The sequence below is a fragment of the Aidingimonas halophila genome, from assembly GCF_900106955.1.
Lineage (GTDB): Bacteria > Pseudomonadota > Gammaproteobacteria > Pseudomonadales > Halomonadaceae > Aidingimonas > Aidingimonas halophila.
Genome location: NZ_FNNI01000003.1, coordinates 1 through 115,343 on the forward strand (window position 1 = coordinate 1; position 115,343 = coordinate 115,343).

Annotated in this window: 97 protein-coding genes and 4 pseudogenes; 42 read left to right on the plus strand and 59 right to left on the minus strand. The window is 59.0% G+C overall.

Annotated elements, in window-relative coordinates; translation table 11 throughout:
* Window positions 1-180: 180 nt before the first annotated feature.
* The 9 genes from BLW01_RS05980 to BLW01_RS06020 all read right to left on the minus strand — a co-directional run bounded on the left by BLW01_RS05980 (window position 181) and on the right by BLW01_RS06020 (window position 9,910).
* Window positions 181-1,149, minus strand: a complete 969-nt coding sequence (locus BLW01_RS05980; RefSeq protein WP_092568606.1) for a GlxA family transcriptional regulator — start codon at window positions 1,147-1,149, stop codon at window positions 181-183.
* Between the two features lie 75 nt (window positions 1,150-1,224).
* Window positions 1,225-2,163, minus strand: coding sequence for an ABC transporter substrate-binding protein (locus BLW01_RS05985; protein WP_092568607.1), 939 nt, complete (start codon window positions 2,161-2,163; stop codon window positions 1,225-1,227).
* Between the two features lie 122 nt (window positions 2,164-2,285).
* Window positions 2,286-3,059 (minus strand): M15 family metallopeptidase, encoded by a 774-nt coding sequence (locus BLW01_RS05990; protein WP_092568608.1) that lies wholly within the window; start codon window positions 3,057-3,059, stop codon window positions 2,286-2,288.
* Window positions 3,060-3,081: 22 nt separating this feature from the next.
* The gene (locus BLW01_RS05995) at window positions 3,082-4,359 is read right to left on the minus strand and encodes a TRAP transporter large permease (protein ID WP_092568609.1); all 1,278 of its coding nucleotides are present in this window, start codon (window positions 4,357-4,359) and stop codon (window positions 3,082-3,084) included.
* Window positions 4,356-4,844 carry a TRAP transporter small permease gene (locus tag BLW01_RS06000; protein ID WP_092568610.1) on the minus strand — a complete coding sequence of 163 codons (489 nt, stop codon included), beginning with the start codon at window positions 4,842-4,844 and terminating at the stop codon, window positions 4,356-4,358. Before BLW01_RS06000 ends, BLW01_RS05995 begins: the two co-directional genes overlap by 4 nt.
* A gap of 73 nt (window positions 4,845-4,917) precedes the next feature.
* A complete protein-coding gene (locus BLW01_RS06005) occupies window positions 4,918-5,964 on the minus strand; it encodes a TRAP transporter substrate-binding protein (RefSeq protein WP_175529784.1) in 1,047 nt (348 codons plus the stop codon).
* A 65-nt stretch (window positions 5,965-6,029) separates the two neighbouring features.
* Window positions 6,030-7,016: a LysR family transcriptional regulator gene (locus BLW01_RS06010; protein ID WP_092568611.1), complete on the minus strand. Its 987-nt coding sequence runs from the start codon at window positions 7,014-7,016 to the stop codon at window positions 6,030-6,032.
* 23 nt (window positions 7,017-7,039) lie between these two features.
* A complete protein-coding gene (locus BLW01_RS06015; protein WP_092568612.1) occupies window positions 7,040-7,780 on the minus strand; it encodes a ribonucleoside-diphosphate reductase in 741 nt (246 codons plus the stop codon).
* An 18-nt stretch (window positions 7,781-7,798) separates the two neighbouring features.
* Entirely contained in the window at window positions 7,799-9,910 is a 2,112-nt protein-coding gene (locus BLW01_RS06020) for an adenosylcobalamin-dependent ribonucleoside-diphosphate reductase (protein ID WP_092568613.1), read from the minus strand.
* Window positions 9,911-10,401: 491 nt separating this feature from the next.
* Between BLW01_RS06020 and BLW01_RS06025 the strand changes: the two genes are divergently transcribed.
* The 7 genes from BLW01_RS06025 (at window position 10,402) to BLW01_RS06055 (ending at window position 17,129) form a co-directional block, all read left to right on the plus strand.
* Window positions 10,402-11,430, plus strand: a complete 1,029-nt coding sequence (locus tag BLW01_RS06025; protein WP_092568614.1) for an amino acid ABC transporter substrate-binding protein — start codon at window positions 10,402-10,404, stop codon at window positions 11,428-11,430.
* 118 nt (window positions 11,431-11,548) lie between these two features.
* Entirely contained in the window at window positions 11,549-12,739 is a 1,191-nt protein-coding gene (locus BLW01_RS06030) for an amino acid ABC transporter permease (protein ID WP_092568615.1), read from the plus strand.
* Window positions 12,740-12,748: 9 nt separating this feature from the next.
* On the plus strand, window positions 12,749-13,843 hold the full coding sequence (locus tag BLW01_RS06035; protein ID WP_092568616.1) for an amino acid ABC transporter permease: 1,095 nt from the start codon (window positions 12,749-12,751) through the stop codon (window positions 13,841-13,843).
* A gap of 108 nt (window positions 13,844-13,951) precedes the next feature.
* The gene (locus BLW01_RS06040; protein WP_092569004.1) at window positions 13,952-14,680 is read left to right on the plus strand and encodes an amino acid ABC transporter ATP-binding protein; all 729 of its coding nucleotides are present in this window, start codon (window positions 13,952-13,954) and stop codon (window positions 14,678-14,680) included.
* Window positions 14,681-14,919: 239 nt separating this feature from the next.
* Window positions 14,920-15,681, plus strand: a complete 762-nt coding sequence (locus tag BLW01_RS06045) for an amino acid ABC transporter substrate-binding protein (RefSeq protein WP_092568617.1) — start codon at window positions 14,920-14,922, stop codon at window positions 15,679-15,681.
* An 18-nt stretch (window positions 15,682-15,699) separates the two neighbouring features.
* Window positions 15,700-16,374 (plus strand): amino acid ABC transporter permease, encoded by a 675-nt coding sequence (locus BLW01_RS06050; RefSeq protein WP_092568618.1) that lies wholly within the window; start codon window positions 15,700-15,702, stop codon window positions 16,372-16,374.
* Window positions 16,371-17,129 (plus strand): amino acid ABC transporter ATP-binding protein, encoded by a 759-nt coding sequence (locus BLW01_RS06055; RefSeq protein ID WP_092568619.1) that lies wholly within the window; start codon window positions 16,371-16,373, stop codon window positions 17,127-17,129. The genes BLW01_RS06050 and BLW01_RS06055 overlap by 4 nt, the downstream gene beginning before the upstream one ends.
* 18 nt (window positions 17,130-17,147) lie before the next feature.
* Here BLW01_RS06055 and BLW01_RS06060 read toward each other — a convergent pair whose 3' ends face one another.
* The gene (locus tag BLW01_RS06060) at window positions 17,148-17,903 is read right to left on the minus strand and encodes a 5-oxoprolinase subunit PxpA (RefSeq protein ID WP_229806427.1); all 756 of its coding nucleotides are present in this window, start codon (window positions 17,901-17,903) and stop codon (window positions 17,148-17,150) included.
* A 239-nt stretch (window positions 17,904-18,142) separates the two neighbouring features.
* Between BLW01_RS06060 and BLW01_RS06065 the strand changes: the two genes are divergently transcribed.
* From BLW01_RS06065 to BLW01_RS06080, 4 genes are all read left to right on the plus strand, one after another.
* Window positions 18,143-19,132, plus strand: a complete 990-nt coding sequence (locus BLW01_RS06065) for a TRAP transporter substrate-binding protein (protein ID WP_092568620.1) — start codon at window positions 18,143-18,145, stop codon at window positions 19,130-19,132.
* Window positions 19,133-19,164: 32 nt separating this feature from the next.
* Window positions 19,165-19,734 carry a TRAP transporter small permease gene (locus tag BLW01_RS06070; protein ID WP_092568621.1) on the plus strand — a complete coding sequence of 190 codons (570 nt, stop codon included), beginning with the start codon at window positions 19,165-19,167 and terminating at the stop codon, window positions 19,732-19,734.
* A 24-nt stretch (window positions 19,735-19,758) separates the two neighbouring features.
* Window positions 19,759-21,057, plus strand: coding sequence for a TRAP transporter large permease (locus tag BLW01_RS06075; protein ID WP_092568622.1), 1,299 nt, complete (start codon window positions 19,759-19,761; stop codon window positions 21,055-21,057).
* An 89-nt stretch (window positions 21,058-21,146) separates the two neighbouring features.
* Window positions 21,147-22,175 (plus strand): helix-turn-helix domain-containing protein, encoded by a 1,029-nt coding sequence (locus tag BLW01_RS06080; protein WP_175529785.1) that lies wholly within the window; start codon window positions 21,147-21,149, stop codon window positions 22,173-22,175.
* A 32-nt stretch (window positions 22,176-22,207) separates the two neighbouring features.
* On the opposite strand, the gene mntR is transcribed toward BLW01_RS06080, so the two are convergent.
* On the minus strand, window positions 22,208-22,684 hold the full coding sequence (gene mntR, locus BLW01_RS06085; protein ID WP_092568624.1) for a manganese-binding transcriptional regulator MntR: 477 nt from the start codon (window positions 22,682-22,684) through the stop codon (window positions 22,208-22,210).
* Window positions 22,685-22,945: 261 nt separating this feature from the next.
* Between mntR and BLW01_RS06090 the strand changes: the two genes are divergently transcribed.
* From BLW01_RS06090 to BLW01_RS06105, 4 genes are read left to right on the plus strand one after another with little or no spacing between them, the layout of a single operon-like run.
* The gene (locus BLW01_RS06090; RefSeq protein WP_092568625.1) at window positions 22,946-23,866 is read left to right on the plus strand and encodes a metal ABC transporter substrate-binding protein; all 921 of its coding nucleotides are present in this window, start codon (window positions 22,946-22,948) and stop codon (window positions 23,864-23,866) included.
* Window positions 23,867-23,905: 39 nt separating this feature from the next.
* Entirely contained in the window at window positions 23,906-24,811 is a 906-nt protein-coding gene (locus tag BLW01_RS06095; RefSeq protein WP_092568626.1) for a manganese/iron ABC transporter ATP-binding protein, read from the plus strand.
* Window positions 24,808-25,698, plus strand: a complete 891-nt coding sequence (locus tag BLW01_RS06100; RefSeq protein WP_175529786.1) for a metal ABC transporter permease — start codon at window positions 24,808-24,810, stop codon at window positions 25,696-25,698. Before BLW01_RS06095 ends, BLW01_RS06100 begins: the two co-directional genes overlap by 4 nt.
* 20 nt (window positions 25,699-25,718) lie before the next feature.
* Window positions 25,719-26,567, plus strand: a complete 849-nt coding sequence (locus BLW01_RS06105; protein ID WP_092568627.1) for a metal ABC transporter permease — start codon at window positions 25,719-25,721, stop codon at window positions 26,565-26,567.
* Between the two features lie 41 nt (window positions 26,568-26,608).
* Here the strand turns inward: BLW01_RS06105 and hglS are convergent, their stop codons facing one another.
* From hglS to gcvA, 3 genes are all read right to left on the minus strand, one after another.
* On the minus strand, window positions 26,609-27,964 hold the full coding sequence (hglS, locus tag BLW01_RS06110; protein ID WP_092568628.1) for a 2-oxoadipate dioxygenase/decarboxylase HglS: 1,356 nt from the start codon (window positions 27,962-27,964) through the stop codon (window positions 26,609-26,611).
* On the minus strand, window positions 27,961-29,259 hold the full coding sequence (locus tag BLW01_RS06115; protein ID WP_092568629.1) for a 2-aminoadipate transaminase: 1,299 nt from the start codon (window positions 29,257-29,259) through the stop codon (window positions 27,961-27,963). The genes hglS and BLW01_RS06115 overlap by 4 nt, the downstream gene beginning before the upstream one ends.
* A gap of 183 nt (window positions 29,260-29,442) precedes the next feature.
* Window positions 29,443-30,372 carry a transcriptional regulator GcvA gene (gcvA, locus tag BLW01_RS06120; protein ID WP_092568630.1) on the minus strand — a complete coding sequence of 310 codons (930 nt, stop codon included), beginning with the start codon at window positions 30,370-30,372 and terminating at the stop codon, window positions 29,443-29,445.
* A gap of 124 nt (window positions 30,373-30,496) precedes the next feature.
* Between gcvA and amaB the strand changes: the two genes are divergently transcribed.
* The 4 genes from amaB (at window position 30,497) to amaA (ending at window position 35,156) form a co-directional block, all read left to right on the plus strand.
* Window positions 30,497-31,990, plus strand: coding sequence for an L-piperidine-6-carboxylate dehydrogenase (gene amaB, locus BLW01_RS06125; RefSeq protein WP_092568631.1), 1,494 nt, complete (start codon window positions 30,497-30,499; stop codon window positions 31,988-31,990).
* 77 nt (window positions 31,991-32,067) lie between these two features.
* On the plus strand, window positions 32,068-33,519 hold the full coding sequence (locus BLW01_RS06130) for a sodium-dependent transporter (protein ID WP_092568632.1): 1,452 nt from the start codon (window positions 32,068-32,070) through the stop codon (window positions 33,517-33,519).
* On the plus strand, window positions 33,516-33,818 hold the full coding sequence (locus tag BLW01_RS06135; protein ID WP_092568633.1) for a DUF8026 family protein: 303 nt from the start codon (window positions 33,516-33,518) through the stop codon (window positions 33,816-33,818). The genes BLW01_RS06130 and BLW01_RS06135 overlap by 4 nt, the downstream gene beginning before the upstream one ends.
* 57 nt (window positions 33,819-33,875) lie before the next feature.
* Entirely contained in the window at window positions 33,876-35,156 is a 1,281-nt protein-coding gene (gene amaA / locus BLW01_RS06140; RefSeq protein WP_092568634.1) for an L-pipecolate oxidase, read from the plus strand.
* 231 nt (window positions 35,157-35,387) lie between these two features.
* Here the strand turns inward: amaA and BLW01_RS06145 are convergent, their stop codons facing one another.
* The 3 genes from BLW01_RS06145 to BLW01_RS06155 all read right to left on the minus strand — a co-directional run bounded on the left by BLW01_RS06145 (window position 35,388) and on the right by BLW01_RS06155 (window position 38,954).
* Window positions 35,388-36,599, minus strand: coding sequence for a DcaP family trimeric outer membrane transporter (locus BLW01_RS06145; protein WP_092568635.1), 1,212 nt, complete (start codon window positions 36,597-36,599; stop codon window positions 35,388-35,390).
* Between the two features lie 46 nt (window positions 36,600-36,645).
* On the minus strand, window positions 36,646-37,917 hold the full coding sequence (locus BLW01_RS06150; RefSeq protein ID WP_092568636.1) for an Nramp family divalent metal transporter: 1,272 nt from the start codon (window positions 37,915-37,917) through the stop codon (window positions 36,646-36,648).
* A gap of 119 nt (window positions 37,918-38,036) precedes the next feature.
* A complete protein-coding gene (locus BLW01_RS06155) occupies window positions 38,037-38,954 on the minus strand; it encodes a dihydrodipicolinate synthase family protein (RefSeq protein ID WP_092568637.1) in 918 nt (305 codons plus the stop codon).
* 217 nt (window positions 38,955-39,171) lie between these two features.
* Between BLW01_RS06155 and BLW01_RS06160 the strand changes: the two genes are divergently transcribed.
* Window positions 39,172-40,227: a LacI family DNA-binding transcriptional regulator gene (locus tag BLW01_RS06160; RefSeq protein WP_092568638.1), complete on the plus strand. Its 1,056-nt coding sequence runs from the start codon at window positions 39,172-39,174 to the stop codon at window positions 40,225-40,227.
* A gap of 274 nt (window positions 40,228-40,501) precedes the next feature.
* Here BLW01_RS06160 and BLW01_RS06165 read toward each other — a convergent pair whose 3' ends face one another.
* From BLW01_RS06165 to BLW01_RS06200, 8 genes are all read right to left on the minus strand, one after another.
* On the minus strand, window positions 40,502-41,053 hold the full coding sequence (locus tag BLW01_RS06165) for a gamma-glutamylcyclotransferase (protein WP_092568639.1): 552 nt from the start codon (window positions 41,051-41,053) through the stop codon (window positions 40,502-40,504).
* Window positions 41,054-41,144: 91 nt separating this feature from the next.
* On the minus strand, window positions 41,145-41,966 hold the full coding sequence (locus BLW01_RS06170) for a peptidylprolyl isomerase (protein WP_092568640.1): 822 nt from the start codon (window positions 41,964-41,966) through the stop codon (window positions 41,145-41,147).
* A 217-nt stretch (window positions 41,967-42,183) separates the two neighbouring features.
* The gene (narI, locus tag BLW01_RS06175; protein ID WP_092568641.1) at window positions 42,184-42,867 is read right to left on the minus strand and encodes a respiratory nitrate reductase subunit gamma; all 684 of its coding nucleotides are present in this window, start codon (window positions 42,865-42,867) and stop codon (window positions 42,184-42,186) included.
* Window positions 42,868-42,880: 13 nt separating this feature from the next.
* Window positions 42,881-43,654, minus strand: a complete 774-nt coding sequence (gene narJ, locus BLW01_RS06180) for a nitrate reductase molybdenum cofactor assembly chaperone (RefSeq protein WP_229806428.1) — start codon at window positions 43,652-43,654, stop codon at window positions 42,881-42,883.
* Complete coding sequence (gene narH, locus BLW01_RS06185; RefSeq protein WP_092568642.1) at window positions 43,647-45,212, minus strand: nitrate reductase subunit beta; 1,566 nt, start codon at window positions 45,210-45,212, stop codon at window positions 43,647-43,649. Before narH ends, narJ begins: the two co-directional genes overlap by 8 nt.
* Window positions 45,209-48,976, minus strand: a complete 3,768-nt coding sequence (locus BLW01_RS06190; RefSeq protein ID WP_092568643.1) for a nitrate reductase subunit alpha — start codon at window positions 48,974-48,976, stop codon at window positions 45,209-45,211. Before BLW01_RS06190 ends, narH begins: the two co-directional genes overlap by 4 nt.
* A 170-nt stretch (window positions 48,977-49,146) precedes the next feature.
* Complete coding sequence (locus BLW01_RS06195) at window positions 49,147-49,749, minus strand: glutathione S-transferase N-terminal domain-containing protein (RefSeq protein ID WP_092568644.1); 603 nt, start codon at window positions 49,747-49,749, stop codon at window positions 49,147-49,149.
* Window positions 49,749-50,912 carry a YbfB/YjiJ family MFS transporter gene (locus tag BLW01_RS06200; protein ID WP_229806429.1) on the minus strand — a complete coding sequence of 388 codons (1,164 nt, stop codon included), beginning with the start codon at window positions 50,910-50,912 and terminating at the stop codon, window positions 49,749-49,751. Before BLW01_RS06200 ends, BLW01_RS06195 begins: the two co-directional genes overlap by 1 nt.
* A gap of 203 nt (window positions 50,913-51,115) precedes the next feature.
* Between BLW01_RS06200 and BLW01_RS06205 the strand changes: the two genes are divergently transcribed.
* The 3 genes from BLW01_RS06205 to narL all read left to right on the plus strand — a co-directional run bounded on the left by BLW01_RS06205 (window position 51,116) and on the right by narL (window position 54,682).
* Window positions 51,116-51,979, plus strand: coding sequence for a LysR family transcriptional regulator (locus tag BLW01_RS06205; RefSeq protein ID WP_092568646.1), 864 nt, complete (start codon window positions 51,116-51,118; stop codon window positions 51,977-51,979).
* 131 nt (window positions 51,980-52,110) lie between these two features.
* On the plus strand, window positions 52,111-54,009 hold the full coding sequence (locus BLW01_RS06210) for a type IV pili methyl-accepting chemotaxis transducer N-terminal domain-containing protein (RefSeq protein ID WP_092568647.1): 1,899 nt from the start codon (window positions 52,111-52,113) through the stop codon (window positions 54,007-54,009).
* 7 nt (window positions 54,010-54,016) lie between these two features.
* On the plus strand, window positions 54,017-54,682 hold the full coding sequence (narL, locus tag BLW01_RS06215; RefSeq protein WP_092568648.1) for a two-component system response regulator NarL: 666 nt from the start codon (window positions 54,017-54,019) through the stop codon (window positions 54,680-54,682).
* A 153-nt stretch (window positions 54,683-54,835) separates the two neighbouring features.
* Here the strand turns inward: narL and BLW01_RS06220 are convergent, their stop codons facing one another.
* The 5 genes from BLW01_RS06220 to BLW01_RS06240 all read right to left on the minus strand — a co-directional run bounded on the left by BLW01_RS06220 (window position 54,836) and on the right by BLW01_RS06240 (window position 65,864).
* Window positions 54,836-55,354, minus strand: coding sequence for a hypothetical protein (locus BLW01_RS06220; RefSeq protein WP_092568649.1), 519 nt, complete (start codon window positions 55,352-55,354; stop codon window positions 54,836-54,838).
* On the minus strand, window positions 55,351-55,887 hold the full coding sequence (locus tag BLW01_RS06225) for a hypothetical protein (RefSeq protein ID WP_092568650.1): 537 nt from the start codon (window positions 55,885-55,887) through the stop codon (window positions 55,351-55,353). Before BLW01_RS06225 ends, BLW01_RS06220 begins: the two co-directional genes overlap by 4 nt.
* Window positions 55,877-56,536, minus strand: coding sequence for a hypothetical protein (locus BLW01_RS18350; RefSeq protein WP_139243919.1), 660 nt, complete (start codon window positions 56,534-56,536; stop codon window positions 55,877-55,879). The genes BLW01_RS06225 and BLW01_RS18350 overlap by 11 nt, the downstream gene beginning before the upstream one ends.
* 2 nt (window positions 56,537-56,538) lie before the next feature.
* Window positions 56,539-64,089 carry a two-partner secretion domain-containing protein gene (locus BLW01_RS06235; protein ID WP_092568652.1) on the minus strand — a complete coding sequence of 2,517 codons (7,551 nt, stop codon included), beginning with the start codon at window positions 64,087-64,089 and terminating at the stop codon, window positions 56,539-56,541.
* Window positions 64,090-64,160: 71 nt separating this feature from the next.
* Window positions 64,161-65,864, minus strand: coding sequence for a ShlB/FhaC/HecB family hemolysin secretion/activation protein (locus BLW01_RS06240; protein ID WP_092568653.1), 1,704 nt, complete (start codon window positions 65,862-65,864; stop codon window positions 64,161-64,163).
* A gap of 376 nt (window positions 65,865-66,240) precedes the next feature.
* On the opposite strand from BLW01_RS06240, the gene BLW01_RS06245 reads away from it, so the two are divergent.
* The 5 genes from BLW01_RS06245 (at window position 66,241) to iadA (ending at window position 74,034) form a co-directional block, all read left to right on the plus strand.
* A complete protein-coding gene (locus tag BLW01_RS06245) occupies window positions 66,241-67,881 on the plus strand; it encodes an MFS transporter (protein WP_092568654.1) in 1,641 nt (546 codons plus the stop codon).
* A gap of 20 nt (window positions 67,882-67,901) precedes the next feature.
* Entirely contained in the window at window positions 67,902-69,170 is a 1,269-nt protein-coding gene (locus BLW01_RS06250) for an MFS transporter (protein WP_092568655.1), read from the plus strand.
* 222 nt (window positions 69,171-69,392) lie between these two features.
* The gene (locus tag BLW01_RS06255; protein WP_092568656.1) at window positions 69,393-70,241 is read left to right on the plus strand and encodes a cyanophycinase; all 849 of its coding nucleotides are present in this window, start codon (window positions 69,393-69,395) and stop codon (window positions 70,239-70,241) included.
* Entirely contained in the window at window positions 70,238-72,868 is a 2,631-nt protein-coding gene (gene cphA / locus BLW01_RS06260; RefSeq protein ID WP_092568657.1) for a cyanophycin synthetase, read from the plus strand. Before BLW01_RS06255 ends, cphA begins: the two co-directional genes overlap by 4 nt.
* Window positions 72,868-74,034 (plus strand): beta-aspartyl-peptidase, encoded by a 1,167-nt coding sequence (gene iadA / locus BLW01_RS06265; RefSeq protein ID WP_092568658.1) that lies wholly within the window; start codon window positions 72,868-72,870, stop codon window positions 74,032-74,034. The genes cphA and iadA overlap by 1 nt, the downstream gene beginning before the upstream one ends.
* A 33-nt stretch (window positions 74,035-74,067) precedes the next feature.
* On the opposite strand, the gene BLW01_RS06270 is transcribed toward iadA, so the two are convergent.
* The 3 genes from BLW01_RS06270 to hmpA are packed head-to-tail and all read right to left on the minus strand — an operon-like array spanning window position 74,068 to window position 76,921.
* A complete protein-coding gene (locus tag BLW01_RS06270; RefSeq protein ID WP_092568659.1) occupies window positions 74,068-74,460 on the minus strand; it encodes a SirB2 family protein in 393 nt (130 codons plus the stop codon).
* 53 nt (window positions 74,461-74,513) lie between these two features.
* Window positions 74,514-75,737 (minus strand): NnrS family protein, encoded by a 1,224-nt coding sequence (locus BLW01_RS06275; protein ID WP_092568660.1) that lies wholly within the window; start codon window positions 75,735-75,737, stop codon window positions 74,514-74,516.
* Window positions 75,737-76,921 carry an NO-inducible flavohemoprotein gene (gene hmpA, locus BLW01_RS06280; RefSeq protein ID WP_092568661.1) on the minus strand — a complete coding sequence of 395 codons (1,185 nt, stop codon included), beginning with the start codon at window positions 76,919-76,921 and terminating at the stop codon, window positions 75,737-75,739. Before hmpA ends, BLW01_RS06275 begins: the two co-directional genes overlap by 1 nt.
* A gap of 247 nt (window positions 76,922-77,168) precedes the next feature.
* Here hmpA and norR point away from each other — a divergent pair, with 247 nt between their 5' ends.
* The gene (gene norR, locus BLW01_RS06285; protein ID WP_092568662.1) at window positions 77,169-78,722 is read left to right on the plus strand and encodes a nitric oxide reductase transcriptional regulator NorR; all 1,554 of its coding nucleotides are present in this window, start codon (window positions 77,169-77,171) and stop codon (window positions 78,720-78,722) included.
* A 7-nt stretch (window positions 78,723-78,729) separates the two neighbouring features.
* On the opposite strand, the gene hemN is transcribed toward norR, so the two are convergent.
* Window positions 78,730-80,124, minus strand: a complete 1,395-nt coding sequence (hemN, locus tag BLW01_RS06290; RefSeq protein WP_092568663.1) for an oxygen-independent coproporphyrinogen III oxidase — start codon at window positions 80,122-80,124, stop codon at window positions 78,730-78,732.
* Between the two features lie 175 nt (window positions 80,125-80,299).
* Here hemN and rhtB point away from each other — a divergent pair, with 175 nt between their 5' ends.
* Window positions 80,300-80,920 carry a homoserine/homoserine lactone efflux protein gene (gene rhtB, locus BLW01_RS06295; RefSeq protein WP_092568664.1) on the plus strand — a complete coding sequence of 207 codons (621 nt, stop codon included), beginning with the start codon at window positions 80,300-80,302 and terminating at the stop codon, window positions 80,918-80,920.
* Here the strand turns inward: rhtB and BLW01_RS06300 are convergent.
* Entirely contained in the window at window positions 80,871-81,695 is an 825-nt protein-coding gene (locus tag BLW01_RS06300; RefSeq protein ID WP_092568665.1) for an IclR family transcriptional regulator, read from the minus strand. The two genes, rhtB and BLW01_RS06300, sit on opposite strands and share 50 nt — an antisense overlap.
* A gap of 132 nt (window positions 81,696-81,827) precedes the next feature.
* Between BLW01_RS06300 and BLW01_RS06305 the strand changes: the two genes are divergently transcribed.
* From BLW01_RS06305 to BLW01_RS06325, 4 genes and pseudogenes are all read left to right on the plus strand, one after another.
* A complete protein-coding gene (locus BLW01_RS06305; RefSeq protein ID WP_092568666.1) occupies window positions 81,828-82,352 on the plus strand; it encodes a 2,4'-dihydroxyacetophenone dioxygenase family protein in 525 nt (174 codons plus the stop codon).
* Window positions 82,352-82,768, plus strand: coding sequence for a Bug family tripartite tricarboxylate transporter substrate binding protein (locus BLW01_RS18650; protein WP_092568667.1), 417 nt, complete (start codon window positions 82,352-82,354; stop codon window positions 82,766-82,768). Before BLW01_RS06305 ends, BLW01_RS18650 begins: the two co-directional genes overlap by 1 nt.
* 1,020 nt (window positions 82,769-83,788) lie before the next feature.
* A pseudogene (locus tag BLW01_RS06320) lies at window positions 83,789-84,934 on the plus strand (IS30 family transposase); the annotation flags it as partial.
* Between the two features lie 31 nt (window positions 84,935-84,965).
* Window positions 84,966-85,237, plus strand: a pseudogene (locus tag BLW01_RS06325) (IS3 family transposase); the annotation flags it as partial.
* 220 nt (window positions 85,238-85,457) lie between these two features.
* Here BLW01_RS06325 and tagD read toward each other — a convergent pair.
* From tagD to BLW01_RS06355, 6 genes are read right to left on the minus strand one after another with little or no spacing between them, the layout of a single operon-like run.
* Window positions 85,458-85,862, minus strand: a complete 405-nt coding sequence (tagD, locus tag BLW01_RS06330) for a glycerol-3-phosphate cytidylyltransferase (protein WP_092568669.1) — start codon at window positions 85,860-85,862, stop codon at window positions 85,458-85,460.
* 36 nt (window positions 85,863-85,898) lie between these two features.
* Complete coding sequence (locus BLW01_RS06335; protein ID WP_092568670.1) at window positions 85,899-87,086, minus strand: MFS transporter; 1,188 nt, start codon at window positions 87,084-87,086, stop codon at window positions 85,899-85,901.
* Window positions 87,086-87,517 (minus strand): NUDIX hydrolase, encoded by a 432-nt coding sequence (locus tag BLW01_RS06340; protein WP_217635490.1) that lies wholly within the window; start codon window positions 87,515-87,517, stop codon window positions 87,086-87,088. Before BLW01_RS06340 ends, BLW01_RS06335 begins: the two co-directional genes overlap by 1 nt.
* Window position 87,518: 1 nt before the next feature.
* Window positions 87,519-88,403, minus strand: coding sequence for a hypothetical protein (locus tag BLW01_RS06345; protein WP_092568671.1), 885 nt, complete (start codon window positions 88,401-88,403; stop codon window positions 87,519-87,521).
* Window positions 88,393-89,946 carry a sulfatase-like hydrolase/transferase gene (locus tag BLW01_RS06350; RefSeq protein ID WP_092568672.1) on the minus strand — a complete coding sequence of 518 codons (1,554 nt, stop codon included), beginning with the start codon at window positions 89,944-89,946 and terminating at the stop codon, window positions 88,393-88,395. Before BLW01_RS06350 ends, BLW01_RS06345 begins: the two co-directional genes overlap by 11 nt.
* Window positions 89,943-90,695: a TauD/TfdA family dioxygenase gene (locus tag BLW01_RS06355; protein ID WP_092568673.1), complete on the minus strand. Its 753-nt coding sequence runs from the start codon at window positions 90,693-90,695 to the stop codon at window positions 89,943-89,945. The genes BLW01_RS06350 and BLW01_RS06355 overlap by 4 nt, the downstream gene beginning before the upstream one ends.
* A gap of 407 nt (window positions 90,696-91,102) precedes the next feature.
* On the opposite strand from BLW01_RS06355, the pseudogene BLW01_RS18660 reads away from it, so the two are divergent.
* From BLW01_RS18660 to BLW01_RS06385, 6 genes and pseudogenes are all read left to right on the plus strand, one after another.
* Window positions 91,103-91,808, plus strand: a pseudogene (locus BLW01_RS18660) (IS3 family transposase); the annotation flags it as partial.
* Window positions 91,809-91,863: 55 nt separating this feature from the next.
* A complete protein-coding gene (locus tag BLW01_RS06365) occupies window positions 91,864-92,316 on the plus strand; it encodes a Bug family tripartite tricarboxylate transporter substrate binding protein (RefSeq protein WP_092568675.1) in 453 nt (150 codons plus the stop codon).
* A 33-nt stretch (window positions 92,317-92,349) separates the two neighbouring features.
* Entirely contained in the window at window positions 92,350-92,820 is a 471-nt protein-coding gene (locus BLW01_RS06370; RefSeq protein WP_092568676.1) for a tripartite tricarboxylate transporter TctB family protein, read from the plus strand.
* Window positions 92,820-94,325, plus strand: a complete 1,506-nt coding sequence (locus BLW01_RS06375) for a tripartite tricarboxylate transporter permease (protein WP_092568677.1) — start codon at window positions 92,820-92,822, stop codon at window positions 94,323-94,325. Before BLW01_RS06370 ends, BLW01_RS06375 begins: the two co-directional genes overlap by 1 nt.
* Window positions 94,326-94,345: 20 nt before the next feature.
* Window positions 94,346-95,041 (plus strand): SDR family NAD(P)-dependent oxidoreductase, encoded by a 696-nt coding sequence (locus BLW01_RS06380; protein ID WP_092568678.1) that lies wholly within the window; start codon window positions 94,346-94,348, stop codon window positions 95,039-95,041.
* 40 nt (window positions 95,042-95,081) lie between these two features.
* Complete coding sequence (locus tag BLW01_RS06385) at window positions 95,082-95,870, plus strand: SDR family oxidoreductase (RefSeq protein ID WP_092568679.1); 789 nt, start codon at window positions 95,082-95,084, stop codon at window positions 95,868-95,870.
* A 58-nt stretch (window positions 95,871-95,928) separates the two neighbouring features.
* Here BLW01_RS06385 and speB read toward each other — a convergent pair whose 3' ends face one another.
* The 7 genes from speB to BLW01_RS06420 form a co-directional block, all read right to left on the minus strand.
* Window positions 95,929-96,894 carry an agmatinase gene (speB, locus tag BLW01_RS06390; RefSeq protein ID WP_244889964.1) on the minus strand — a complete coding sequence of 322 codons (966 nt, stop codon included), beginning with the start codon at window positions 96,892-96,894 and terminating at the stop codon, window positions 95,929-95,931.
* 19 nt (window positions 96,895-96,913) lie between these two features.
* The gene (locus BLW01_RS06395) at window positions 96,914-97,666 is read right to left on the minus strand and encodes an SDR family NAD(P)-dependent oxidoreductase (protein ID WP_092568681.1); all 753 of its coding nucleotides are present in this window, start codon (window positions 97,664-97,666) and stop codon (window positions 96,914-96,916) included.
* Window positions 97,663-98,442, minus strand: coding sequence for an SDR family NAD(P)-dependent oxidoreductase (locus tag BLW01_RS06400; RefSeq protein ID WP_092568682.1), 780 nt, complete (start codon window positions 98,440-98,442; stop codon window positions 97,663-97,665). Before BLW01_RS06400 ends, BLW01_RS06395 begins: the two co-directional genes overlap by 4 nt.
* Before the next feature lie 50 nt (window positions 98,443-98,492).
* Window positions 98,493-99,260: a creatininase gene (locus BLW01_RS06405; RefSeq protein ID WP_092569009.1), complete on the minus strand. Its 768-nt coding sequence runs from the start codon at window positions 99,258-99,260 to the stop codon at window positions 98,493-98,495.
* Between the two features lie 16 nt (window positions 99,261-99,276).
* Window positions 99,277-100,131, minus strand: a complete 855-nt coding sequence (locus BLW01_RS06410) for an ABC transporter ATP-binding protein (protein WP_092568683.1) — start codon at window positions 100,129-100,131, stop codon at window positions 99,277-99,279.
* A complete protein-coding gene (locus tag BLW01_RS06415) occupies window positions 100,128-100,955 on the minus strand; it encodes an ABC transporter permease (RefSeq protein ID WP_092568684.1) in 828 nt (275 codons plus the stop codon). The genes BLW01_RS06410 and BLW01_RS06415 overlap by 4 nt, the downstream gene beginning before the upstream one ends.
* Window positions 100,956-101,027: 72 nt before the next feature.
* Window positions 101,028-102,107 (minus strand): ABC transporter substrate-binding protein, encoded by a 1,080-nt coding sequence (locus tag BLW01_RS06420; protein WP_092568685.1) that lies wholly within the window; start codon window positions 102,105-102,107, stop codon window positions 101,028-101,030.
* A 285-nt stretch (window positions 102,108-102,392) separates the two neighbouring features.
* On the opposite strand from BLW01_RS06420, the gene BLW01_RS06425 reads away from it, so the two are divergent.
* A complete protein-coding gene (locus BLW01_RS06425) occupies window positions 102,393-103,322 on the plus strand; it encodes a LysR family transcriptional regulator (RefSeq protein ID WP_092568686.1) in 930 nt (309 codons plus the stop codon).
* Window positions 103,323-103,457: 135 nt separating this feature from the next.
* The gene (locus BLW01_RS06430; protein WP_092568687.1) at window positions 103,458-103,991 is read left to right on the plus strand and encodes an HPP family protein; all 534 of its coding nucleotides are present in this window, start codon (window positions 103,458-103,460) and stop codon (window positions 103,989-103,991) included.
* Window positions 103,992-103,996: 5 nt separating this feature from the next.
* Here the strand turns inward: BLW01_RS06430 and BLW01_RS06435 are convergent.
* The 11 genes and pseudogenes from BLW01_RS06435 to BLW01_RS06485 all read right to left on the minus strand — a co-directional run.
* Window positions 103,997-104,122 (minus strand): annotated as a pseudogene (locus BLW01_RS06435) (DUF899 family protein); the annotation flags it as partial.
* A gap of 31 nt (window positions 104,123-104,153) precedes the next feature.
* Window positions 104,154-105,050: an arylamine N-acetyltransferase family protein gene (locus BLW01_RS06440; protein WP_092568689.1), complete on the minus strand. Its 897-nt coding sequence runs from the start codon at window positions 105,048-105,050 to the stop codon at window positions 104,154-104,156.
* Window positions 105,051-105,238: 188 nt separating this feature from the next.
* A complete protein-coding gene (locus BLW01_RS18965; RefSeq protein WP_217635491.1) occupies window positions 105,239-105,358 on the minus strand; it encodes a DUF899 family protein in 120 nt (39 codons plus the stop codon).
* A gap of 99 nt (window positions 105,359-105,457) precedes the next feature.
* On the minus strand, window positions 105,458-106,045 hold the full coding sequence (gene aroQ, locus BLW01_RS06450) for a gamma subclass chorismate mutase AroQ (protein WP_092568691.1): 588 nt from the start codon (window positions 106,043-106,045) through the stop codon (window positions 105,458-105,460).
* 92 nt (window positions 106,046-106,137) lie between these two features.
* Window positions 106,138-107,151, minus strand: a complete 1,014-nt coding sequence (gene ltaE / locus BLW01_RS06455) for a low-specificity L-threonine aldolase (protein ID WP_092568692.1) — start codon at window positions 107,149-107,151, stop codon at window positions 106,138-106,140.
* Window positions 107,152-107,171: 20 nt separating this feature from the next.
* Window positions 107,172-110,168 (minus strand): FAD-binding and (Fe-S)-binding domain-containing protein, encoded by a 2,997-nt coding sequence (locus BLW01_RS06460; protein WP_092568693.1) that lies wholly within the window; start codon window positions 110,166-110,168, stop codon window positions 107,172-107,174.
* Between the two features lie 33 nt (window positions 110,169-110,201).
* Complete coding sequence (locus tag BLW01_RS06465; protein WP_092568694.1) at window positions 110,202-111,410, minus strand: pyridoxal-phosphate-dependent aminotransferase family protein; 1,209 nt, start codon at window positions 111,408-111,410, stop codon at window positions 110,202-110,204.
* 64 nt (window positions 111,411-111,474) lie between these two features.
* Entirely contained in the window at window positions 111,475-112,692 is a 1,218-nt protein-coding gene (locus BLW01_RS06470; RefSeq protein WP_229806431.1) for a CaiB/BaiF CoA transferase family protein, read from the minus strand.
* 1 nt (window position 112,693) lies between these two features.
* The gene (locus BLW01_RS06475; RefSeq protein WP_092568695.1) at window positions 112,694-113,479 is read right to left on the minus strand and encodes an enoyl-CoA hydratase/isomerase family protein; all 786 of its coding nucleotides are present in this window, start codon (window positions 113,477-113,479) and stop codon (window positions 112,694-112,696) included.
* Window positions 113,480-113,506: 27 nt separating this feature from the next.
* Window positions 113,507-114,787, minus strand: coding sequence for a TRAP transporter large permease (locus tag BLW01_RS06480; RefSeq protein ID WP_092568696.1), 1,281 nt, complete (start codon window positions 114,785-114,787; stop codon window positions 113,507-113,509).
* On the minus strand, window positions 114,784-115,302 hold the full coding sequence (locus BLW01_RS06485) for a TRAP transporter small permease (RefSeq protein WP_217635492.1): 519 nt from the start codon (window positions 115,300-115,302) through the stop codon (window positions 114,784-114,786). The genes BLW01_RS06480 and BLW01_RS06485 overlap by 4 nt, the downstream gene beginning before the upstream one ends.
* Window positions 115,303-115,343 lie beyond the last annotated feature (41 nt).

A 115,343-nucleotide genomic window follows, 5' to 3' on the forward strand; every position in this document is an offset into this window, starting at 1 on the left:
CGAGTGTAAACTGTAGACCGGTCTGGGCCATGAACAACGCCTCCCTGCGTTGACCGAATGGGACTCAAGGCCGTCCTTCCATGGACGAGCGGCACCTTACCAAGCCCTGGCGCCTGCCGTCGTTGGCCGATCGATTAAAATCGTGTCAGAGATCTCTTACAAAGTTCAACAACGAGACCATCATCCATGCCGCTGACGCAACTGACGAGGCGACTGCCCGTATTGAGCTCGAAATGCACGGGAGAAACTGGAACTTGAGCTGAATCCACAGGCCAGGCCAATCGCCAGGATATCCAGGTCGGTTTCGGTCAGCAGATGCCAGGCCCGAGCCAGGCGAAGCCCCAGATACCACTGACGAGGTGAACTGGCGAGTTCCTGCTCGAACAGCCGCTGTAATTGGCGGACGGATACGCCACTATGCTGAGCGATGTCCGCCAGCGGCAGGGGAGCTTCCAAATGTTGCTCCATCAACGCTACCGCCTCCACCAAGCGACGTTTGTGCGTCCCCAAGCGGCGTGCCAGCGTCATGCGCTGCTGGTCACTGCGGGTACGAATACGTTCATGAATCAACTGTTCGGATACATCGATGGCAAGACGGGAGCCGTGTCGACGTGCGATCACCTCCAGTGCCATATCCATGGCTGCCGCCCCACCGGCACAGGAAAAACGGCGCTTGCCCAATTCGAACAGTTCATCGGATGTGCTGATCGCCGGAAAGCGCTCCCGAAATGCCGGCAGGCTCTCCCAATGAAGCGTCACGCGTTCGCCGGCCAGCAAGCCCGCTTCGGCCAGCAGGAAGCAGCCGGTATCCAGCCCACCGAGGACACATCCGGCCTGGTCGAGTCGGTGCAGCCAGGCCATGAGCGGCCGGGTCAGGTGAGCCTCGGGCTGAAAACCACTGCAGACTGCCAGTGACGGCAAATGATGCACGTCATGTATCGACTGATCGACCAGCAGTGTCATGCCGTTGGAGGCGCTGACCGGCTCACCATCGGCACTGATCAGCGTCCAGTCGAATAGCGGCCGACCGGCGACGCGATTGGCAATACGCAGCGGTTCAACGGCCGAAAAGAAGGCCATCATGGAAAAGCGCGGCAGCAGAAGAAATCCCACCGGTTCCGGGGTGGGGCCGTTATAGGCGAGTCGCATGACCGTATCTCACAACACTTCGACCGATCAGAATGACCGGTCGAAAGCATGAGGGCAAGTGATCGACAAACGCGGTTATTCAAACTCGGCACGTACCGCCTCGATGGCCGATGTACCATCGCGGGCTGCTACGCCGTCGAGCCACCCTTCCACCGTATCGAGATGGTCGCCGATCCAGGTGGAAGCCACTTCATCGGCGGGGATATCCTCGTAGCTGTGCTCGTGAACCCATTCATTCTGATCTTCGATAGAGACGACGTACTGGGACATGAAGCGAAAGAGCTCAGGATCGCTTTCCTTCTGAGAGGCCGGTACGACCGTCCAGACGGTACTTTCGATTTCCGCCACACCCGAATCGTCGGAATCTTCGAGGTAGACCAGGTCGAAGCTCACATTCATCCAGTGAGGTTCCCAACCGACGAACGTGACCCACTCCTCGTCATCCATCTTCTGCTCGGCCTGCGCCAACATGGCCGAGGTCGAGCTTTCCCGCAAAGTCCAGTCACCCAGACCGGCCAGATCTTCGTCGATGGCGTTGAGAATCGCCTCATTCACGCCGGTCCCGGCCTCGATTCCCTGGACCTCTCCATCGAAACGATCGTAATGGTCATTGAGGTCGGCCACGGTCTCGACACCCGCGTCATGGACATAGCTCGGTACCACCAGCCCGGACATAGCTCCATCGATGTTGGCGGCCGTCTTGATGACTTTACCATCAGCCTCGAGCGGTTCGATCATCTCCTCCTGAACCGGGTACCAGCCGCCAAGATAGACATCGATATCTTCCTGAGTCAGGGCACTGAGAATCACATTGACCGACAATTCTTCTTGCTTGACCTCATAACCCATGGCATCGAGCAATTGGGCGGCGACTTCCGACTTGACGGTCACTCCGGGCCAGGGTGGTACACCGAAATCCACGGTGTCGTCCTGAGCCTGGACCTGGGAAGCAACCAGCATCGGCAACAGCAGGGTCGTACTCGCCAAACGGCGCAATGTCATGGGCTGAAACATCGGTTTTCCTCTCTTGTTGACTAGCATGTGCGTACAGTGTGGCCGTGTCAGATGCCAACACATGACATTACCAGACATTTAATCGACGTTTAGCGACATATTTACCGCCAGGAGATCGATGACTACAACTGCCGGCGCCAGCGACTTTCGATCGTTTCCGGTTCAGTGGGCCCATAATGTGCGCGTGAATGGCCACTGTAATGCGCCCATAATTGATCACCGTAATCGAAGTGCCACCATTCGCTCGGCAGGTTAGTAAAGCCTTCCGCCAGCATGGCGTGGTACAGCAGACGCCGCCGGTCACGCGCCTGGCGTTGGCGTGTGTCCAGCGTCGTCAGCGTTTCGAGGTAATCGGCATGAGAGCCGGGCATCGCCTCATCGAAGGCGGTTCCCATATCGAGCATCAGGCCATCGGCATCACACAGCGTCACATCCACCGCCCCACCGGTCAGGTGCGGGCTCGGGGCCGAGGGGTCGCGGCTGGGAAGAGAGACGAACTCGCGTGTGCGTCGCATCAGCTCGGCCTCATCGAGTTCGCTGTGCTTGTCCTGGATCGTCGCATAAAGCGTATCGAACAGATATTGCTGTACCCGCCAGGGCCGCCAGCCATCCAGGACGACAAGTCCGAATCCCGTCGGCAGTGAACGTGCCGCCCGCAGCAAGCGCCGATAGACACTCTCGCGCAGATAGCATTCCCCAACGGCACCGGGCAGGCCTCCATGGGCATAGGCGGGAAAGACCTTGATGGGCTCCGGGGCGAGACTGACCGGCACCAACGGTTCGTTGCTGGCGTCGATCGGGATGCGAGCGACCACGGCCCAATCCGGATGCTCCCGGGATGGAATAACTGGGCACGCCGGTAGCACAGGATGGTCGTTGGCGTCAGGTTCCGTCATGATTTGATTCCCTAGATAATGTCTAACCCAGTACCGCCGGTAGCCACAGCGTCAGTGACGGAAACACGATCAAGAGTATGAGTACCAGCAACGCCGTGAGCACGAACGGCCAGATGGTACGGAACAGCGAGACGATCTCCAGACGACTCACGGCAGCAGCCACGAAAACGCAGGCCCCCATGGGCGGTGTAATCAGGGCGATGGTGATGTTCAGCGTGATGATGATGCCCAGATGGACCGGATCGATCCCCGCCATCATCGCGACCGGCGAGAAAATCGGCGTCAACAGCATCAGCGCCGACACTTCCTCCATGAACATGCCCGTTACAAACGTCACCAGACTGAGCATCAACAACACCATGATCTGCTGATCGGCGAACGGTTCCAGCAGAGCGACGAAGGTTTCCGGCACTTCCGCATAACCCAGCAGCCAACTGACCACCGCGGAGGCTGCCATGATCAGGAAGATCGCGGAGGTCAGCCGAGCGGTATCGACGATCGCCCTGCGCAGTTCCGTGAGGCCGAGTTGCCCCAACAGACGTCCGCAAAAGGCGACATAGAGCGCCGTCAACGCGCCGGACTCCGTCGGTGTCACGAAGCCCATGACGATACCGGCCACGATGATGAAGGGGGCGATCAACGCCGGGAAGGCTGCAATTGTCGCGATCGCCAGCTCACGCAGACCGGGCAGGGCACTTCGCTTGCTCAGCCCCTGGCGCCAGGCGTACCAGACATTCATGCCCATGAAAGCCAATCCCAGGATCAACCCCGGTATGACACCAGCCAGAAACAGATCCCCCACTGACGTATTGGTCAGGGAGGCATAGAGAATCATGAAGATGCTCGGCGGGATGATCGGGCCGATCAATGAACTACCGGCCGTCAGGCCCGCCGCGAATGCCGTGGAGTACCCCTCCTTGCGCATCGCCGGCACCAGCAGCGACCCCAGTGCCGAGGTATCCGCCACGGCCGAGCCATTGACGCCGGCAAAGAACACGCTGGAGACCACATTGACATGCCCCATGCCCCCGCGCAGGTGCCCGACCAGCAGCCGGGCCAACCCCATTAGCCGCTCGGTCAGGCTACTGGCATTCATCAGATTCCCCGCCAGGATGAACAGGGGAATCGCCATCAGCGAAAAGGCATTGATCCCGCCGAAGAACTGCTGCGGCACCAGCCTTGGAATCATGCCGGGATCGACGAACAGGAAGCCGACCAGAGCCGTGACCAGCAACGAGATGAACAGTGGCAGTCCCAACAGCACATGGACCAGAAAGACGGCAAACATCGCCAGAGTCATGCCGAATCCTCCACGGTGGGGAGCGGGGCCGGCCCATACCAGAGCGCATGCCAGGCCAGCAGCGCGAAGCCGATCGGCAGTGAGAGCATCGGGATGGTACGGCTGATGCCTAGCCCCGATGAGGTGAACATCGATACCGACAAGGCGTAACGGTAGCTGATGATCGCTCCCCCCACAGCCACAATCACGGTCAGCAACCACTGGTAGAGGTTGAGCAAACGGGACAAGGGAGCGGGCAACAAGCGCTCGGCCAGTGCCACCCGCATATGGCCGCCTTCGACCCAGACGGCGCCGGCCGCCAGCATCACGCAACCGATGATCAGAAAGCGCGCCAGTTCATCGGTCCAGATCGGCGCGCCGCCCAGCAGATAGCGCGTGAAGACACCGTATAGAATCACGGCCAAATCGATGAACAACAAGGCGCCGGCAATGGACAGCGACACAGGTCGACTGATCGCCAGCACCCGAGAACGCAGCGACGTCATGATATTTCCTTGAAAACAGTGCTGACCAGCAGGTAGTCACCTCCCACCGGTCAGCCAGAACGTGATCGACGTATCAGTCGTCCAGCAGATGGGTCATCCCGGCATCTTCCAGCGCCATGTCGATCCAGCGCTGGTCGATACCCTCTTCCTCGGTCAGCCACTCGAGGTAAGCCGGCTGGCCAGCTTCACGGAAGGCCTCGATATCCGCCTCTTCAGGGCGCACGATCTCCATGCCTTCCTCTTCAAGGTAGGCGATGCGCTCGTCGACCATTGCCTCATTGTGCTCACGCGCCATGATAGTGGCTTCATCGACGGCTTCCATGAACGCGTCGCGGAGATCGTCATCCCAGCTCTCGATCATGTCGCCGTTACCGACCAGGAACTGGTCCGAATACTGAATGTTGGCGAGAGTCAGGTGGTCCTGCACTTCATAGAGGCTACCCATGATGATGTACATCGGCGGATTCATCTGCCCGTCGGCCACTCCGCTGCGCAGCGCGGTATAGACCTCGGTCCAGGGAATCGGCGTACCTGAGGCCCCGAACGACTCATAAAGCGCCACCTGGCTTGGATCCATGGCGCGGAAACGCAGGCCTTCGAAATCGTCAGGCGAGTGGATCGGCCGTTCATCGTTGGTGAAGGCCAGGAAGCCGCCCTCTTCGACGACGGCCAGCATCTCGATACCGGTACGTTCATGCAGCGCCGCTTCGAGTTCCTGCCAATACTCACCTTCGTCGAAGAATTCGCGGGCCGCCTCGAAATCGTCGAACAGGAAAGGTATCGCACTGACGAAGATTTCCGGCACCAATGGGGACATGCCGGCAAACGACGCGATGTTGAGGGTCGGCGAGCTCATGGTCTGTTCCATGCGCTCCTCTTCCTCGCCCAACTGACTGTTGGGATAGAGGTTCAGCTCGATTTCGCCGTCGGTCTTTTCCTCGACCAGTTCCTTGAGATTCGTGGCGAACACATGCACGGCGTTCTTTTCCGGGTCGGGCGCACCGTTATACCCCAGATCGACAGTGGTAGCAGCCTGGGCGGTGCCGGCCAGCATCAGGCTACCCAACAGGCAGGCGCTCGTCATGGCAGCCAAAGAAAAACGCGGTGTGACGATCATCATGGATCTCCTTGTTGTTGTCACTCGAGGTGGTGGTTCAGGCGTTGTACCAACGCGGTATCAGGAGCCTAGGTATTGACCTGTTGACTATGCAATGATGAATGCGTTGTCTTTTTTGCAACATCTAGTGCATCCAATAGCCGTGGGGCATCGGCATTGAAGAAACGCATACCGCGACGCAAGTGGGCCACACAGGCATCGGCGGCCACTGTCAATTCCTGCCCCGATCGGCTGACGATCTGCGCCCGCGCGCCACTCAGCGCCGGATGCGACATTGGCAGAACGCGCATGTCACCGTTACGCAACTCCTCCATGACCGTCAGTTCCGGCATGAAGGTAATCCCCATGCCGGAACGTACGAAGTTCTTCAATACCGCAACTGAATTGGTGTGCAACCGGGATTGCAAGTGGACACGTTCCTGCTGCGCCACCATGTTGACCATTTGCCTCATGCCGAAGGGGTTGTCCATCAGACCCAGCGGCCAATCCGTCAGATCGGCCAGCGCCACGGGGCGATCGAGCGTCAGCAGGGGATGATCGGGGGGAACGATGAGATCCAGGGGCTGACGGGTTTCCACGTGGCACGTCAACAGCGGGTCGACAGGCGGGGCATAGAGCAGGGCCAGATCGACTTCACGATCCTTGACCAGCGACATGGCCTCGTTGACCCCGGCCATGCGAACCTCGATCTCGATCGCCTGAAACGTCGACATGAAGGTTTGCAGCGGTGCCGAAATCAGGTCGGCAATAAAGCCCTCGCCGACCGCAATGCGGACTTCACCCCGTTCCAGCGACTGGATTGCCATCAGTCGCGACAGCACCGCTTCCTCGGCGGCCCGTTGCGTATGGTGATACTCGATCAGCAATTTGCCCGCCTCGGTGGCACGCATACCATCGCTGTCACGCTCACATAGGGTCACGCCCAAGGTCTCTTCCAGCGCGCGTATCTGTCGGCTGACCGCTGACGCATCGACATCGAGGTGGACCGCCGCGCGTCGCAGCGAGCCGCGTCGAACGACCTCATTGAGATATCTCAGACCACGTTGGTTGAGCATTCGTGCCTGCCGTCCTCTCATCATCATCCGCACTGCGACCAACCACAGCCTGCATAGCAGGTCGGGCAGCCATCCATCATGATCAGTTCACCGTTGCATTCGGGACAATGCCCCACCACGGCAGGACCACCGGCCGCCGCCTCGGCAGCTTGCTCCTGACGCGCGACCTCCTCCGGTTCCGGCGCCTGCCAGGGGGTGCCATGGGTGAAGCGATGGGAATAGCGTCGCACCAGCTCTTCGACGGGGACCTGATTGCCGTCGATATCGACGAAGCCGCGACGATAGAGTATCTGCTGAATGGACCAGGCGATCGCCGCCACTTCGGAGTCGTGAAACATCGGCTTGCCCCAGCGGTTGACGCCGCAGCGCACCAGCCCCTTGTCCCAGGCCACCTTGCGCAGATCCGCCAGTGCCTGGGTGACGTAACCGCCGCGCGCCGCCAGAGACAGACTGCGCATGGTCGCCGTGATCCATTGATGCTCGCTGGACAGCTGTCCGGAGGGGAAGAAGAACTCCACCGGCCGTTCGATCACCACGCGCTTGCCATCCAACACCCCTTCCACCGGCATGAAGGAGACCAATACATAGACCTTCTTGCGTCCTTCGGCGCCGACGTAGGCGATCTTTTCGGACACGGCTTCCAGCGTCCCTTCGGGCCGCGAAGGAATCCGTACCGTCAGCGGGTCCTCATCAGCCGGTGGAGGCGACGCCGCAGCTTGCTTGACGTGATAGGACACGATCTTCGATTGGATCTCGACGGCCATCAGCAAGCTCCTTGATGATTACCATTTGCCATAAGTGCCCTCCTTCAATCCTTCATAGAGATTGGCGGCGGTGTGCTCTTCCCCGTCATAGATCACTTTTTCATCGCCCTTGAGTTCCAGCGTCTCGCCGTTTTCCAGTTCGAAGACGTAGGTGGTGTTCTGCAAGTCCGTCTCGCGAACCAGCACACCCTGAAAGGCCTCGGGATTGAAGCGGAAGGTCGTGCACCCCTTGAGGCGTTTCTCATAGGCCTGCAGATAGAGGTCCTTGAACTGCTCATAAGGGAAGTCGGTGGGCACATTGACGGTCTTGGAGATCGCCGAATCGATCCAGGTCTGTGCCGCCGCCTGCACTGCCACGTGCTGTTCGGGAGTGACCGCCTCGGCCGTCACGAAATAGTCGGGCAGGTCGCTCTCCACGGCGTCCGGCGCGACGAAATGGCGATAGGCAGCCAGCTCGAAGGACACGACTTCGACCTGATCCTTGGTCTTCTTCCCCGAGCGGATGACGTTGCGGAAATAGCGATGCGAGAACGACGGCTCGATGCCGTTGGACGCGTTATTCCCCATCGACAGGCTGATCGTGCCTGTCGGGGCGATCGACGAGTGATGAGTAAACCGCGCGCCCTGCTCGGCCAGTGCCGTCACCAACTCGGGCTCGACCTCGGCGATCCTGCGCATGTACTCGCTGTAACGGGCATGCAGAATGCGACCGGGGACCCTGTCGCCCACTTCGTAACCGTCCGCCTTGAGCTGGGGGCGACTACGCAGCATCTTCGGCGTAAGCTCGTAAGCGTCGGCCAGCACCGGTGCCATGCCCTTCTCACGTGCCAGCTCCAGTGCCTGACGCCAGCCTTCGACTGCCAGCGCACGGCCCAGCTCGTCGGTGAACGTGAGCGATTCCGGCGATCCATACGGCATCCTGAGCATGGTCAGCGTCGACCCCAACCCCAGGAAGCCCATGCCGTGGCGACGCTTGGCCTCCAGTTCACGCCGCTGCCCTTCCAGCGGCAGGCCGGCGATCTCCACCACGTTGTCGAGCATGCGCGTGAAGATCGCCACGACCTGGCGATAACGATCCCAATCGAAACGCGCCCGGTCGCTGAACGGCTCCAGCACGAACCGCGTCAGATTGACCGACCCCAGCAGGCAGGCGCCCTCGGGAGGCAATGGCTGCTCACCGCACGGATTGGTCGCGCGTATCTCCTCGCAGAACCAGTTGTTGTTCATGCGGTTGACCTGATCGATCAGGATGAAGCCCGGCTCGGCATAGTCGTAGGTCGCGCGCATGATGGTATCCCACAACGCCCTGGCCTTGACGGTGCTGACGATCCGGCACGCCACCCGGCCCTCGTCATCGGCGGTATAGCCCTCTTCAACGACAGGCCAGTCACGGTAGATGATGTCGTCGTCGGTGACGTCCGGTTTTTCGGCGGGGTGCAGGGGGAACGCCAGGTGCCAGTCGGTATCCTGCTTGACCGCTTCGATGAATTCATCGGTGATCAACAGACTCAGATTGAATTGGCGCAACCTGCCGGGTTCGCGCTTGGCCTGGATGAAGTCCTCGACATCGGGATGGCCGACATCGAACGTCGCCATCTGGGCGCCACGCCGGCCACCTGCAGAGGCCACCGTGAAGCACATCTTGTCGTGTACATCCATGAACGCCAGCGGCCCATTCGTACCGGCGCCGGCCCCGAACACGAAGGCTCCCTTGTGCCGCAGGGTGGAAAAGTCATAACCGATGCCGGCGCCACTCTTCAGCGTCATGCCGGCATCCACCACCGAATCCAGGATATCGTGCATGTTGTCGTGGATGGTGCGCGACACGGTACAGTTGATCAGGCTGACCGCTGGCTTGTAGTCATCGGCCCCGGCATTGGACAGGATCCGACCGGCGGGGATCGCACCATTTTCCAGGGCCCAGCGAAATTTGGGCAGCCAGACATCGGCCTGATCGCCTTCGACCGCGGCCAGCGCCCGCGCCACCCGTTCATAGGTGTCGGTCACATCCTGCTCGACCGGTCGTTGATGACGGTCCTTGAGGCGGTACTTGCTGTCCCAGATCTCGCGGGATGGCGCCTGTAGCGGTACCTCATCGGCGGAATGAAACTCCGTAGTCGACGTATCCATGCAGTGCTCTCCGATTGAACGGGTTCACGAACCAAGCCTCGGTGACGGCCGAGTCGGCATGACGCGCGCCACTCTCGTTACCCGCCCATGTCAGGATAGCTCATTCAAACATGGCACCCTAAATGGCGACCGCGTTCATGGCAGCTACCGCATATGGTCGAGCTGTCTCGTTGATCGACGTCATGGCTCGCCCTGATAGCACATGCCTGGCCGATGCTCAGATAATCTCAACGTGTCGGTTTGTTACAGGCAGGTCATGACGCCGTGCTCTGACAATGGACGTTTTTGGTGCAAGTCATGCCACTTGCCAGTTACATCGAACGAATGTGTACAGAGAAATCCATCGCACGGGCGCTTCAAAGGCTTTCCGCTGCCCTCACTATCAAGGCAACGCTAATTTTAGGAACGGTTATTGCTTGATAAAAAACGAACATGCCCAGACGGCATGAAACGTCAAATCAACAACAATTCCATCATCGCGAGGGAATCTAATGAGATACAACAAGAATGCCTTGGTACTGATGACATCTGCCGCAGCCTTGACCCTGGGGTCCGTGGGCCTGGCTCAAGCTGATACGTTGGAGGACACCCTCGATCGGGGCGAAGTTCGATGTGGTGTCAGTGATGGGTTGCCGGGATTCTCGGCCCCTGACGACGACGGCAACTGGCAAGGGATCGATGTTGACGTCTGCCGAGCGGTTGCTGCCGCCGTGTTTGGTGACTCCGAGGCCGTGACGTATACTTCATTGACTGCCCAGGAGCGCTTCACCGCCCTGCAATCCGGTGAAGTTGATGTACTGTCACGCAATACTACCTGGACGACCACCCGTGACACGACACTGGGACTGAATTTCACTGGTGTCACCTTCTATGACGGCCAGGGCTTTCTGGTTTCGAAGGATATCGGCATTTCCAGTGCAGAAGAACTCGATGGCGCTTCCGTTTGCGTGCAATCCGGGACGACGACCGAGTTGAACCTCGCCGACTACTTCGACGCTAATGACATGGAGTTCGATCCCATCGTTTTCGATACCTCCGAACAGACTGTGGGAGGGTTCGAAGCCGGACGTTGTGATGTCCTGACTTCGGACACCTCGCAGCTGGCGGCGCTGCGCATTCAGCTCGATGATCCCGACAGCGCCGAAGTATTGCCAGAAGTCATCTCCAAGGAACCGCTGGGCCCAGTTGTTCGCCAGGGTGATGACAAGTGGTTCAACATCGTCAAGTGGTCGCTGTTCGCAATGCTCAATGCCGAGGAGTACGGGGTCGACAGCGAGAATGTCGATGATATGCTCGATTCCGAGAACCCCAGTATCGCCCGCTTGCTAGGTGAAGACGGTAACTACGGTGAAGAAATGGGCCTGGAAGCCGATTGGGCCTACAACATCATTGCCCAAGTCGGTAACTACGCCGAAAGTTATGATCGCAACGTGGGCATGGATTCCCCGCTAGAAATCGAGCGCGGTGTCAACCGCCTGTGGACGGATGGTGGCATCCATTACGCACCGCCGATCCGCTGATCACTCCGCAGCAGACGTCTGACGACGTCGCTGATCCCGTTAGGTTCCCTGTCGGCCTGGCTATCTCCAGGTCGGCAGTTGATCCCCCTGCTTGATGGATCCAAGCGGAGAACTCTGCATGTCCGTTCGACCTCAAACGCGCTCGCCAGACTCCAAGCCACCATTCTGGCGTGACCGCACCAAACGCGCGCTGCTGGCGCAATGCCTACTGTTGGCGGCACTAGCCGCCCTGGTAGTATTCATCATCCACAACACTCAGGAAAATCTAGCATCTCGCGGTATCACTACCGGCCTGGGTTTCCTGGACGATACCGCTGGCTTCGGCATCGGCCAGACGCTAATCGACTACTCTTCCAACAGTACCTATGGCCGAACCTTCATCGTTGGCTTACTCAATACCTTATTGGTCTCCGGCCTAGGAGTCCTGGCCGCCACGATCATCGGTTTTACCGTTGGCATCGCAAGACTCTCACCCAACTGGCTGATCGCCCGGTTGGCGAATGGTTATATCGAAATTTTCCGTAATATCCCGCTACTGCTTCAGATCTTCTTCTGGTACTTCGCCGTGTTGCAATCGCTCCCCTCAGCCAGGGAGAGCATGTCTTTGGGAGAGGTCATCTTCCTCAACATCAGGGGACTTTATTTACCCCAACCCCAATTCCTCTCCGGTTTCGGTTTGATCCCCGTGGTAATGATGGCCGCTTTCATCGCCAGCATCGCCCTGATCGTCTGGAACCGACGTCGTCATGCCGCTACAGGAAAACGACTGCCCACCATCTGGCTGTCACTGGGTATGATCATCGGTTTACCTCTGTTGGTGCTGGTCGTCACCGGTGTCCCTGTCACCTGGGAAGTGCCAGAACTGGGTGGATTCAACTTCAGCGGGGGAGTCACCATCATCCCCGAGCTCCTGGCCCTTTGGTTGGCACTATCGATTTATACTGCATCGTTCATCGCCGAAATCGTGCGCTCGGGCATTCAGTCGATATCCCATGGTCAGACCGAGGCAGCGCTGGCCTTGAGCCTTCCCGGCAAACTAGTGTTGCGCCTGGTGATCATCCCCCAGGCCTTACGGGTGATCATACCGCCACTAACGAGCCAGTATCTCAACCTGATCAAGAACTCCTCACTGGCCACCGCCATCGGCTACCCGGATCTCGTCTCGGTATTCGCGGGCACCACATTGAATCAAACCGGGCAAGCCATCGAAGTCATCGCGATGACCATGGCGGTTTATCTGACCATCAGTTTGCTGGTGTCGATGTTCATGAACTGGTTCAACGCCCGTGTGGCGCTTGTGGAACGCTAGGAGAACGTCATGACCCACTACAAGGAAATGATTCCCGAGCGGCCGGCACCTCACCGTTCCATCGGTCCGCTAGCCTGGCTCAGAACCAATCTCTTCAGTGGTCCGGTCAATACACTGGTCACTCTGGCCGGTATCGTGCTGCTCTACTGGCTGCTGGTCCCCACCATCCAGTGGGCCGTCATCGACGCCAACTGGCTTGGCAGCAACCCTGAAGACTGTACCAGTGCCGGCGCTTGCTGGGTATTCATCCATGCCCGCATCGGCCAGTTCATCTATGGCCTGTATCCGAGCGAGGAGATCTGGCGGATCAATATCGTCTTCATCCTCTTCACCGGATTTATCACCTGGCTGGGGGTACCGGGACTGCCCTACAAACGCGGGGTTGCCATCGTGACCCTGTTAGTCTTTCCAATCATTGCCTATCTCCTGCTGCATGGCGGATATTTCGGCTTACCCAGAGTATCCACTCACCGCTGGGGCGGCCTGACGCTAACCCTTATCCTGGCCGTGGTCGGCATGGTGGCAGCGCTGCCCATTGGAATCATCCTGGCGCTGGGCAGACGCTCGTCCATGCCAATCGTGAGAAGTGTCTGTGTCATTTTCATTGAATTCTGGCGCGGAGCCCCACTGATCACCATTCTGTTCATGGCCTCAGTGATGTTGCCCTTGTTCCTGCCGGCCGGTGTCGGTATCGACCGCCTGATTCGTGCCCTGGTCGGTATCACGCTGTTCCAGAGTGCCTACATGGCCGAGGTAGTCCGTGGCGGACTGCAGGCCATTCCCCAAGGGCAGGAGGAAGCGGCCGCCGCACTGGGTATGAGTTATTGGAAACGCATGGGGCTGATTGTACTGCCACAAGCCTTGAAGATGATGATTCCGGGTATCGTCAACACGTTCATCTCGCTCTTCAAAGACACCACCTTGGTGATGATCATCGGTTTATTTGACCTGCTCGGTATCGTTCAGGCAGCCCTTTCCGACTCTCGTTGGTTGGGCTTTGATGTCGAGGGTTATGTCTTCGCCGCCTTCGTCTTCTGGGTCTTCTGCTTCAGCATGTCGCGTTATAGCCAATATCTGGAACGTCGGCTGCACACTGGTCATTGAATCATGGTTCAAGAACAACACATCACGAGAAAGATACGCTACCTATAATGACGTCAGGACAGAGCAATGAATGAACAAGCAACGACGGCCGCCTCGAATACTTCAAGGATGATAGAGATGCGCGGCCTCAATAAGTGGTACGGAGACTTCCATGTCCTGCGCGATATTTACCTGGAAGTCGAGCGTGGCGAACGCATCGTCATTTGTGGTCCCTCCGGCTCGGGCAAGTCGACACTGATCCGCTGTATCAATCATCTTGAAGAGTTCCAAAAAGGCGACCTCACCGTCGGTAGGCTGCCGATGACAAGGGACATCAAACGTATCGAGCAGATCCGACGCCAGGTCGGCATGGTCTTCCAGCACTTCAATCTTTTTCCCCACCTGACAGTGCTGGAAAACTGCTGTATCTCGCCCATCTGGGTCCAAAAGAAGCCCCGGCAGGAGGCTGAAGCCCAGGCGATGCAGTACCTCGAACGCGTACAGATTGCCGAACAGGCGCTAAAATACCCCGGCCAGCTCTCCGGCGGTCAGCAGCAACGGGTCGCTATCGCACGCTCACTGTGCATGCACCCGGACGTGATGCTGTTCGATGAACCTACATCGGCCCTCGATCCGGAGATGATCAAGGAAGTACTCGATGTCATGGTGGAACTGGCTCACGAAGGAATGACCATGCTCTGTGTCACCCATGAGATGGGCTTCGCCAAGACGGTCGCCGACCGTGTCATCTTCATGGATCAAGGGCAGATCATCGAAGAGAACGCACCTGATCGTTTCTTTTCGGATCCCCAGTCGGAGCGTACTCAACTATTTCTCAGTCAAATTCTGGGGCATTGAGAGCGTAACGATACGAATTCATCGGACATGCCGAATGCCCTTTGCCCACTGGCCAAACTGGTCGGCACAGCGAGTTACGGTTCACGCTGTCCTTGATGCATCCGTGATTGTCTAACGCTTCGCTCATTAATAACCAATAGCTATTTGCACACACCTCTCATATTCCTTAACGTGTGATGATAACAGGCATAGACGCCCCAAAGGACGTCTCACCGTTATCGCACGTCAGGAGATATCACATGCTACGTCGATTCACACTGGCCGCCTTGGCGACAGGACTCATGACCCTCGGCGGATTGGTGCATGCCGAGGACGACACCATCAAGGTCGGCATGTCAGGGGGGTACTTTCCCTTCACTTTTGTCGAACAGGATACTCTCAAGGGATTCGAGGTCGACGTCATGGAGGCCGTCGCCGATGAACTGGACAGGGAAGTGGAATTCGTGACGGCCGACTTCTCCGGCTTGTTCGGGATGCTCGAATCGGGCCGGATCGATACCATCGCCAACCAGATCACCATCACCGAAGAGCGTCAGGCCAAGTACCTCTTCACCGACCCCTACGTTTATGACGGCGCGCAGGTCGTGGTCAAGGAAGGCAACGCGGAGATCGAAGGCGTCGAGGATCTGCGCGACAAGAGCGTTGCCGTCAATCTCGGATCCAACTATGAAGACCTGTTGCGGGAATTGCCTTACGCTGACGAGATCGACATTCGCACGTATGACAGCAATATCGAGCAGGACACCGCGCTGGGCCGTGTTGACGCCTTCGTCATGGATCGGGTAAGCGCCACGCAGGTCATCAAGGAGAAGCCTCTGCCATTGCAACTGGCCGGGCCGACATTCTCCGAAATCCGCAATGCCCTGCCGTTTCGTGATACCGAGACCGATCGCAAGCTCCGCGATCAGGTCAATGAGGCATTGGACGCACTGCGCGAGGACGGCACGCTGACCGAGATATCCGAGCGCTGGTTCGATGCCGATATCACCACCCAGCCCTGACGATTCGAGACGTGATCCATGAGCGTCCTCAATGTCGACTATATGATGGGCCTCGTGCCCATCCTGCTCCGATACCTGCCACTGACTCTGGCCATGGCGGTGGCGGGTATGGTGTTGGCACTCGTCCTCGCCTGTGGGCTGGCGGTCATTCGGGTACTGCGGATACCGGGACTCAACGGTGCCACGCTGCTGTTCATCTCCTTCTTTCGCGGCACGCCGCTGTTGGTGCAGTTGTTCCTGTTCTACTATGGCCTGCCACAACTGTTGGCTTTCCTGACCCAGATCGGCGGCATTACGGCCACGATCATGGGGCTGACGCTACACTTCTCCGCTTATATGGCGGAATCGATCCGCGCCGCGATCGTCGGGGTTGACCGTAGCCAGACGGAAGCGGCGCTCTCCATCGGCATGACCAACGGCCAGTTGATGCGCCGCATCGTGCTCCCGCAAGCCACACGAGTCGCGGTGCCGACACTCATGAACTACTTCATCGACATGATCAAGGCCACTTCCCTGGCGTTCACGCTGGGCGTTACCGAACTGATGGGAGCGACCCAGAAGGAGGCCTCCGGTAGTTTCCTCTATTTCGAGGCGTTCATCACCGTGGCAATCATCTACTGGCTGATCGTCGAAGGACTGGCCTGGTTTCAGCGCCGACTGGAAACGAGACTCAACGAGGCCTATCGGCGATGATCAAGATCGAGCAACTCGTCAAGCGCTTCAATGGCGCCCCGGTTTTGGACGGCATCGACCTCGAGATCGAGCAGGGGGAGATCATCGTGGTCATCGGACCATCGGGAACCGGCAAGTCGACCCTGCTACGCTGTCTGAACTTCCTGGAGCGTCCGGATGCCGGCTACCTGACGCTTGGTGACCTGACGATCGACTCCACGAAGGCGACACGTGCCGAGATCCTGGCGGCCCGGCGACGTACGGCGTTCGTGTTCCAGAACTATGCGCTGTTCGCCAACAAGACGGCGCTCGAGAACATTGCCGAGGGGCTGATCGTCGTTAACCGCTGGCCCAAGGTGAAAGCCCATGCGCGTGCCCGGGAGATCCTCGAGCGCATCGGCCTGGCCGATAAGGCGGATGCCTACCCGGCGTCACTCTCCGGCGGGCAGCAACAACGAGTGGGCATCGGCCGCGCCATGGCGGCCCAGGCCGACATCATCCTGTTCGATGAACCCACATCCTCCCTGGACCCGGAATGGGTCGAGGAAGTACTCGGGCTGATGAAACAGCTGGCCCGCGAGCGGCAGACCATGCTCGTGGTCACCCATGAAATGGGCTTTGCCCAGGATGTAGCCGACCGCGTGGTGTTCATGGACAGTGGACACATCGTCGAACAAGGCCCTCCCTCGCAACTCTTTCGCGCCCCGCAGGATCCTCGCACTCGCGACTTCCTGCGCAAGGTGCTCGCCAACCAGATCGATCCGGCCGCCACCTAGCTAGCGATTCGACGCCATTCACGCCGATAACAGTTCCTCGAACGCCTCCCGAATCGCCTTGACCGCTGCGATGGATTCGGGGTTGTCCCCATGCACGCAGAGCGTATCGGCTGGCAACACCAGGGTCGTACCGTCATTGGCGGTCAGCGCCTCGCCCCGTGCCAACGCCACCGCTTGGGATACGATCGTCTCCTGATCATGATGTACGGCACCGGGCTCCCGACGCGACACCAGTCGTCCGCGGCCATCGTAGGCCCGATCGGCAAAGGTCTCGAACCACAGCGTGATCCCCATGCGATTGGCCAACTCCCGAGTGGGTCCAGGGTCGGCGGTCGACATCACCATCAACGGCAAGTGCACATCGTAACTGGCCACCGCCCGCATCACGCCTTCCAGCAACGCCATGTCAGCCGTCATGTCGTTGTATAATGCCCCATGGGGTTTGACGTAGCTCAGCGACGTGCCGGCCGCCTGGCAGATGCCGGCCAGCGCGCCGATCTGATAGAGCACCATGTCCTCGGCTTCCGCCGGTGAGCAGGCCATCGATCGGCGACCAAACCCCATCAGGTCGGGATAGCCGGGGTGAGCCCCGATGCGTACGCCATGTTCGACCGCCAGCTCCACGGTCCGCCGCATGACATGAGGGTCGGAAGCATGGTATCCGCATGCGATGTTGGCACAATCGACATGCGGCATCACCTCGTCGTCCAGACCGAGTTTCCAATTACCGAAGCTCTCGCCCATATCGCAGTTCAACAACGGTACCGTTGTCATACGACCTCCTGATAATGTCGAGTCGCAAGGGGGAGTGTTCCCCGTCATATTGCCCCATCATGAAGGGAAGCAACACCCGATGGTCAACGGAAAACACCTTGCCGAGCGTTCACCGGCTCATTAGCCTTATAGTCAAGTTGTTGCGGGTGTCACGGTACTGACCATGGATCGATAACAAGAGACCGCTATCCCGCACAGGCTCCTCACAGTACCCAAGAACAGCCAATGAGGCCCCGATCATGCGACATATGTTTCTGTTCACCGCGACGGCTACATGCTCACTCCTCGCCCTGGCGACCTCAGCCCAGGCAGCGCAATGGAACCTGGCCACTCCGTACGGCGATGCCAGTTTTCACACCGAGAACACCAAGCAGTTTGCCGAGGACGTTGCCGAGGCCACCGATGGCGAATTGACCATCAACGTTCACAGTGGAGGCTCGCTGGTCGAGCACGGTGAGATCAAATCATCGGTGCGGCGTGGCACGATCAATGCCGGTGAAATCTTCCTGTCGACACTCTCCAATGAATCACCGATCTATGAAGTCGACACCCTGCCCGGCGTAGCAGGCAGCTACGAGGAAGCCTATCAGCTCTGGGAGGTCACCAAACCGGTCATCAATGACCTGTTTGCCGAAGAGGGACTGATGCCGCTCTATGCCGTGGCCTGGCCCGCCCAGGGCATCTATACCGATTTCGAACTGACCGATCCCGATGAGTTCGATGGTCTGCGCGTTCGTGCCCCCAACATCAACACCCAACGTTTCATTGAAAACCTCGGCGGCAGTCCCACTGAAACCGAGGAATCGGACATCCCCAATGCCTTCAGTACGGGCCGAGTCGATGCCATGATCACCTCGAGCTCGACAGGTAACGCCATGACCGCCTGGGACTATGTCTCCCACTACACCGACGCCAACCTGTGGCTACCCAAGAATATCGTTTTCATCAGCCGGGACGCCTATCAACAACTCGACGAGTCAACTCAGGATGCGGTGATGGAAGCGGCCGCCGAGGCTGAAGAGCGGGGATGGGAGTTGAGTCGTCAAGACAACGAAGACAGTCTCCAGGCCCTTCAGGATAATGGCATCACCGTATCGGAGCCCAATGACGCCGTGGCCGAGGCACTGCAAGCCGCTGGCGACGAACTCTACGAGTCCTGGCTGGAACGTGCCGATGAGCGTGCCGAGCAGGTTCTCGAGAACTATCGTCAGCAAGTCGGCAATGACTGAGTCACACTAAGTGCCTGTCCCGAGACCGTCCCATGCGCTTCAGACTGCTCAAGCTCTATAACCTGGGAGCCTGGGGTGCCGCCCTCTGCATGATCGCGATCTGTGGGCTGGTGGCACTCCAGGTGCTACTGCGCTGCGTCGATGGCCTTCTCGTGCTGTTTGGTGCGGCGCGTCTCGGGCTCGGCATCACCGGTTTTTCCGAGATTGCGGCCTACCTGCTGGTCGGTGCCACGGGATTGGGGCTGGCGTATACCTTCGTGCATCACGCGCATATCCGTGTGACGCTGCTGGTATCCCGATTGCCCCCGGCAGTACGCGTCTGGACCGAGGTCTTCTGCCTGGCCGTCGCCCTGTCGCTGACGGTGGCATTGACGTACGGCCTGACCCAGCTCATCGATGAAAGCATCGAGTTCCAGGATGTGTCGTCGGGGTTCCTGTCTATACCGCTCTGGATTCCCCAGACCGCGCTGATGGTAGGTGTCGGCCTGCTGTGTCTCGCTCTCATCGAAGCACTGCTAACGACGCTCAAGACAGCACTGACCACCCCTTCCCGGTTTCACAGTGACGACGCCGATGATTCCCGTGAAGAGAGTCATAACTGACCGTTCCGCGAGGAGACATTCACCATGCTGATCATGAGCCTGGTGACGACCCTGATCCTGTTCGTGCTGCTGGGTAGTGGCGTATGGATCGCCTTTGCCCTGATCGGAACGGCCTGGCTGTCACTCGCCATGTTCACGTCCTTCGCCCCGGGACCAATACTAGCCTCGGATTTCTGGGGCTCCAGCTATGGCTGGGATTTGACGGCCCTGCCGATGTTCATCTGGATGGGAGAGATCCTGTTCCGCTCGGGTCTGGCCAACAACATGTTCCGGGGCCTGTCGCCCTGGCTCAATCGGCTGCCCGGCCGACTGCTGCACACCAACATCATCGGCAGCGGCATGTTCGCCGCCGTCTGCGGCTCCTCGGCAGCCACTTGCGCCACCGTCGGCAAGATGACGGTTCCCGAACTGGAAAAACGCGGCTACGACAGCAACATGGCGATCGGCACCCTGGCCAGCGCATCCACCCTGGGGTTGTTGATTCCGCCCTCAATCATGCTGATCGTCTACGGTGTGGTCACGGAGCAGTCGATTTCACGGCTGTTCATGGCCGGCATCGGCCCCGGAGCACTGATACTCTTGCTGTTCATGAGCTTTCTGGTGGGCTGGGCGTTGCTGATCGGCAACCGTCACGGGGGTACCGGCATCGCCGATCCAGCCATGTCACTGGTCGACAAGATTCGCAACAGCTGGCAACTGTTGCCGATTCTGGCCTTGATCGGCGGCATTATCGGCAGCATCTATGGTGGCCTGGCCTCGCCCACCGAAGCGGCAGCCGTGGGGGTCGTGCTGGCCATGCTGATCGCCCGCTACAACGGCCATTTCAACCGCGAGATCTTCCGCGATTCCTTGTTCGCCGCCGTACGCACGGCAACCATGATCGCCTTCATCATTGCCGGCGCCTCTTTCCTGACCTCGGCCATGGGCTTTACCCAGATTCCGTCCCGACTAGCGCAAGTCATTGCCGGCATGGGATTGTCGCCGACCGCCCTGCTGGTCGCGTTGACACTCTTGCTTCTGGTATTGGGCTGCTTTCTCGACGGGATTTCACTGATCCTGCTGGTGACCTCGATCATCATGCCGATGATCGAGACCGCCGGCTTCGATCTCATCTGGTTCGGTATCTATCTTGTGATCGTGGTCGAAATGTCGCAAATCACGCCACCGGTGGGCTTCAACCTGTTCGTGATCCAGGGCCTGACCGGCAAGGACATCCTCACGATCACCCGGGCGACCATCCCCTTTTTCCTGCTGATGCTGCTCGCTATCGCTCTGATGTATCAGTTTCCTGCAATTGCACTGTATCTGCCCCAGGCGATGTAACCATGACACAGCGTTGATGGCTTTCTCTTGCCGTCGCCAGTCAACCAGCTAGCATGAGAAGACTCATCCCCGCATTGCCAGACTGTCATATGGTTGATCCTGATACGATCCCGGCCGTTCGGTTCGATAGCGAAGCGCTCGAGGTAAACGAACGCTTCGATGCATGGCGAGAGGCGATTGCTCCGGTTTTCGATGTCGAGCCGTTGTCGGACGCCACGCCAGAAGCGACGGCCCGATTCGAGTCCCGAATCGAGGCATTCAGTCTCGGCGATATGCTGGCGGCCAACGTTTATACCAGTGCCCAGCGTTTCCATCATGCCCGGCCGAATCACCGTGTCGATCACCTGTTGGTGCAAGTGCACCGCCAAGGCGGTTATTACGGTCAACTCGACGAGACGACGGTCGAGGTTGCTCCTCGCCATGTGTCACTGATCGATCTCGACCGGCCCCTGCATACCGAATCCGGCAATACCGATATCATCAATGTGATGCTACCGCGCGACCTGTTCAGTGATCACCCGGCGTTCATCGACGGAGCGCATGGCCTGGTGCTCGATCCTTCACGCGGGGCCTTTCTGGCGGATTACCTGGCCGCGCTGATGCGTCGCTTGCCCAGTGTCAAAACGCATGAAGCGCCGGAACTGACCCGTATTACTCGGGATATGCTGCTCGCCTGCTGCGCCGAGGATGCTTCGGCCAGGGCGCGTGTGCAGCAGCCGGTCCATGATATCGCCCGCCAACGCCTGGAACACTTCATCGAGCGCCATCTCACGTCACCTCGGTTAACACCGGCTACGCTGTGCCGGACAGCGGCCATATCGCGTTCGCGTCTGTATCGGTTATTCGAGCATGAAGGCGGCGTCCTGCGTTATATACAACGGCGACGCCTTGCCCGCGCGAGGGAATGCCTGGAAAACCCCCTGGAGTCGCGCGCTATCGGCGAGCTGGCAGAAGCCCATGGATTTCGTAGCCAGGCTCACTTCTCACGCAGCTTTCGCGAGCGCTACCGTTGCTCACCCAACGAGGCCCGAGATCTGGCACGAGCGAGCCGCACGCTTCCCGATGCGGATGCCGGCACGACCGTGAACCACTGGATACGCCAGCTTTACGGTCGCTGAACCGTATCCCCCCGGTCGCTTGAATCCATCCATTACCTGGCGTTCTTTTCGGTGAATTGCTGCATGATCGCCAGCGTTTCATCACTGACATGATGCTCCATGCCTTCGGCATCAATGCGTGCCGTACTATCGCGAACCCCCAACGCACGCAGGAACTGCAACACGATGTCGTGCCGGGCACGCGAGGTTTCCGCCATGGTCTGCCCCGCTTCGGTCAAGAAGAGCGACCGGTAGGGTTGGCTATTGACCAGTCCAAGCTCTTTCAGCCGACGAATCATCTTCGATACGGTTGCCTGGCTCACCCCCATGCGGCTGGCCAGATCGGCGGCGCGCGCCTCACCTTGATGTCGTATCAGATCGCCGATCAATTCGACGTAATCCTCGATCAACTCCGTTTCATGTGCATTCCTCACCGTCTCGTACTGCCGTGCATGCTGCGTGACGGGCGGCAACGCATCGCGGCCGGAGTCACTGGACGGTGGCACATTCTGCTGTTCGTAGTCGCTCATTCGTTAACCGAAGATCACAAAGATAAGTCGACGCCATGGTAACGCACATTAACGCAGAGCGGTAAGTCGCATGCGCCGATACGCTTACCATGGGACCACGAGGCACGGAGCAGCGCCTGGCATCGACGGCTTGACAACCAATGATAGTCAAGACTATAAAATATAGCCAAGGCTAACTAGTTAGCCATGTTTCAACTTGGATAGCACATGCTATCAATCAGCGATAGCTAACCCACGACACCGAAAGGGGCAGGTCCTCACATGATACCTCGCCATGGCCTCATCCTCGTCACATGTGTTGCAGGACTCCTTGCCATTACCGGCAACGCCAACGCGCAAAGCGATTCCCGACACGAACCACTGAAAGTGGTCACCACATTTACGGTACTTGCCGACATGGCCTCCAACGTGGCAGGCGATACGGCCGAGGTCGTGTCGGTCACGAAACCCGGCGCGGAGATTCACAACTACGAACCCACGCCACAAGACATCGTACGCGCCCAGGATGCCGACTTGATCCTGTGGAACGGCCTCAATCTAGAGCTCTGGTTCAAACAGTTCCTGGCCAATCTCGGCGATGTCCCCTCGGTGACTCTCACTGAAGGCATCGACCCGATACCAATCACTGAAGGGGACTATGAGGGCACACCGAACCCCCACGCCTGGATGGGCCTGGACAATGCGATGATCTACATCGACAACATTCGCGATGCGTTCGTCGAGAATGATCCGGACAATGCCGACGCCTACCGACAGAATGCCGAAGCGTACAAGCAGGAAATCCAGGAGACGATTCGCCCCCTGCGTGACCAGATTCAGCAGATCCCGTCCGAGCGACGCTGGTTGACCACCTGTGAAGGCGCTTTCAGCTATCTGGCCGAGGATTTCGACATGCAGGAACTCTATCTGTGGCCGATGAACACCGATCAGGTCGGCAAGCCGCAGCAGGTACGTGACGTCGTCAACGGCGTCCGTGAGCACGACATCCCCGCGGTCTTTTGCGAAAGCACCGTCAATACCGATCCGGCCAGGCAGATAGCGCGTGAAACCAGCGCCGAATACGGCGGTGTCCTTTATGTGGACTCTCTCACTGAAGCCGACGGCCCCGTGCCAACGTATCTCGACTTGCTGCGGGTCACGTCTCGGACCATCGCCGACGGATTGTCATCCCATATCGACTAAGCGACCTTGCGAACAGACTTCGCATGAGAGGGCAGTGTCATGCTTCAAACATCTCGTCAGCGTATCGAACAACCGAGCGAAGAGGCTGGCGCCGGGATACTCGCCAAAGGTCTCACCGTCACGTATCGCAACGGCCATACCGCGCTTCACGATGCCAGTTTTGCGGTCCCGCGCGGCACCGTCACTGCGCTGGTCGGCGTCAACGGTGCCGGCAAATCCACCCTTTTCAAGGCCATCATGGGATTCCTGCCGGCCGGCAAGGGCGATATTCGACTGCTGGGCTATAGCGTTCGAGAGGCATTACGGGCCAATCTCGTTGCCTATGTCCCCCAATCCGAGGAGGTCGACTGGGCGTTTCCCGTCCTCGTCGAGGACGTGGTGATGATGGGCCGTTACGGGCACATGAACTTTCTCCGCCAACCTCGCCGCATTGATCACGAGGCCGTCACTCAAGCGCTCGGGCGTGTGAACATGACGGCGTTTCGGCAGCGACAGATCGGCGAACTGTCAGGCGGACAACGGAAACGTGTCTTCCTGGCCCGTGCGCTCGCCCAGGAAGGCCAGGTCATCCTGCTCGATGAGCCCTTTACCGGCGTTGACGCGACCACCGAGGAACAGATCGTCGCCCTGTTGCGCGAACTCCGCAACGAAGGACGCGTCATGCTCGTCTCTACGCACAATCTCGGCTCGGTACCCGAGTTCTGTGACCGCACGATCTTGATCAAGGGGACGGTACTCGCCTCGGGCCCTACCGAAACCGTGTTTACGCGCCGAAACCTCGAGAACGCCTTCGGTGGGATACTGCGCCACTTCACCCTCGGCGGTGAAGCGCTCCATGACGACGAGGATCGACGCGAGCTCAGTATCATCACCGATGATGAGCGGCCGTTCGTACAGTATGGCGGAGAAACCCAGACGCGCGAACACGAAGGCAACAAGTCATGATCGAATTGCTGCTGCAACCGTTCGATTACGGCTATATGGCCAATGCCATGTGGGTGTCCGCCCTGGTTGGCGGGGTTTGCGGTTTCCTGTCATCGTATCTGATGCTCAAGGGCTGGTCACTGATCGGTGACGCGCTCTCACATTCGGTCGTCCCCGGCGTCGCCGGCGCCTACATGCTGGGGCTGCCTTTTGCCTTGGGGGCATTCATCGCCGGTGCGCTGGCATCCGCTTCCATGCTCTTTCTCAGTGACAGGTCAGGACTCAAGGTCGATGTCATCATCGGCATCATTTTCACCTCATTCTTCGGGATCGGTCTGTTCCTGGTTTCGATCAATCCCATGTCGGTCAGCATTCAGACGATCATCATGGGCAATATCCTGGCCATCACGCCGGAAGACACCCTGCAACTGGCAATCATCGGCGTCGTCTCGTTAGCCATCCTGCTGGTGAAATGGAAGGATCTCATGGTGACCTTCTTCGACGAAAATCATGCTCGCTCGGTCGGTCTGCGTCCTGACCTCATGAAGGCCCTGTTCTTCCTGCTGCTCTCCGTCTCGGTGGTGGCAGCGATGATGACGGTGGGTGCGTTTCTCGTTATCGCCATGGTAGTGACGCCGGGCGCCACGGCCTATCTGCTATGTGACAGGTTTCCGAGGCTGATCGGTCTGTCAGTCGCTATCGGCGGAGTGACGAGTTTCCTCGGTGCCTATGCCAGCTATTTCCTGAATGGCGCGACCGGCGGCATCATCGTGACACTCCAGACGCTGATATTCCTGGCCACGTTCCTGCTGGCGCCAAAGCACGGACTCCTCGCGGCACGTCGCAAGGCGGCCGCTGCATCACGCGCTTCTTCCGGCGACACATTGCCTGAAACGGACATCCAGTAAACCGACCGGGAACACCGACGATGCTTGACACACTGCTACTCCCGTTCCAGTTCCCGTTCATGCAGAACGCGTTCCTGATCGCCATGATGGCTGCCGTACCAACGGCGCTGCTGTCGTGCTTCCTGGTCCTCAAGGGGTGGGCGCTGATGGGCGATGCCGTCAGTCACGCCGTGCTGCCCGGCATCGTCATTGCCTGGATACTCGGGCTACCGCTCATCCTTGGCGCGTTCACCGCCGGCATGGTGTGTGCGGTCGCGACCGGCTATCTCTCCCATAACAGCCGGATCAAGCAGGATACCGTCATGGGCGTGGTATTTTCGGGCATGTTCGGGCTGGGTATCGTGATGTACGTCTCGATCAACACGGATCAGCACCTCGATCACATCCTGTTCGGCAACATGCTGGGGGTCGGCACGAAAGACCTATGGACGACGGGACTCATCGCACTAGGCACGTCATCGATCGTGCTGCTGAAATGGAAAGACTGGCTCCTGCATGCCTTCGATCCCGCACAGGCTCAAGCTTGCGGATTGCGTACCGGCTGGCTGCACTATGGGCTCCTCGCCATCATGTCATTGACGATCGTGGCAACGCTCTCGGCGACGGGGCTGATTCTGGCCGTAGCCCTGCTGGTGACGCCGGGCGCGATCGCCTTCCTCCTGGTCCGGAGCTTTGCGCACATGCTGATCGTCTCGGTGGTCATGTGTGTCGTCAGCATGCTTGCCGGAACATATCTGAGCTTTTTCCTGGATAGCGCGCCCGCCCCCACGATCGTACTGATACTGACGGCCCTGTTCATAGTTGCCTTAGTGCGGCGGCTTTATCTCACGCGGCGAGCATCACGGCATGAAGCCTCGTCAGCGACGTGATGAGGCCGGTCGGGTACTGCCAGGACCAGGTGCGCTCCGAATCACCCCCCTAGTGCTTCGCACACCGCCTGCCTGGATGCTCGCTCACGCTCGGCATAGAGAGCCAACTCATCGGTCACGGACGCTCCCAGAGCCGCCTCGAAGGCGTCACGGTTGGCATTGCCGGTATAGGCTTCGTTCTGACCACCCCCGAGATTCGACTGGAAGATGCCGGCGGCACTGACAGGCAGGAAATCCTCGTACGTGATCGGCCTGGCGACGACCAATCCTTGGTCGATCAGCCGTTCCAGATCGGTCTCCTCGACCGGGCCCGCCTTGCGGCCTGCGTCAGTCAGTCGGTACTCGAAGAACGCCAGTCCCTGACGTCGCAGTTCGCGCTCGGAATCCGGGAAGTCGGCAAACACCTCCGCCAGTACGCGCTGGTGCTCGGTATTGGCCAGCCCCGCGGCACGTTGGCGTGACTCGCTGAGCTGTCGGTCGTAGAGCGCCCGCCCGGTGGGTGTCAGGGCAACGCCGCGCTGTTCGATTTCACCGAAGCGGGCGGTGTGGGTGCCTTGCTGCTCACCGGCAAAGCGGATCGATTCTTCCAGCGCCTTGAAGCTGGTCTGACGCAGCAGGATCGGACAGTCACGACGAGGCGGCCCCTCGATCACTTCCTTGGGATTCATCCCCACTGCCGGCATGCGTCGCTGAACCTCGTCGATATCGAGAGTGCGGGGCGTCAAGTGATTGATATGCGGCCCGCGGAAACAGACCACATCGGCGATCAACCGATGTTCGGCGTGCAGCGCCTCATAGGTATCCCAGTCGACGGTAGCGTCATGATGCCAACGGAAGGTCTCCAGCGCTGCGGCGACGAAACGATCGGCCTGTTCGTCGGTCAATCCGCCCTGACGCTCGTGGCAGTCGATCAACTCCCGGGCAGCGGGCGTGAAAATATCGCGCTCGGCGAGGATCGAGGCAGCACGCTCACGCAGTTCAGCGTTATCGATCAGTTCCAGGCGCAGCAATGACGTGAAGACGCGAAAGGGATTGCGTGCCAGCGCATCATCGTCGATGGGCCGGAAAGCCGTCGAGTGGACCGGTACACCGGCCTCGGAGAGATCGTAATAGCCGACCGGAACCATCCCCATCACCGCGAACAGTCGACGCAGCATGGAAAGTTCGTCGGCGGTGCCGACGCGAACCGCGCCATGGCGTTCCACGCTCAGTCGATCCAGCTCATCATGCGCGGCGAGCTGTCTGGCCATTGCCGGACTGTGCTCCAGTACCTCGCGGTTCACCTCCTCCACGAGCTCGAGCAGGGTGCCGTACTGGGGAACCTCGGTCTGGTACATGGCCGACATGGCCTTGGAGAAACGATCGCGAATGTCATCTAAGGCGACAAAGGATGTCATGTCATCGACCTCGTGGTATCTGTCGTCGAATGTTCCGAGATGGCGCCGGGTAGCGTCTCCAGCGCCCGTTCGAGTCTGGCGAGGCCTTCCCGCATTATCTCGGGTTCCGTGGTCAATGGCGGCAGCAGCCGCAACACATTGCGATACCGACCGCTGGGCATCAACAGCAGCCCCGCTTGCCGAGCGGCACGCAATAGCGCCGCCAGATGTTCTTTACCGCTGGCGTCGGGTGTGTCGTCGAAGACGATGCCGCGCATGGCACCCACACCGGTCAGTTCGCCAAGCATCGGGAAACGACCGCATGTGCGCCATTGGCGATACGACTCGAGGATCAGGACTTCCTGACGTTCACCCCATTGATGCAGGTCATCTTCGCTCATCAACTCCATGACCACCCTGGCCGCCGCGCAAGCCACGGCATTACCCGAGTAGGTACCGCCCAGCCCGCCTTTGGGAACGGCATCCATGAGCGCCTCCCGGCCGGCCACCGCTGCCAGCGGTAGCCCCGCCGCCATGCTCTTGCCCATCAGCAGCAGGTCCGGCTCGATGCCGAGTCGAGGAAAGGCAAAACGCTGACCCGTGCGGCCGAATCCGGACTGGATCTCGTCGATGATCAAGACGATGCCATGCCGGTCGCAGAGATCACGCAGGCGGCGCGCAAAGTCCGCATCGAGCCGGCGGAAGCCGCCTTCGCCCTGTACCGGCTCGACGATGATACAGGCCACCTCATCGACCGGCACGTCCACCTCGAAAAGGCGCTCCAACGCCGCCATGGCCTGGTTCGCATCGATATCGCCATCGCGGCTCGGAAAAGGCAGATGATGTACCGGCCCGGGCAAGGCACCGAGCCGGTTCTTATAGGGCTGGACCTTGCCATTGAGATTCAGGGCGGCGAGCGTACGGCCATGAAAACCGTCATCAAAGGCTATCACCGTCTGACGCCCGGTCGCCGCACGCGCTACCTTGAGCGCATTTTCGGTGGCCTCGGCACCGCTGTTGGTCAGCATGCATGACAGCGGGTAGGCCACCGGCACGAAGGCGTCCAGCGCCCTGGCCACCTCAAGATAGCCGCGATGCGGCACGGCGTTGAAGGCGGAGTGCATCAAGGTTCCGACCTGTTGCGTGACCGCCTCGACCACCACAGGGTGACAATGCCCCAGGTTGAGAACGCCAATACCTCCGATGAAATCGATATAGTGGTTGCCGTCCTCGTCCCAGACCTCGGCATTGCGGCCTCGCGCAATACAGAGGGGGTGAACGACACCGATGGAGTCACTGATATGTGGAAAGGCCATGCAGGGATCCTGTCGATTCATCGCGTGCGTTTGATGACACGATCAAAGCAGACCCCAAGGGCGGCTTCAAACGAAAAAAACTTGGCAAAGCATTCCAAAAAATAATGAACTACCAGAGCACCCGAGCCCTCCTATCGAGAAGGCATCGCCACAATGAAGCCACCCCGATTCAGTATCATGAGCTCAAGGCATGGACTGGCTGGTGTGCTGATCGAGGGTGATCGGTTTATCCCGATACTCGAGTATCCAATCGATGAAGCCCTTGACCTTGCCGACATCGCCCTTGTGCTCCGGATAGGCCAGATAGTAGGCGTTGTGACTGATCAACGAGAACTCCCAGGGAATCACCAGTTGCCCCGCCCCGAGTTCTTCTTCGGCCAGGAAACGCGGTACCAATGTGACACCACAGCCGGCCCGTGCCGCCTGCAGGGCCATGTAGAACGTATCGAAGCGCGGGCCATGGTAACTATGGGGCGTGTAACAACCCTGGGCCTCGAACCAGTCATGCCAGACTTCAGGGCGTGTCGCGCTTTGCAACAGCACCAGTTGCGTCAGATCCAGCGGATCATGGATGCCTTCCGCGGGCAGGACATGCGGTGAACACACCGCCACCACTTCTTCGTCGAGCAGCTTGATGCACTCGGCTTTCGGCCAGGCACCATGACCGAAGAAGAAGGCGACATCGACGCGCTCCTCCTCGAGATCGAACGGTTCCACCCGATTGCTGATATTCAGATAGATATTGGGGTGGCGAAAACGAAACCCGTTGAGCCTGGGTACCAGCCATCGCGAACCGAAGGTCGGAAGCGTAGTGACATGCAATACCTCGCTCTGCCCTCCGTATGACTGCATATAACGCGTCGACATCTCGACCTGCGACAGTATCTTGCGGACTTCCGTCAGGTATAGCGACCCCTCAGGTGTCACCTGGAGACGCTTGCGCACACGGCGAAACAGCGGATGTTCCAGAATCGACTCGAGTTGAGCGACCTGCTTGCTGACGGCGCTCTGGGTCAGGTTCAGTTCGTCTGCCGCACGGGTGAAACTCAAGTGGCGTGCCGACGCCTCGAAGCATTGCATGGCAGTGAAGGTAGGTAGATGGCGACGACTCATGCTGACACCCTTTTCACGAAAAAATGGAATGACGTCTGTATAAAACGTCGTTTGAGCCAGGTCAATTGCCGCGGCAATACTGCGGATGGTTTGTATCCATCCTGTGTCAGCAGTAGGAGGAAGAATGATCGACACTGTCATGCAGCGCCTCGGCGTGGCCGAGTCCCTATACCGGGACGGCGACTATCCCGTGACCTCCCCCTCCGATGGGGCCGAGATCGGTCGGGTCCGGCTGGAGGACGGAAAGGCGGTAGACGCTCGCATTGCCCGCGCCCGGCAGGCGTTCGAGCAGTGGAGCCGGGTTCCCGCCCCCCGACGCGGTGAGTTGGTGAGGCTGTTCGGCGAGCAACTGCGTCGCCACAAGGAGGATCTCGGCACGCTGGTCACCCTGGAGTGCGGCAAGATCTACCAGGAAGGTCTTGGCGAAGTGCAGGAAATGATCGATATCTGCGATCTCGCCGTTGGTCAGTCGCGTCAGCTCTATGGCCTGACCATCGCCTCGGAGCGGCCCGGCCACCACATGCGTGAAAGCTGGCATCCGCTGGGGCCGATCGGCCTGATTACCGCCTTCAACTTCCCGGTGGCGCCCTGGGCCTGGAATGCCGCTCTGGCCCTGGTATGTGGCAATAGCCTGCTGTGGAAACCCTCCGAGAAGACCCCATTGACCGCGCTGGCCTGCCAGGCCCTGCTCGAGCGTGCCATGGCCGAGTTCGGCGACGAGGCCCCACAGGACCTCAGCCAGGTCATCATCGGTGATCGCGAGGCCGGCGAGCGCCTGACCGATGATCCCAGCGTGCCACTGATCAGTGCCACCGGCAGCACGCGAATGGGGCGCGAAGTCGCACCGCGCGTCGCCGCCCGTTTCGGCCGCAGCATCCTGGAACTCGGCGGCAACAACGGCATGATCCTGGCCCCCAGTGCCGATCTGGACATGGCCGTGCGCGCCATCCTGTTCTCCGCCGTCGGTACCGCCGGCCAGCGCTGCACCACGCTGCGCCGTCTGATCGTCCATGAATCCATCCGCGATAATGTCCTCGAACGGCTGAAGAAAGCCTATACGGGCATCAGCATCGGCGATCCGATGGAAGGCAACCTGGTCGGTCCGCTGATCGATTCCCAGGCCTATGACCAGATGCAATCCGTGCTGGACAGGGCTCGCCGGCAAGGCGCCACGGTATTCGGTGGAGAGCGCCAGCTGGCTGACGCTTACCCCAATGCCTATTACGTCAGCCCTGCCATCGTCGAGGTCGAGCATCAGGACGAACTGGTCAAGAACGAGACCTTCGCCCCGATCCTCTACGTCATGAGCTACCGCGACTTCGATGAAGCGATGACATTGCACAACGATGTCCCACAAGGACTGTCGTCGTGCATTTTCACCAGCGACGTGCGAGAGGCCGAAACCTTCATCTCCGATCAGGGCAGCGACTGTGGTATTGCCAACGTCAACATCGGCCCCAGCGGCGCCGAGATCGGCGGAGCCTTCGGCGGCGAAAAGGAGACCGGCGGCGGTCGTGAATCCGGATCGGATATCTGGAAGAGCTACATGCGCCGACAAACCAACACCGTCAATTACTCCCGCGAACTGCCGCTGGCACAAGGCATCAAGTTCGACTGATCACGACCATCGCCATGTCGGTCTCGAGACATGGCGGTAAGTGGGCAGGCATTCCAACAACGGTTTTGGAGTCAACGATGACAACAACAATCTCGAGAGAACAATGGGGTAGCCGCTTCGGCTACCTGATGGCCGTGGTCGGTGCCATGGTCGGTGCCGGCAATATCTGGCGCATGCCCTATGTCACGGGTGAAAACGGGGGCGGGGCGTTCCTGATCGCTTATTTCCTGCTGCTCTACCTGATCGCCGTGCCCGGTCTGATGGGCGAGACAAGTCTCGGCCGCCATACCCGACAAGGCCTGCTCGGCACCTTCCGCAAGCTCTACGGCAACAATCGCTTCGTCGGTCTGGGGCTGGTGATCCTGATCTTCAATATCGTGCTGATGTCGTACTATTCATCGATCGTCGGCTGGTCTATCTACTATGCCTTTCATGCCCTGATCGGCACGTTCACGCAAACCGAGTTCGACACGGCCGTACTCTGGCAGAACTTCAGTGGCAACACCGCCTTGAACGTCGGCATGCACAGCATCGCCATGCTGATGGTCACCGGTATCCTACTGCTTGGAATCAAGGGCGGCATTGAACGTCTGGCCAAATGGATGATGCCGATCCTGACGATCGCCTTAATCGCCATCGCCATCCGGGGCCTGACCTTGCCGGGCGCCATGGCCGGTCTGGAGTTCAGCTTCTCGCCGAATTGGGAATACCTCGCACGGGGCGAGACCTGGCTGGCGGCATTGGGGCAAGCCCTGTTCTCCACCGGCCTCGGCTGGGGCATTGCCCTGACCTACGGCAGTTACCTGGGACGCAACGACGATATTCCCCTCGGTGGCGGCATCTTCACGGCCATCGGCAATACCAGTTTCGGGCTGCTGGCCATCTTCGCCGTTTTCCCCATCGTTTTCGCCTTCGGCATCTCGCCGACCTCGGGCGCCGAACTGGCCTTCGTGGCCCTGGCCAGTGCCTTCGGCAGCATGACAGGCGGCTATCTCTGGGCGCTATTGTTCTTCATGGGTTTCTTCTTCGCCAACCTGACCACCGCCATTGCCATTACGGAAGTCGGTGTCACGACGTATCGGGAAGAGAAGTCCACCGGGCGCAGCAAGGCCGTGCTGACCATCTGCGGAATCATCTGGTTGCTCGGAATCCCCAGCGCCATGAATGCCGATATCCTTGGCTATCTGGACTTCGTCGTCGGCAACTGGGGACTGCCCCTGGCCACCTTCATCATCATGATCGCCATCGGCTGGAAGTTCGATGCCAGCCGCCTGCGGGTGCTGAGCCTCAACCGGGGGGCCGATCTCTACATACCCAAGCTATGGGAACCCATCGTCCGCTTCCAGATTCCCGCCATCATGCTGGGAATCATGGCTTATTTTCTCTACAGCAATCTTAGCCAGACCCCCTGGAAAACCGTCAGTGGCCTTGCACTGCTGACGCTGTTGATTCCGCTTTGCATGTGGATCATGAGCCGTCGTCGTGACACATCCTATGCCACTACGCCTTCCGGAGGTCAGCCATCATGAGTCTTTCCGCCATCATCGTCATGACCGCATCCATCATCGCCCTGTGGGGTGTCGCCACCGTCGCCTTGAGCTATTCATTGCGACAAGAGGAGCGCAAACTGGCACTGATCCAGTCTCAGGGTGATTTTGAACCGCTGTCCCCACGGGCACAACGCGACCTGGAGACGTGGCTTGCCCGTCATCCGGAGGAAGAACCGGCCAGAGAAGTGCGGGAACTGATCGAGCTTCAGCAACAAGCCATGCAGCATAACCCACAACGTTTCTATGACTGGTCGACTATCGACGAGGCTCGTCAATAACGACAAGACCCATCGACCAATGTGCGATCAGTATCAACCAGTCTAGCGGGAGGCATCATGCAGGAACGCTGCCTATGGTATGCCACGTCACCCGAGCCACCATTGAGCCTCGAGGCCCTGGAAGGCGATCACCGTGCCGATGTTGCCGTCATTGGTGGCGGTATCACAGGGCTGAGCACCGCGCTTCATCTTGCCGAAGCCGGTATCAGCGTCTCCCTCATCGAGGCGGGGGACATCCCCAATGGTGGATCCGGACGCAATGTCGGCCTCGTCAACGCCGGGCTGTGGATCCCCCCGGACGACATCGCAGAGACCCTGGGGGAGGTCGACGGCGAGCGCGTCAATGCGACACTCGGTGCTGCGCCTACCGAGGTATTTTCGCTTATCGAACGGCATCGCATCGATTGCCATGCCACCCGTACCGGAACGCTACATCTGGCCCACAATGGCAAGGGGGAGCAGGAACTGGCACGACGCGCGGCACAGTTTCAGCACCGAGGCACCCCGGTGGAGTTACTCGAAGGCGAGTCATGCTGGCGTCGTCTTGGCTCGCAACGAATCAACAGGGCCCTCCTCGACCATCGGGCCGGCACGCTGAATCCTGCGGCCTATACCCGTGGGTTGGCACGGGCGGCTCACACCAATGGTGCACGACTCTATACCCACAGTGCCGCCACGGGAATGGAACGCGCAGGTGATGGCTGGCGCGTTACCACGGATCGCGGCAGTATCGCGGCGTCGCGGCTGGTACTGGCCACGAACGCCTATACCGAGGACCAGTGGAACCACGTACGCCACCACTTCTTTGCCGGCCATTTCTACCAAGTGGCTTCCGAACCACTTTCCGACACCCAGGCTGAAGACATCCTTCCCGATCGTCAGGGAGCCTGGGATACGCGTATGGTCTTGAGCAGCATTCGCCGTGATGCCGACGGCCGATTGATACTGGGAAGCCTGGGCAAAGGGGATAGCAAACCCGCCTCATTCCTGCGCTGCTGGGCCGATCGCATACAGCAGTATTATTTTCCCCAACTCGATACCGTCAACTGGGAATGCGCCTGGACCGGGCGAATCGCTTTCACGCCCGATCATACCCTGCGGCTGTTCGAACCGGCGCCAGGTATCCTGGCGGTCACCGGATACAATGGCCGCGGCATTACCACCGGCACCGTCGTCGGTAGAGGGTTCGCTCACTATCTCATGCACGATGACGACAGCCTGTTGCCATTGCCAATACGCCCGGCCTCCCCGGTCCGGGCAGCTGCGCTATGGCGTTCCGCCTATGAAAGTGGATTTACGCTCTACCATGCAGGCCAGTGTCTCCGACTAATCGCGTGATACGGCATGACGGGAATGGGAGAACCCCGTGACGATCCACCAACAGGAGTTGGATCCGTCCCGGGGTTGGGACCTATAGCCAGTCCCTCTTTTGGCCAAGATGGTCATGCTATCCATGCAGGCTCGCGACCAGTCTAGGTGACCGGCACAATAGCGTTGTGTTTTGAGTTTGAGATCCCCCTTAACCTCAATATCTCAAGCTCAGGATGGTTCCCTCATCGATACAGCGACTCAGAATTCATAAATAACGCTGCCCTGAATCCGGTTGACGCTGCCGTCCCGGTGATCAACGGTTTCTCGCACGGCGTGCGCCAACTCAACGCCGTAGGTGACGTTCTCGGTCGGATTCCAGAGATAGTTTATGTGAATCAACTCGTGCACCCCATCGTAGGCGTCGACGAATCCGCCGGAGTTATCGGTGTCGACCAGAGATACGCCATCGCGCTCGGCGTCGTCCCAATCCGCTTCGACCCGAGAATAGGAGACGTTGAACGTGCCCGGCCCCATGTCTTGACTGATGCCGAGCGTGCCGCCCCAAGTGGGTATGGTCTCAAGGTCGTTGCCAACACGATACGCTGCCGGTGCCGGATTGACCTTCATATAGGCACCGATACCGTCACCACCGGTCAGCTGGCCGCGAATCGTGGTGGACTGAGTAAGCGCGTAACTCCCGGCCGCGAAAACTCCCCAGCCGATCGCAGAATCTTTCTCTCCGCCGGAATCGAAAGCCACCTCTCGCACCAGCGCCGCTGTGGCCCATTTCGCCGCTCCGGCTCCGGACTCATAGCGCAATGTGAGATCGGGCAGACCATCCTTACGGTCGACGTCGGTACCGGCAATGGACTTGCCTCCATTGACCGCGCTGTATCCCCCATCGAAAGAATCGCCCGACATGACGCCACTGGGGTCTTCCAACGCGATATGGAAATCTCCCAGTGAGTAGCGTAACTGCGCCTGTCGAAGAAAAGCATCACGACCAGCGGGCCCGGTAAAGTCGAGTGTTGGCGTGGTACTAATAAAGGTATGAAAGTTACTCCAGGTCTGACCGGCGGTGATACCATTCCAGGATCCATACGCTTGGCGTAGGCGGAAGTCGCCGAAAAAGAAATCCCCTTCAATGTTGGTAATCAGGTCGCCTCGCTCGGTTGGCGTGGTGGTACGAAAACCGATCCGGGACTCACCAGCGCTCAAGTTCGAGTGACCACTGGTGCTCGACTGTCCATCGACGGCGATCTTATCGAAATTGACGCTATCTCCCAGCCCATCGCTGTTGCCTGATTTCACATCACCCGTGTCGTACATGATATCGAGCTTGGCATAGCCGTAGATCGATACGTTGGTGCCCTGTACATCGAAGTCGATGGCTTGCACCGAAGCGCTCGATGACAGTAGAGCAGCACCTAGAATGAAAGGTGAGTGGCGACGCAAAATGCGATTTTGCATATTGAAGTCTCCATGACTGTTATTGGAATTGGAATCGTATTTCGACTCAGCCGAAGAGTTTGAGAACGAGCCGGAAAGAGATAGCAAAGATGGCAACCAGCCCCAGGAGTGCGAACAGGGTCTGCCACGGGCCGTTCTTGAGATCGCCCATAACGTCGCGACGCTGCGTCAGCAGGAAAAGGATGATGCCGAGGAACGGTGCCACCAGAACGGTCAACGCCTGAGCGATGATGATCAACTCGATGGGAGACCCCTTGGACACCACGGTTACCGCCGCGCCCCAACCCAGCACTCCGTAAACAAGCAGTTTGACTCGCCAGGTCGAGAGACTACTGTTCCAGCCCAACGCGTCCGCCAGTAGTGTTCCCCCCGCCGAGGCATTGGCCGCCATCGAGGAGAAAGCCGCGGCAAAAAAGCCCAGACCGAACAGGATCGAACCTAGCCGACCAGCGAGCGGCTCGAGGACGCTTGCCAACTGCGGGAAGGTGGTCGCAACGGTACCGGTCGAGTTGAGCACAGCGGAAGCCACGATGATGATCAGCATCGCCATGAAGGCAGTCGCCACATTGCCCGGCAGGGTGTCCATCAACGTGATGGCGCGATACTGTTCCCGCTTGAGCTGCCTCTCATGGATGGCGTAACCGGTATAGAAAGCCGAGTTGATCGAAAAATTGGTCCCGATGAGCGCAATCAGTAATACGCCGGCCTCGGCAGGAATCTTCGGTACCAGCCCCTTGGCAGCGGCCACCCAGTTAGGATCGCTGAGAATCGTCGAGGCGAGAAAGCCGACCGACATCAACCCGATCAGGGCCACCAGCAGTCGCTCCATCACCTTGTAGGTGTTACGCATAGCGATGAGAAGTCCCACTGCGACGGTGCAAGCGATCGTCCAGCCGACCACCGAACCTCCCAGTAGCAGGCTCAACGCCAGACCTGAACCCACTGCATTGCCGACGGCGAACATTAACGTGATCGCGAACACGCCGAACCCCGCCATCACACCGACCGCCCGGCCCAGTTTCTGTTTGGTCACGGCGACGACTGAGTCGCCTGAAGCCAGCCCAAGACGAACCGCCATGTCGTTGAAAACGAACATGAGCACTGCCGACACAATAATCACCCAGAGCAGCACGTAGCCGTATTGGCTACCGGCCTGGACGGCGGATGTTAGTGCACCCGGGCCAAAGCGCCAGGCACCAGCCACAAATGCAGGCCCCATGAGGGCGAGCATTTGTGGAACCGACAGAGAAAACCGGGACCGACTGAGTGTCGTCGACGATACCAGCGATTCGGAGTCCCGCTTAGTGTCTGTGTTCATCACGCGCTCCTGATAGCTCTTTTTATAGGAATAGGGAATGGATGAGTCTGGCGAGACGGTGATGCACTTGTGGCATCACCGAGGGAGCCGATCTCTGAGCGACAACCAGCCAAACGCGATCAGACCAATTTCGCTTGATGCATGGCGTCGGCGATCTGTTTGTCCGCGCCTTCGGCGAGAGGACGTAGTGGTGCACGCACGGTAGCGTTATCGAGAATACCCCGAGCGACAAGCGCCCACTTGAGGGCCACGGTTCCTTCCATGTGGGAGCCGCGGTGGTAAACGTTTTTGGTTACTGGCAGCAGACGATCGTGCAATTCGCGCGCCTTGGCGTAATCCTGAGCCTTGCCGGCCTTGATCATCTCAATCAGCGGTTCCGGCGCGATACCACCATAACCGACCAATGCACCATCGACGTCGAACATGGTGTGCAGCAGATATTCATCGTGACACGTCAGGATTTGCAGTTCTGGATACTCAGCACGAATCACAGGGATTTCGGTGTCCCAACGCTTCATGTTCCGCACGCCGTTCTTCATGGCGAAGACGCCCGGCTGCGATACGATATCGAGCTGAGTCTGGAGATTGTAGGTCGCCTTGGTGTTATCCGGATACTGGAACAAGATCAGCGGCAAGCCGCTTTCTTCGTGGATGCGACGGTAGCGCTCCTGGGGGGCGCCTTCCTGGTAGCCGAAACGCAGCCAGCCGTGAGACGGATAGACCAGGCCCGCGGTAGCGCCTGCCTTAACCGCTCGCTTCGCCTCTTCGGCGGCAACGTAATCGCCTTCGCGTGTGATTCCGGCGATGATCGGGACCTCACCCTTGACCGACTCGACGAAAGCTTCAATGACCCGTGTCTGTTCATCGGACGTCAGGAAAGTGCCTTCCCCGGCATGACCCAAAACAACCAGCCCTTTGACACCGTCAATGCCCCCTAGCCAGGAACCAAGTTTCTTGATGCCGGCATAGTCGATTTCGCCATCGCGGGTGAAGGGGGTAACCGGTGCGGGTGTCAGACCTCTGAGATCGAGAGACATGGGGAATCCTCTTTTGCGCATATGTGATAACGTTACTGGGAACGTTTGCAAATGGTTCCACCAAACCTTCTGCTCTCAAAGTCGACGTTAGTCTAAAAATGTCGAAAAACGTCGTGAGGAACGAATTCCCTGCGCGGTGTCCCCATTGTCGACACCTTGCTTATAAGATCGCGCCCGAATCGCTAGAATCGTTCATGCTGGCATCGGTGAACAAAAGATGCTGAAACTCGAACTCGCTGAACACTTCGCCTCATGGACAAGTACACTGATGAATGACAAACCGATAACCCTGCATGACGTTGCCAAGGCAGCTGGTGTAAGCACGTCGACCGTTTCTCGTGTTCTTGACGAACGGCTGCCGCCTTCCAAGAGCCCCGCAGCCCAGCGGGTCAGGCAGGCCGCAGAAGAGCTCGGCTACAAGCGAGACATACTCGCTTCCAGCCTGCGTCGTGGCGGCACCGGTACTATCGGCGTACTGGTACCTCGATTGAGCGACACCGTCATGGCTCTCATCTATGAGGCAATTTCCCGAGCCGCTCAGGAGCGTCACTATTTCACTATTGTGGCGACCTGCGGCGACGATCCTGAGAGTGAACGCCAAGCCGCCGAGTCACTGCTGAATCGACGTGTAGACGGATTGATCCTGGCCACCAGTCGGCTCGACGATCAGCTACCCTCGCGACTGCGCGATCAGGGAGTGCAGCACTCCCTAGTGTTGCGCACCGATGGCACCAGCCCCTCGTCGCTGGGCGATGATACCCAAGGCGGATATCTCGCTACCCGACATCTGCTCGACCTCGGTCACCGCGATATCGGACTGGTCGCCGGGCCAAGCTTCACTTCCACGGCACGGGATCGCCAGGAGGGGTTTCGCCGCGCGATGCAAGAGGCGGGCATCCCCGTGCGCGAGGCTTGGGTGGTGGAATCTGGCTTCGGTATTGAATCGGGAGAGACGGCTGGTTTTGACATTCTCTCCCAACACGAGCAGCCCTCGGCGATCTTCGCGGTCAATGACAATCTCGCAATCGGCGTCATGGCCGCCGCACACCGCCTCGACATCGACATCGGTGCATCGCTCTCACTAGTTGGCTACAACGACATTCCACTGGCAGGCCGGCTTCCAATTCCGCTAACCTCGGTTCATATCCCTTTTGATTACATCGCTCAACAGGCGATAGAACTACTGTTAAGGGAGCAGCCCGCAGGATCGTCCTGTATCAGGCGCGCTATGCCCAGCTTGATTCCACGGGCCTCGTCGGTGAGATATCGCTGAGCCTTCTAACAGGTGGAGCCACTAAGTTACGTCCGACCACACCTCGTTTCCTCGCCACGGGATTTCGCAACCCAGTAAGAACAGCATCCCGGTCAATGCCATCCGATCATGAATGGGGTACAGGCTGCCTCACCACCCCAATCAGGGCAGCCTCGCTATGGCGTTCCGCCTATGAAAGTGGATTCACGCTCTACCATGCAGGCCAGTGTCTGAGGCTGATCGCATGAGACTGAGCCTCGCCCCGTATCCGTCAACATCGAATGCCGCCATCGGCTTACACGGGTCGAGGGTCATCGGCGATACGGGCTTCCAGGGTTTCCGCCAGCGTGAAGACGTGAACATCCTCGACACCCATGGCGCGTAGCGCATCGGCGAGATTCAGCAGGTAATCGCTGTTGGGGCCGCTCGGGCCATGGGAATCCGCAATGTGCCGGGCCATGGCATCGTACGATGCCGCGCCCAGGAAGGCGGGGTTGGCGTCGGTGGCGATATAGACCAGGCCCTCGGCCTGCTCACCATCCGTAAAGTGCAACGGCGTAACCTCGCGGAGATAGCCGTTCTTTTCGCGCACATCCAGCGGGCCCAGCGTCTCGGCCGAGATACGGTAGGCCATGCCATGGCATACGGCACCGGGCTCGCGTATCAGGGTAACGACACGCCCCGGTGATTCGGGTGTACCGCGATGATCATGAGAGCCCTGCCAGAAACGACGCGTCCAACCATGGATATATGCCGGCCGCCGCTCGTGGTAAGGGAAATCCGCCTTCCAGATCAGCGACCCATAGCCGAATACCCAGACATCGTTTTCATTTGCGACGTCGTGCATTGCGTGACTGCTCCATTACTGGGGCATCTGTGATAATCGATCACGCAATATGCCAGAAAACGACGGTGGGCGGAAAGCGCAACACGCCGTCTCACTGCATCAGCATGCCGCCGGCATCGTCATCGAGTGAAACGCCTTCGACGCCGATATCCGCTTCAAGCGCCAGCAGATAATGACGCAGGGCGCGCCGGGTCGCTTGCTCGCGGAGTGTATGACGCACATGAACGGCCACCGATTCATAGGTCAGCAATTCTCCCTCGATGCGTTCATCGATACTGACGACATGCCAGCCATAGCGTGATGCCAGCGGGCGACTGTGCAACCCCTCGGGCAGATGCTGCAAGGCACGATCCAGTTCACCGACCGTCTGTCCCGGCACCAGCCAGCCAAGTTCACCGCCTTCATCCTTTGAGGGACAAGCCGAATGGCGCTGGGCCAGTTCGGTGAACCGTTCAGGCGCCTCATGCAGCGACCGGATCAACGCTTCACCCTGCCGGTAGCCGGCGTCCCGTGCTTCGGCATCATCCGGCGCCGCCGCCAGCAGGATATGGCGGACGCGCAGTTGCGTGGGTTCGCTGAAGCGCTCGGGATGCGAGCGATAGAAGCGGTGGCAATCCGCTTCGGAGGGCTCGGGGACGTCCAGCTCCCGGTCCAGCAAGGCGGCGATCGCCGTGTCCTCGTCATCGATACGGTCATCGGGCAAGTCAGTCCCCCTCAGGGCCTCGATGCGCTGGCGCAGCAGTTCGCGCACCACCAGGGCGCGCGCCGCCTTGAACTGGGCACTGCCGGCGGAATCCGCCGGGTGATACTGCATCTCACGAGCGATGGCGTCCTCCCCGATGGTGGCCTCGCCGACCCGGATGGGCGGTGGCGTGGCACCGCCAGGAATCTGTTCTATCTCGATCATTTGCATGGTCAACTCCTGGTCCCGTGCAGCAGACTATTCTATTTAGACTCGCGGTACCGCTCGGGGCTACCCCGTCGACAAGCCTGCGAGGAGGCGCTGTGAACCCCTCCCTGGGCGCTACCTTCACCATCCATGGTGAAGGACCTCCTCTTCGGCTTGCCCCCGGTGGGCCGGCCCCGCTCGTAGGCCTGTCGCCGGGAAAGCCCGAGTCCCTGCCACATTCTCAGCCCCGCTTACGTACCAGTTGGTAGCGCCGGGTCACATACCCCAACGGGGCACTCCACACATGCACCAGACGCGTAAAGGGAAACAGCAGGATGATGGTCAACCCCAGGAAGATATGGAGCTTGTAGATCCACGACACCTCGGTCATGTAATCCGCGGCTCCCCCGCCGAAGAACACGATGGCCTGCGCCCAGGACGCCAGCGTCAGCATCATCTCACCGTCGAGATGCCCCAGGGAGAAGAACACCGTCACCAGCCCCAGCCCTGCCTGGAAGACCAGGATCGCCAGAATCAGGGTGTCCATGAAGCCTGACGAGGCACGGACCCTCGGGTTGAACAGGCGGCGGTACAACAACATGGCGCCTCCCACGATACACAACACGCCGGCAATCCCACCGATGACGATCGCCAGAATCTGCTTGGTTCCCGGCGACAGGAAAGGGGCATAGACCCAATGGGGCGTCAGCATGCCGAACAAGTGGCCGAAGAAGATCACGATGATACCGATATGGAAGAGGTTGCTGGCCAGCCGCATGTGCTTCGAGGACAGCATCTGGCTGGAGCCGGTTTTCCAGGTGTACTGGCCATGATCGAAACGCAACAGACTACCGACCAGGAAGACGGTGCCGGCCAGATAGGGGTAGTAACCATAGATCAGGTGTTGCAGATACTCGGCAAACATGGGGTGTCTCCCATCAATGAGTGGCCGTGGACGATGCATCCCCGCCGGGCGGCATGATATGCACGGCCTGACTGGGTACGTCGCGCTTGCGCTCCGCCAGCCGCCGTCCTTCGGCGGACTGCAGGGCGCAATCCTGGTCGGATTCGGCGGAAAACCGCACCGCCTCTTCCTCCCAGACAGCGTCCAGCGCCTCGGGGGTATGGTCGGGAGTCTCCTCCTGCACCTCGGGGCGGTGGGCATCGATATCCCACTCCGCTCCAATCAATGCCAACAAGGCGATGATCAGCCGGGCATAGCCGGTATCGCGCTCGTCCAGGCGCGCGGCCAGCAGCGCCAGGATATGGCGGATCTCGCCCAGCCAGCGACCGATCTCGTTCTCCGGGCGCGTCGACAGGTATTCCAGGAACAACGGCAGGTAATCCGGCAACTCATGGGCGTCGAGTTCAAACCCGGCGGCGCTGTACTCGGCCATCAGATCGACCATCGCCTGGCCGCGGTCGCGGGATTCGCCGTGTACATGTTCGAACAGCAGCAGCGATGTACTACGACCGCGATCGAACAGCGCCACGTAGTCGGCCTGCCAGTCCAGCAGGTCCGCCGTGCCCAGCCGCCGGCACCAGTCGATGAGCGCGGTACGCAATGACTCCGCCCAACGCCGTTCCGACCCGAGAATGTCGATCATCTCGGGCATGGCCTCCTGCAACTCGTCGGTGGGGTAATCGAGGAGCCGCGCCAGCACGCGCAGACTGAGCATGCCGCGAATCCGGGGACGGTTCATCTCATCCATGACGCGCCTCCCCGTCTTCGGCACGTGGGTCGTAGACATCGACGGGCTGGACCAGTGTCGTGGTCTGGCTGCGCCCACCAAAGAGGCTGGTGGCACTGTCGCCACCGTGGCAACCGTCACCGAAACTGAAACCGCAGCCGCCGCGCTCGGGGAAGGCATCGGTGGCCAGTTCACGGTGGCTGGTGGGAATCACGAAGCGATCCTCGTAGTTGGCGATGGCCAGGTAACGATACATCGCCTCCACCTGCGCTTCGCTCAAGCCCACTTGCGCCAGCACATCGGTGTCGGCGTCACCCTCTACATGCTTGCCACGCATGTAGACCCGCATCGCCATGAGACGCTTGAGCGCCAGTACCACCGGAGCTTCCTCGCCGGCCGTGAGCATGTTGGCCAGATAACGCACCGGGATACGCAGCGACTCGATCTTCGGCAGGACACCGTCGTACTCGACATGACCGGCCTCGGCGGCGGATTGGATCGGCGACAAAGGCGGTACGTACCACACCATCGGCAGGGTGCGATATTCGGGGTGCAACGGCAGCGCCAACCCCCAGTCCATGGCCAGCTTGTAGACCGGGCTGGCCTGGGCGGCGGCAATCACGTTCTCCTCGATGCCGTCTTCTCTTGCCTGGGCGATCACTTCGGGATCGTTGGGATCGAGAAAGATGTCGCGCTGGCGATGATAGAGATCCTGCTCATCGGGTGACGCAGCCACTTCCTCGATACGGTCGGCATCATAGAGCAGTACGCCGAGATAGCGGATGCGACCCACACAGGTTTCCGAGCAGATGGTCGGCTGGCCCGACTCGATACGCGGATAGCAGAAGATGCACTTCTCGGATTTGCCGGTCTTCCAGTTATAGTAGATCTTCTTGTAGGGGCAGCCGGAGATGCACATCCGCCAGCCACGGCACTTGTCCTGATCGATCAGGACGATGCCGTCTTCTTCGCGCTTGTAGATCGCTCCACTCGGGCAGCTCGCCACGCAGGTCGGATTCAGGCAGTGCTCGCACAGCCGTGGCAGGTACATCATGAAGGTGTTCTCGAACTGGCCGTAGATATCGGCTTGTATCTGCTCGAAATTCGAGTCCTTGCGGCGTTTGGCGAACTCGGTGCCGAGAATCTCCTCCCAGTTGGGGCCCCACTCGATCTTGTTCATGCGCTGTCCGGAGATCAGCGAACGCGGCCGCGCCGTGGGCTGGTGCTCGCCCTGCCTGGCGGTGTGCAGGTGCTCGTAGTCGAAGGTGAACGGCTCGTAGTAGTCGTCGATCTCCGGCAGGTCCGGGTTGGCGAAGATGTTCGCCAGCACCCGCCACTTGCCGCCGATGCGCGGCTCGATCCGGCCATCCTTGCGCCGCAGCCAGCCGCCCTTCCACTTCTGCTGATTCTCCCACTCCTTGGGATAGCCGATGCCTGGCTTGGTCTCGACGTTATTGAACCAGGCGTACTCCATGCCTTCACGACTGGTCCAGACGTTCTTGCAGGTCACCGAGCAGGTGTGACACCCGATGCATTTGTCCAGATTGAGGACCATGCCTACCTGGGAACGAATCTTCATTTGACGGCCTCCTGCTCGTAGTCATTGCCCTCGCCATCCAGCCAGTCGATATGCCGCATCTTGCGCACGATGACGAATTCGTCGCGATTGGAGCCGACGGTGCCGTAGTAATTGAAGCTGTAGGCCAACTGCGCGTAACCGCCGATCATGTGAGTCGGCTTGGGGCACACCCGGGTCACCGAGTTGTGAATGCCACCCCGGGTACCGGTGATCTCGGAGCCCGGCATGTTCAGAATCCGCTCCTGAGCGTGGTACATCATCACCATGCCGTTCTTGACCCGCTGACTGACCACCGCACGAGCCGCGATGGCGCCGTTGGCGTTGTAGAGCTCGATCCAGTCGTTGTCCTCGACACCGATGGAGCGGGCATCCTCCTCGGAGAGCCACACGATCGGGCCGCCCCGGGACAGGGTCTGCATCAGTTGATTGTCGCTGTAGGTGGAGTGAATCCCCCATTTCTGATGCGGCGTGATCCAGTTGAGCGCGATTTCCGGATTGCCGTTACCCTTGGGCGCGGCGATGCTGGCCACTGCCTTGGTATCGATCGGGGGTCGATAGACCAGCAGACTCTCACCGAAAGCGCGCATCCAGGGGTGATCCTGATAGAACTGCTGACGACCGCTTACGGTGCGCCACGGAATCAGCTCGTGGACGTTGGTATAGCCGGCGTTGTAGGAGACATGCTCATCCTCGAGACCGGACCATGTCGGACTGGAGATGATCTTGCGCGGCTGGGCGACGATATCGCGGAAGCGGATCTTCTCCTCTTCCTTGGGATGCGCGAGATGTGCGTGCTCGCGGCCGGTGATCGTCGATAGCGCCCCCCAGGCCTTCACCGCCACCTGGCCGTTGGTTTCCGGCGCCAGGGTGAGAATTGTTTCCGCCGCATCGATGGCGCTCTCGATGCACGGGCGTCCCTTGGCCGGCCCCTCGGTCTTGCGGTAGTTGAGCTTGCCGAGCAGTTCGACTTCCTTGTCCGTATTCCAGCTGATGCCCTTGCCGCCATTGCCGAGTCGCTCCAGGGCCGGTCCCAACGAGGTGAAACGCTCGTAGGTGGCCGGGTAATCGCGCTGGATCTCGATGAGGTTGGGCATCGTCTTGCCCGGTACTGGTTCGCACTCGCCCTTCTTCCAGTCCTTGACCTCGACCTGGGCCAGTTCGGCGGGGGAGTCGTGCTGGTGTGGCAGGGTGACCAGATCGGTCTCCACGCCGAGATGCCCCTGACAGACGTTGGAGAAGGCCCTGGCGATCCCCTTGTAGATATCCCAGTCGCTACGTGACTCCCAGGCCGGGTCGGTGGCCGCGGTCAGCGGATGGATGAAGGGGTGCATATCGGAGGTATTGAGGTCGTCCTTCTCGTACCAGGTCGCCGTCGGCAGCACGACATCCGAATACAGGCACGTGGTGGACATGCGGAAATCCAGGGTCACCAGGAGGTCGAGTTTGCCCTCGGGAGCCGTCTCATGCCATTCGACCTCTTCGGGCTTCTGTCGGCCATCTTCGCCGAGATCCTTGCCCTGGATGCCGTGACGCGTCCCCAGCAGGTACTTGAGCATGTACTCATGGCCCTTTCCGGAGCTGCCCAGCAGGTTGGAACGCCAGATGAACAGATTACGGGGAAAGTTCCGGGGGTTGTCCGGATCCTCGGCGGCAAATCGCAGGTCGCCACACTTGAGTTGATCGACGACATAATCGGCAGTGGACATGCCGGCACTCTTGGCCGCTTCCGCCAGGCGCAGCGGGTTGGTATCGAGCTGCGGCGCGGAAGGCAGCCAGCCCATGCGCTCGGCGCGCACGTTGAAGTCTATCAGGCTGCCCTGGTAATCGGCCGGGTTGGCCAGCGGCGAGAGGATCTCCTTGATCTCGAGCTTCTCGTAGCGCCACTGCGAGGAATGGTTGTAGAAGAAGGAAGTGGAGTTCATGTGCCGCGGCGGGCGGGTCCAGTCCAGGCCGAAGGCCAGCGGCAGCCAGCCGGTCTGCGGGCGCAGCTTCTCCTGTCCCACGTAGTGGGCCCAGCCGCCGCCACTCTGGCCGATACAGCCGCACATGACCAGCATGTTGATCAGGCCGCGGTAGTTCATGTCCATGTGGTACCAGTGGTTCATGCCGGCACCGACGATAATCATGCTACGTCCGCGGGTCTTGTGAGCATTGTCGGCGAACTCACGCGCGATGCGAGCACATTGTTCGGCGGGCACACCGGTGATCTTTTCCTGCCAGGCCGGGGTATAGGGTTTGACCTGGTCGTAGGCGGTGGCGCCGTCATCCTCGCCAAGCCCACGATCGATGCCGTAGTTGGCGCACATCAGATCGAAGACGGTCACCGCCAGCACCTCGCTGCCATCAGCCTTCTTGAGGCGCTTGACCGGCAGGCTGTGGAACAGCAGCTCGTCGCTGGCCCCGTCGTTCTCCACATGGGCGAAGTGTTGGTGCTTGAGTCCACCGAAGTAGGGGAAAGCCACCTTCGCTATCGTGTCGTGTTGCTCGACGAACGACAGCAGCGGCCTGATCTCGGTGCCATCGGCATCCAGAGGTTCGAGATTCCACTTGCCCTGGTTGCCTTCCTGCTCGCCCCAGCGAAAGCCGATGGAGCCGCGCGGCACGACCAGTTGATCGCGGGTTTCGTCCCACGCCAGCGTCTTCCACTCGGGGTTGTTATCCTGGCCCAGATTGTCGGCGAAGTCGCTGGCCCGTAGCTGGCGGCCGGGTGCATAGCTGCCGTCCTCGCGGTATTCCAGCTCGACCAGACACGGCATGTCGGTGTAGCGGCGCACATAGTCGGTGAAGTAGGCACTGGGCTTGTCGAGGTGGAACTCCTTGAGGATGACGTGACCCATGGCGATACCCAGGGCGGCGTCGGTGCCCTGCTTGGCGGAGAGCCATTCGTCGGTGAGCTTGGAGACCTCGGCATAATCAGGCGTGATCGATACCGTCTTGGTGCCCTTGTAGCGCACTTCGGTGAAGAAGTGAGCGTCCGGCGTGCGGGTCTGGGGTACGTTGGAGCCCCAGGCGATGATGTAGCCGGAATTGTACCAATCGGCGGATTCCGGCACGTCGGTCTGCTCGCCCCAGGTCATCGGCGAGGCCGGCGGTAAATCGCAGTACCAGTCGTAGAAGCTCATGCACACGCCGCCGATCAGTGACAGATAGCGACTTCCGGCGGCATAGCTGACCATCGACATGGCAGGGATCGGCGAGAAACCGATGATGCGGTCCGGGCCATACTGCTTGGCGGTATAGACGTTCGACGCCGCGACCAGTTCGTTGAGTTCGTCCCAGCCGGCCCGCACGAAGCCGCCCATGCCGCGGGCGCGCTTGTACTGCCTGGTCTTCTCCGGATCCTCGACGATCGAGGCCCAGGCCTCGACCGGGTCGCCATGCGTCTCGAGGGCATCGCGCCATAGCGTGAGCAGAGGCTTGCGGATCAGTGGATACTTGAGACGATTGGCGCTGTAGATGTACCAGGAGTAGCTGGCCCCGCGCGGGCACCCCCGCGGCTCGTGGTTGGGCAGGTCGGGCCGGGTGCGCGGGTAGTCGGTCTGCTGGGTCTCCCAGGTGACCAGGCCGTTCTTGACGTAGATTTTCCAACTGCATGAGCCGGTACAGTTCACCCCATGGGTGGAGCGTACGACCTTGTCGTGCTGCCAGCGTTGGCGATAACCGTCCTCCCAGCCACGCGCTTCTTCACGCATTTCACCGTGTTCATTGGCGAAAGGCTCACGGGCTCTGCGGAAGAAATTCAGCCGGTCGATGAAGTGACTCATGGTCGCTCTCCAGACTCCTCATCAAATAGGTGACCGCTTGGTGCGGCTTCTGCATGAGGATTCTGGGGGATCGACCGGTGAATGGCTGCCCGGTTACCTCCATATACCCGGGGTCTACCTACAAGGAGGTAGCTGCCAGTATCACGAGGGCCAAGGGCGCCTATACCCCCTCACATGAACGCCGTCCGTTGGAAGCTTTCCCGGCGCGCCACATGGTCGCGCCACTCGCGAAGCTGGGAGCGAGACCGTGACCAATCGAGGTCCGGAAGGCGAAACGACAGGTAATCGAGTGCCACGGTCACGACGATTTCACCCAGTGCGGTGGCAACGGGTAAGGCGGTGTCATTCACCTCCCGCTCGAGTTGGTCGAGGGTGCGCTCGATGGCGCGCCGCCGCCTCCGGCCCAAGACTGTGTCATCCGCTTCCTTGCCCTGATGTTTGCGGGCGATTACCGTCGTGAAGGCAGCATCCATCAAGCCCTGTCCCAATCCCGCCAGATGCAGTGTCTCGCTCAGCCTGGATGGTGGCAGCAAGGAGTCACCGTTACCGACGCTATCCAGGTATTGAGCAATCAACGACGATTCACTCAAGGTGACTCCCTCATCGGTTACCAGTGCCGGAACCCGCCCAACAGGATTGACGGCCAGCAGTGGGGCGTCATCAGCCCAAGGATCGCAACAGCGCAGGGTGACGGCATGCGAAAGACCTTTCTCCAGCACGACGATTCGCACCACGCGTGCATAGGGTGAGGTGGCATTCAGAAAGAGTTCCATCAGTGTCTCCGGGGCAATGGGGAAGGTCGAACCTTGCGTTCTTGCACGCTCCGGCTCAGCAACACGAGAACCAGGCCACAGGCCAGCGTACAGCCGCCGATAGCGAATAGTGAAAGATACGAGCCCAGCGCATCGTACAGTGCGGACATGCCATAGCCGGCGATGGCCTGTGCTGCGGCGAACGCCGCCGTGGCCCGGCCCCAAAGACGCTTATGAGCGGCCGGGCCGACCAGCTCCGCCAGTCTTCCCGACGTCAGTGCCACGATGCCGGGGATCATGGCACCAACGACGAATGAGGATATCGAGCGGCTTGCAATGGCTATGGAGGCCAGCGGCATGGCGACTGCCACTGCCTTGGCGAGGAAGGCCAGAGCCAGGCCGTTATGCCAGCCCAAACGCCGTGCCAGGCAAGCGGCTATCAGCGGCCCACATACCGCCCCGATGCCGAACATGGCCCATTGCAGAGAAGCGGCATGGGTGCCTAACCCTTGCTCACGCGCCAGGTAATCGACCCAGAATACGGTATGGGGAACGAACCCCACGGCATCCAGGGCATACGCCACGATCACCAGCAATACGACCAGCGCCGGCCCTGCCCGGGGCCGAGCTTGTCCCGCTTCACCTGCAGGAGCCACCGGCCCCGCCGGCAACGCGACTAGCCCCCGGTCACAGACGATACCCGCCACCAGCGAGAGCAACCCCAAGGCCAGCCAGGTCACCGTCAGGCTGACTTCCAGGAGGACCGGCACCAGCGTGGCTGAAAGCAGGGCGCCCAGGCCGATGCCGGTAAAGACCAGGGCACCGACGCTCGTCCGACGCGCAGCGGGAGTCACCGACAGCGCCAGCGAGGGGCCGACGACCATGAGGACGGCACCGGCAAGCCCCGAGACCAACCGCCAGAGGAAGAACCATGCGAAGCTGGCCGGGCTTGCACAGAACAAGAAGCTCAGCGCAATTCCCGCAAAGCTCACGCCAATCACGCTACGCGCGGGGAAACGTTCAGAAAGCGCATGACCCGACAAGGCACCAAGCAAGTAGCCGAGCAGGTTGGCCGCCCCCAGATAGGCCGCCTGACTGGTGCTGAACCATTCCTGCTGGATCAACGCGGGCAACAATGGGGTGTAGGCAAAACGGGCCACACCGATACCGGCAAGCGTGGCCATGATTCCAGTAAGTAATGCGGGCAAATCCCTGACGTTCGTCATGCGATGCAGCGCTATACCTCCAGGGCAAGTTCGGACGTTGTCCTGCCAGTACGACCTGACATAACCACAGGTTACGCAACTCGAACATTTCGTTGGAAACGATTTATAGTGATATTGGTTATCTCTTATCGAGATGAATCATCTGACAACCGGGATGAATCATGCAATTGAAATCGTTACGCCTGTTCATGGCAGTGGCAGATACCGGTAGTTTCATGGCCGCTGCTGACCGCCTGCACACGGTGCAGTCGAATGTGACCGCCCATATCAAGAAGCTCGAAGAGGAACTGGGTGCGCAACTCATTCATCGCAACGGCCGTACCCGCCCGACGACAGCCGGCCTGGCTCTGGTGGAGTACGCCGCACGAATACTGACGGCTCACGATGAAGCCCTGGCCCTGTTCAAGGGGAATGAGACAGCATGCGGACGATTGCGCATCGGCGCGATGGAAACCACCACCGCACTAAGGCTGCCGCCACTGTTGACCGCCTTCCACGCGCACCATCCCGAGGTCGACATCCAGTTGCAAACCGGGCCGACCGCCGACCTGGTGACACGGCTCCTGGAGGGACACGTGGACTGCATCTTCGTCGCTGGCCAGGTGGAACATCCCCGTCTTCATGGGCTGAAGGCATTCAGTGAGCAACTGGTACTGGTCGGTCCCGAGCCGCTCGACGATATGCCGACGACTCAACAATTTCTGGCATCAACGTTCCTCGCCTTCCGCCAGGGGTGTAGTTACCGCCAACGCATCGAGTTGCTGCTTTCCTCTTATGGAGTCTCGGCCGTCCGGATGTTCGAGTTCGGCAGCCTGGACGCCATGCTGGGCTGCGTGTCGGCCGGGATGGGATACACCGTGCTGCCGCGAGCCACCGTAGAAGCGCACCAGTATCGCTTCGACATCCACTATCTGGAACTCCCCCCATCCATCGCTGAAATCGATACCTACTTCGTGGCCGCCAAACCCGAGACCTGGACACCGGCGCTGTCCCGTTTTGCCGACACCCTGCCGCTGGCGTTGTGATGGCGCCCCCGAGTCACCACGTACTGAGGTTCGCCATCCCCTATCTTTGAGCGTGCAGCCTCCACCTACTAGGGTATAATCAGCCGGTACAGCCCTCGAGGCCGTTTATCTCTGCGCAGGAGCGTCCAACGATGAAACCCCTGAAACGCTCCCTGGTGGCTCGCATCATGGCGTCGATTCTCGCTATCAGCGCCCTGGCACTGATCAGCATCGTCGTCACCATCATGGTCGCCGATGACAGCCGGGGCGATGCCGCCGCGATCAATATCGCCGGCTCCCTGCGCATGAACACCACTCAGATCGAATCCGCCCTCATGCAGTATCGGCAACGCCCGGATGCCGACTCGCGTGAGCAGGTGGAGAATCTGCTGAATCGCTTCGAGGAGCGTCTCGGACACACGGCGCTCGTGGCCGCCCTCCCTGCCTCGGAGGAGCATCGTCTGCAGCAACAATATCGCCGCATCCAGACCCACTGGCATGAGGCGCTGCGTCCCCGCATCGAGTCGATACTCGATGGCGACCGGCAAGCCCACGCCTCGCTGGCAACGCCTCTGGACAATCAGGTCAGTGAAATCGATTCGCTGGTGGCGCGACTGGAAGCGCACACGGAATCCAAGATAGGCCTGTTACACGGTTTGCAGTATCTGTTCCTGGGCCTGACGATCGCGGTCATGGTGGTGGTACTGTTCGATATCCGCCATCGCCTGATCTTCCCCTTGCGTCAATTGATGGTATCGGCGAAAGAAGTCACGCGACGCAACTTCCGTCATCGTACCGGTTTCACGGGCGATGACGAACTCGCCCGGCTGGGTCGGACCTTCGATACCATGGCCAGCGAACTCGCCACCAGTTATGCAGAGCTGGAAGACCGCGTCTCTCACAAGACCCGGGAACTGGAACGCAGCAACCGAGTGATGCAGGTACTCCACGACGGCAGCCGCTCACTTTATGGCGGTGGCAACGACCTGTGCAGCAGCGCCGCGCCCATGCTGCGCAAGCTCGAATCGCTACTGGACATCGGCCCGATCAAGCTGTCCGTGAACGATCCGGTCGATCGCCACCAGATTCCGATTCTCGCCACGCATTCTGCCCATCGCCCCGAGTATTGCCGCGATCATGACTGCCATGCTTGCCTGATCGACCCCGAACCCATCGAGTTCAAGCAGAGCGGCGACGCCGAGTGTCTGTTGCTGCCGGTCTCTGTCGGCAGCGAGTTACTCGGCACGCTGGAGGTATGGCATTCCCGCCGGAACCCCCTGAGCACCAGCAGCAAAGGGCTGCTCAATACCCTATGCGACCAGTTAGCGACCGCCATTTATCTGCAGCGCCGCATCGAACACCAGCAACAGGTGTCATTGATGAACGAGCGCACCATCATTGCCAGAGAACTGCATGATTCATTGGCGCAGTCGCTCTCCTATCTCAAGATCCAGGTCGCCCGCCTGGAACGCATGCAAGACAAGGAGACCCCACGCGACGTCCAGGCAGCGGTCTTCGACGAACTGCGCACAGGGCTCAACAGCGCTTATCGTCAACTACGGGAATTGCTGACGACCTTCCGGCTGAAACTCGATGGCCCCGGCCTGCATTCCGTCATTCATCAGACCGTCGATGAATTCTCCGAACGTCTGGGCTTTCCGGTGGAACTGCACTACGACGTGCCACCCTATTTGCTCAACCCCAATGAAGAAATCCATGTCCTGCAGATCGTGCGGGAAGCCCTGGCCAATACCCACAAGCATGCGCAGGCTCATTGGGCGGCCGTCACCATCTGGTTCGAACAGGCACGTCTCAGGATGCATATCGAGGATGACGGCATCGGGCTGGGCGACGATCTCTCTGCATCCCAGCATTACGGGCTCGTCATCATGCGTGATCGCGCCCACACCCTGGGAGGGGAGCTCGCCCTTTACAATCGCGACACGAGAGGTGTCAGAATCGCTCTCGACTTTACGCCGCAAACGGCGCGATTGATCAACGAGACAACGACCCGTGACGATTCCCTCATGGCCGCGACCGACAGGAGCTGATACAGGCATGGCGCAGACAGTTGACGACACCCCGGCAACACTTCTGATCATCGACGACCATCCGCTGCTGCGCCGAGGCATCAGGCAACTATTGGAGCTGGAAGACGATCTGGACCTGATCGGTGAAACCGGCGATCCCGAGGCCGGTATCCGGCTGGCGACCGACATCGAGCCCGATATCATCCTGCTGGACCTCAACATGCCCGGCCTCAGCGGTCTCGAAACCCTGCAACGGTTGCGCGCCGACGGCTTTACCGGTCGTATCGTTGTCTTCACCATCTCCGATAGCGAAGAAGACGTCGTCGCGGTACTACGCAACGGCGCCGACGGGTATCTGTTAAAGGACATGGAGCCGGATGACATGGTGCGCCAGTTGCGCCAGGCAGTATCGGGGCGCATGGTCGTCAGTGAACGGCTCACCGCCATCCTTGCCGAAGCCCTGCGCAACCAGCGCAGCGCCTCGGCCACTCCGGATATCCGTAACCTGACCCAGCGCGAACGAGAGATCCTGCGTGAACTGGTCGCCGGGCAGTCCAACAAACGCATCGCCCGCAATCTCGACATCACTGAAGGCACGGTCAAGGTCCATATCAAGCACCTGCTCAAGAAACTCAACCTGCGCTCCCGCGTCGAGGCCGCCGTATGGGCGGTTCAGGAAGGCATCGAGCAGTAGGGAAGGCTGCCCACTCGTTGGATCGACAAGGAGGTCTACCAAAGCCTTGCTGATCTTCTCTACCATGATGTAATCGGGTTACCGCCATCACCGCTGGATCCCAAGTATAACTGGCGCCAAGAGGCTCCCGCCACGCACGAGATAATCGAATGTTCATGACCAGGAGCAATGTTGTGCAGTTATATGCGACGTGGTCGTGCTTGCGGAAACTGCCGTTGGGTTCTTTTCCATAGCCGATTCCGTTACATCCTCCACAATAATCATCTCGATGTCGTATCCGCTTACGATACTTATCGGCTCATAAGTTTTCCCGGGCTCAGCAATAAAGCAGGCCCTCAATAAGTGCGTCGAGCCGCTATAGGAATAAAGAGCTCTGATTTTATTCTCACCGGGTTTCAGAAGTAATTCAGTCGGATACCGACAGCGATTATAGTCAAATTGCGGGCGAAAAGTTGACTGCCCATTAACCTCCACAAACATGAAAATCGGCTGACTTGAAGAACATATATTTTGGTTATCAAGCTCTGCCCCCTTTAGTCTAGCTCGCTCGTTCTGACCGAGATCCCCCTCATAATCCTTATATGGCGTATTCGCAGCACAGCCCTGAAAAATCAACATGAAAACGACATAGACGACAACTTTTACTTTCATGACTCCCTGTTTGAAAATCATATGCAACGCCGTCCTTCTTCCGAGGGTCGAGGCTCGGAACCCAGAAGACCACCTACGCGCTCTCCTGTGACCTCATCCTCCAACCATATACGAAAGGACCGTCTTCCCAGCTTGAATTTTGCCACATAGGTATGTCCCGGCTGGGCATCAACCCATAAAACCGAGGAAGCAATCGGCATACGACGTACCCCCCGTTGCAAACGGATCCTAACATGACTCAATCCGGGCGAAACGATCGCATCGCTTATCGACGAAGCCTCACCTGTAAGGCCTTTAAAGGTCTGACCATTCACACAGACGATGGCTAAACTATGCGGAATAGTCAGAGGATTAAAGGAGAAATTCTCAGGTCCTAAGGTGATTCGCGCGTACTGTTCAGGCGGCGTACCTTCCGGCACTTCTTGGTATGAAACGGGAGCACACCCAGCAATACCCACCAGTATCATTGTGGTCAAAACGACCCTCTTATTAAAAAATGCTTTTATTTTCATAAACTCATATATTCCAGAAAAACCTGACATTCTAAAGACCATTTAATTCTCCTTTTTTATCTACCTTGACCTCAAACGGATCACCACCTTCTACTTCCTCTCGCCACATACGTTCCAGCTTGTCGCAGCGCGCTACGCATTCAAACCAAGGTTGGCCGGACCAGTCGCCGCTATCGTCGATACGGAAGCGTGAGATCTTATCCGACCGCAATACATACCAGTCTTGATTACGCATATATTGCCAGCCATAAGCTTCGCCATTAGGCCTAACATAAACATAAATTTTATTGGGAGCTCCTTTTTTACCGATAGCACAATTTTTAGGGCGAGAGTGTCTAGAACCGGACATGCCTAAGCGTTCTTTGCAGTAATCGCTATCATATTCTATTGAGTGAATAAGAAACCGTCCGTTAAATGAGTGGGTCACCACCCACTTATAGTCCATTAAAATAGGAGGATTATACGCGCCTTCCCAATCATCATTGACATTACTCCTTGGAGCCTCACGAACCTCTCGGATAGAAAACACGGGATACTTAGATGACTCAACTCTGACTCTATTATCATTGACAAGAAATACATCATGCCCATCAAGCTGATCTTGGTAAGCCCGGTATTCTGCATGAGGGACACAACCAGAAAGACTGGTGGTCAACACGAGCAGCATGAAAATAGGCTTGCGAAAGCACATAATCAATTTCCTCTCTCATTGTTAGGACGGAAAGGCGAATAAAATTTTCTTGAATGCTGAAAAAGTCCTGTCGGGACTATCTCGCCATGCCAATTGAATAGTTTCCCAGCGCCAAAGCCATTGATGATATCGCCTTGCCCCAATCTCACTTCCGCATTGGGCGGTGCCACAATGCCAAAGGGCACTGATTCCAGATACGCGCTTTCCACTAAACCGTGACGTGCCAGGTAGGATTGCGTTATAGACCCCAGGCTATGCCCACCAGCAATTGGCAAACCTATGCCACCTTCCATCAGTTGCTGCCGAACCGAGGCATCCGGCAAATCCTGATAGCCCAAAGCGGAGTCCGTCAGATCAAAAAAACTACCAGCAATAGATTTCTTATCCCGAGAGAAGAACCCCGTAGTCCCTGTATTTTCTGTATGGTTAAAGTCATCATCATTTGCCCAAAATCGCCCCCCGGCCACTTCATTCCCCGCAATTGAACCCGCCATCAGCAGCCAATTGAGCTCATCCGAGTTAAGCCCCACTCCATCCGCCATTTTCTGTTGTAACTCGCCATAGATTTGCTGCATACCAAAGTGACCAGCCGTATTGGCCAGGTTGCTCAGATTGCCGGCCGCGAGGTCGCTGCCAACGTCCTTGGCGGTATTAATAGGGTTGTCGTAATAAGTACCGGCGCTAAGATAACCGGTAAAGCCTCCGGTAATCCCACCTCGCCAAGCCGCTTCTTGCCAGTCACCCCCCTGACTGAACGCGCCCACGCCGCTACCCACGGCGCCGCCCGCTATACCGGAGAGAATGGCGTTGCCCGAGCCTGCCGCTATCGCGATGTCACCTGCCGTCGTGGCGCCTGCCGCAAATGTCGCCTGGGAACCCGCCGCCGTGCCGGAAAGGTTGCCGATCATACCGCTGGCGGCATTCGCCGTGTAGTAGGAAACCACTGCCGTCAGGATCGTGCTGGCTATCGGACTCAGGCCGCTGTGGCTGTAACTCCATTCGTCGCGGAAGGCGTCGACGCTCTCCCAGGTCACGTCATCGCGGCCTTGCAGAGTCTTGAGCCAGGCAAGATCCGGGTTATCGGCCACGGCACGCTCAATGGCCTGATCGAGACTTTCGCCGCGTCGGGCGGTGTAGAGGGCGTGAATGCCCTGCTCCGCCTGCAGCAAGATATCGCCTTGCGCGACCAACTCGCTCTGGCGCAGGGTTTCTCGGGTGGAGCCTTTCCCCTTGGCGGATTGGCTCACGAAATTGCTCTTGCTGCGCTCGTGGGATTCCTGGTGCAGGTCGCTGGCCATATCGAAGGCGATTTCGCCACCGCTGAGTAGTCCCAGGTCCCGGCCGGCCTCCAGACGCGCGCCGCTATAGTGCTGGTCACCACTACTGGCGATAGTCATATCGTCGCCTGCGGTGATATGGGTGCCGACGTCGCGGATGTCGTGTTCTTCGTCGCGCCGATAACTGCTGCTGAATAGGCCGCTACTGCGCGATTCGTAGAGGGAGTAGTCTTCCTCCTGGGCGGTGAGCAGGTCGATCCGGTCACCGGCCATCAGGGCTGCATCACCCTCGGCCTGTAGCTGACTGGCCGTCAGGCGTAGATCGTTGCCGGCTTGCAATAGCAGGTCGCCGCCGGTATCGAGCGTGGTGGATTGCACCCGGGTCTGGCTGTCGATGGTGTGGGTGCGCCCCCGGCGCGCCTCTTCATACTGCCGGGAGAGGCCAGCCTCCAGGCTGATATCGCGACCGGCGGAGAGAGTCAGGTCATCTCCGGTGTTTAACTGGGCAGTACGGGCGGCGATATCTTGTCCGGCCAGGAGCGCCAGGCTGCCGCCGATATCAAGTTGGGTGCCGATCTCTGCACTTTCCCGGGTCGTGTTCCACCATGCACTACGGCTCTCATGAGTCGCCAATGCATCCAGCGTCACGTCGCGGCCGGCACTCAGCAAACCATCACCGTCGGCACTCGCCTCGACCGCCGTCAGGGTTAGATCACGCCCGGCGTCGAATACCAGATCGCTACCCGCCGACAGAGTCGTACCGCGCTCGAGTTCGGTGCTGCTGAGTCGATAGCCAAGGTTAGTCTGGTCACTGACCAGGGTACTGGTGACATCCAGGTCACGGCCGGCACCGAGCTGGAGCTTTCCGGCACTGTCGAGGTCGGCACCGACAACGCTCAGGTCACGACCGGCATCGGCGCTCAGGCCGCCGCCAGCCTCGGTGACGTAAAGCCCGGCCAGGCGTTCCGAGGTACTGGCCAGCGTCAGGTCTCGGCCGGCCCGCAGCGCCAGGGATTCGCCGGCGGTTATCTCGCCGCCGATATTGTCGAGATCGTTACGCGCCTCGAGATCGACCCGGTTACCACCGATGCGCCCACCCAGATTGGCAATGTTCTCCGCCGTCAGCTCGACGAGCTCACGACCGGCCAGAGTGCCCGTGTTGACGATATCGTTCCTCACATCGAGCGTTAGAGAGTCACCCGCTATCAGGGTGCCGTCTTCGTGCAGATCGCCCTCGCGCACCCGGGCATAGACCTGCGGGACCAACACCGTCGTGATGGAGCCGTCTTCCCGGGTGACCTCCTGTTCCACCAGCCAGACGATATCGCTGGTTAGCTGGGCCATTTGCTCGGCGGTGAGCGCCACGCCGGGGCGCAGGTCGTGCTCCTCGGCGAAGGTGATACCGGCGTTCATCAGCGCCCGGTACTGCTCGTCATCGTTGCCATGGCCTGCCAGATAACGCTGCCCGGTCAACTGCATGATCTGCTCGTTGACCAACCGCTGTTCGTAGAAGCCGTCGCCGAGGCGCTGCTGGACCGTGCTCGGATCGCTCTGCAGGGCATCGAGCATATAGTCGGAGCCGAGCCACTCTCGCCGATCGGTGAAGCGTGGATCGGTCTCGACCAGATAGTGTGCCGTAGGTTCGGGATTGATCTGGAACAGGCTGTTGGCCGGCAAGGTGACATTCGGCATAACGCTGCGGATCATGCCGAGAGGGGCCGAGTGTGCAGCAGTCGAAGTGTAGTTGGGAGGAAGCTGCAGGGCCGGCACTTCGATAACGCGGCCGTCAGGCCCATTGGTCTGGAGGTTCACCTGGGCGCCATGCGAGCCCTGAGCCGAGGCATCGAACGACGTGCCGGCGTGCGCATCGGGCTGGATGTCACTGCCGTCGATGACGTGGTTGCCGCCGACCGCCGTAACGGGCAGTGCGAAGGTGTCGGCTTCGCCGGAGTAGGAATAGGGTTGCCAGGCGGACCACCCGCGGGAATACAAACGAGAGCCACAACCGTTACCGCCTTGACATACTCCATAACCAGAAGGGGAGCTACTGCGCTTGATACCGCTCTCTTCGATATAACGCCTTCCTTGCGCCTCGCGATTCTCCAACCGCTTGAGATCGCCGCTAAGCACGCCACCGGCCACGATCTGGCTCTTGTCGTTGAGCAGTTTGTCACCCCCTAGATACGTATCGCCACCGGCAAGAATCCGCCCAGGTCGGGAGTGCACAACTTGGCTTTCGTATTCGGTGCGCTCGGCATCGTATTCCGTCCAACGCAGAATCTTTTCGCCTCCAGCAAGAATGTTGTTGCTCCCATAGAGGTACCCTCCTTGGTAAGTCTTGGTGGCATAGTCAACAGTATTCAGCCAAGTGAATTCGCTTGCCGACAATTTGTCGTCCCATCCACTCGGTTCGATATAACGCTGTTGCGGTAAGTCGGCCACCTGGACGAGCTCGGTTGCGAAGTGCTCATTGGTATTATCGAGTCTTGCCGCTGATAGAGATAAATCCCCCAACGCCTCGATGGTGGCGCTGTTATTATCTAGTCGGGTCGCCCGGCCGGTAGCCCTGCTGTCCGCATCCAGACGCCCGCCAATGGCCATGTCGCCAGCGCTGAAGATCAGTGCGTCCTCGCGATTGGTCAGGCGTTGGGCACCGATATCGAGGCGCTCGCGGGCGGCAATCGCCGCGGCTTGGCCGTTCTCGACGTCATTGGTGAGACTTCCGGCCTGAATGCCTAACCAGTCGCCATAAATACGCCCCGTGCCGAGGTTGTCGAGCACATCGGCAACTATGTGGGTCTCGACTCCGTCGATCAGGCCGCGGTTGGTCAAGCGCTCGACGTCGATCTGGGTCGTGGTGCCGGAGAGCTCGCCGTCGGCGGCGTTGTCCAGGCGCCCGGCCTCGATGGAGAGGGTATCGCCGGCACTCAGTCCGCCCCGATTGTCGATCGAGCCGCTGGTAACGAGATGAAGGTCGTCCTCCGCCATCATCTCGCCGCTCTCGGAGAGGGTGAAGTCGCCGGCCAGCCGCAGTGCCAGATCGCCCAGCGACAGTACGCGACCGTCGCCGGTCAAGCGGGCCGTCGTCAGATCGAGGGCCCGGTCGGCAATCAGGGTGCCAGCGCGGTTGTCGATGTCATTGGCCTGTATGGCCAGCGTATCGAGCGACGAGATCAGACCGTCGCGGTTATTCACGCCTTCATCCACCTGGATTTCGGCCAGTTGGTCGGCGCGAATGGTGCCTTGGCGGTTGTCGAGCTCGTCGGCGTCCAGTTGAATCCTGTGCCCCTCGATGCCCTGGTCGTCGCCCTGGGTATGGCGATTGGACACCTGGTTCGCACTCAATTCCAGCGTCTGGCCGGCGCGCATCAAACCGTTTCGGTTGCCAAGCCTGCCGTTAAGGTCGAGGCTCAAGTCACCCAGGGCCTGGAGCTGGCCGCCGTGGTTGTCGAGGCTGGCGGCCGCCGCATACATGTCGGCTTCGCTCAGTAGCGTGCCGCTATCGCGGTTGGTAATGGTGTCGGCCCGGAGGTCAAGCCCCGTGCCGGCACCGATCAGGCCCGCCGTGTTGTCGAGACCTCCCACCGTCAGCGACACATCGTCCTCACCAAGGATCGTGCCAGCCTCCGTATTGAGCAGCGCCTTGCCATGGGTGTCGAGAGCGAGACCGTCACCCGCTTGCAGCGTGCCGCCGGTGTTGTCGAGCTCGCCGCTGGCCAACTCGAGCGACTCCCGGGCGGCGATCAGGCCACCGCGGTTATTCAGGCGATGCGCTTGGGTGGTGAGGTCGACCGCTGTCGCGATGATATCGCCATTGCGGTTATCGAGCGCGCGACTGACCGATGCCAACCCGCCCCCCGCCTCGAGGCGTCCCTGGCGATTGTCGATAGTCCCCAGGCTATCCAGGGAGAGATCGCCCTGCTGTGTGGCGAGGATGCCATCGGCGTTGATGAGAGAGGCCGTCGAAAGGGCGGCATCGCCCGATGCCACTACTCGACCACCGGTATTGTCGAGTCCTCCGTTGACGTCGAGTCCCAGACTGTCACCGGCCAGGATCTCACCTTGTCGATTGTTCAACGTGCCCGTCTCCAGCCTCACGTCGTCCGCCGCCTGCAGCATGCCCGAGTGGTTGACGAGATCACCGGCGTCCAGGGAAATATCGGCGAGGCTAGCGATCCAGCCTTCGCGATTGTCCAACTCTTCGCGAATCGCCAACAGCAGCTCGGCATCATCGCCATGCTGCGACATCTCCCCCTGGCGATGGCTGAGTCGCTCGGTATGCACGGCAATGCGCTCGGCGCTGGTGGTGGCGCCATCGAGGTCGATACCATCGGCCGTCAGCGTCAACTCGCCCTGGCCGGCAATCAAACCATTGCTGCCTTCAATATGAGAGGCGCCGATTCGGGCCGCACCTGCGCCGGCATGCACGATCTCGCCGCCTGTATTGGTCAGGGTCCCATCGATATCCAGAGACAGGTCGCCGACGGTTTCCACCCGTCCCTTGGTGTTGTCGAGCTCATCCGCCTGCACGCGCAGCTCGCCGTTGCTAGCACTGAGCAGGCCGTCGCTATTGTTCAATCCGGCAGCGGTGACGTCGATTTGCTCCGCCAGCCACCGCCCCTGGGTATTGTCGATATCGCCCTCGGCCGCTATCTCCAACGCACCGTTATTGCTGGCCAGTCGCCCCGAGGTGTTATCGAGAGTTTCGAGCGTCAACGACAGCGGCTGCTCGCCAAGATGCACGATATCGCCACCGCTATTGGATAGTGCGCCGATATCGAGAGTGAGCGTGTCGGCGACGACGCTGGCATCGTCGGTACGCAGCGAGCCGGGTGTGCTGGTGCTGAGCTCTCCTTGTGCGGCAAGGGTGGCGCCGCTCGCATCGATACCCGCTTGCCCCGCCACGATGTCGATATCCTGTGCCTGGGTATGGCTGTTTCGCAGTGTCACGGTCTCAGCCTGGGCATAGAACCCTCCTGCGGCGATATGTTGCCCACTTCCCTCGATGTCACGGGTCGCCGCGATAGTCAGATCGCCATGGTCACCCAACGCCCCGTCGTCGCGCACGCCGGCGGCGAGCAGAGAGTCGCCGTCGCTGCTCAGGGTAGCCGCCGATAGCTGGACATCGTCTCGCGCGATGAACGTCCCGCTGTCGCGATTGGCGATCTCGCCGTCACTGGTCGCGACGATTTCGTCACCGGCACGCAGTGAACCGTAGTTGGCGATATCGCCGCGGCTCGCCAGACGCATGTCCTCCTGGGTAGCGATCCGTCCACGGTTGGTAATACGTCCATCCGCTTCGACCACGATTTCATCGGCGACCATGTCACCGGCATGATGGACACCGACACCACGCTCGGTAGCCATGAGATGGATCTTGCCGGCGTACATGCCGCCCAGATGGGCAACGTCGATGCCCACGCTCGGGGGCTCGCCACCGCCCTCGATGGTATCGATCGCTTGGCGGTCGGCGCTGATCCGGTTGGTGCCGGTGACGACCTCCAGTTCCTCGGCCCACACCCCGGCCTGGATGTCGGCGGCGCGGGCAAGAATGGCGGCATAATCGGCATCGCCGGCATCGAGGCCGTCGCCGTGAATCCGGACTGTGCCACCCTCGACGCGGTAGTCGTCCAACGCGCCGTTATCATATTGCGGTTGGCCCGTGGTCAGGGTGATGCCCTGGGTGTTGATGAAACCTGCCCCGTCGACATCGATGCCGGCGGGATTGGCAATGATCACCTCGGCGCGCCTGCCCGCGACTTCCACCGCACCATGTAATCGGCTCGGGTTCGAAGAGTTGACCTCATTGACGATGACCCGCGCTTCACCGGTAGCGAGATTGGGGTTGCTCTGCACCCAGCCCCCGATCCGGGTCGGCGTCGCGGTGCGAGCATTGTTGAGGATCGCCCCCTTGCCATCCACGTCGAACTGGCGATAGGCGTTGCGCGACACGCCCTTGGCATTCGGTGAGGTGATATTGACCTGCGGCGTGCCATTCGCGCTATTCAGTACATGGGGGCGCTGGCTACCCGGAGCGCTGCGGTCGGGGGCGATCTGGGCATGCACCGGAACCGGCACCAGGCCTAGCGCCAGCAGGATGCTCCAGGCCAGCGGTTGGAGGGTGCCGAGAATTCGGCGGAGAGCCACAGAGTGGGACGACATATGGCCACGGGGCGTTGCCGCGCCATCCTGGCGCTCCGAGGTGGCTGCCTCCGACGCGACCACCCGTCGCCCCTTGGCCTTGTTGAAGACCAGGCGATAGCAGTACCGGTTCATTAACGATTCCTTTCGTGCAAATGATCCTTATTTGCATATCGGCAGCGCCGACACGAACTTTAGCGCTCCTGTCAAAACGCCACGTGCACACTGAAGCCGGCGTCGTGGCTGTCGGTGCGAAACCCGCCCGGCTTGCTGATCGGCGTGGCGACGAACACATCGTAATTGATGAAGCGCAGCAGTTTACCGCGCAGGCCGAGTGTCGCACCGCCCAGTTCCTTGCCGAGCAGCCATTCACTGCTCGCGCCGCCGACTCGGCCATAGTCGAGCCCGGCATAGAGCGCCTGGCCGCTGCTTCCCAGCGGCATCTCGAGTTCGTTGCGGATCAGCCAGCCACGCTCGGCGGAAAGGCCAGTGTCGTCAAAGCCGCGCACGGTATAACGGCTGCCGATGGAAAAACGCTCCAACGGTGCCAGTGGGGTCAGGTTACGTTGCAGTCGCCATTGTCCAAGATAGCGCAGCGCCTGCTCACCCACCTCAAACGGCGCATCGAGCTCGGCATTGGCCGTGACGATCTGGAAACGTGACGTCCCTTCGCCGTACGCTTCCCCCGGTGCAGGCAACGAACCGAACGCACCGGTTCCCCGTTGATAGAACATCTCCGCGTCAAGCGTGGCACGCCCCAGGAACTCGCGATGCGCGAGTCCGGCTTCCCAGCCGCCAACCTGGCGGCGCTGGACGGGGATCTCCTCGCCATCGATGGCGGTGCGCGAACGGTTCTGGAAGCCGCTGAATGATGCAGTGGTCTTGCGGGAAGCGGCGCGATGGATCACCCGAGACAGGGTGACCTTGATATTGCGACTCGAGCCTTCGTAGACGACATCTTCGAAGGCCCCGGCGACGGTCTGGTGATAGTGATAGTCACTGTATGTCGTGCCCAGACTCCAGTAACCCCAAGGCACGGAATAGTGGAAGGAGCGGCTACGATTGCCGCGTGAGCCAGCGTCGCCACCGCCCAGATCCTTGCCCAGGCTAGCGTAGAACAGGTCGTTGACGCCCAGCAGGTTGTCATAGGCCACTGTCACACTGCTCTGATAACGCCCCGTGGCATCGCTGCCACTGTCGTCGACAGACCAGGAAGCGCGCAGTGGCTGCCCCTGACGGTAATCGACGACCAGATCGCTGCCATTGGGGGTCTCGCCCGGCGCTATCTGAATGTCGACATCCGCCGACGGCAGGCGTTGCAGGTTCTCCAGTGCCTGCTCGATATCGCGCAGGTTGAGGATGTCCCCTTTCCCGATCGGCACGGCATTTTCCAGGGTGGCGTGGAAACGCTGTGGCGCGGCGACCCGAACGCGCTCGATTCGCCCGGGGACCAGACTGAGCATGAGTGTGCCGCCGCTGAGATCCTGGGGCTCCACCAGGATACGGCTGGTGATATAGCCACGCTCGATCAACGCATTCTGGGCACGCGTGACCACCAGGTTGATGCCCTGGGTACCCAGACAACGCCCCAGAGGGTCGTCATCGAGCGATCCGCCATCAATGGCATCGAGCAGCCAAGCGAAGCGTTGCGCGTCATCGCCCTGCAGATCGATTTCATGAATCAGGAAACAGGGGACCTCATGGTCGGGCAGACGTTCGGGGGCCTCGCCCGGAACCGACAGGCGCACATCCGGATCAGGTGTCTGACGATCCTGCAGGGCTCGCTCCCGCTCCTGCTGACGACGCAGTGTGTCGTCGAACGGGCCATCCTGCGCCCGCAGACCGGAGTGCCAGATGAACGCCGACCAAGCGGCAACGATGAAGACAAGTCGATAACGTTTCCGGTTCATTAGTGCATCCTTGCATCTCAATGACTCGCATTACGGATATCGGTCGATCCACCGGAAACTTTAAGTAAGCCGGAATATTCCTACGATTTCCCCCGGGACTTTTTATGAGTACCTCCAAAGAAACTGAGTCGCCGACACAGCACCTCCACATGCTGACATGCCACAAAAAATCTCCTTAAATCAATGAATTGGCTTTATATCCCTTATATCTCGAAAGAGGTATTTCGCCTTGTTCCCTTCCCTGACACCCGGTTTATTCCGGTAGCTGACCGGCTTATCGTGCGCTTGAGTTCGGCCGTGCCGCGTCATCTCGGCTCAACGGTACGGAACGGACCAGGAAAGGACCGGTGACGTGAATAACCCAAGGGGGAAGGCGATGGCTGAAACCACTGATGGTATCGGCCGCGGTGGCCGCAATGCGGATCTCGAGCATTGGGATGTTGAAGATCCCGTCTTCTGGGAACACCAGGGCAAACGGATCGCGTACCGCAACCTGTGGATCTCGATCCCCTGCCTGCTGGTCGCCTTTGGCTACTGGCAGATGTGGGGCATGCTGACGGTCCAGATGAACAATCTCGGCTTTCCCTTCTCGGAGGCAGAGCTTTTCACGCTGGTGGGTATTGCCGGACTATCCGGTGCGACGCTGCGTATCCCCGCCTCTTTCATGATTCGTATCGCCGGGGGTCGGAACACCATCTTCCTGACCACGGCCCTGATGATCATTCCTTGTCTGGGCGCCTATCTGGCGCTGCAAAGCCAGGATACACCGCTCTGGGCATTCCAGTTACTGGCTCTCGTATCCGGTGTCGGTGGCGGCAATTTCGCCTGCTCGATGGCCAATATTTCCTCGTTCTTTCCCAAACACCAACAAGGCCTGGCCTTGGGACTCAATGCCGGACTGGGCAACCTGGGCGTTACCGGCATGCAGATACTGATTCCGCTGTCGATGACCGCGGCGATATTCGCCGGTCTCTCCGGCGACCCCATGGAACTGGAGCGAGCCAGCGGTACCTTGATCGGCCGTATCCCCGAAGGAACCGATACCTGGCTACAGAACCCCGGACTCCTGGGCGTTCTGGTGTTGATTCCACTCAGCGCCGCGGCCTGGTTCGGCATGAACAACATCCGTTCCATCACCCCCAATCCCGGTTCGCCGCTGGCCGCGTTCGGCAAGATTTTCGGCCTGTACAATCTCGGGTTGCTGACATCGGCCATCGGGCTTTACGTCATGCTGCCACCGCCGGTGGGGCTGGGCTGGCTCAACATGTGGCTCGCGCTGCCACTGACCATCGGGCTGACACTCGGGTTGATGCGCCTGATACCCGGAGATATCAGGCCCAACATCCAGAAGCAGTTCGCCATCTTCCATGACAAACATACCTGGTCGATGAGTCTGCTCTACATTCTCACCTTCGGCTCGTTCATCGGTTTCTCGGCGGCGCTGCCACTATCCATCGAAGTCATTTTCGGCTCGATGCTGGAACGAGCAGACAACGGCGGCTGGGAGCGTGTCGCCAACCCCGACGCCCCCAGTGCCATGACCTGGGCCTGGATGGGACCGTTCGTCGGTGCCGCCATTCGTCCCATAGGTGGCTGGATCTCCGACAAGGTAGGCGGCTCGATCGTCACGCAGGCCATTTCGGTGATCATGGTCCTTGCCTCCATCGCCACGGGATACGTGATGATGCAGGCCTACAACGCCACCGATCCCAACAGCTACTTCGTCCCGTTCCTGCTGCTGTTCATCGTGCTGTTCGCCGCCAGCGGTATCGGTAATGGCTCTACCTTCCGCAGCATCGGCGTGATCTTCGATGCGCAGAAGAAAGGGCCCGTCCTGGGGTGGACCTCAGCGGTCGCGGCCTATGGTGCGTTCATCGCACCCCGGGTCATGGGCAACCAGATCGAAGCCGGTTCTCCGGAGCTGGCCATGTACGGCTTTGCGGTCTTCTACGCCATTTGTTTGATCGTCAACTGGTGGTTCTATCTGCGCCGCAACGCCTACATCAAGAATCCCTGATTGACGAGAGCATCCACGCTATGGCGACAACACGCTTCAAGCAGACGTCGGTCCTGGTGGCCAACACCTTCGCCTTCACCATGTGCTTCATGGTATGGACGATGTTCGGCGAGATCGGCGTTCCGATTGCCGAGGAACTGGATCTCAGCGGGACCCAGTTCGGCATCCTCACCGCGGTGCCCATCCTCACCGGTGCGCTGATGCGGCTGCCGCTGGGCGCGCTGACCGACCGCTTCGGCGGCCGTCCGGTGTTCTTCATCGTGTTGGTCTGCGTGGTGCCGGCCATCTGGCTGGTGCAGTTCGCCACCCAATACTGGCAGTTGCTGGTACTGGGCGCCTTCATCGGCCTGGCGGGCGGCACCTTCTCGGTGGGCATCACCTACACCGCCAAGTGGTTCGAGAGGGACCGTCAGGGCCTGGCCATGGGTATCTTCGGTGCCGGCAATGCCGGGGCCGCGGTAACCAAGTACATCGCCCCCACGGCCATCGTGGTGCTGGGCTGGCAGGCGGTGCCCAATATCTACGCGGCAATCATGCTGGCCACCGCTGTCCTGTTCTGGTTCTTCACCTATACCGATCCCTCCCACCGCAGTACGAAACGGGTCTCGCTACGCGAGCAGGCCAGGCTGCTCAACGACCCCCGGGTATGGAAGTACTGTCAGTACTACTCGGTAGTGTTCGGCGGCTACGTGGGGGTCTCGCTGTGGCTGACCCGCTACTATATGAACGAGTATGGCATGGGCATCCAGCTGGCGGCGCTGATCGCTACCATCTTCGTGCTGCCATCCGGGGTGATCCGCGCCTTCGGCGGTTGGCTATCCGACCGTTTCGGTGCCCACACCGTCACCTGGGGCTGCATGTGGGCCAGCCTGATCGCGCTGTTCATCATGTCCTACCCGGAGACCCACTACCGTGTGGCGGCGGCCGGCGGTGAAGGCGTGGTGGAATTCGGCTTCGGTATCCCTGTATGGCTTTTCACCGCGGCACTGTTCGTGGTGGGCCTTGCCTGGGGCATCGGCAAGGCCTCGGTGTTCAAGTACCTCTCCAACGAGTACGACGAGAACCTCGGCCTGGTCTCCGGCATCGTCGGCCTGGCCGGCGGCGTGGGAGGTTTCCTGCTGCCGATCATGTTCGGTGCCCTGGTCGACCTCACCGGGGTGGCCACCACGGTGTGGATGCTGTGCTTCGGCGTGACCCTGGTCTCCATCATCTGGATGTGGTGGACCGAACGCCGGTCGCCCATACTGACCCGCGACGAACGGCATCCAGAGCGCCCCACCAAGATTTGATCCAGGCCCGCAAAACGCCGCCCGCCTCACGCTATAGCGACATAAGGAATACCGCATACGGGCGGCCCTAGGGGCCGTCCAAGCCAGCGATAACGTGCCCCGCACCGGGATAACTGTTATAAGTGAAAGTGTAGGCGGCAAGCATCCTGCCATTCGGCAAGTGATTCACGCGAACATGGCTTCTGTGTTTGCTCAAAAGCGTCGCTGGGCGACGAACAGGTTATGGCTTCCCAACACCCCGTGGCACCCGGCCGCATCGTGGCCATCGGCGGCGCCGAGGACAGGACTTCCGATCTCGAGATCCTGAGACAAGTCTTTGCCCTGGCCCCCGAGGGCCAGGACGAGGTCGCCGTCATCGCCACGGCGAGCAGCATTCCCGACGAGGTGTTGCCCGACTACGAAGCGGCCTTTTCTCGCCTGGGCGCCAGCCGTGTCCATTCCCTGGCCATCCGCGACCGCCGACAGGCGGCCGAAGCCGAGACCGTTCGCCGGATCGAGCAGAGCGGAGTCATCTTCTTCACCGGTGGTGACCAGCTCCGCTTGACCAACGTGATGGGCGGCTCGGACACCCTGACGGCCATCCGCAACCGCTTGAAGGCGGGCGCGGTAGTGGCCGGGACCAGTGCCGGCGCAGCGGCCATGCCGGGCACCATGATCTACAACGGTGCGGCCGCCGATGCCCTGCGCAAGGGCGCCGTCAACATGACCTTCGGCCTCGGACTCGTCGAAGGCCTGATCATCGACAGCCATTTTCTTGAGCGCGGACGGTTCACACGCCTGATGGAGGTCGGGGCGACCAACCCGGAGTACCTGGGCGTGGGGCTGGGCGAGGATGCCGCGGTGATCATTCATCCGAACCGGGTGCTCGAAGCCATCGGCCCGGGCCATGTCATCCTCATCGATAGCCGCGATCTGGCGAGTTCGAACATCGCCGATCTGGCGATGGGAGAAGCAGTGGCCATCGAGCACCAGGTTCTGCATGCACTGGTCAACGGTCACGGCTTCGATATCGAGGCGCGACGCTATCTTACCGCCGACGCGCTCAGCACCACTCTGGCAGATCTACGATGAATATCCTCGAACACCGGGCCCTGCGGGGGCCGAACTACTACAGCCGCTATCCGGCCATCTTCATGCGTCTGGACATCGAGGACCTCGAGGAGAAGCCAAGCGATCTCGTCCCCGGTATCGCCGAGCGGCTTACCGCTCTGCTGCCGACCCTGCAGGAACACCGCTGCTCCGTGGGCAGGCCCGGCGGCTTCCTCGAGCGGCTGGAGCGTGGCACCTGGGCCGGCCATGTGGTCGAACACGTCGCCATCGAGCTGCAGAACCTGATCGGCTTTTCCGTGGGCTACGGCAAGACCATCGACAGCTACGAGCCGGGAATCTACAACGTCGTTTACCGCTACCGGGACGAAGCCTGCGGCCTGGCGGCCGGGGTCGAAGCCGTCGAGCTGGTCGCCCGGCTGTTTCATGGCGGCGAGATCGACATGCCGGCGATCATCGCCCGCCTCAAGGCAGTACGCGACACCCATATGCTGGGGCCCTCCACCGCCTCGATCGTTGCAGCCGCCGAGCGGCGTGGCATCCCTCATATCCGCTTGAGTGACGAGAACAGCTACATCCAGTTGGGTCACGGCCATCGCCAGCAGCGGATTCAGGCAACGGTGACCTGCCATACGGACCTGATCGGCTATGGTATTGCCGACGACAAGGCCTGGACGAAGCAGGTGCTCGGCGATGCCGGCATTCCGGTTCCCCACGGCCGGGTCTGTACCTCTATCGATGACGCCCTTGATGCCGCGCGCGACATCGGCTATCCCGTCGCAGTGAAGCCGCTGATCGGCAACCACGGCCGCGGCGTGAGCACCGGCATCGATGATGACCAGACCCTGCGTGAGGCCTTCGGCATTGCCGCCCATCGCGGCCCTTCGGTGATCGTCGAGCAATACATCAAGGGCGAGGATCATCGCCTGCTGGTCATCGACAGCAAGCTGGTGGCCGCCGCCAGGCGACGACCGGCCCATGTGATCGGTGATGGAGTCGCCACGCTGCAGGCCCTGGTCGACAGGGAGAACCAGGACCCGCGTCGCGGCATCGGGCACGAAAACCTGCTCACGCAGATCCAGTTGGACGAACAGTCGCAGCGGCTGATCGACCAGCAGAACCTGACCCTGCACAGCGTGATTCCGAAGAACGCGATCGTCTATCTGAAGCCCACGGCAAACTTGAGCACCGGAGGTACGGCCACGGACGTGACCGACGATGTCCACCCGGAGGTACGCTATGCGGCAGAGCGCATCGCGCGCCTGGTCGGGCTGGACATCATCGGCATCGATCTGCTGGCCGAGACCCTGACCCGGCCACTGGAGGAGCAGTCCGCCGCGGTGGTCGAGGTCAATGCCGGGCCCGGCTTTCGCATGCACCTGTCACCCACCCACGGCACCGGCCGCGATGTCGGCCAGCATGTGATCGACATGCTGTTTCCCGACCCCGAGAGCAATGCGCGCATTCCCATCGTCGCGGTCACCGGCACCAACGGCAAGACGACCACGGTGCGTCTTATCTCCCACCTGCTGCGCCAGGCGGGTCGCAACGTCGGCATGGCCTGCACCGGCGCCATCGAGATCGACAACCACGTCATCATGCGCGGCGACTACAGCGGCCCCCAGGCGGCCAGCATCGTGCTGCGCGAACCCACCGTCGAATCCGCCATTCTCGAGGTCGCCCGCGGGGGCATCATGCGCCGCGGACTAGGGTTCGACGAGTGCGACGTGGGGGTGCTGCTCAATATCGCCAGCGACCACCTGGGCGAGCACGACATCCAGACCCTGGACGAACTGGCACGCTGCAAGACGGTGGTGATCGATGCCGTGAGCCAGAGCGGCACCGCCGTGCTCAATGCCGACGACCCACGTGTCCTGGCCGGCCGGGAGTGGGTGCGTGGCGAGACCATCCTCTTCACCATGGATCCCGAAGCGCGGCCGGTCCGGCAGCACGTCCGCGAACACGGAGTGGCTTTCACGGTCCACGATGAACGCATCGTGATGCGTCAGGGCCATGTCGAGGCCGAGGTGATCCCGGTCCTGGACGTGCCGATCACCTTCGAGGGACACGCCCGCTTCAACGTCGCCAACGCCCTCGCCGCCAGCGCGGCCGCCTATGCCCTGGGGCTCTCCATCGCCGATATCCAGAGGGGTCTGCAGACCTTCCATCCCACCCCCGGACAGAATCCCGGCCGCACCAACCTCATCGAAGCTGACGGCATCAAGGTCCTCATCGACTACGGGCATAACGTGCCGGCCCTCGAGGCCCTCGGCGAGCTGGTCAGCCGGATCCCGGCGGGGCGACGCATCAGCGTGGCCAGCGCCCCGGGCAATCGCCGCGACGAGGATCTGTTCAAACTGGGCACCCTACTCGCGCACATGCATGACATCGTCTACATCTACGAGACCGATCCTCGTGGTCGCACGCCCGGCGAAGCCGCCGGCCTGCTGCGCGACGGCGCCGAGTCGGTGGGTAGTACCTGTAGGGTAGAGATCATCATGGATGAGGCCCGGGCCGTCGACCGGGCCTTCGACGAGGCCGGCGAAGGTGACCTGCTGGTACTGCTGATCGATGACATCACCGGGGCCATCGAGCGCTTCCAGGGCCGGCGCTTCTCGCTATCCGCCGAATCCACTGGCGAGTCGGCCTGATGGAAAGGGCAGACGAGCGCCTGCTGACGCTGCTGCGGGTGGGGCGTATCCAGGCGCCGGAACCGCTTGCGGCCACCGACATCCTGATTGCCGACGGCCGCATCGCCGCCCTGGGGCGCGACCTGGCGATTCCGACGGGCTGGCCGGTCGAGGTGATCGAGGCACGTGACCTCATCGCCGTGCCCGCCTTCATCGACCAGCACGTCCACGTGACGGGAGGCGGCGGCGAAGGCGGCTGCGCTACCCGCTGCCCGGCGATCAGCGCCGCCGAGATCGCCGTCATGGGTATCGGCACCGTGGTGGGAGTGCTGGGCACCGACGGCATCAGTCGCTCGCCGGCGGACCTGCTGGCCAAGGTGCGTGGGCTCAAGGCCGAAGGCATCGCGGCCTATATGTACACGGGGTCGTATCGCGTACCGCCACCGACCCTCACCGGCGACGTGCAGCGTGATCTGGCCTGGATCCCCGAGGTCATCGGTCTGGGCGAGCTGGCGATCTCGGATCATCGCTCCAGCCAGCCCAGCCATCACGAGATCGCCCGGCTGGTCAGCGAGGCACGCGTCGGTGGCATGCTGGCCGGCAAACGCGGCATCTGCCACTTTCATGTCGGCGATGGGCAGCGGGGGCTCGAGCCGCTGCGCAGGCTGCTCGCGGAGACCGAGATTCCCGCCGAGCAGGTGATCCCCACCCACGTGAACCGCCACCGCACCCTGCTCGAGGAGGCCGCCGACTATGCGCTCGCCTTCGAGGCCAGCGTGGACGTCACTGCCTTCGACGAGGTCGGCGAGGAGGACATTTCCGCCTTCGATGCGGTGGCGCGGCTGCTCGACCGCGGCGTACCGGTAACCCGACTCACCATGAGCTCCGACTGCAACGGCAGCCTGCCCGAGTTCGATGCCCAGGGCGGCTACATCGGCATGCGCGTGGCACGCAACACCGCCCTGATCGCGGATTGGCAGCGCCTGGTCAACGAAGCGGTGCTGCCAATCGATCAGGCTCTGGGCCTGATCGGCGCGAACGTGGCAAGGGTGTTGGGCCTGGAGGCTCACAAGGGGCACCTGGCCGTGGGGTTCGATGCCGACATCACGCTGATCGACGACGATCTCCAGCCGCAACAGACCTTCGTGGCCGGGAAGCGACTCTACGCCAGAGACCTCTCGCCGTAGTGTCGTGCAGGCCTGCCGAAGCCCCCGCGTCCGTCAGCCGCCGGCCAACCAGGATAACGGGCTGTGCCGTATCGCCGCGCCGACCATGTAGACGAATACCAATATCGCCGCGACCGCGCCGATACCTCGTTGTAGCGGCGTGCGCCCGCGTTTGATGGCGATCGTGCCCAAGACGATGTAGACCACCAGTGCGATCAGCTTGGCAGTCAGCCATGGGTGTTGATGCGGCCAGAACCGCAGCATCACCATCAAGGTGACGCCAAGGGCCAACAGTGCCGTGTCGATGACGTGCGGTGCAATACGCACCCAGCGGAGCTCAAGCCGTGGCGATTCGATCACCGACCACCAGGCGCGCACGATGAACAACGCAAGACTCAGCGCGGCGGCGGTCATGTGCAGATGCTTGATCAGAAAATACGTGGCCATATGCGGGTGTTCCCTGCAGTACACCGGTAATCACTATTTCACCCTGCCAGTGCTCAACCTGCCTGACCATCGGCACGAGGCGTGGCAAGCAACCTCGCATAGCGCCACACGAATAGTGTGAATGCCAGCACCCAGCACAGCACACTCATGCTCAATGTCCAAGGCAAGAGTTGCGGCCAGATGACCGGCAACAGTGCACGCAGCACCGCCGCCAGCAGCAGCATCCCCAATGCCACGCCGATACCGGGCAGCGTGCGGATCGCGCGGCCGGTATGTCCCAGCGACACTCGCGCCATCATCGCCAGCATCATCGTTCCCATACCGCCAACGGCAATGGCATGCAGCGCCAATGAGGCGTCGAGGAGACCGAGGGACGCTGCCCCCCACATTGCCAATCCCAGGCAGACGAAAGCATAGCTGGCATGCAACCCCCACAACAGAGGCTCCTTCAGACAATACAGCCCTTTCCAGCGGCATAGTCGCCAGGCATTGGCAATGGCGGCTGCCAGGGCCACGATCGCCATGGGCGGGCCAGGCAACGCAACCAGCACATCGAACCAAAGCAGGATCACCAACAGTGTGACCGAGCCTACCGCGATCGTCTCGAGCCAGGGTCGGGGCGTGGGTTGTGCGATGCCCAAGCGACGCGCGGTGAAGAAAGGAATGACCCGGCCACCCAATACCACCATCAGCAACGTCATGAGCAGGATCGCAATGTGCGCCCCCTCTCGCACCGCCTGTCCATCGAACTGGATAGCGCCCCAGTGCATCAGGCCATTGGCAGCCGACAGCAGCAACAACATGGGCAGAAAGATCAGGTTACGCCATTGGCGCACACGAATGACGGACAAGGCCAATATGGCCGCTGCTGCAGGCAGGAAAGCGATATCCAGCAGCGCCAGCCAGACGGCAGACGCATCCGGCGGCACTGCGAGCAGTAGTCGCCCCATCAGCCACAAGAGCACCAGTGCGAACAGCGACCCTCCCGATAGCCCCGGCCGACCGGTCCAGTTCTGCACGGCGGTGAGCAGAAAACCGACCACAATCGCCGCGCCGAATCCGAACAGCATCTCATGCTGATGCCACCACAGCATCCCGCCATAGGGCGATAGCAGCATTTCCCCATGCCAGAATCCGCCCCATAACAGCATCGCGACCAGGCTGAATATCGCTCCGAGCAAGAAGAAGGGCCGGAAGGCCAGCCGCCATAGCGGCATGGCCTGCACGAGCGAACGCCGTTTCGTGCCCCCGGTCGCTGGCTCGAACCCGGATGTCATCAGGCGGCCTCGAGTGCCCGCGAGGGGCCGAAGTGTTCAAAGTGACGATGCGACTCCGGCACACCCAGTGCGGCCAGGTATTGGTCGACCGCCACCATGAACCCCTGCGGCCCGACGAAGTAACAATGAGGGTCGCCCTCGGGGAGGTAACGTGCCAGCAATTCACGATTGACGCGTCCGACGTGATCCACCCGGGTATCGTCAGTCGCCTTTTCATAGAGCGTGACGACCTGTAGTTGCTGAGGAAAGTCGCGAGCCAGGGTATCGACATGGTCACCGAATGCGTGATGATCACGATCCAGGGCAGCATGCAGATAGACGACCTGACGTCCCTGTTCGAGTGCCTCACGCAGTATCGGCAGCATCGGGGTCTGTCCGACGCCGCCACTCAACAGCATGACCGGCTCGTGGCCTTCCTCGGGCAACGTCAGATCGCCGGCGGGGGGCAGCAGATCGATGCGATCGCCGACCGTGAGCACATCATGGAAGTGTCGGCTTACGACGCCATCGTCTTCTCGCTTGATCGAAATTCGATAGCTGCGTCCGTTAGGGTACGCCGACAGGCTGTAATGGCGGTAGACCGGTTCGCCATCGATCATCACCCGTACGCCGATGAACTGGCCGGGTTGAAAGTCCGCTACCGGGCCGCCATCCTCCGGTTCGAGCACAAAGGAGCGAATCACCGCACTCTCCTGGCGCGTCTCGACAAGACGGAAGGGACGCGTGCCACGCCAACCACCTGGCGCATCAGCGAATTCTTGATAGCGCTGACTTTCCAGATCGATCAGCAGGGCCGCCAACTCCTCGTAGAGCGCTCCCCAGGCATCGGCCACCTCGTCGGTCACGGCATCGCCCAGCACCTCACCGATGGCAGCCATCAGGCATTCACCGACGATCGGATACTGATACGGCTGGATATTCAGCGACACATGCTTGTTGACCACCGTTTCCAACACCTGACGGGCACGGGCAGGTTCCTGACGCAGCTGGACATAGGCCAGTACCGAGCCGGCCAGAGCGCGAGGCTGACCACCATTGACCTGATGCGCCTGGTTGAACAGCGGTTTGACCTCGGGATAGCGCTCGAACATCAATGGATAGAAGCGCTGGGTAATGGTATTCAGGTGCTCGGCGACGACCGGGGCGGTCGCCTCGATGACGCGTTCCTGCTCTTTTGTCAGCATGGCGTTGCTAACCCTCTCATCTATAGTGTTCACAATGACACTCTGAATGAGCAAGGCGCGTTCCATTTCGTATCGATGCGACACTTCGCCACATCAAGGTCCGCCAAGCCCGGCATGACACTGATTGGCCAATGACGCACCCAGACCACATGCATCGAACCTGGCGAGTCATGTCATTATGACTAGTGTCAAAAAGACAGTATTGTTATCATTTTAACAACGATCGTCACTATCGACAGGTCCATCAATGACCGAATTTTTGAAAGCATTGCGCACCCTGCTCGCCCATCTCGCCGATAACGAGGCCACCGAGACGCAGTGGGCAACCCTGTTGCAAACCCTGGTGGGTGGCTTCCCTGCCGATGCCAGCACGCTGATGGTCACCGATGGCGAAGCCTTGCGGCCTGTCGCGCTACTGGGGTTGAACGAGGAAGTGCGCGGTCGTCGCTTCGTTTTGCATGATCATCCCAGGCTCGCCGCCATTGCCAGCCATCCCGGGGTATGTCGCTTTCCTCAGGACAGCCCGCTGCCCGACCCGTTCGACGGCCTGATCGACGACGATCTCAGTGAAGTGCACGACTGCCTCGGCGTGGCACTGCGTGATGGCGACCGTCTGACCGGCCTGCTGACACTGGATGCGCTCACGCCGGGAAGCCTGGACAGCCTGGATGACGATCAGTTATCGACCATCGCCCAACTGCTTGGCACCTGCCTGCGACTGGCCGAACAGCTTCGGACGACACGCACACGCCTCAACGAGGCCCTGGCTCAGGAACAGCCATCAGACGTCAACTGGCATTGGAACAGCCGTGCCATGCGCCAACTCGACGAGGCGATCGAACTGGTCGCCCCCACCGACATGAGTGTGCTGTTGCATGGCGAAACGGGGGTCGGCAAGGAGTTGGCGGTGCGGGCGCTGCATCAACGCTCTCGCCGCCATCAGGGGCCATTGATAAAGGTCAACTGTGCCGCCCTGCCTGAAAGCCTGATTGAAAGCGAGCTATTCGGCCATCGGCGAGGGGCGTTCTCCGGCGCCACCCAGGATAGACGAGGCCACTTCGCCATGGCGGATGGCGGCACCCTGATGCTCGACGAGATCGGAGAACTCCCGCTATCGCTTCAGCCCAAGCTGCTGCGAGTGTTGCAGGAAGGGGAGATCCAGCCGTTGGGCAGCGAGCGCCCCCAACGGGTCGATGTCCGCGTCGTCGCCGTCACCAACCGTGACTTGGGTGCCGAAGCCGACGCGGGACGTTTCCGCCAGGATCTCTACCACCGACTCAGCGCCTTTCCTCTGCGAGTGCCTCCGCTGCGCGAACGGCCCGAGGACATTCCCCTGCTGGCCGGCCATTTTCTCGAAGCCAACCGGATCCGACTGGGACTGAACAACCTGCGGCTCGATCAGGATGCCGAAACGGTACTTTTCACCTGGCATTGGCCCGGCAATGTTCGTGAGCTGGAACATACACTGGCACGGGCGGCGTTGCGGGCACTCGGCGAACGCGCGCCCGTGGCCACCAGCGAACAGCGTCAGGCCGTCGCGCTCATCACGCGCGACCATCTGGACCTTCACAGTGACAGCCGCTCGACTTCACTCGGCAACCCCTCGGACACGCTGACTGCAGCGGCGCCCCCCGCCATGGAACCGCTACCGCTGCGGGAAGCAACCGATGCGTTCCAACGCCACCACATTCAGGCAACGCTCAATGCATATGACGGCAACTGGGCAGCCGCAGCACGCTCGCTGAACATCGATCCGGGCAACCTTCACCGTCAGGCCAAGCGATTGGGGTTGAAGCGCTAGCCAATTCTCACACCGTGCGGGAAAACGGTCGCTGATACGCGCCATCCTGAAGATAGGCGTCGAAGGCCATGGCAATGTTGCGCATCACCAGACGTCCGCGGGGCTGCAGGGTCAGCGATGCGTCATCGAGAGTCACCAGTCCATCGGCCATCGGCGCTTCCAGCTGCCTGAGCGACTCGGCGAAATAAACGCGAAAATCGATCGCATAGTGCTGCTCGATAGCCGGGATATCGACCACGCCGTGACACATCAGGTGATGAATGACATCGCGACGCAAGCGGTCGTCATCACTGAGCCGGTAGCCACGCACGACCGGTAACTGCAGTTCATCGAGCCGGTGATAATAGTCAGGCAGGGATTTGGCGTTCTGACTGTAGGTATCAGCCACCTTGCCGATGGCCGATATTCCCAACCCGATCAGGTCGCAATCCGCTTGCGTCGAGTAGCCCTGGAAATTGCGCTGCAGCGTACCGGCATCCCGCGCCCTGACCAACTCATCATCCGGCAGAGCGAAATGATCCATGCCGATATAGACATACCCGGCCGCTTGCAGGCGATCGATGATCAAGGCCAGCAGTTCGAGCTTCTGTGCTGGCGTCGGCATGTCCGATGACTGGATGAGCCGCTGGGCCCGGAACGTCTCGGGCAGATGCGCGTAACTGTAGGTGGCGATCCGGTCGGGGCGCAGAGCAATGACCTTGTCCAGGGTTCGGCTGAAACTCGCGACCGTCTGACACGGCAAACCGTAGATCAGGTCCACACTGACCGAGGCAAAACCTTCATCACGTGCCGTGGCGACCAGGTCAGACACATGGGCTTCGCTCTGAACACGATTGACAGCCTGCTGGACCGTCGGATCGAAATCCTGCACACCGATACTCAACCGGTTGAAGCCCTGAGCCTTGAGCTCACCGAGCGTGGCGAGCGAGACACTGCGCGGGTCGATTTCGAGCGAAAACTCCCGCGACTCACTCCAGTCGAGACAAAAGGCGTCATCGAGTACTGTCATCAGTTCGGCGATCTGATCGCCGGTCAGATAGGTCGGTGTACCACCGCCCAGATGAAGCTGGGTTACCTGACGGTCGGCATCGAACAGATAGGCCTGCAGACGGATCTCTCGCTTGAGGTAATTCAGATACTCGGAAGCCCGCTCATCCCGATGGGTGATGATCTTGTGGCAGGCACAGTAGTAACAAAGCTGCCGACAGAACGGGATATGCACGTACAGCGACAGCGGTTTGGGAAGCAGATCGCCGTTGCTCAGATCGACCGCCTCACGATAGGCCTCGAGGGAGAAGTCGCTGTGGAAGCGGGGGGCTGTCGGATAGGAAGTATAACGCGGGCCCGGACGATCGTACTTCTCGACCATGGCCCGTTCGAAAGTCAGTGATTCATGTGTCATGGCGAGCTCCTCGACAGGCTGTCGTACCGTGCAATACAGGACAGGATAAAGGGGCTCGTCAGCGTATGCCCCCGCAGGACATGACCTGGATCAAAAGCGGATGAAAATTCGTCACGAACCTGTCATCGTTACCGACTTTACTGGGTTTCCGTCCGAGCACGAATAGGTAAGTACGATGAGTCCAAGCCTGTGGCTGGCGTTCCTGCTGGCATCGATCCTGATCAGTCTTTCTCCCGGCGCGGGTGCCGTAAATACCATGAGTAACGGGCTGCGCTATGGCGTACGTCACACCATGCCCACCATCGCCGGACTACAACTGGGTTATGGCTTGCAGATCCTGGTTGTCGGGGTGGGGCTAGGAGCCGTACTCGCCTCTTCCACCTGGCTATTCTCTCTGCTCAAGTGGGCAGGTGTCGCCTATCTCATCTGGCTGGGCTGGCAGAAGTGGCGTGAAGGCAGCCTGGAAGCGCCCACCGATACCAACAAGACGCCCGACAAGCGCTTTTGGGAATCCGCCCTGGTCAACGTGACCAACCCCAAGGCCACGGTCTTTCTGGTGTCCCTCTTCCCCCAGTTCCTGGTCCCTGGCGACGCCCACGGCCTTCAACTACTGATCATGGGGGTCACGCTGATCGCCGTGGATATCATCGTCATGCTGGGCTATGCGACCCTCGCCAGCCAGTTGCAACGCTTCATGCGGCGCCCCGGTCACCAGCGTATGCTCAACCGGCTATTCGGTGGCTTATTCATGGCTGCTGCCGTGGCGCTCGCAAGCTTTCGCCGGCAAGGGGTGTGAGCCCGGCCTGTCCACACAAGTGCCGAATGCTAGCGATGATCTTCGCCTCACCGTCTGCCGGTAGCCGATAACGCGGTACGCTCACACTGATGGCACCTTCGACCTTGCCATCCGCCGAATAGATGGCCTGTCCGAAGCAGATGATGCCGTGTTCATTCTCCTCGTCATCGATGGCGTAACCCAGCTCACGCGTTCGGGCCAGTTCGTCCCGGAGGGACGCCAACGTCGTACAGGTATGGGGGGTAATGGGGTCGAGCGTCAATTGGGCGAGATATTGCCCACATGTGGATTCATCCAGGGCAGCCAGGTAGGCTTTACCCACCGAGGTGGAATGCATGGGAATCGGCATGCCGATGTAGGACGCCATACGCACCGTTTCGGGCGATTCCACCTTGTCGACGAAGGTCATGTGGCAGCCGAACGGCACCCCCAGGTGCACCGTTTCACCGGTGGCACGCCCGATCGCCTTGAGCGTACCACGCACGCGCTCCTGCAGACTGGTGGTCGCCAGCGATTGCTGGGCAAGCCTTAGTATTTCGCGGCCCAGCACATATTCCCCCCCGACCGGATTGCGCTCGAGAAATCCTTCCTGCTCCAGGGTGTTCAGCAGTCGATAGACGGTGGGCCTGGGTAGCCCCAGCCGTGCCTGAATGTTCCTGGCGCTCGCCTCATGTCCCAGATCGGGAATCGCCTGAAGCAGTCTCAACCCCTTGGTCACGGCAGCGGCTCCCTGCACGGCAGGACGCTGACCGGCCTCGTCCATTGGCTCTTTCATGATAGCCCCTTGCTACGAATGTCTAATCACGAATGCATCGTGGTGAATTGACGCATCCGTATGGGCCTTTTAGGTTAATATTCAAATTGTCCATATTATGATTCATATGTCCATATAATGGACGGAGAAACCATGCCAGCACAACAAGACGACCATCAGCGGATGCCCTATCAATACCCGCAACCCGCCGAGGCATCGGCCGATATCGTCGTACCCAATGCGATTCCTGATGACGAGCGTATCTGGGTGCCTCAAGCGGAAAACGTCGATTTCCGCCCCCTGTGCCTCAATGTATCGCAAGGCTATTGGGTCAATCTGCTGCGAGTCAGAAAATCCGGCGTTCTGAGCCGGCACCGCCACCCCAATCCGGTCCACGGGATCGTGCTCAAGGGCGAATGGCGCTATCTTGAGCACGACTGGGTGGCTACCGAGGGCAGCTATGTCTATGAGCCCCCCGGCGAAACCCACACGCTGGTCGTGGACGATCATGTCGAGGAAATGATTACGCTGTTCCAAGTCAACGGCGTGATGTACTACGTCGACCCGTGGAGCGGACACTTGGGATTCGAAGACGTCTTCACCAAGGTCGATATGTGCCGTCAGCATTATGAAGCCTGTGGCCTGGGCCGCGATTACGTCGATCAATTCATTCGATAATGCGTGACGCACGTATCGGCAACTCCCATCAGCCAACAAGTAACAATAGACAACAAGGAGCCCCTGATGACTTTAACGAAACGCCACTCGCACTCTCTGTCGGCCTACTGAGCGTCACACTGACAGCCGGTATCGCTCATGCCGACTATCCCGAGAAACCCATCGAATTGATCGTGCCCTGGTCTGCCGGTGGTGGTACCGATGCCGTCGCACGACAGTTCGCCAATGGCCTGGAAGAGGAACTGGATCGCACGGTCAACGTCGTGAACCGTACCGGCGGTTCAGGGGTCGTGGGCCATACCGCCATGGCCAATGCCGACCCTGATGGGTACACCCTGGGCCTGGTCACCGCCGAGATCACCACGTACCGCCACATTGGGAGTTCCGACATTTCCTATGGTGTGCCTCGACCCTGACGACTGCGGGAAGCAGTTGAACGGGCACAAGCATGACTGGAATACCTTCGTGTCGGACAGGATGTTCTCAGTGAAGGACGGCTCTCTGCTGTGAGAGAGCATGAGCCGAAGCGGCGGTGACCTGCTGTGCACTGGCAGGGTGACGTAACCCGTGGGCAACGGGGTGTGAGGCGAAGCCGTTACGCCAAGATGCATCTCTAGACTGAGTACGGAAAGGTTGAGGAACACGAACCGATTCATCCGCGTCTGTGGGCTGAACATGTCGCCACCTCCTACACGGCTTGACAGGAGGTGCGCATTCTCGGCAGTGGGCACACGTAGGGCCCATTGCTGCTGCCGGTGGTGGAGAGGTAGCCCACCTCCGGTGGAGTCACGAGCCGTGCGCAGCTAACTCGTGACAGGTACGCCAACTTGCAGCATGCAAGGGTAAAGACTGCGATCGGCAACCTCCTCCGTATGCTTGAGTCCAGCATGTGAACGAGGGAAAGCTTGACCGGGATGCCAAGGGAGTGCGACCCCGATGCCCGACAAGCTGGCGGAGCCTCCGTAGTAGTCCGAGGTGGGGAAAGCCCACCACATGGCGAAGGGAGGCAGTTCAAGTGGCTTGCTCCACGGATTACCTGACCCAGAGAGGTGAAGACCTTTGATAATCGGGGAAATGCAAAGCAAGCTGGCAAGGTGGTCAACAGCGGATTCGAACCGACGGTTCGATCGGCTGTTGAGACTGATTGCAAGGCGTGACTGGCTCCAGGAAGCGGCGTTCAGAACGCTGGCGTCGTCAGGGGCTAAAACCGCTGGTATCGACAGAGTAGATCGGCGAGTGTTTGAGCAGAATTTCAGCCAGCATCTGGAGGAAATTCGGATTGAACTGCTGGACGGCACCTATCAGCCGCAGCCAGCACGCCGCATCTACATTCCAAAATCCAGCGGCAAACAGCGCCCGCTGGGGATACCAACCTTGCGCGACCGGATTGTGCAGCGTGCGATGCTGATGGCCATGGAGCCAATTTGGCGCCGCACTCAGGGCGTTATTTGTCGTTCGCAGAACGCGAGGAACTGGCGCTGTTGCGCGCCCAGGGGCATGGGGTTCGCGAGATCGCCCGGTGTCTGGGGCGGTCGCCGTCGACAGTCTCGCGCGAGTTGCGCCGCAATGCTGCCACCCGGGGTGGCATGCTGGCGTATCGAGCCACGGTCGCGCAGTGGAGAGCGGAGCGTACCGCCAAACGGCCCAAAGCTGGCAAGCTCGTCACGAATGACCGGCTGCAGGCGTACGTGCAATCACGCCTCGCTGGTGCGGTGACCGATGCTGACGGCAGGCCCATCCCCGGCCCCAACGTCCCTTGGAGGGGACGCCGGCATGGTCGCCGAACTGACCGGCGATGGGGGACCAACTGGAGCCCGGAGCAGATCAGCCGTCGACTGCGGGTCGACTTTCCGGATGATGAGACGATGAGGATCTCTCACGAGGCGATCTATCAAGCCCTCTACATTCAAGGCCGCGGTGCCCTGCGTCGTGAATTATCCGCGTGTCTGCGCCGCGGCCGGGCGTTGCGGGTGCCACACGCCAGGAATCAGCAACGAGGTAAACACTTCATCTCTCCCGAGGTGATGATCAGCCAGCGCCCAGCGGAGGTCGCCGACCGTGCCGTCCCCGGCCATTGGGAGGGCGACCTGATCATCGGTCTGAACAGCTCGGCGATCGGCACCCTGGTTGAACGCACGACCCGGTTCACGTTGCTGCTGCACTTGCCGCCCATGCCTGATCACGGCTCCGGTGCCCGCGCCAAGAACGGGCCAGCACTGGCTGGACATGGGGCCGAAGCCGTCCGCGATGCCATTGCTGTGAAGATCTCGACGCTGCCCGAACAGCTGCGCCAATCACTGACTTGGGATCAGGGGGCGGAACTGGCCCAACACGCGCAGCTACGGATTGATACTGGCCTGGCGATCTACTTCTGTGACCCCCGAAGTCCCTGGCAGCGTGGGACCAACGAGAACACCAATGGCCTGCTGCGCCAATACTTCCCCAAGGGTACCGATATCAGCAGGTACTCCGAGCACGAGCTTGACGCCGTTGCAACCACCCTCAACAGCAGACCCCGTAAAACACTGGGCTGGAAAACACCTGCTGAAGCGCTCAAAGAACTATTATCCTTGGCATCATAAGCCAGTGTTGCGACGACACCTTGAACCTAAGCAGTACTGTTCCATGCTTTACCAATCGCTTCTTACCCGGCATGAGCCTCAGTGCAGCATGAGCGCTTAAGGCAACTGTTATGATAATGCCTGTGCTGAAAGCTTCTTTCACAGTCTCAAGGTAGAAGCGATCCACGGAGAACAATTTCAAACGCGGGATGCAATGAGACGCCAGGTGTTTGATACATCGAACTAGACTACAACAAGCAACGCCGGCACAGTGCTATTGGGATGATCAGCCCAGAGGCATTTGAAGCCCGAATGGTCGCTTAAACGAGTATCCACCGTTGCTGGGTAAGATCACTTTAAAACACGAGACATCACGTATCTGAGCGCATAGAGCTAAATACAACAAGCAGCGCCGACATAGTGCCATCGAGATGGGCAACCCAGAGGCTTTTGAAGCTCGAATGATTGCTTAGATCAACTTCCACTATTGCTGGGTAAGATTATTTTGAACACCCTCATGAGATTTGACCATCCGAAACCAACACTAGGTTAATATTCGACACACTCCCTTGATTTTCGTTGATGAAATATCAGGTGTTCTAGAAAGATATATAACTTTACAGTAGTTTTCCAGGTGATCAAATTTACCAGCCCAATCATCCCCCATGACCAACACGTCTACGTTGTAATCTAGAATATCGATAGCCTTTTGATCCCAAGAGTTCTCAGGTATTACCTTATCAACAAATCTACATGCCTCAATAATTTTTTTCCTTGAATCAAACGAATATACAGATTCTTTATTCTTCGCTGAGTTGAATTCATCAGTAGACACACCTACAACTAGACGATTTCCTAATTGTGCTGCACGCTCCAAGATCCTTACGTGGCCAATATGAAAAAGATCGAATGTGCCATATGTTATTACCGTTTTATATAAACAATCCATGCCACACTACTCTCAAGTTGAAATAGATAGAAGCCGCTAGTTCGTTCTCAGTGAGCCTATGTCATGGGAACGAGACATATAAATTTCACGGATACAAATTATTACTGATGCACCGCATAGGATGGCTCCCATAGCCATTGCTAAGCCAGATATTCCTTCATATAATGCGCCAGAGATCACTGTTACGATCAATGGAATAGTCCCATGAGAAATAGCGGCTAACCTACCAAAGTATCTTGATCGAAAATTTTCCGGGATATGAGATTGAGAGTATCTCATGATACTGATAACAACTAGTGCAAGTGTTCCCCCTTGGAGACTCTGGAGTATTAAAATACCTTCGTACGACTCAACTATCGCAAGCCCCGACCATCTAATAATTCCTAGCAATGCTCCAGAAAGAATGCAGCAAACAGGAGAGAGACCAATGAGATATCGTTTATCAGCAAGGAAAAATATAACAATTTCTGACAAAAGAGCTGCTGCCCAGAGTGAGCTTATTTCTACAGGAGAATAACCTAATCTTACCCAATGAAGACTTCCAAGAACATAGATGATACCATGAGCACCTAAGCATAGGCTCGAAGCTAACATTATCATTAGTACTCTAGGTGCAGAAACAGAGGCGCATCCGTTACATACTAGATGTTTCTGGACTTTAGTAAGGGCTGAATTATAATGAGCTGGCTCTGGTAGTAAGCAAACTGCAATAAAAGTCATAAAAAAACAAAACATTAACATCACAATAGTTAAATCTCCTGATAGTGTGAACAGGAAACCCGCCACAATAACCATTAGCAAAACACTAAGAGAACCAAACATTCTCATTGCTCCAAATCTTTCCTTAGAGACATTTGAAGATATGGAAATTATGCTATCGCCAATAGGCATTACACTCGACCAAAAAAAACCACACAATAGCGCCACGGCCATTGCGGAGTAATAGCCGGAAACAAACAAGTAAAAAGAATAACAAAATGCAGTAGCCGCACTTAGAAACATCATCAATCGCTTACGACTAAAGTTCTTATCCGCCACCGCCCCCCAAAATGGGTCTGCAATAATTTTCACCGCAAAGGGAACTGATAGAACGACAGATATTTGAATCACACTCAAATCTTTATAGCTTAGCCAATAAGGAAAAAAAGTATTATAGACACCTGCGGACATAAAAACAGAAAAATAGAAAAAAGAGAATACGAAATAACCTTTCCTACAGTTCATCAAGGATCCTCTCGAGTAGAAATCGCTTTAAAAATGGAGTTCTTATATCCCTGCGGCATGTTTAAACTAGAAATTTCGTCAGGGTAAAACATTTTTAGCTGCTTATGTTCACAGCTAACAGTCATACTGTTTTCTGCTCCTGACAATCCTTCCACCAAATATGTAACAATGAAAACATGTACACCTTTGTATATGGTGTAAGTCCAGCTATCTAATATTTCAACAACTTTCACGTCAGCAGACAACTCCTCCTTCACCTCTCGAGCCACACAAACCTCAGGAGATTCATCAACGTCCAACTTTCCTCCAGGAAGCTCCCACTCATCCCTTTCATTAAGCAACAATGGTATTTTTCCTCCTAGAAACATAACAGCCTTAATAGAGACAGGATATGTAATATTAGCTCCATCATTACCACTTAAAATATTCAAATTATATCTCCTCGATAACAAATGCCACTGCAGAGGCATCATCTTTAAGCTTAATTCTCGGAAACTGATCAGCCTCTTTATCGCTATTTTCAACTTCCCGAATACGATTTAAAATATAACTTACCCCATAATTAAAAGAAACTTCAAATATCTCCTTTTCTGAGAATATACCGTAGGTATCTACTGCACGATAAAAACCATCACTCATTGCAAGCATTTTCATTCCATGCCTAGCAGGAATTAACAATCTCTCTAATGAAACAGATGTATTGACAGAAGGCTCGACAACATCATATCCAAACATCTTGTTTCTTAGCCCCCTGTTCTCAACTATTTTTGGAGCAATAAGTTTAAATGCTTCAGAATGAGATAATCCCTCTTTTCTATACCCAGAGTACTGTTCTAGAACTAAAGCATCAAGTGCCTTAACAGAGTTATATCCAAAGCAAGAAATCTCTCCTTTTTCATCCTCATAAAGTAGCGTACAATCTCCAGCATTAGAGATTTCTAGCAGATTATTAACAAGCCTGGCTACTCCAACACATGCGAATGGAATCTCTAACTCATCCCCGTAAGAGAGCTGAGGAAAACTACTATACTCGTTACCGGTATCAACTTGGATTTTATGAATAAGATCGCGAGCACACCCCCACTCATCCACCTGAGACATAAAACATTCAGAAAATCTTCTAACAAACCATGATGCATCATTGGGATATTTTGTCTTTTTCAACGCCCCCATAGGCGCAGCGCCATCCATCCATAATATACAATTAGATGATGCCGCTATATAGTCTGCATTTTCTTCACCCAAAGGGTCTGCAACCTCTTCAATAATTCTAAATCTAAATGAATTTTTCATGCTATGGGAAAAGCTAGATGACATTACAAGGCTCCTTGTGGGATCTAATCACATTAGCTCTTTCTTTTGCAATCTCCTTTAGCTGCCTGAATTCATGGTCACTCTCCACATGGAGCCTCATATTTATTTTCTCTAAAGGGTCATGGTTAAGGTCGTATGCTTGAATGACCTCAGATTTTCCGAATCTTTGACTTGGCATATCTATATAGACTAGCTTCTTGGAGTTAGATCTAACAGCTATTTTTATTGGTTTGAATGGTATGGCACACACTCCTGGAGTTGCATGCTCAGAAATAACCCACTCTCTAGAACTGTCACTAACAATTTTACTTAGATATTTATCTTCTTTTACAATATTTTTTAAAATCATTCCTGTATCTTCTGTAGACAAAAGATTGAAAAAATCTCCTGAATTCTTTCCATCATAAACCATAAATGGAACGTGAGTTAGCTCATCATAAAAATTCAAGTGATCTGATACACCATAATGTGCACCATACCCGTATCGTTCAGCTCGGTGATCACCATGGTCAGCAGTCATTGCTACGATAGTTTCACTCTTATTTGAAGACTCTTTGATTTTTTTTAAGAAGTGTCCTAAGTGATAATCAGCAAACCTAACTGCACGCCAATCACTACGTTCGCCCTGACCTTCATACCTTTGTTCAAAACGCCCATATGGGTTTAGTGAGTTAGGATATCTTCTAAATTTAATTGCGTCATTTGAAATCGGGCCTAGACCAGATAAATCTTCTGTTAGAGTTCCATGCACATCTGTAAGATGTAGGTAGAGAAAAAATGGCTCTGAAACACCTTTCAATATTTCCATAGCCCTATTTAAGACGTAATCAGCATCTGGATAGTGAGGCCCTAAACGCAAACCAGGAAGAATATTAAACCAAGGAGATTTTCCTTGCATGGCTTTGTGAGCATACTCATTTCCATTACGGTTTAGGCAGTGCAGCTCTTCCAGCGCTAACTTCTCTATCTTAGAGAATTTCCAGTTATCTATTTGAGGTGCGTATGCAACCTTGCCTCCATCTTGCTCCTCGATCCTCTTCCTTGAAAAGTCGACTGCATATGGAATGTATGCGTTTAGCTTTTTTTTCGCATAATAAAGTGCAGCTTCATCAGGCATTCCCAATAATTTTTTCTTAGCTGCCAAATAACTCAAGTCATTGCGCCAAACTGCATTTGCATGCCATGCGACATCGTGGAGTTCTAAATATTCATCAAACCCTTTCCCGTATCCATAGCAGCTACTAGTGTGGTAGTCTGTCGTTATTCCAATCGTTTTATAACCGCGCCTCTTGTACCAGTCAGCTAATGTTTCACCTCTCCCGCTAATTCCTAAATGGTATCCACCATTGCTAAGAGGCAACTGGCCAGCTAATATTCCAGGCATTGCGAACTGAGTTGGGAAGCTCACCGAGTGAACATTATGGAAGTGCATTCCTTCAGAGAAAAAATCATCTATCAAAGGGGTGTGAGATGGGCGAGCATTATGCTTTCCTCCTACAAGTCCATATTTCAGCGCATCTACAACAATAAAAATTACATTTTTCATATCAAAGCCCACTTGGACATCTTTGTTTTATCGTTCAAGAAGAATCCCTGTTCATAGTCCTCAATGTTTCTAAGGTGAACTCTCAACATCTCGCGAGATCCTATGAACTTTGTTCTTCCGTGCAGCCATTGGCAATTATTTATTATTAGGGCATCTCTTGGTTCAAGTTTTAGTATTTCCTCTAATGATTCGGCAAACTGCAGAAATCTCTCAACGAAGATAAGGTCTTTGTGGCGATAATACCCTCGACCATCGCAGCGAAATTGTAGTGAAATACTTCCGTTGGATTGCTTTTTATATATGGGGCCAGTATAAGAGTCTACCAAGTCGCTATATATAACTTGGTCTTCCTTGATTGCCCATTCCGCAATATCAGGAGCTTGTTGGTAAAGTGTTTCTAAAAGCTTCCTACCATCAACGCACCTAGTGTCCCCGCCGACTTTAGCTTGCTCGACACAATAAAGTGCTACTAAGTTTGGTGGTAACGTTATATTGGCTCGATCCGTATGTAATGCTAATTCATCCCGAGAGAAGCCAGCGAAACCAGCTTTGTCGCGAAGTGGCTCCTTAGAAGCAACGCTCGTAATTCCAAATTTATCAGAATCGCGATGAGGAACTATATCTCCAATTTTTTCACACAACCAAAGAAAATCCGACTTGGAGGAAATGTTTTTTACTAATACTGCGCCATCGTGACTTAGCGTTTTGGCGATTGCAGGATAATCATTTATATCATGTCTCTTTATCATAATGTACCTCTCCCACCCTTGAACGGCTTATCAATTCTGTACAAGCCAATAGCAGTCATATTGCTATTAAAGCAAGTTCAAAGCTTGCCTTACCAAAATAGTGACTACAAATTAGTCGTGTCAAATGATTATTTAATCAATGGAGGCATCACTCACGCAGTAATAAAAAATTTACACCTTATAAAACAATATTTTAAAGCAACCAATAGTCAATGTCTTACAAAAATAATAGTCAATGTCTTACAGAAGAATAGATAAAACCTTACATCCTAGCGACGTCACCCCCTGATTGAGTCGGCTTGTCCTAGCTTAATAAAAGCGTCATCCGGTCGCTGTTAATAAAGTCGATTAACGATGGAGCGATTATTCAGTCAGACTGATTTTTTCCAGCAACACTGAGGTTAAACATGGCAAGATCGATAACATCAATGAAGAAGAAATCTTATACCCGTTACTCAGATGCCTACCGTCAAGAAGCATTAGCGCTAGCTGATCGCATTGGCGTTGCAGCAGCGGCTCGTGAACTGGGCATGCATACGAGCCAGCTTTATCAGTGGCGCTCTAAAGCCCAGCTTCAGCAAGACACCTCTGAACGAGAGCAGTCGTTGGCAGAAGAAAACGCTCGCTTGAAGCGCCAGTTAGCCGAAGCCAACGAAGAGCTGGCCATCACAAAAAAGGCCGCGGTGTACTTTGCGAGACGCCTGAAGTGAAGTACGCCTTTATCCATCGTCATCGCCAGGCCTTCAGTATTCAGCGTATGTGCCAAGTGATAGGTGTCGCTCGAAGTGGCTACTACGTTTGGCAACAACGCCAGGGGGCATCATCGCCAAAGCGCTGTCAGCAAGCCATTATCGATCAGCGCGTGGCCGGGGCTTACCACCAACGTAAAGGGCGCTCAGGCGCTCCGAGACTGGCCCTCGACCTGCGAGACGATGGAATGCCGATTAACCGTAAGACGGTGGCTTACAGCGACAAGGCTTGCGCGCTAAAGCAGCTCGTAAGTTCAAGGCCACTACAAACTCTCGGCATTCGCTGCCGGTGGCACCGAATCTACTAGAGCAAAACTTCACGGCCTCAGCCCCCAATCAAAAGTGGGTGGGTGATATCACCTATTGGTGTGCCTCGACCCTGACGACTGCGGGAAGCAGTTGAACGGGCACAAGCATGACTGGAATACCTTCGTGTCGGACAGGATGTTCTCAGTGAAGGGGCGGCCCCTGGACTGCAGGAACTGGCTGCCGGCGGTGTCGATTTCGTGTTCTCTTCACTGCCCGAGTCCGAATCGATGCGTCAATCGGATCGGGTCAGGTCGCTGGCCGTATTCGCCGAAGAGCGTCTCGATGCCTTCCCGGACATTCCCACCGCGGAAGAGATCACGGGCGACCCTTGGGCCGCCGGTACCTGGCGCGGCGTGGTCGGCCCCGCAGGCTTGCCAGGCGATGTCAGGGAAACGTTGGTCGAGGCGTCACAAGCCGTCTATGAATCCGAGGAGTTTCAGAGTTTCATGGCCGACCAGGGCTTTGGCACTCAATGGAAAGGACCGGAGGACTTCCGCGACTTCATGGCCGAGGCCGACGACAACAACGCCGAGATCATCGACAAGTTAGGCTTGGCCGAATAATCCCACTATCCCGTAGCGAGACAGGGTTTCGTCATGCGAATCAACGATCTCGTCTTGGGTCTGGTAATGGCGCTGCTCGGCGCCATTACCGTGTGGGCTTCCCAGGATTTCAACACACTTCCGCGTCAATCCTTCGGCGCGGGCAGTTTTCCTATCCTGGTGGGGAGCCTGCTGATTTTCCTGGGGCTGTTACTGGCATTACGCAGTTTTCAGCAACACCGCGTGCTGTTTTCCTGGCAGGGTCAAATCAGCCTGTCTCACACCCTGGCTTGCCTGGTGGCTGTCGTGGTGGCCGTAGCCGGTTATGCACTCCTCACACCGATTCTCGGCTTTCCTCTGGTTGAACCGGTCATGCTGACCTTGTTGATCGGTTGGCTGTCGAAGGGTCGATGGTCACTGGCACTGATCATTGCCATCGTAAGCACCATCCTGATCTGGATCGTCTTTGCGCAACTGCTCCATGTCCCCCTGGCACTGGGGATTCTTGAAGAGGTGGTTTACTGATGGCAGCGCTAACCGATGCCTTGGCCATGGTGTTCACTTGGGAGGTTCTGGTCGTCATCCTGGGCGCCTCCCTGTTCGGGTTGTTGATCGGTTCCATCCCGGGGCTGACGGCAACCATGGCCACCGCGCTACTGGTGCCGGTCACCTTTTTCATGGAGCCCCTGCCGGCCATTAGTGCCATCGTTGCCGCCACGGCCATGGCCATCGTGGCCGGCGATATTCCCGGGGCCTTGCTGCGCATTCCGGGGACACCGGCCTCAGCCGCCTACACCGACGAGGCCTATCTCATGGGACGCCAGGGCAAGTTGGGACAGGCCTTGGGTGTCAATCTTGCCTGCTCGGTCGTGGGCGGGATCATCGGGGTGGCGATCCTGGCTTTCCTTTCCCCACTCGTTGCCGATTTTGCACTTCAATTCACCAGCGATGAGTACTTCTGGCTCGCCCTGTTGGGGCTTTCCTGTGCCGTACTGGTCTCCGGGGCCGACGCGCTCAAGGGGGCCATTTCCATGCTGCTGGGCCTGTTGATATCGATGGTCGGTATGGATTCGGTCTCGGGCCAGGTGCGTTTCACGTTCGGCATTTCCGATCTGATGAGCGGCATTTCCATCCTGCCGGTATTGATCGGTTTGTTTGCCATTGCCGAATTGCTGCGCCGACTTCCCGAGATCGGCATGAGCTCACTACCCACCCCACCGCCAGTCGACAAGCCCTTTCAAGGCGTCGGTCGATTGATGTGGCGTTACAAGGGGGGGATGGCACGTAGCGGCGTTCTCGGCACCTTGATCGGCGCGCTGCCCGGGGCCGGGGCCGACATCGCCTCCTGGATCAATTATGCGCTCTCACGGCGATTGTCGCGTACCCCGGAAAAGTTCGGGACGGGACACCCCGAAGGCTTGGTTGCCGCCAGCTCCGCCAACAATGCCGCCCTATCCGGCGCCTATGTCCCCGCGCTGGTATTCGGCATCCCCGGCGATACCATCACGGCCATCATCATCGGGGTATTGATGATGAAGGGCATTACCCCCGGGCCGGATGTCTTCACCGCCGATGCCACACTGGTCAACGCGATTTTCATCGTCTTCGTGCTGGCCAACCTCCTGCTGTTGCCCCTGGGGCTGCTGGCGATTCGGGGCGCACGCCATATCCTGTCGGTACCTCAGAGCGTTCTGTATCCGCTGATTCTGCTGTTCTGCATCGTCGGTGCTTATGCTGCCAACAACAGCATGCTGGATGTCTGGTTGATGCTCGGGTTGGGCATCCTCGCCTATGTCCTGGTGGAGAATGAATTTCCCATCGGCCCCATGATCCTCGCGGTCATCCTGGGGCCAGTGGTGGAGAGCAATTTCATGCGCTCCATGATCAAGTCCAACGGCGAACTGCTGACGTTATTCGATCGCCCTATCGCTGCCACCCTCGGCGCACTGGCACTGCTTGTCTGGCTTGCGCTGATCGGTTCCAGCGTGAGGTCCGTCTGGCGTTCCCGGACAACGACCGCATCGCCTTAGCCAGTATTGCAAGGAGAGTTATGAACACCGTCGTCGTCATTGGAGGCAGCACCGGTATCGGCAAGGCCATTGCCCAGGCATTCCACGCTCAAGGCGATGAAGTGCATGTGACCGGTATTGAGGCACCCGAGGCCATGCAGCTTGACGTGGCTGGCAAACATCACCTCGATGTGCGTCACGATCACGAGGTCAGAGACTTTTTCAGCGCATTCTCGCGCCTTGATGTGCTGGTCAACTGTGCCGGAGTCATTCAGCGAGGCGGAAAGGAATTCAGTCCCGATGGTTTCGCCGAGGTCGTCGATATCAACCTCAATGGCACGCAACGCTGCTGTCATGCGGCCCATGCGGCCCTGCAGGCCACCAAGGGGTGCATCATCAATACCGCTTCGATGCTTTCGTTCTTCGGTAGTGGCCATGCCCCTGCCTATTCGGCTTCCAAGGGCGGTGTAGCGCAGCTGACTCGTTCGCTGGCCATTGCCTGGGCCCCGGAGGGGATTCGGGTCAATGCCCTGGCGCCGGGCTGGATTGCAACCGATCTGACCTCGGCACTCACCCAGGACACAGAACGCTCCAACGAGCTGGTCGGTCGCACACCACTGGGCCGTTGGGGCGCCCCCGAGGATCTGACCGAACCGGCTCTGTTCCTGGCATCCCCCGGGGCCAGGTTCATCACTGGTGCCATACTGCCCGTGGATGGTGGCTATTCCGCCCGTTGATAGACATGATCGAGAATCCTAACCACTTAAGGAGACATGCATGGATCTTGGCATCGCAGGTCGCTGGGCGCTGGTATGCGCAGCGAGCAAGGGACTGGGCAAGGGGTGTGCCCAAGCGTTGGCCCACGAAGGCGTCAACCTGGTAATCAATGCCCGAAGCGAGCAGCCCCTGGACGCTACAGCCCAGGAACTCAGGGCAAGCAACCCGAATATTGAGGTCAAAGCGGTGGCCGGCGATATCGGCACCGACGCGGTTCGCCAGGCCGTATTGTCCGCTTGTCCGCGCGTCGACATTCTGGTCAACAATAATGGCGGTCCACCGCCGGGGGATTTCCGTGACTGGACCCGCGAGGACTGGCAGGCCGCCGTGGACGCCAACATGATCACACCCATCGAGCTCATCAAGGCCACGGTGGATACCATGGCGGCCAATGGCTTCGGTCGCGTTATCAACATCACGTCGGGGGCGGTGAAGGCACCGATCGACATCCTGGGCCTATCGAATGGCGCCCGCAGTGGCCTGACCGGTTTCATTGCCGGCCTGGCCCGACAGCCACAACTGGCCGGCAACAATGTGACGATCAACAATCTGTTGCCCGGTTCCTTCGACACCGAACGCCTGCGAAACAACCTGGAAATCAGCGCTCAGAAACAGAACCAGACCATCGAGGCGATACGCGAACAGCGAGTGCAGTCCATTCCCGCGCAGCGTTTCGGTACTGCCGAGGAATTCGGTACCTTTTGTGCTTTCCTCTGCAGTGCGCAGGCCGGTTATATGACGGGCCAGAATATTCTGCTCGACGGAGGGAGCTACCCGGGCACGTTCTAGTCCCCTGGCACTCAAGCCCGATACAGCGGTGCGGCCGACGCCCTCAGTCGACGGCTGGTCAGCGCCGCTTGGCGATCGCATCGGCCAGTACACAAAGCAGTTCGAACATCAGGTTCGCACCGGTCAATGCCGTGATATCGGCAGTATCGAACGGGGGAGCGACCTCCATGACATCGGCACCGACCAGGTTGAGCCCACGCAGCCCGCGGATCATGCGCTGGGCTTCAGGCGTCGTGAACCCGCCTACCTCCGGCGTCCCGGTGCCCGGCGCATAGACCGGATCCAGCGCATCGACATCGAAGGTCACATACGTGGGGGCGTCGCCCACGACCCGTCGAATTTCCTCGACGACCCTATCGGGTCCAAGGTCGAAATACTCCTCGATTTCGATGATCCGAATCCCTTTTTCATGTGCCCAGTCCAGGTCCTGGGCGCTGTAGAGCGAACCGCGTATACCGATCTGGACGATGCGCCGAGGATCGAGAATGCCCTCCTCGATGGCGCGTCGAAATGGCGTGCCATGCGTATAGGGATTATCGCCGAAGTAGCTGTCGTTGGTATCCGAGTGGGAATCGAATTGCACCATGGCCATGGGCTGGCCGGTGTAGATACCGCGTAATATCGGCAGCGTCCCCAAATGATCCCCCCCCGCCGTCAGTGGCATGGCACCGGCTTGATGGAGGTCGCGATAGAACGCGGTCGCCCGTTCGAGGGTATCGTCGATATTGATCGGGTTGACGGGCACATCGCCCAGATCGGCGACACGACACAGATCATAAGGAGCGATGCGACTGGCCTGATGCACGAGACGCATCATGGTCGAATTGCTGCGGATTTCCCGCGGTCCGTGCCGCTGACCGACACGGTTGGTCGACCCGCTATCCCAGGGGAAGCCGACCAGGGCGATATCGACTTCGGCCGGATCCTCGATCATCGGTAGTCGCATGAAGGTGGAACGGCCGGCAAACCGTGGTAATTCACTACCGCCCAGTGGCCGGAAAAAAGACGCCTCTCTTGCCATCATCCATTTCCTTATCGTTGGTTCAGATCATCGAACTGCCGCCATTGACGCCGTAGGTCTGGCCGGTAATGAAAGTCGCCTCCGGGCCGGCAAGAAATCGCACCACCGCCGCGACCTCTTCAGGCCGGCCGATGCGCCCCAGCGGAATGTCGCTCTCTTTTTCACGTTGCGCTTCACTCATGACATCGGCGCCGAGCATGTCGGTGTCCACCGGCCCCGGCGCTACGGCATTGACCAGAATGTGGGGAGCGAACTCCCGGGCCCAGGAGCGTGTCATGGCGCCGATGCCGGCCTTGGAGGCACAGTAGGCACTGTTGCGCTCTCGGCCAAGATAGCCGAGATCGGAAGCAATATTGATCACCCGGCCACAGCCCTGCGCCACCATCTGCCTGATCGCTTCGCGCCCGACCAGAAACGTGCCACGCAGGTTGACGCCGATGACGGCATCGAACGACTCTGTCGAGGTTTCCAGCAGGCCAGCTTCGTGAAGGATACCGGCATTGTTGACCACCACATCGAGACCGCCAAGTCTCTCGATCACCTGGCTCATCATCGCGACCACGGATGCTTCCTGTGACACATCCGCGTCGACGGCAAACGCCGAGGCATCGTGCTTCTGTAACTCATTCAGAGTCACGGCAGCGGCCTCACGATCGCCATGATAGACAAAGGCGGCCCGCGCACCTGCAGCGGCCAACGACAGGCAAATCGCGCGGCCGATACCGCGAGAGCCGCCCGTCACCAATACTCGCAACCCGTTTAAGGATGCCGTCATGCCATTACCTCGCCGCGATCGATGGGGATGGCTTGTCCCGTGATATTGGCCGCTGACTCCGAGGCCAGATAGAGGTATAGCCCCGCAACGTCTGCCGGTTCCATCAGGCCCTCCAGCGACTGGCCGGCAGCGATTTCTTCCGTCAATGCCTCTTCGCTGATACCGCGTTTCTGCGCCATCACCGCCAGTGAGCGTAACGAGGCTTCCGTGCGTACCCAGCCGGGGCAGATGGCGTTGACCCGTATCGAGCGAGGTCCCAGTTCCTGCGAGAGCGTCCGGACGAGGCCGATCAAGGCATGTTTGGACGCCACATAAGCGGCGAATCCCGGGACGGCCGTACGCCCCCAGATCGAGGATGTGATCAGGATACGCCCGCCTGAATTCATGAGAGGCACCGCCGCCCGCGTCACCCACCACGTGCCCATGACATTCACTTCCATGATCCGGCGAAACGCATCGTCGATGGCTGAATGCGATTCCTCGACCGGGGTCGGCAGTTCAATCCCGGCGTTGTTGATCAGTACGTCGAGAGTCCCGATGCCCTCGAACGCCTGCTGCACTGCCGACTGATCGGCAACATCACAGCGCAGCCCTTGAACGCGAGCTCCGGTTGCCGCTGTCATCTCGTTGGCAGCTTGCACGACACTGGTATCCTCCGCTACGACCCAGACATGGGCGCCGGCTGCCGCAAATGCTTGCGCGACCGCCAGGCCGATGCCTCGGCTGGCACCGGTCACACACACGTGTTGTCCACTGAAATCAAACGACGTCGCCATGTCTCTTTCCCTGATAAGTCACTCGTCTCTCCGGCCCCCATGGGGCCATTTCACGACAGGAGCTCGCGTTGAACCGCCGCTGTCATGTCGCGCCGGTACTGCGCCGCCATCAGCGCCCCTTTCTCGGCCGAGGCTTGCGCAGCCGAGGTCAGTGCCCCCGTCTCGGGAACCCACTCCTTGCAGGCGGGCCAGATGTCGTAGGGCGGTGCGTCCATCGGTGCGTTGTCCGGAATCCTGTCGGTTCTCACCAGCTCCGGGTGGAAGTGCAGCATCAGCGACGTCTCCAGCACTGCCGCGTGCTCCAGCTCGATCCCCGGATAACCGTCGGTAAACACGTCATCCAGGGTTTCCTGGGTCAGAAAATCCCAATGCTGCAGGCACATCACTCGCAGGCCGGTATCGCCAACTTCACGCATGGCCAGGTCGATCCCTTCGTTGAGAAACCAGCGATTTTCGAAGTGACCGTCGATGACACACACCCGGCGCACGCCATGCCGGGCGAACTCGCGGATCACGTCACGCACGGTGGCACTCAGCGTGGCGCCATCGAGCCCCGTACTGCCAGGAAACGAGGGGCCCCCGCCGGTACGCGGCATCGACTTGTAGCCATAATTGAGGGGTGGGGCGACGATGCCATCGACGTCTCGCGCGATCATGGCGGCGATCGCCGTCGGCAACAGGTGATCCACCCCCATCGGCAAGTGAGGACCATGCTGCTCGAGCATGCCGGTGGGCAGAAAGACGATGGGGTCGTGTTCCAGACAGGCCGCGAACTCAGGCCACGTCATCTCCGCCATCATTACCGTCGCTTGGGTCATTTCCCCTCCGCACATGTCAGTGGTCGGTACTGTCGCTGCCCTGCTCCCGCATCAGTTGCAGGATATGGCGTTCCAGATCGTCGTAACCGCTCAAACCGATCAGTTCCTCTTTCTGGCGTAACCGTCGCCCCTGCTTGAACGAGGGCGCGATCTCCTCGTGAACCGTTCCCGGATGACGGGACATGAACTCGATCCGGTCGGCCAGGAAGATGGCCTCTTCGATGTCATGCGTGACCATCAGCACCGTGGTATTGGCCGCCTCGGCGATACTGAGCATCAACTCCTGCATCTGCCAGCGGGTCTGGGCGTCCAGGGCTCCGAAGGGTTCATCCATCAGCAGCAGCGACGGCTGATTCGCCAGGGTGCGGGCGATTGCCACCCGTTGCTTCATGCCCCCCGACAAGTGGCGGGGATAAGCGTCAGCAAACCGGGACAAGCCCACCAGGTCGATGAAGTGAGCGGCACGTTCACGCCGCTCCCCCCTGGGGACATGATTCAGACGCATGCCGTACTCGACATTCTGCTGGACAGTCAGCCAGTCGAACGAGGTGTATGCCTGGAATACCATGCCGCGTTCCTGGGCCGGTCCGACGATCGGCTGACCATCGAGTGTCAGTTCACCGGACGTTGGCTGCTCCAGGCCGGCCACCATGCGCAGCACCGTCGATTTACCGCACCCCGAGGGCCCCAACAGGACGCAGACCTCGTTTTCATAGGTGGAAAAGCTGACATCGGTGATCGCCTCGATATCCGGCCCCCGCGGCACATGAAAGGATTTGCCGACACGCTCCAGCCGTAGCTTGGGCTCATCGGTGGATGCGCGTACCGCGGTGGCCGTTGAGGCTTCTCCCTTGGCATGGGACAGGTTCATGCATGGCCCTCTTGATCGAGATAGGGGAACAGGACACGCTGCAACCAGCGGAACATCACATCGAAGGCGAGGCCGAGCAGTCCAATGATCAGAATGCCGGCCATGATCTCGTCGGTATTCAGAAAGCGTCTCGCCCGCATCATCATGGCGCCGATGCCGGTCGTCGAGGCGATGATTTCGGCAATGACCAGATAGGTCCAGGCGATCGCCAGCATCTGTCGCATCGAGGTAACGATGCTGGGTAGCACCGCCGGCACCACCACCGTCCACAATATTTGCCAACGCTGCCCACCCAGGGTCATCGCGGTTTCGATGAGTTCCGATCGCACCTGACTTGTATGGTCCATGATCAAGGTGATCAAAAAGAAGATGACCCCCAGGAACAGCAGCGCCAGCTTCGGTAATTCCCCGGTCCCGAACCACATCAGAAGAATGGGGATGAATGCCGGTGCCGGAAGATAGCGCCAGGCCGACACGAAGGGGTTGACGAATGACTCGACGGCCTTGAAGGAGCCCATGAGTACGCCCAGGGGAATCGCGATCGCACAGGCGACCACGAAACTTCCCAGAATCCGCGCCACGCTGATACCGACATCCATCAAGAATCCACGCTCGGCGAACAACTCATACAACGTGTTGATGACTTGCAGAGGCGAGGGCACCAGCAAGGTGTTGACCCAACCACTGAGCACGGCCAATTCCCAGAGACCGAAGAACAGTATCCAGATCGAGGTCCCGAGAATGATCCGCCACTTCCTGGAAATGGGAGCCAGAAACTCGAACCAGCGTTGCCGAAACGCATGATCATCGCGTCCAACCGCCATGAGCAACTCCCTCATGTCATGGTGCAGAAATCAAGGTGGGTATCGATACGTATCGATACCCGGCTCCCTGGTTTATTCATGGGCAGACATGCTTTGGCGGTAGTCATTGTCGGCCAACTCCTGGACAAGACTGCAGTCGACGCCTGCTTCAGGATCATGCATTTCTTCCATGAGTCCGAGTTTCACCCACCATTCGTTGGTCAGCTCGACACTGTCGATGATGGCGCCGTTGTCGATGCCGTGGGGAGGATCACCGTCCAGGGCACCACAAATCTGAGCGGCTTCATTGAAATCCAGCATATAGAGACCGTCGTCCAGGTATTTACCATTGGTCCCCATAATGGATTCAATATCTTCCACCGACCACCCCAGGTAATCGGCAAAAATCTGATTGACCTCTTCCGTATTCTCGTTCCAGTACTGGAGGGCATCGAACCGTGCTTTTATCATGTCCAGTGCAGCCTGACGGTCCTCGCTGATGAACGATTTATTCATGTACATGGCATCCATGAAAATGCCCGTATCGAGGTAATAAGACTCGCCCGTATCAGCCACGATTTCAGCCGTATCCAGATTGTCGAGAACACGGGTAACCCATGGTTCATACATGTATGAAGCAGCCAGATCACCCGACATGACAGGGCCAACGGCTTCATCGGCATTGAGGTTGACCCATTCGACATCATCCGGTGCCAGCCCTTCGCGGTCGAGCCACATCCCCATCAGAATCTCACCGATGTAGGCCTGGGGGGCACCCACCTTCATCCCTTTCAGTTCGTCACTGTTCATGGGCTCGGCAGCGAGAATCTTGTCGACACCGTAGGAAATATTGAGATGCGATACCAGAACCGTATCCAACCCTCGGGAAATCGCAAAAGGTGTATATTCCGCCGTACTTAGATAGACATCGATTTCCCCGGAAGCGAGTGCCGAATGGCCACCGAGGGGATCCTCGAAAATCGTCAGGTTCAAATCATAATCATCGGCCAGACCCTTTTGTCTGGCGACTTCCAGAAAGGAAAATCCCGGCCAGGATACGTTCAAGCCAATATTGACCGTATCGTTGCTTTGCGCATGAGAAATACCAGGAAATGATATAGCGGATACCAGACCTGTATACAGAAAATACTTTGCCTTTTTCGATCTTATCATCTTGTTATCCTCGAATTTATATCGGGTCTTTTACTGATTATTGATCTTTCATTGTCGTTTTTTGATATTTCGATCATAGCCAAGCAGAAGTGGAGGAACCATTATCGACTATCAAACCAAGCTTTGATTCGTATCAAAGCAAATAATTTGAACAAAAACAGTGCGATACCAGCTGCCAAAGCACGCTTTTGGTGCGCTACCCGACGCACCGCATAGCCGTACCTTGACTCTCGGAAAGTCGCTGTGCTCTTCTAGCCGGGCTAGCCACTACCCGTAGACCATCTCATGACAGCCAGGCACTCGAATGTCCCGAATCTCACCGACTTCGACCTGAAGTTGTTGCGTGTCTTTCATGCAGTCGTTCAGGCACAAGGGCTAGCCCCTGCCCAGCAGGTACTGGGTTTGTCCCTTTCCACCATCAGTATTCAACTCAAGCAGCTCGAGGAGCGCCTGGGGTTTTCGTTATGCGAACGGGGAAGGAAAGGTTTCTCCCTGACACGGGAAGGCGAGCAGATTCATGAAAGCCTCAACCCCCTGTTCGGTTCCATTACGGACTTTCGCGATGTGGTCGCCGAATTACGTGGCAACCTGAGCGGCGACCTGCATTTCGGTGTCGTCGATGCCTTGGCCACCAACACTACCGCCTCCCTGCCGTTAGGATTCCGGCGTTTTACGGAACAGGCACCGGACGTCCATCTCCATGTCGATATTTCGTCACCCGAGGAACTCCTGCAGGGGCTCATCGATGGGCGGTATCACTGCATCCTCACCCCGGTCGAGCCGACACATGACTCCATCGATACCGTGCCGGTGTTCACCGAACGCCAACAGCTCTATTGCGGCCGAGACCATCCGTTGTTCCTGGAAACCGATATGGACCGCATTCTGGAAGCATTGAAGCACACCACCCTGACCGACAAGAGCTACGCCTCCTTGCCCTCGGCCGACAATCCCCGGGTGACGGAACAGGGCCCCACCGTTTCGCATATGGAAAGCAACGCTCTGCTCATCCTCAGCGGCGGCTATGTCGGTTACTTGCCCCAACACTACGCCGATTACTGGGTCGACAAGAGACTGATGAAACCACTGTTACCGGACGCTCCCGGCTATGAAAGCCAGTTCTACCTGTGTACCAGCAAACATCACACATCGCGTTCGACTGACATGTTCGTGAGTTGCTTGGCGGAGGTTCTACTGGACTCGACCATGCAGTGAGCCATGGGGATATTAGTGTCCAGATCAGTTGCTGCTCGTACCATCGCTAATCATCTCGATAGCCTGAGGCAATACAAATCACCGACAATATCTGACACAATCGCGCGCTCTTTTGGTGCAGAAAAAGGAGATAGAGTGCGTAGTTACCTGAGCAAGATGCGGGGCTCTCCCATCGAGCGGACGCGCCCCTGCTGGCGTGATGCCTTGTGGTCCTGGTTCGGTGCATTTACCGGTATTGCCGGCGTGGGTTGGCTGAGCGAACAGGTCATGACTTCCCATTCGCTCTTGATGATTGGTTCCTTCGGCGCCACCTCCGTACTGCTGTATGCCGCACCGGAGAGTCCGCTGGCCCAACCTCGTAACGTGCTCGGAGGTAACGTACTCTCCGCACTGGTTGGCGTATTCAGCTGGCAGTGGTTCGGCGATACCTGGCTGGCAGCCGCCGTGGCTGTCTCGACCGCCATCTTTATCATGCAACTGACGCACACACTCCACCCACCCGGCGGAGCCACAGCACTCATCGCCGTGATCGGTTCCAACGAACTACATACACTCAGCTGGAATTACGCCTTGATGCCGGTCGCCGTCGCCAGTCTGTTCATGCTTGCCATCGCCATACTGGTCAACAATCTCGCACGCCACCGGCGCTATCCGCAGCATTGGTGGTAATACCGTCACGGATTCTTATCCGACGATGTCTTCCCATACTCATCATGGCGCCTGACCCAGTCCATGATTCGCGTCTCGTTACGCCCCTTCGGCGTGATATCGAGGTAGATGAATGCACCAATCACCTCTTCGTTGCCGCGCGTAGCTGGGACTCAGCGTTCCTCAGACATCACGTCGTTCGCCTGAGGACACTTCAGCGAGGGTCTCGGCCCGCCGCAACAGGTTGCCCTCCTGCTCGGACGAGAGTGTGAGCCCGAAACTCTCGCGCAGCACATCGGGCAGCTCGGCAACCTCAAGCTCGCGCCGCTCCGGCGACGCCCCGGGGCGCACCACCGTCAGTTCCAGGTCGGTGAGCCCCAGACGCTCTGTCGCGCCGTTGTGCTGGGCCACGATGCGTCGCACAAAGGGCGAGTCCGGGTGATGGGAAACATGGTAGTTGTGGTTCTCGGCATCGGCACGGTAATAGGGCGCGTCGCCGAACTGGTAGATATTGAACCAGCCATCGTGGCGCCGATGGCGAAGCAGCCAGAGTCCTATCGGGGAGCGCTCCAGGCGGTACTCCCAGCGGCCGTGGCGCACCTCGACGCCCGCCTCGATCGGCACCGGCTCGCGCGGCCCGACATAACCGACCCCGACATCGACCAGCCAGTCACGGCCCGCTACCCTGACCACCAGTAGGGTATGCGCCACCGCAGTGATTTGGTGCGCCGGCTCGCCCACCAGCATCCGCGCACCCCGACCCATCACCTGGAAGCCGAGCCGATCCAGTACCGTGGCGAACAGGAGGTTCTGCTCGTGGCAGTAACCACCACGCCGCCGACGCACCAGCTTGTCCTCCAGATTCGCCAAGTCGAGACGAATCTCGCCGCCAGTGACTATATCCAGGTTCTCGAAGGGCACCGCCGCGAGATGCGCCCGCTGCAAAGCGCGCAGCGTCTCCCGGGACGGCGTCAGTGCGCCCCGGTAGCCGATACGCTCCAGATAGGCCTCGAGATCGAATGGCGACGCTTCCCATCGGGTCGATTCATGGGATGAGTGAGAGACAGTTGCAGCCTGCATGACGAACACTCCTGTGTTGGGCGATACCCTGCCGCGCTTGACGAACCGATCGCCGGAAGGTGATTGTTGTCCTGCAGGCTAATACCTCAAGCTAACTTCAGGTAAAGTAAAATATACGCTATCGCTCATATAGCCAGTGCCAATGTCGGCCTTCCCTCCATTCCTCAGTTGAGGTCACGCTCTGGCCGTCAAGCCAGCTCTTCTGATTTCGAGTTCCCATACTCATCATGGCGCCTGACCCAGTCCATGATTCGCGTCTCGTTACGCCCCTTCGGCGTGATATCGAGGTAGATGAACGCACACCGCAAGCGGGGATCTCCAACACGCTGGAACAGCCGTCGTCGCGATGATGGAAGCAGGATGTTGCACGGCCGAGGCCCATCCGGACCCCGGTCGTCGAGAAATGATTACAACCGATCCAACAGCGGCTGCAGAGCCGTTTCACGTGGTTCGCCATAGACCTCGTCGCGCGTGAACTCGGTCGCGCGTGCCTCGAGGTAGCCACTCGCTCCCTCGACATCGGCGAGGCGCTCCATCTCATTCAATGCGTCGATGAGCGCCGGGGTCAGCCGATCCAGTGTCGGGCGAACCTCTTCAGCCAGGTCCGGGGGATTATCGAATGGCTCACGCCCTTCGTCTTCCCAACGTTCATGTAGCTGACGCTGAACCTGTTTGCTGGCCTCGAACTGCGCCTGAAAGAAATGTCGAGCGAAATCTTCGTCGACACCTGCGTCGGCAGCACGGCTGGCGACCTGATCGAGGATCTGGGCCTCACGCTCGGGAGCCTCGATAGCCGCACCGGAATTCCACTTCGACCTTGCCACCAGTGGGGCAACCTCGAGCCGTTCATCGATCAGGTGCAGCATCCGATCGATTGCCGCCTGATCCTCCGTCGGTGGCAATGATGACTGTGTCTGACAACCAGCCAACAGCAGTAAAGCAACAATGACGATAATGCAGTATGTGTTGGCAACGTGCCGGGGCGTGAAACGCATCGATACGACTCCTTTCGCTGGACGACATGAACTGACCTGACAACAGGATACCCAAGGCAGGCCCCGTGCAAAACGGTGGCGGGCCGATGCACTTAGTGAACCGGCTGCCGAAAGTACTCCTTCATCGCCTGAACCACGTATCGAATGTCATCGCCCGTGACATCGAGGTGAGTTACCAGCCGGGTACGTGGAGCTGCCTTCATCAGGATGCCCCGAGACTCCAGCGCCTCACTCAGGACAGGACAATGAGACGCGGGCAGCGCCAGGAACACCATGTTGGTGTAACAGCCCTGCACCTCGATCTCATCGATCTCGGCCAACCCCTCTGCCAGCCGTTGAGCATGGGCATGATCCACTGCCAGTCGATCGACATGATGGCTCAGCGCGTGCTGGCAACCCGCTGCCAGGATACCGACCTGTCGCATGCCGCCGCCCAGGGTCTTGCGCCAGCGACGCGCTCGTGCAATGAAGCCTTCCTCACCCACCAGCACCGATCCGGCCGGCGCCCCGAGGCCCTTGGAGAAGCACAGCGAGACGGAATCGAACCCCTGGCCAAGTGCTTCGATCGAGCTTCCTGTCGCCACTGCGGCATTGAACAATCGCGCCCCGTCGAGGTGAGTCGATAGACCATGGTCATGTGCCAGGGTCGTTGCGCTTTTCTGGTAGGCCAGCGGAATCACTCTGCCGCGAAACGTATTCTCCAATGCCAATAGTCGGGTGCGGGCGTGATGGATGTCATCTCCCTTGATACTGTCCGTCAACGTTGCCAAAGCCAGGGTACCATCCGGCTCATGATCCACTGGCTGGGCCACGATGCCTCCCAGAGCAGCTGCACCGCCACCTTCATCCCGGAAAATATGCGAGAACCGGCCGGCAATGAACTCTTCGCCTCTGTGGCAATGTGTCATCAAGGCCACCAGATTGCTCTGCGTTCCCGAAGGCAGGAAAAGCCCGGCCGACTTACCCACCCTATCGGCCACTTCTGCCTCGAAGGCGGCAACGGTCGGATCGTCACCCCAGACGTCATCTCCCACCTCGGCGTTGGCCATGGCCTCGCGCATCTCAGCAGTTGGACGCGTCACGGTATCGCTTCGCAGGTCAATCATCGCAGTGTCTCACATAGGCGTTACATCAAGGCCTGTTCCAGAAGGCAGGCGACGTGCACGGCGTGGCGACCGCTACCATCGTGGATTTGATGGCGACAGCTCGTGCCATCCGCTACCAGCACTGCATGTTCGTCCGCGCCGCGGATGGCCGGCAACAACGCGAGCTCGGCCATTTTCATCGAGGCCTCGTAGTGCTCGGTCTCGTAGCCGAAGCTACCGGCCATGCCACAGCAGGATGACTCGATGAGCTCAACGTCCAGCCCGGGTATCCAGCGCAGCACCTGTTCGACCGGTCGTACGGCATCGAAGGCCTTCTGATGGCAATGACCATGCAGCATGGCACGTGTGTAATCCACCGGTTGCAACGGTAGATACAATTCACCCTCTGCATGGGCCTTGACCAAGAACTCCTCGAACAGGAAGGCCGATTCGGAGAGAGTCTGAGCCTCGTCTCCGAATCCATATTGGAGGAATTCATCCCGCAAGCTCAACAGACAGGAGGGTTCCAGGCCCACGATATCGACACCACGCTCGACGAAGGGCATCAGATGGTCCAGGGTGCGACGCGCCTCCGCCCGGGCCTTGTCGAACTGGCCGGATGACAGGTAGGTGCGACCGCAGCACAGTGGCCGCTGTTCCGCTATGACATTGAGATGGACCTGATACCCGGCCGCCTCCAGCACGCGCTTGGCGGCCTTGGCGTTATCCCGCTCCAGGTAATTGTTGAAGGTATCGACGAACAACACCACCTCTTTCGACGCCATGGCCCGGGCACCGTGACGCTCGGCGAGGAAATTGCCTTTGAATGCCGGCAACGCACGTTGTGGTGCAAATCCCAGGGTTTTCTTGACCTGGCGGGACAAGACCGGCATCCGTTCCACCATGTCCATCAGTCCGGAGAGCCGATGTGCCCAGGGAGCGTAACGCGGCATCTCGCCGATCATCCGGTCTCGCAGCGACAACCCCCTGGCCTTGGCTCGCGCCGTGCGCGCTTCGATCTTGAACTTGGCCATGTCGACGCCGGTTGGACAGTCGCGCTTGCAGCCCTTGCATGAGACACACAGGTCGAGCGCCTCCTTGACGTCATCACTGGCCAGTCCCGCTTCGCCCATCTGACCGGAAAGCACCAGGCGCAATGTGTTGGCACGTCCCCGTGTCAGATGCTGCTCGTCGCGAGTAATGCGATAACTCGGACACATGGTGCCGGCGTCGAACTTGCGGCAATGACCGTTGTTGTTGCACATCTCCACGGCCATGGCCAGGCCATGGGTCACGTCGCCGCCCGTTCCGGGAACGCTCTGTTCGCCCGTCAACGGGTCGCGTTGTACATTCCACGCCGACCAGTCGAATACGGGTGTCACCGGAATCCGCTGGTAGTCCCTGGGGAAGCGGAAGTTGCGATCGTCATCCATCTTCGGGGTGTCGACGATCTTGCCGGGGTTGAGCAGGTTTTCGGGATCGAAGAGCCGCTTGACCTCCCTGAAGGCATCATTGAGGGTGCCGCCGAACTGCCAGGCCACCCACTCACCGCGAGAGAGGCCGTCACCATGCTCGCCGGAGTAGGCCCCCTTGTACTCTCGCACCAACGCGGAAGCCGCTTCCGCGATCTCGCGCATCTTTTCGGCGCCATCACGCTGCATATCGAGGATAGGACGCACGTGCAAGGTACCCACGCTGGCATGGGCATACCATGTGCCCTCCGTGCCATAGCGATGGAATACTTCGGTCAACTTGTCGGTGTACTCGGCCAGATGCTCGAGGGGCACGGCGCAGTCCTCGATGAAGGAGACCGGCTTGCCGTCCCCCTTCATGCTCATCATGATATTGAGCCCCGCCTTGCGCACGTTCCACAGTGCCTTCTGCTCGGCGGCGTCCGGCATGTCGACGACGCTACCGGGCAGGCCGAGATCCCCCATCAGTTCATTGAGCCGCTTGAGGGACGACAGCTGGTCCTCATGGTCGTCACCGGCGAACTCCACCAGCAGCACTGCCTGGGGTTGGCCGATCAGCGCCTTCTCGATGACCGGGCGGAAAGAGGGGTTCTCCAGCGACAGATCGATCATGGTGCGGTCGACCAGTTCAACCGCCGCAGGATCGAGCGACACGATATGCTGGGTCAGATCCATCGCCTGGTAGAAGGTGGGAAAATTCACCACGCCCAGCACCTTATGTTCAGGCAACGGAGAAAGACGAAGCGTAATCCGCCGCGTCACCGCCAGAGTCCCTTCAGAACCGACCAGCAGGTGAGCCAGATTGGTACGCCCATCAGGGTCGTACGGCTTGGGATTCTGGCAATTGAAGAGGTCGAGATTGTAGCCCCCGACCCGTCGCAGCACCTTGGGGAAATGATCACGGATTTCCGAATCGACCCGTCCAGTGATCTCCCGGACCCGATCGGCCACTTCCCGCATCCGTCCCGAGGTGGGCAATTCATCGACAAAACCGAAGTGCCCCTCGTGGCCATCCGCCAGAATGGCATCCAGCCCGAGCACGTTATGTACCATGTTGCCGTAGCGTATCGAACGTGAACCGCAGGAGTTGTTGCCGGCCATCCCGCCAATGGTGCACTGCGCACTGGTCGACACATCCACGGGGTACCAGAGCCCATAGGGCTTGAGCCAGGCATTGAGGTGATCGAGGACGACACCGGGCTCGACCACCACGGTACGCGCCTCGGGATCGAACTCGATGATGCCGTTGAGATGGCGCGTCGTATCGATGACCAGGGCTTCCCCGACTGTCTGCCCGCACTGACTGGTCCCGGCACCGCGTGGCAATATCGGCACCCCGGCATCGCGGGCAATATCCATGGCAAGCCCAAGATCCTCCTGGTGCCGAGGGATGACCACACCGACCGGCATCACCTGATAAATGGAAGCATCCGTCGAGTATCGGCCTCGCGAGGCCGGGTCGAAACGAACTTCACCCTCGAGCTCATGATTCAAACGGGCGGCGAACTCCGTCATCGGTGCGGTCTGGCCGTGTCGTACTGGCGTTTTCTCTGTCAGGGACGTCATGCTCCCTCCTCTACAATGGCCCGATACCGCCGTTCACTTGACACTCGGCAACGGATGCTCCGCAAAATAATCCATGGCCGCGACGACTCCACTTCCCTTGAGCGGTACCCCCGCCAACTTCATGCCGGCTTCGCAACCGCCCAGCGTGGCAACCAATGTCAGGTCATTGCAGTCACCCAGATGCCCGATGCGGAACATCTTGCCTTTCGCCTTGCCGAGCCCCGTGCCGAGCGACAGGTCGAACCGCTCGTAGATGATCTTGCGGACATCGTCAGCATCGATGTTCTCCGGCATGACGACCCCGGTGAGCACCGGCGAATACACCGCCGGATCCTGGCACTGGATATCGAGCCCCCAGGCATGCACTGCCTGGCGTACACCGGCCGCCCAGCGCTGATGACGCGCCAGCACATGCTCGAGCCCCTCATCGAACAGCATATCCAGTGACTCGTTGAGGCCATAAAGGAGATTGGTATTGGGGGTGTAGGGCCAGTAGCCGTTCTTGTTGGCCTCGAGGATCTCGTCCCAGGCCCAGAAGCTCTTGGGCAAGGAGGCGGTGCGACTCGCCGCGATCGCCTTGTCGGATACCGCGTTGAAGCTCATCCCCGGCGGCAGCATCAGGCCTTTCTGCGACCCGGAGATCGTCACGTCGACGCCCCACTCGTCATGGTGATAGTCGGCACTCGCCAACCCGGAAATGGTATCCACCAACAGCAGTGCCGGATGCCCGGCAGCATCGATGGCCCGCCGTACTGCGGCAATGTCGCTGGTTACCCCGGTGGAGGTCTCGTTGTGCACAACGCACACGGCCTGGATCTCATGATCTCGATCCTCCTCGAGCCGGGCTTCGATCATGTCGGCCTGCACGCCATGACGCCACCCTTCATAGCCCGGCAGGCCGATGAATTCAGGCTCGACGCCGAGGCGAAGGGCCATCTTGTGCCATAAGGTAGCGAAGTGGCCGGTTTCGAACATCAACACCTTGTCACCGGGCGAGAGGGTATTGGCGAGTGCCGCCTCCCATGCCCCGGTCCCTGAGGCCGGATAGATGACCACCGGATTTTCGGTCTTGAAGACCTTTTTGATCTTGGCGAGTATCTCGAGACCCAGCGCACCGAACTCCGGGCCACGGTGGTCGATCGTCGGCAGACTCATGGCGCGGAGAATGCGATCCGGTACCGGCGACGGCCCCGGTATCTGCAAGAAGTGTCGGCCGGATGGGTGGAAGTCGAGCTTCAACATGGTGATCACTCCGGAATTGTATTTTGGATAATGAATTCAACCAGCAACACAAAAAACGCCCTACCTATTTGATGCAGCCCTCGTCACGCAACGATGTGAGTTCGCGCTCGGATATTCCCAGCCCTGACAGGATCTCATCGGTATGCTGGCCAAAGAGGGGGGCCGGACGACGGATCCGGGACGGGGTACGCGACAACTTGCTGGGAAAGCCAATGGTTTTCATCGTGCCGATGGTCGGGTGTTCAACCTCCTTCACCATGTCCCGAGCCAGGTAGTGCTCGTCCTCCATGGCCTGGGCGAAGTCATTGATCGGCCCAGCGGGCACCCCAGCCTTGTCACAACGGTCGAGCCAGACATCCACGTCGCACTCGACCATGATGTCCTCCAGCAGCGTTTCCAGCGCTTCAACGTGCTGCCCCCGATCATGATTCGTCAGGAAGCGGGGGTCTTCCATCAGCTCGGGACGCCCGAGTACATCCTGACAGAACCGCTCCCAGGTGCGCTGGTTGGCACACCCCAGCATCAGGTAACCATCTCTCGCCTTGATGGCCTGATAGGGTGCCGATACCCGATGGCGCCAACCGGTCGGTTCGGGCAGTTTGCCCTCGGCGAAATAAGCGGCAGCTTCCCAGGTGAACCACGGCAGACCACACTCGGTGATGGCAATATCGACGTGTTGTCCCTCGCCGGTATTCATCTTGTGAATATAGGCGGCCAGGATCGAATACACCGCCGTGATCCCCGCCCCGATGTCATAGACGGCGATTCCCGTCTTGAGCGGCCGCCGCCCCGGTTCGCCGGTCATCGACATCAGGCCGCTCATGCCCTGGGCTACCAGATCGAACCCGCCCTTGTGCTTGTAAGGGCCGGTCTGACCATAGCCGGAGATCGAACAATAAATGATGCCGGGATTGATCTCCTTGATGGTGTCATAATCGATCTTCAGTGACTGAGTGACACCGGTGCGGTAGTTCTCGACGATGACATCGGCATCCTTGGCCAGGCGATAGAATATCTCCCGGGCCCGCTCGTCCTTGAGGTTGAGCGAGATACTCTTCTTGTTGCGGTTGATCTGTGAAAAGCAGGTCGATTCATCATTGACATAGGGGCCCATCTGCCGGCTGTCATCACCGCCGTTGAGCTTTTCGACCTTGATCACTTCCGCCCCCATGTCGGCCAATACCATGGTGCAGTAAGGGCCGGCCATGATCTGCGAGATATCAAGAATTTTAAGGTTCTGCAGTGGCAGCATCAGCGTACCCTCTCTCTTGTCGTCCTTCATGCTATTCGCCCGTCCATTCGAAGGGCGTCTTGTTGACGAACTTGTTAACGGCTGCCTTGAAATCGCGACTCATGTAGCAGGTAGTGACCCAGTCATCACCCGCTTCGGGGTCGGCACGGCGCTCGGCCAATACACGCCCTACCAGCGCCTTGCTGGCCTGGACGGTCAGCGGGGCGCGTCGACCGAAGGTGGCAGCGATACCGGCCACCTCATCGACGATGGCGTCAGCCTCGAACACCTCGTTGACCAGGCCTATCCGGTATGCCTCCTCGGCATTGAACAGCTTGGCCATCATCAGCGCCTCCTTGGTGCGAGCCACGCCGATCATGTCGACCAGCCGTGAGACGTTGGTCATCGACAAGGTATTGCCCAGCGTCTTGGCAATGGGCACGCCGAACTTCATCGTCGGCGTGCAGTAGCGGAAGTCACAGACCAATGCCAGTGCTGCCCCGCCTCCCACACAGGCGCCCTCTATCATCGCGATGGTGGGCTTGGGGAAAACCTCCAGCTTGCCGACAACCCGATCGATACGTCGCTCGTAACCGATGGCATCCTCGGGCGTATCGAAGTCCTTGAACTGGGTGATATCGGTGCCGGCCACGAAGGCCTCACCTCCGACGCCATGCAGCACCACCGCCACGACGTCGTCATCCTCGGCCAAGGTGTCGCAGCAGTCCTCCAGGGCATCGTACATTTCCCAGGTCATGGCGTTGCGGCTCTCGGGTCGGTTGAACCCGATCCAGGCGAGGTTACCCTCTCGCCGAATGATCAAGGCCTCGTCAGACATCCGGGATCTCCTTTCGTGGTCATCGGATCACCGGTAGAACAGTTCCACCAGCCCCATGGGGATTACCGGCACATAAGTGACCAGCAACAGCAGTACGAACAACAGGATCATGAACGGCACGTTGGCCTTGGCCACATCCCAGATGTCCGCCTTGGCCACCGAACAGGCCGTCATCAATACACTCGCCACCGGCGGCGTCTGCTGGCCGATGGCCAGGTTGAGGGTGACGATCATCCCGAAATGCACCGGATCGATACCGACCATCATTACCAGCGGCATGACGATGGGTACGGTCAGGATGATGGCCGCCGCGGAGTGCAGGATCATGCCGATCAACAGCAGGAAGATGTTGAGCAGCGCCAGCACCGCATACTTGTTATTGGTGAAATCGCTGATCACAGCGGCTAGCGTCTGCGGCAACTGGGCACGGGTAAGGAAGTCACCCAGCAGCGCCGAGCTCGCTACCAGCAGCATGACGACGGCAGTCTGCACACCGCCCTCGACCATGGCGGCACGCAGCTTGGCCCACTGCAACTCACCGTAGCGGAAGCTGATCACCAGCGCCGCGACGACGGCCAGTGCGGCGCCTTCGGTCGCCGTCATGAAACCACCGAAAATCCCCCCGAGGATGATCAACGGCAACACGAAGGCGAGGCCGGCTGCCTTGAACGTCTTCCACACCCGGCACAACTGGAAGGTTTCCTCCACCGGATATTTGTAGCGGACGGCGAAATACCAGGCGAGCGCCATCATCAGCAGTCCCCCGACCAGACCGGGCACGATACCAGCGACAAACAGCTGAACCACGGAGGTATCGGCCATGGCGGCATAGAGAATCATCGGGATGGAGGGCGGAATGATGATCGCAAGCGATGCCGACGAGGACGTGATCGCAGCAGTAAACGACGCCGGATAGCCCTTTTTCTTCATCGCCGGCATCAGGATGGAACCGAGCGCAGCGACATCCGCCACTGCCGATCCCGATATCTCGGCGAAGAACAGCGATGTGCCGATATTGACCATCGCCAACCCGCCGCGGATGAAACCGAGCAATGCCGAAGCGAAGTCGATCAGCCGCCGGGAAATGCCGCCGGTATTCATGATCGCCCCGGCGAGAATGAACAACGGGATCGCGATCAAGGGAAACTTGGTGGACCCATCGAACATCACGATGGGGAAACTGAGCAGGCTGTTCGGCCCCTGTAGCACCAGCATGGCAATCAGTGAAACACTACCCAATGCCACAGCGATGGGAATGTTGATGAAGATCATCGCCAGCCCGGAGAGGAGGATAAGTGCGGTCGTCATCGTAACTCCTCCACAATGTCCTGTTCACTGGGCGGGCGCCGACCCTGCCAGGCCTCACGTAGAATGGCAGGCAGATTGATCAACTCGGCAATGACATACAGTGCCGCCCCGATGGGAATGGTCGACTGAGTGATGGCAATCGGAATCGGGACACTGACCAGTGTCGACCCCCCCAGGACCTGGATGACATGAACCCCGTAGACGGCGAGCAGCACAAAAAAGGTAAGTATTACGGCCTCGCCGATCGCCACGAGCACCACCCGCACGACAGGCGGTTGCGAGTAAACGAGACCGGGGACACTGATATGGGCGCGTTTGAGGGCAGCAAGGGCGGCACCGTAGTAGGTGACCCATGCCAGCATGACGGCCGCAACCTCGTCGTACCAGCCGAGAGAATTACCGGCAAAACGAAAGGTGACACCAAGCAACACGATCACCGCCAGGGAAACCACCAGCAACATGGTGATGACCTCGAGCAACCACTCGAAGCCGGATCGCAGTTTCTCAAGAAACATGAAAGCCACTCCGTCGAGCAGAGGATGGACCGCCCCGAGCG

Bases quoted from the DNA above. Each gene is read 5' to 3' on its own strand.
- BLW01_RS05980 (WP_092568606.1), bottom strand. From the start codon at position 1,149: ATGCGACTCGCCTATAACGGCCCCACCCCGGAACCGGTGGGATTTCTT.
- BLW01_RS05985 (WP_092568607.1), bottom strand. From the start codon at position 2,163: ATGTTTCAGCCCATGACATTGCGCCGTTTGGCGAGTACGACCCTGCTG.
- BLW01_RS05990 (WP_092568608.1), bottom strand. From the start codon at position 3,059: ATGACGGAACCTGACGCCAACGACCATCCTGTGCTACCGGCGTGCCCA.
- BLW01_RS05995 (WP_092568609.1), bottom strand. From the start codon at position 4,359: ATGACTCTGGCGATGTTTGCCGTCTTTCTGGTCCATGTGCTGTTGGGA.
- BLW01_RS06000 (WP_092568610.1), bottom strand. From the start codon at position 4,844: ATGACGTCGCTGCGTTCTCGGGTGCTGGCGATCAGTCGACCTGTGTCG.
- BLW01_RS06005 (WP_175529784.1), bottom strand. From the start codon at position 5,964: ATGATGATCGTCACACCGCGTTTTTCTTTGGCTGCCATGACGAGCGCC.
- BLW01_RS06010 (WP_092568611.1), bottom strand. From the start codon at position 7,016: ATGCTCAACCAACGTGGTCTGAGATATCTCAATGAGGTCGTTCGACGC.
- BLW01_RS06015 (WP_092568612.1), bottom strand. From the start codon at position 7,780: ATGGCCGTCGAGATCCAATCGAAGATCGTGTCCTATCACGTCAAGCAA.
- BLW01_RS06020 (WP_092568613.1), bottom strand. From the start codon at position 9,910: ATGGATACGTCGACTACGGAGTTTCATTCCGCCGATGAGGTACCGCTA.
- BLW01_RS06025 (WP_092568614.1), top strand. From the start codon at position 10,402: ATGAGATACAACAAGAATGCCTTGGTACTGATGACATCTGCCGCAGCC.
- BLW01_RS06030 (WP_092568615.1), top strand. From the start codon at position 11,549: ATGTCCGTTCGACCTCAAACGCGCTCGCCAGACTCCAAGCCACCATTC.
- BLW01_RS06035 (WP_092568616.1), top strand. From the start codon at position 12,749: ATGACCCACTACAAGGAAATGATTCCCGAGCGGCCGGCACCTCACCGT.
- BLW01_RS06040 (WP_092569004.1), top strand. From the start codon at position 13,952: ATGATAGAGATGCGCGGCCTCAATAAGTGGTACGGAGACTTCCATGTC.
- BLW01_RS06045 (WP_092568617.1), top strand. From the start codon at position 14,920: ATGCTACGTCGATTCACACTGGCCGCCTTGGCGACAGGACTCATGACC.
- BLW01_RS06050 (WP_092568618.1), top strand. From the start codon at position 15,700: ATGAGCGTCCTCAATGTCGACTATATGATGGGCCTCGTGCCCATCCTG.
- BLW01_RS06055 (WP_092568619.1), top strand. From the start codon at position 16,371: ATGATCAAGATCGAGCAACTCGTCAAGCGCTTCAATGGCGCCCCGGTT.
- BLW01_RS06060 (WP_229806427.1), bottom strand. From the start codon at position 17,903: ATGACAACGGTACCGTTGTTGAACTGCGATATGGGCGAGAGCTTCGGT.
- BLW01_RS06065 (WP_092568620.1), top strand. From the start codon at position 18,143: ATGCGACATATGTTTCTGTTCACCGCGACGGCTACATGCTCACTCCTC.
- BLW01_RS06070 (WP_092568621.1), top strand. From the start codon at position 19,165: ATGCGCTTCAGACTGCTCAAGCTCTATAACCTGGGAGCCTGGGGTGCC.
- BLW01_RS06075 (WP_092568622.1), top strand. From the start codon at position 19,759: ATGCTGATCATGAGCCTGGTGACGACCCTGATCCTGTTCGTGCTGCTG.
- BLW01_RS06080 (WP_175529785.1), top strand. From the start codon at position 21,147: ATGGTTGATCCTGATACGATCCCGGCCGTTCGGTTCGATAGCGAAGCG.
- mntR (WP_092568624.1), bottom strand. From the start codon at position 22,684: ATGAGCGACTACGAACAGCAGAATGTGCCACCGTCCAGTGACTCCGGC.
- BLW01_RS06090 (WP_092568625.1), top strand. From the start codon at position 22,946: ATGATACCTCGCCATGGCCTCATCCTCGTCACATGTGTTGCAGGACTC.
- BLW01_RS06095 (WP_092568626.1), top strand. From the start codon at position 23,906: ATGCTTCAAACATCTCGTCAGCGTATCGAACAACCGAGCGAAGAGGCT.
- BLW01_RS06100 (WP_175529786.1), top strand. From the start codon at position 24,808: ATGATCGAATTGCTGCTGCAACCGTTCGATTACGGCTATATGGCCAAT.
- BLW01_RS06105 (WP_092568627.1), top strand. From the start codon at position 25,719: ATGCTTGACACACTGCTACTCCCGTTCCAGTTCCCGTTCATGCAGAAC.
- hglS (WP_092568628.1), bottom strand. From the start codon at position 27,964: ATGACATCCTTTGTCGCCTTAGATGACATTCGCGATCGTTTCTCCAAG.
- BLW01_RS06115 (WP_092568629.1), bottom strand. From the start codon at position 29,259: ATGGCCTTTCCACATATCAGTGACTCCATCGGTGTCGTTCACCCCCTC.
- gcvA (WP_092568630.1), bottom strand. From the start codon at position 30,372: ATGAGTCGTCGCCATCTACCTACCTTCACTGCCATGCAATGCTTCGAG.
- amaB (WP_092568631.1), top strand. From the start codon at position 30,497: ATGATCGACACTGTCATGCAGCGCCTCGGCGTGGCCGAGTCCCTATAC.
- BLW01_RS06130 (WP_092568632.1), top strand. From the start codon at position 32,068: ATGACAACAACAATCTCGAGAGAACAATGGGGTAGCCGCTTCGGCTAC.
- BLW01_RS06135 (WP_092568633.1), top strand. From the start codon at position 33,516: ATGAGTCTTTCCGCCATCATCGTCATGACCGCATCCATCATCGCCCTG.
- amaA (WP_092568634.1), top strand. From the start codon at position 33,876: ATGCAGGAACGCTGCCTATGGTATGCCACGTCACCCGAGCCACCATTG.
- BLW01_RS06145 (WP_092568635.1), bottom strand. From the start codon at position 36,599: ATGCAAAATCGCATTTTGCGTCGCCACTCACCTTTCATTCTAGGTGCT.
- BLW01_RS06150 (WP_092568636.1), bottom strand. From the start codon at position 37,917: ATGAACACAGACACTAAGCGGGACTCCGAATCGCTGGTATCGTCGACG.
- BLW01_RS06155 (WP_092568637.1), bottom strand. From the start codon at position 38,954: ATGTCTCTCGATCTCAGAGGTCTGACACCCGCACCGGTTACCCCCTTC.
- BLW01_RS06160 (WP_092568638.1), top strand. From the start codon at position 39,172: ATGCTGAAACTCGAACTCGCTGAACACTTCGCCTCATGGACAAGTACA.
- BLW01_RS06165 (WP_092568639.1), bottom strand. From the start codon at position 41,053: ATGCACGACGTCGCAAATGAAAACGATGTCTGGGTATTCGGCTATGGG.
- BLW01_RS06170 (WP_092568640.1), bottom strand. From the start codon at position 41,966: ATGCAAATGATCGAGATAGAACAGATTCCTGGCGGTGCCACGCCACCG.
- narI (WP_092568641.1), bottom strand. From the start codon at position 42,867: ATGTTTGCCGAGTATCTGCAACACCTGATCTATGGTTACTACCCCTAT.
- narJ (WP_229806428.1), bottom strand. From the start codon at position 43,654: ATGGATGAGATGAACCGTCCCCGGATTCGCGGCATGCTCAGTCTGCGC.
- narH (WP_092568642.1), bottom strand. From the start codon at position 45,212: ATGAAGATTCGTTCCCAGGTAGGCATGGTCCTCAATCTGGACAAATGC.
- BLW01_RS06190 (WP_092568643.1), bottom strand. From the start codon at position 48,976: ATGAGTCACTTCATCGACCGGCTGAATTTCTTCCGCAGAGCCCGTGAG.
- BLW01_RS06195 (WP_092568644.1), bottom strand. From the start codon at position 49,749: ATGGAACTCTTTCTGAATGCCACCTCACCCTATGCACGCGTGGTGCGA.
- BLW01_RS06200 (WP_229806429.1), bottom strand. From the start codon at position 50,912: ATGGCCACGCTTGCCGGTATCGGTGTGGCCCGTTTTGCCTACACCCCA.
- BLW01_RS06205 (WP_092568646.1), top strand. From the start codon at position 51,116: ATGCAATTGAAATCGTTACGCCTGTTCATGGCAGTGGCAGATACCGGT.
- BLW01_RS06210 (WP_092568647.1), top strand. From the start codon at position 52,111: ATGAAACCCCTGAAACGCTCCCTGGTGGCTCGCATCATGGCGTCGATT.
- narL (WP_092568648.1), top strand. From the start codon at position 54,017: ATGGCGCAGACAGTTGACGACACCCCGGCAACACTTCTGATCATCGAC.
- BLW01_RS06220 (WP_092568649.1), bottom strand. From the start codon at position 55,354: ATGATTTTCAAACAGGGAGTCATGAAAGTAAAAGTTGTCGTCTATGTC.
- BLW01_RS06225 (WP_092568650.1), bottom strand. From the start codon at position 55,887: ATGGTCTTTAGAATGTCAGGTTTTTCTGGAATATATGAGTTTATGAAA.
- BLW01_RS18350 (WP_139243919.1), bottom strand. From the start codon at position 56,536: ATGTGCTTTCGCAAGCCTATTTTCATGCTGCTCGTGTTGACCACCAGT.
- BLW01_RS06235 (WP_092568652.1), bottom strand. From the start codon at position 64,089: ATGAACCGGTACTGCTATCGCCTGGTCTTCAACAAGGCCAAGGGGCGA.
- BLW01_RS06240 (WP_092568653.1), bottom strand. From the start codon at position 65,864: ATGAACCGGAAACGTTATCGACTTGTCTTCATCGTTGCCGCTTGGTCG.
- BLW01_RS06245 (WP_092568654.1), top strand. From the start codon at position 66,241: ATGGCTGAAACCACTGATGGTATCGGCCGCGGTGGCCGCAATGCGGAT.
- BLW01_RS06250 (WP_092568655.1), top strand. From the start codon at position 67,902: ATGGCGACAACACGCTTCAAGCAGACGTCGGTCCTGGTGGCCAACACC.
- BLW01_RS06255 (WP_092568656.1), top strand. From the start codon at position 69,393: ATGGCTTCCCAACACCCCGTGGCACCCGGCCGCATCGTGGCCATCGGC.
- cphA (WP_092568657.1), top strand. From the start codon at position 70,238: ATGAATATCCTCGAACACCGGGCCCTGCGGGGGCCGAACTACTACAGC.
- iadA (WP_092568658.1), top strand. From the start codon at position 72,868: ATGGAAAGGGCAGACGAGCGCCTGCTGACGCTGCTGCGGGTGGGGCGT.
- BLW01_RS06270 (WP_092568659.1), bottom strand. From the start codon at position 74,460: ATGGCCACGTATTTTCTGATCAAGCATCTGCACATGACCGCCGCCGCG.
- BLW01_RS06275 (WP_092568660.1), bottom strand. From the start codon at position 75,737: ATGACATCCGGGTTCGAGCCAGCGACCGGGGGCACGAAACGGCGTTCG.
- hmpA (WP_092568661.1), bottom strand. From the start codon at position 76,921: ATGCTGACAAAAGAGCAGGAACGCGTCATCGAGGCGACCGCCCCGGTC.
- norR (WP_092568662.1), top strand. From the start codon at position 77,169: ATGACCGAATTTTTGAAAGCATTGCGCACCCTGCTCGCCCATCTCGCC.
- hemN (WP_092568663.1), bottom strand. From the start codon at position 80,124: ATGACACATGAATCACTGACTTTCGAACGGGCCATGGTCGAGAAGTAC.
- rhtB (WP_092568664.1), top strand. From the start codon at position 80,300: ATGAGTCCAAGCCTGTGGCTGGCGTTCCTGCTGGCATCGATCCTGATC.
- BLW01_RS06300 (WP_092568665.1), bottom strand. From the start codon at position 81,695: ATGAAAGAGCCAATGGACGAGGCCGGTCAGCGTCCTGCCGTGCAGGGA.
- BLW01_RS06305 (WP_092568666.1), top strand. From the start codon at position 81,828: ATGCCAGCACAACAAGACGACCATCAGCGGATGCCCTATCAATACCCG.
- BLW01_RS18650 (WP_092568667.1), top strand. From the start codon at position 82,352: ATGCGTGACGCACGTATCGGCAACTCCCATCAGCCAACAAGTAACAAT.
- tagD (WP_092568669.1), bottom strand. From the start codon at position 85,862: ATGGATTGTTTATATAAAACGGTAATAACATATGGCACATTCGATCTT.
- BLW01_RS06335 (WP_092568670.1), bottom strand. From the start codon at position 87,086: ATGAACTGTAGGAAAGGTTATTTCGTATTCTCTTTTTTCTATTTTTCT.
- BLW01_RS06345 (WP_092568671.1), bottom strand. From the start codon at position 88,403: ATGTCATCTAGCTTTTCCCATAGCATGAAAAATTCATTTAGATTTAGA.
- BLW01_RS06350 (WP_092568672.1), bottom strand. From the start codon at position 89,946: ATGAAAAATGTAATTTTTATTGTTGTAGATGCGCTGAAATATGGACTT.
- BLW01_RS06355 (WP_092568673.1), bottom strand. From the start codon at position 90,695: ATGATAAAGAGACATGATATAAATGATTATCCTGCAATCGCCAAAACG.
- BLW01_RS06370 (WP_092568676.1), top strand. From the start codon at position 92,350: ATGCGAATCAACGATCTCGTCTTGGGTCTGGTAATGGCGCTGCTCGGC.
- BLW01_RS06375 (WP_092568677.1), top strand. From the start codon at position 92,820: ATGGCAGCGCTAACCGATGCCTTGGCCATGGTGTTCACTTGGGAGGTT.
- BLW01_RS06380 (WP_092568678.1), top strand. From the start codon at position 94,346: ATGAACACCGTCGTCGTCATTGGAGGCAGCACCGGTATCGGCAAGGCC.
- BLW01_RS06385 (WP_092568679.1), top strand. From the start codon at position 95,082: ATGGATCTTGGCATCGCAGGTCGCTGGGCGCTGGTATGCGCAGCGAGC.
- speB (WP_244889964.1), bottom strand. From the start codon at position 96,894: ATGATGGCAAGAGAGGCGTCTTTTTTCCGGCCACTGGGCGGTAGTGAA.
- BLW01_RS06395 (WP_092568681.1), bottom strand. From the start codon at position 97,666: ATGACGGCATCCTTAAACGGGTTGCGAGTATTGGTGACGGGCGGCTCT.
- BLW01_RS06400 (WP_092568682.1), bottom strand. From the start codon at position 98,442: ATGGCGACGTCGTTTGATTTCAGTGGACAACACGTGTGTGTGACCGGT.
- BLW01_RS06405 (WP_092569009.1), bottom strand. From the start codon at position 99,260: ATGACCCAAGCGACGGTAATGATGGCGGAGATGACGTGGCCTGAGTTC.
- BLW01_RS06410 (WP_092568683.1), bottom strand. From the start codon at position 100,131: ATGAACCTGTCCCATGCCAAGGGAGAAGCCTCAACGGCCACCGCGGTA.
- BLW01_RS06415 (WP_092568684.1), bottom strand. From the start codon at position 100,955: ATGGCGGTTGGACGCGATGATCATGCGTTTCGGCAACGCTGGTTCGAG.
- BLW01_RS06420 (WP_092568685.1), bottom strand. From the start codon at position 102,107: ATGATAAGATCGAAAAAGGCAAAGTATTTTCTGTATACAGGTCTGGTA.
- BLW01_RS06425 (WP_092568686.1), top strand. From the start codon at position 102,393: ATGACAGCCAGGCACTCGAATGTCCCGAATCTCACCGACTTCGACCTG.
- BLW01_RS06440 (WP_092568689.1), bottom strand. From the start codon at position 105,050: ATGCAGGCTGCAACTGTCTCTCACTCATCCCATGAATCGACCCGATGG.
- aroQ (WP_092568691.1), bottom strand. From the start codon at position 106,045: ATGCGTTTCACGCCCCGGCACGTTGCCAACACATACTGCATTATCGTC.
- ltaE (WP_092568692.1), bottom strand. From the start codon at position 107,151: ATGATTGACCTGCGAAGCGATACCGTGACGCGTCCAACTGCTGAGATG.
- BLW01_RS06460 (WP_092568693.1), bottom strand. From the start codon at position 110,168: ATGACGTCCCTGACAGAGAAAACGCCAGTACGACACGGCCAGACCGCA.
- BLW01_RS06465 (WP_092568694.1), bottom strand. From the start codon at position 111,410: ATGTTGAAGCTCGACTTCCACCCATCCGGCCGACACTTCTTGCAGATA.
- BLW01_RS06470 (WP_229806431.1), bottom strand. From the start codon at position 112,692: ATGAAGGACGACAAGAGAGAGGGTACGCTGATGCTGCCACTGCAGAAC.
- BLW01_RS06475 (WP_092568695.1), bottom strand. From the start codon at position 113,479: ATGTCTGACGAGGCCTTGATCATTCGGCGAGAGGGTAACCTCGCCTGG.
- BLW01_RS06480 (WP_092568696.1), bottom strand. From the start codon at position 114,787: ATGACGACCGCACTTATCCTCCTCTCCGGGCTGGCGATGATCTTCATC.
- BLW01_RS06485 (WP_217635492.1), bottom strand. From the start codon at position 115,302: ATGTTTCTTGAGAAACTGCGATCCGGCTTCGAGTGGTTGCTCGAGGTC.